This window comes from Paraburkholderia sp. Clong3 (assembly GCF_050436485.1).
Classification (GTDB): Bacteria; Pseudomonadota; Gammaproteobacteria; order Burkholderiales; family Burkholderiaceae; genus Paraburkholderia; species Paraburkholderia tuberum.
Genome location: NZ_JBNDMH010000002.1, coordinates 3,608,009 through 3,721,707, shown reverse-complemented (window position 1 = coordinate 3,721,707; position 113,699 = coordinate 3,608,009). Strand labels below are relative to the sequence as shown.

At 65.1% G+C, this 113,699-nt stretch carries 107 protein-coding genes, 1 tRNA gene, 1 other RNA gene and 3 pseudogenes (1 of these 112 cut by a window edge); 44 read left to right on the top strand and 68 right to left on the bottom strand.

The window, feature by feature from the left end; genetic code table 11:
* The 5 genes from OKW30_RS21360 to purH all read left to right on the top strand — a co-directional run.
* Positions 1–1,407, top strand: partial view of an aminopeptidase P N-terminal domain-containing protein gene (locus tag OKW30_RS21360; RefSeq protein ID WP_429347509.1) — the 3' portion only. It extends 12 nt beyond the left edge of the window; the window shows 1,407 of its 1,419 coding nt (coding positions 13–1,419); its start codon lies beyond the left edge, outside the window; the stop codon is at positions 1,405–1,407.
* A 6-nt stretch (positions 1,408–1,413) separates the two neighbouring features.
* Positions 1,414–2,685, top strand: coding sequence for a UbiH/UbiF/VisC/COQ6 family ubiquinone biosynthesis hydroxylase (locus tag OKW30_RS21355; RefSeq protein ID WP_429347508.1), 1,272 nt, complete (start codon positions 1,414–1,416; stop codon positions 2,683–2,685).
* A gap of 188 nt (positions 2,686–2,873) precedes the next feature.
* A complete protein-coding gene (gene dusB / locus OKW30_RS21350; RefSeq protein WP_429347507.1) occupies positions 2,874–3,950 on the top strand; it encodes a tRNA dihydrouridine synthase DusB in 1,077 nt (358 codons plus the stop codon).
* On the top strand, positions 3,947–4,180 hold the full coding sequence (locus OKW30_RS21345; protein WP_008919619.1) for a Fis family transcriptional regulator: 234 nt from the start codon (positions 3,947–3,949) through the stop codon (positions 4,178–4,180). Before dusB ends, OKW30_RS21345 begins: the two co-directional genes overlap by 4 nt.
* Positions 4,181–4,235: 55 nt before the next feature.
* The gene (gene purH / locus OKW30_RS21340) at positions 4,236–5,801 is read left to right on the top strand and encodes a bifunctional phosphoribosylaminoimidazolecarboxamide formyltransferase/IMP cyclohydrolase (protein WP_429347506.1); all 1,566 of its coding nucleotides are present in this window, start codon (positions 4,236–4,238) and stop codon (positions 5,799–5,801) included.
* 75 nt (positions 5,802–5,876) lie between these two features.
* On the opposite strand, the gene OKW30_RS21335 is transcribed toward purH, so the two are convergent.
* On the bottom strand, positions 5,877–6,116 hold the full coding sequence (locus OKW30_RS21335; protein WP_429347505.1) for a hypothetical protein: 240 nt from the start codon (positions 6,114–6,116) through the stop codon (positions 5,877–5,879).
* A gap of 131 nt (positions 6,117–6,247) precedes the next feature.
* Here OKW30_RS21335 and ruvC point away from each other — a divergent pair, with 131 nt between their 5' ends.
* The 4 genes from ruvC (at position 6,248) to OKW30_RS21315 (ending at position 9,541) form a co-directional block, all read left to right on the top strand.
* Positions 6,248–6,790, top strand: coding sequence for a crossover junction endodeoxyribonuclease RuvC (gene ruvC / locus OKW30_RS21330; protein ID WP_184006515.1), 543 nt, complete (start codon positions 6,248–6,250; stop codon positions 6,788–6,790).
* A 76-nt stretch (positions 6,791–6,866) separates the two neighbouring features.
* Complete coding sequence (gene ruvA, locus OKW30_RS21325; protein WP_184066698.1) at positions 6,867–7,448, top strand: Holliday junction branch migration protein RuvA; 582 nt, start codon at positions 6,867–6,869, stop codon at positions 7,446–7,448.
* 30 nt (positions 7,449–7,478) lie between these two features.
* Positions 7,479–8,540, top strand: a complete 1,062-nt coding sequence (gene ruvB / locus OKW30_RS21320) for a Holliday junction branch migration DNA helicase RuvB (protein ID WP_184022944.1) — start codon at positions 7,479–7,481, stop codon at positions 8,538–8,540.
* 23 nt (positions 8,541–8,563) lie between these two features.
* On the top strand, positions 8,564–9,541 hold the full coding sequence (locus OKW30_RS21315; protein ID WP_184066704.1) for an oxygenase MpaB family protein: 978 nt from the start codon (positions 8,564–8,566) through the stop codon (positions 9,539–9,541).
* Positions 9,542–9,577: 36 nt separating this feature from the next.
* On the opposite strand, the gene OKW30_RS21310 is transcribed toward OKW30_RS21315, so the two are convergent.
* From OKW30_RS21310 to tyrS, 3 genes are all read right to left on the bottom strand, one after another.
* Positions 9,578–10,246, bottom strand: a complete 669-nt coding sequence (locus OKW30_RS21310; RefSeq protein ID WP_184066707.1) for a histidine phosphatase family protein — start codon at positions 10,244–10,246, stop codon at positions 9,578–9,580.
* Between the two features lie 100 nt (positions 10,247–10,346).
* On the bottom strand, positions 10,347–10,805 hold the full coding sequence (gene dtd, locus OKW30_RS21305; protein ID WP_429347504.1) for a D-aminoacyl-tRNA deacylase: 459 nt from the start codon (positions 10,803–10,805) through the stop codon (positions 10,347–10,349).
* Complete coding sequence (gene tyrS / locus OKW30_RS21300) at positions 10,802–12,052, bottom strand: tyrosine--tRNA ligase (protein ID WP_184066713.1); 1,251 nt, start codon at positions 12,050–12,052, stop codon at positions 10,802–10,804. Before tyrS ends, dtd begins: the two co-directional genes overlap by 4 nt.
* 179 nt (positions 12,053–12,231) lie before the next feature.
* Here tyrS and OKW30_RS21295 point away from each other — a divergent pair, with 179 nt between their 5' ends.
* The gene (locus OKW30_RS21295; RefSeq protein ID WP_429347503.1) at positions 12,232–13,362 is read left to right on the top strand and encodes an anhydro-N-acetylmuramic acid kinase; all 1,131 of its coding nucleotides are present in this window, start codon (positions 12,232–12,234) and stop codon (positions 13,360–13,362) included.
* 121 nt (positions 13,363–13,483) lie between these two features.
* Here OKW30_RS21295 and erpA read toward each other — a convergent pair whose 3' ends face one another.
* The 3 genes from erpA to rplM all read right to left on the bottom strand — a co-directional run bounded on the left by erpA (position 13,484) and on the right by rplM (position 14,916).
* Positions 13,484–13,849 (bottom strand): iron-sulfur cluster insertion protein ErpA, encoded by a 366-nt coding sequence (gene erpA, locus OKW30_RS21290; protein ID WP_027198818.1) that lies wholly within the window; start codon positions 13,847–13,849, stop codon positions 13,484–13,486.
* A gap of 234 nt (positions 13,850–14,083) precedes the next feature.
* Positions 14,084–14,476: a 30S ribosomal protein S9 gene (rpsI, locus tag OKW30_RS21285; protein WP_184066716.1), complete on the bottom strand. Its 393-nt coding sequence runs from the start codon at positions 14,474–14,476 to the stop codon at positions 14,084–14,086.
* Positions 14,477–14,487: 11 nt separating this feature from the next.
* A complete protein-coding gene (rplM, locus tag OKW30_RS21280) occupies positions 14,488–14,916 on the bottom strand; it encodes a 50S ribosomal protein L13 (RefSeq protein WP_013090508.1) in 429 nt (142 codons plus the stop codon).
* Positions 14,917–15,553: 637 nt separating this feature from the next.
* Here rplM and OKW30_RS21275 point away from each other — a divergent pair.
* On the top strand, positions 15,554–15,976 hold the full coding sequence (locus tag OKW30_RS21275) for an OsmC family protein (protein WP_026226035.1): 423 nt from the start codon (positions 15,554–15,556) through the stop codon (positions 15,974–15,976).
* A gap of 313 nt (positions 15,977–16,289) precedes the next feature.
* Here the strand turns inward: OKW30_RS21275 and OKW30_RS21270 are convergent, their stop codons facing one another.
* The 4 genes from OKW30_RS21270 to pyrC form a co-directional block, all read right to left on the bottom strand.
* The gene (locus tag OKW30_RS21270) at positions 16,290–17,315 is read right to left on the bottom strand and encodes an IS110 family transposase (RefSeq protein WP_184074570.1); all 1,026 of its coding nucleotides are present in this window, start codon (positions 17,313–17,315) and stop codon (positions 16,290–16,292) included.
* 115 nt (positions 17,316–17,430) lie between these two features.
* An RNA gene (rnpB, locus tag OKW30_RS21265) (RNase P RNA component class A) lies at positions 17,431–17,844 on the bottom strand.
* Positions 17,845–17,879: 35 nt separating this feature from the next.
* Positions 17,880–18,809 (bottom strand): DUF3025 domain-containing protein, encoded by a 930-nt coding sequence (locus tag OKW30_RS21260; RefSeq protein ID WP_429347502.1) that lies wholly within the window; start codon positions 18,807–18,809, stop codon positions 17,880–17,882.
* Between the two features lie 11 nt (positions 18,810–18,820).
* Positions 18,821–19,882 carry a dihydroorotase gene (gene pyrC / locus OKW30_RS21255; protein WP_429347501.1) on the bottom strand — a complete coding sequence of 354 codons (1,062 nt, stop codon included), beginning with the start codon at positions 19,880–19,882 and terminating at the stop codon, positions 18,821–18,823.
* Positions 19,883–20,045: 163 nt separating this feature from the next.
* Between pyrC and OKW30_RS21250 the strand changes: the two genes are divergently transcribed.
* Complete coding sequence (locus tag OKW30_RS21250) at positions 20,046–21,005, top strand: class II glutamine amidotransferase (protein ID WP_184050901.1); 960 nt, start codon at positions 20,046–20,048, stop codon at positions 21,003–21,005.
* Between the two features lie 100 nt (positions 21,006–21,105).
* Here the strand turns inward: OKW30_RS21250 and OKW30_RS21245 are convergent, their stop codons facing one another.
* The 6 genes from OKW30_RS21245 to OKW30_RS21220 all read right to left on the bottom strand — a co-directional run bounded on the left by OKW30_RS21245 (position 21,106) and on the right by OKW30_RS21220 (position 26,956).
* Positions 21,106–21,831 (bottom strand): amino acid ABC transporter ATP-binding protein, encoded by a 726-nt coding sequence (locus OKW30_RS21245; RefSeq protein WP_090801826.1) that lies wholly within the window; start codon positions 21,829–21,831, stop codon positions 21,106–21,108.
* Complete coding sequence (gene gltK / locus OKW30_RS21240) at positions 21,828–22,505, bottom strand: glutamate/aspartate ABC transporter permease GltK (protein WP_184022936.1); 678 nt, start codon at positions 22,503–22,505, stop codon at positions 21,828–21,830. Before gltK ends, OKW30_RS21245 begins: the two co-directional genes overlap by 4 nt.
* The gene (locus tag OKW30_RS21235) at positions 22,505–23,245 is read right to left on the bottom strand and encodes an amino acid ABC transporter permease (RefSeq protein ID WP_184066728.1); all 741 of its coding nucleotides are present in this window, start codon (positions 23,243–23,245) and stop codon (positions 22,505–22,507) included. The genes gltK and OKW30_RS21235 overlap by 1 nt, the downstream gene beginning before the upstream one ends.
* 91 nt (positions 23,246–23,336) lie before the next feature.
* Complete coding sequence (locus OKW30_RS21230; RefSeq protein ID WP_090801828.1) at positions 23,337–24,230, bottom strand: glutamate/aspartate ABC transporter substrate-binding protein; 894 nt, start codon at positions 24,228–24,230, stop codon at positions 23,337–23,339.
* A gap of 284 nt (positions 24,231–24,514) precedes the next feature.
* Positions 24,515–25,837, bottom strand: coding sequence for a Glu/Leu/Phe/Val family dehydrogenase (locus OKW30_RS21225; protein ID WP_184022933.1), 1,323 nt, complete (start codon positions 25,835–25,837; stop codon positions 24,515–24,517).
* A gap of 162 nt (positions 25,838–25,999) precedes the next feature.
* The gene (locus OKW30_RS21220; protein ID WP_187628205.1) at positions 26,000–26,956 is read right to left on the bottom strand and encodes a LysR family transcriptional regulator; all 957 of its coding nucleotides are present in this window, start codon (positions 26,954–26,956) and stop codon (positions 26,000–26,002) included.
* A 164-nt stretch (positions 26,957–27,120) separates the two neighbouring features.
* Between OKW30_RS21220 and purB the strand changes: the two genes are divergently transcribed.
* A complete protein-coding gene (purB, locus tag OKW30_RS21215) occupies positions 27,121–28,509 on the top strand; it encodes an adenylosuccinate lyase (RefSeq protein ID WP_429347500.1) in 1,389 nt (462 codons plus the stop codon).
* Positions 28,510–28,607: 98 nt separating this feature from the next.
* Here purB and OKW30_RS21210 read toward each other — a convergent pair whose 3' ends face one another.
* The 4 genes from OKW30_RS21210 to edd all read right to left on the bottom strand — a co-directional run bounded on the left by OKW30_RS21210 (position 28,608) and on the right by edd (position 33,393).
* Positions 28,608–29,102, bottom strand: coding sequence for a gluconokinase (locus OKW30_RS21210; RefSeq protein ID WP_090801834.1), 495 nt, complete (start codon positions 29,100–29,102; stop codon positions 28,608–28,610).
* A gap of 10 nt (positions 29,103–29,112) precedes the next feature.
* Positions 29,113–30,516, bottom strand: a complete 1,404-nt coding sequence (locus OKW30_RS21205) for a gluconate:H+ symporter (protein WP_184066737.1) — start codon at positions 30,514–30,516, stop codon at positions 29,113–29,115.
* 256 nt (positions 30,517–30,772) lie between these two features.
* Entirely contained in the window at positions 30,773–31,414 is a 642-nt protein-coding gene (gene eda / locus OKW30_RS21200; RefSeq protein WP_090801837.1) for a bifunctional 4-hydroxy-2-oxoglutarate aldolase/2-dehydro-3-deoxy-phosphogluconate aldolase, read from the bottom strand.
* A gap of 2 nt (positions 31,415–31,416) precedes the next feature.
* Positions 31,417–33,393 (bottom strand): phosphogluconate dehydratase, encoded by a 1,977-nt coding sequence (gene edd, locus OKW30_RS21195; protein ID WP_429347499.1) that lies wholly within the window; start codon positions 33,391–33,393, stop codon positions 31,417–31,419.
* 297 nt (positions 33,394–33,690) lie between these two features.
* On the opposite strand from edd, the gene OKW30_RS21190 reads away from it, so the two are divergent.
* Entirely contained in the window at positions 33,691–34,536 is an 846-nt protein-coding gene (locus OKW30_RS21190; protein ID WP_184066743.1) for a MurR/RpiR family transcriptional regulator, read from the top strand.
* Positions 34,537–34,648: 112 nt separating this feature from the next.
* Here OKW30_RS21190 and OKW30_RS21185 read toward each other — a convergent pair whose 3' ends face one another.
* The 9 genes from OKW30_RS21185 to OKW30_RS21145 all read right to left on the bottom strand — a co-directional run bounded on the left by OKW30_RS21185 (position 34,649) and on the right by OKW30_RS21145 (position 44,567).
* Complete coding sequence (locus OKW30_RS21185; RefSeq protein WP_184066746.1) at positions 34,649–35,065, bottom strand: CopD family protein; 417 nt, start codon at positions 35,063–35,065, stop codon at positions 34,649–34,651.
* Positions 35,066–35,114: 49 nt separating this feature from the next.
* Positions 35,115–36,386: a glutamate-5-semialdehyde dehydrogenase gene (locus tag OKW30_RS21180; protein WP_184066749.1), complete on the bottom strand. Its 1,272-nt coding sequence runs from the start codon at positions 36,384–36,386 to the stop codon at positions 35,115–35,117.
* A 264-nt stretch (positions 36,387–36,650) separates the two neighbouring features.
* Positions 36,651–37,778 (bottom strand): DNA polymerase III subunit delta, encoded by a 1,128-nt coding sequence (gene holA / locus OKW30_RS21175; protein ID WP_429347498.1) that lies wholly within the window; start codon positions 37,776–37,778, stop codon positions 36,651–36,653.
* 54 nt (positions 37,779–37,832) lie between these two features.
* Positions 37,833–38,384, bottom strand: coding sequence for an LPS assembly lipoprotein LptE (gene lptE, locus OKW30_RS21170; RefSeq protein ID WP_184066755.1), 552 nt, complete (start codon positions 38,382–38,384; stop codon positions 37,833–37,835).
* Positions 38,385–38,472: 88 nt separating this feature from the next.
* Entirely contained in the window at positions 38,473–41,064 is a 2,592-nt protein-coding gene (gene leuS, locus OKW30_RS21165) for a leucine--tRNA ligase (protein WP_429347497.1), read from the bottom strand.
* Positions 41,065–41,248: 184 nt separating this feature from the next.
* Positions 41,249–41,680 carry an ExbD/TolR family protein gene (locus tag OKW30_RS21160; RefSeq protein WP_018421805.1) on the bottom strand — a complete coding sequence of 144 codons (432 nt, stop codon included), beginning with the start codon at positions 41,678–41,680 and terminating at the stop codon, positions 41,249–41,251.
* A gap of 91 nt (positions 41,681–41,771) precedes the next feature.
* Positions 41,772–42,491, bottom strand: coding sequence for a MotA/TolQ/ExbB proton channel family protein (locus OKW30_RS21155; RefSeq protein WP_184058458.1), 720 nt, complete (start codon positions 42,489–42,491; stop codon positions 41,772–41,774).
* A 78-nt stretch (positions 42,492–42,569) separates the two neighbouring features.
* Positions 42,570–43,367: a 4-hydroxy-tetrahydrodipicolinate reductase gene (gene dapB, locus OKW30_RS21150; RefSeq protein WP_184066764.1), complete on the bottom strand. Its 798-nt coding sequence runs from the start codon at positions 43,365–43,367 to the stop codon at positions 42,570–42,572.
* A 354-nt stretch (positions 43,368–43,721) separates the two neighbouring features.
* The gene (locus OKW30_RS21145) at positions 43,722–44,567 is read right to left on the bottom strand and encodes an outer membrane protein assembly factor BamE (RefSeq protein WP_429347773.1); all 846 of its coding nucleotides are present in this window, start codon (positions 44,565–44,567) and stop codon (positions 43,722–43,724) included.
* A 152-nt stretch (positions 44,568–44,719) separates the two neighbouring features.
* Between OKW30_RS21145 and fur the strand changes: the two genes are divergently transcribed.
* On the top strand, positions 44,720–45,148 hold the full coding sequence (fur, locus tag OKW30_RS21140; RefSeq protein WP_013090534.1) for a ferric iron uptake transcriptional regulator: 429 nt from the start codon (positions 44,720–44,722) through the stop codon (positions 45,146–45,148).
* Positions 45,149–45,250: 102 nt separating this feature from the next.
* Here the strand turns inward: fur and OKW30_RS21135 are convergent, their stop codons facing one another.
* From OKW30_RS21135 to OKW30_RS21125, 3 genes and pseudogenes are all read right to left on the bottom strand, one after another.
* Positions 45,251–45,763, bottom strand: a complete 513-nt coding sequence (locus OKW30_RS21135) for an ureidoglycolate lyase (protein WP_184066767.1) — start codon at positions 45,761–45,763, stop codon at positions 45,251–45,253.
* A gap of 27 nt (positions 45,764–45,790) precedes the next feature.
* Entirely contained in the window at positions 45,791–46,801 is a 1,011-nt protein-coding gene (gene alc / locus OKW30_RS21130) for an allantoicase (protein WP_187628213.1), read from the bottom strand.
* A gap of 136 nt (positions 46,802–46,937) precedes the next feature.
* A pseudogene (locus tag OKW30_RS21125) lies at positions 46,938–48,316 on the bottom strand (C4-dicarboxylate transporter DctA).
* A gap of 236 nt (positions 48,317–48,552) precedes the next feature.
* On the opposite strand from OKW30_RS21125, the gene OKW30_RS21120 reads away from it, so the two are divergent.
* Entirely contained in the window at positions 48,553–49,239 is a 687-nt protein-coding gene (locus tag OKW30_RS21120) for a FadR/GntR family transcriptional regulator (protein ID WP_090801859.1), read from the top strand.
* Positions 49,240–49,310: 71 nt separating this feature from the next.
* Here the strand turns inward: OKW30_RS21120 and gap are convergent, their stop codons facing one another.
* Positions 49,311–50,321, bottom strand: coding sequence for a type I glyceraldehyde-3-phosphate dehydrogenase (gene gap / locus OKW30_RS21115; protein WP_184066779.1), 1,011 nt, complete (start codon positions 50,319–50,321; stop codon positions 49,311–49,313).
* Between the two features lie 112 nt (positions 50,322–50,433).
* Positions 50,434–52,455, bottom strand: coding sequence for a transketolase (tkt, locus tag OKW30_RS21110; protein ID WP_184058466.1), 2,022 nt, complete (start codon positions 52,453–52,455; stop codon positions 50,434–50,436).
* 266 nt (positions 52,456–52,721) lie between these two features.
* On the opposite strand from tkt, the gene speE reads away from it, so the two are divergent.
* The 3 genes from speE to OKW30_RS21095 all read left to right on the top strand — a co-directional run bounded on the left by speE (position 52,722) and on the right by OKW30_RS21095 (position 54,902).
* Positions 52,722–53,624: a polyamine aminopropyltransferase gene (gene speE / locus OKW30_RS21105; protein ID WP_429347496.1), complete on the top strand. Its 903-nt coding sequence runs from the start codon at positions 52,722–52,724 to the stop codon at positions 53,622–53,624.
* A gap of 104 nt (positions 53,625–53,728) precedes the next feature.
* Complete coding sequence (locus OKW30_RS21100) at positions 53,729–54,142, top strand: VOC family protein (protein WP_090801864.1); 414 nt, start codon at positions 53,729–53,731, stop codon at positions 54,140–54,142.
* Positions 54,143–54,161: 19 nt separating this feature from the next.
* A complete protein-coding gene (locus OKW30_RS21095; protein ID WP_429293945.1) occupies positions 54,162–54,902 on the top strand; it encodes a 16S rRNA (uracil(1498)-N(3))-methyltransferase in 741 nt (246 codons plus the stop codon).
* Between the two features lie 129 nt (positions 54,903–55,031).
* Here the strand turns inward: OKW30_RS21095 and OKW30_RS21090 are convergent, their stop codons facing one another.
* From OKW30_RS21090 to OKW30_RS21080, 3 genes are all read right to left on the bottom strand, one after another.
* Positions 55,032–55,592 carry a barstar family protein gene (locus OKW30_RS21090; RefSeq protein WP_184066790.1) on the bottom strand — a complete coding sequence of 187 codons (561 nt, stop codon included), beginning with the start codon at positions 55,590–55,592 and terminating at the stop codon, positions 55,032–55,034.
* Positions 55,593–55,608: 16 nt separating this feature from the next.
* On the bottom strand, positions 55,609–56,022 hold the full coding sequence (locus tag OKW30_RS21085) for a ribonuclease (RefSeq protein ID WP_429347495.1): 414 nt from the start codon (positions 56,020–56,022) through the stop codon (positions 55,609–55,611).
* A gap of 421 nt (positions 56,023–56,443) precedes the next feature.
* Positions 56,444–58,783: an NADP-dependent malic enzyme gene (locus OKW30_RS21080; RefSeq protein WP_429347494.1), complete on the bottom strand. Its 2,340-nt coding sequence runs from the start codon at positions 58,781–58,783 to the stop codon at positions 56,444–56,446.
* Between the two features lie 178 nt (positions 58,784–58,961).
* Here OKW30_RS21080 and thiL point away from each other — a divergent pair, with 178 nt between their 5' ends.
* The 4 genes from thiL to OKW30_RS21060 all read left to right on the top strand — a co-directional run bounded on the left by thiL (position 58,962) and on the right by OKW30_RS21060 (position 61,701).
* Positions 58,962–59,963 (top strand): thiamine-phosphate kinase, encoded by a 1,002-nt coding sequence (gene thiL / locus OKW30_RS21075; RefSeq protein WP_184066799.1) that lies wholly within the window; start codon positions 58,962–58,964, stop codon positions 59,961–59,963.
* Positions 59,953–60,528 (top strand): phosphatidylglycerophosphatase A family protein, encoded by a 576-nt coding sequence (locus OKW30_RS21070; RefSeq protein ID WP_429347493.1) that lies wholly within the window; start codon positions 59,953–59,955, stop codon positions 60,526–60,528. Before thiL ends, OKW30_RS21070 begins: the two co-directional genes overlap by 11 nt.
* A gap of 109 nt (positions 60,529–60,637) precedes the next feature.
* Complete coding sequence (locus tag OKW30_RS21065) at positions 60,638–61,138, top strand: CinA family protein (RefSeq protein WP_184022908.1); 501 nt, start codon at positions 60,638–60,640, stop codon at positions 61,136–61,138.
* 32 nt (positions 61,139–61,170) lie between these two features.
* Positions 61,171–61,701 (top strand): cupin domain-containing protein, encoded by a 531-nt coding sequence (locus OKW30_RS21060; protein WP_187609983.1) that lies wholly within the window; start codon positions 61,171–61,173, stop codon positions 61,699–61,701.
* Between the two features lie 48 nt (positions 61,702–61,749).
* Here the strand turns inward: OKW30_RS21060 and pyrF are convergent, their stop codons facing one another.
* The 16 genes and pseudogenes from pyrF to mpl all read right to left on the bottom strand — a co-directional run bounded on the left by pyrF (position 61,750) and on the right by mpl (position 79,832).
* Positions 61,750–62,565, bottom strand: a complete 816-nt coding sequence (gene pyrF, locus OKW30_RS21055; RefSeq protein ID WP_184066806.1) for an orotidine-5'-phosphate decarboxylase — start codon at positions 62,563–62,565, stop codon at positions 61,750–61,752.
* Between the two features lie 171 nt (positions 62,566–62,736).
* Positions 62,737–63,798, bottom strand: coding sequence for an aldose 1-epimerase (locus tag OKW30_RS21050; protein WP_429347492.1), 1,062 nt, complete (start codon positions 63,796–63,798; stop codon positions 62,737–62,739).
* Between the two features lie 220 nt (positions 63,799–64,018).
* Positions 64,019–64,960 carry an SMP-30/gluconolactonase/LRE family protein gene (locus OKW30_RS21045; protein ID WP_429347491.1) on the bottom strand — a complete coding sequence of 314 codons (942 nt, stop codon included), beginning with the start codon at positions 64,958–64,960 and terminating at the stop codon, positions 64,019–64,021.
* Positions 64,957–65,757, bottom strand: coding sequence for an SDR family NAD(P)-dependent oxidoreductase (locus OKW30_RS21040; RefSeq protein ID WP_429347490.1), 801 nt, complete (start codon positions 65,755–65,757; stop codon positions 64,957–64,959). Before OKW30_RS21040 ends, OKW30_RS21045 begins: the two co-directional genes overlap by 4 nt.
* Positions 65,758–65,808: 51 nt before the next feature.
* Complete coding sequence (araH, locus tag OKW30_RS21035) at positions 65,809–66,825, bottom strand: L-arabinose ABC transporter permease AraH (RefSeq protein WP_184022903.1); 1,017 nt, start codon at positions 66,823–66,825, stop codon at positions 65,809–65,811.
* A gap of 54 nt (positions 66,826–66,879) precedes the next feature.
* The gene (araG, locus tag OKW30_RS21030) at positions 66,880–68,436 is read right to left on the bottom strand and encodes an L-arabinose ABC transporter ATP-binding protein AraG (protein ID WP_184066812.1); all 1,557 of its coding nucleotides are present in this window, start codon (positions 68,434–68,436) and stop codon (positions 66,880–66,882) included.
* Positions 68,437–68,698: 262 nt separating this feature from the next.
* Positions 68,699–69,698: pseudogene (locus OKW30_RS21025) on the bottom strand (arabinose ABC transporter substrate-binding protein).
* 120 nt (positions 69,699–69,818) lie between these two features.
* Positions 69,819–70,607, bottom strand: a complete 789-nt coding sequence (locus OKW30_RS21020) for an SDR family oxidoreductase (RefSeq protein WP_429347772.1) — start codon at positions 70,605–70,607, stop codon at positions 69,819–69,821.
* Positions 70,604–71,284, bottom strand: a complete 681-nt coding sequence (locus OKW30_RS21015) for a 2-dehydro-3-deoxy-6-phosphogalactonate aldolase (RefSeq protein ID WP_184066819.1) — start codon at positions 71,282–71,284, stop codon at positions 70,604–70,606. Before OKW30_RS21015 ends, OKW30_RS21020 begins: the two co-directional genes overlap by 4 nt.
* Positions 71,285–71,333: 49 nt before the next feature.
* Positions 71,334–72,446: pseudogene (locus tag OKW30_RS21010) on the bottom strand (2-dehydro-3-deoxygalactonokinase); the annotation flags it as partial.
* Complete coding sequence (locus tag OKW30_RS21005; protein ID WP_429347489.1) at positions 72,443–73,471, bottom strand: IclR family transcriptional regulator; 1,029 nt, start codon at positions 73,469–73,471, stop codon at positions 72,443–72,445. The pseudogene OKW30_RS21010 and the gene OKW30_RS21005, both read right to left, overlap by 4 nt.
* Positions 73,472–73,833: 362 nt before the next feature.
* The gene (gene mtgA, locus OKW30_RS21000; protein ID WP_429347488.1) at positions 73,834–74,568 is read right to left on the bottom strand and encodes a monofunctional biosynthetic peptidoglycan transglycosylase; all 735 of its coding nucleotides are present in this window, start codon (positions 74,566–74,568) and stop codon (positions 73,834–73,836) included.
* A 25-nt stretch (positions 74,569–74,593) separates the two neighbouring features.
* Complete coding sequence (gene aroE / locus OKW30_RS20995) at positions 74,594–75,457, bottom strand: shikimate dehydrogenase (protein ID WP_184022896.1); 864 nt, start codon at positions 75,455–75,457, stop codon at positions 74,594–74,596.
* A complete protein-coding gene (locus tag OKW30_RS20990; protein WP_429347487.1) occupies positions 75,454–77,610 on the bottom strand; it encodes a ribonuclease catalytic domain-containing protein in 2,157 nt (718 codons plus the stop codon). Before OKW30_RS20990 ends, aroE begins: the two co-directional genes overlap by 4 nt.
* Positions 77,611–77,826: 216 nt before the next feature.
* The gene (locus tag OKW30_RS20985) at positions 77,827–78,441 is read right to left on the bottom strand and encodes a YqiA/YcfP family alpha/beta fold hydrolase (RefSeq protein ID WP_184022894.1); all 615 of its coding nucleotides are present in this window, start codon (positions 78,439–78,441) and stop codon (positions 77,827–77,829) included.
* On the bottom strand, positions 78,438–79,832 hold the full coding sequence (gene mpl / locus OKW30_RS20980) for a UDP-N-acetylmuramate:L-alanyl-gamma-D-glutamyl-meso-diaminopimelate ligase (RefSeq protein WP_184066834.1): 1,395 nt from the start codon (positions 79,830–79,832) through the stop codon (positions 78,438–78,440). The genes OKW30_RS20985 and mpl overlap by 4 nt, the downstream gene beginning before the upstream one ends.
* Before the next feature lie 188 nt (positions 79,833–80,020).
* On the opposite strand from mpl, the gene OKW30_RS20975 reads away from it, so the two are divergent.
* The 10 genes from OKW30_RS20975 (at position 80,021) to OKW30_RS20930 (ending at position 88,392) form a co-directional block, all read left to right on the top strand.
* Positions 80,021–80,671, top strand: coding sequence for a UDP-N-acetylmuramate--alanine ligase (locus tag OKW30_RS20975; RefSeq protein ID WP_184066837.1), 651 nt, complete (start codon positions 80,021–80,023; stop codon positions 80,669–80,671).
* Between the two features lie 19 nt (positions 80,672–80,690).
* Complete coding sequence (locus OKW30_RS20970) at positions 80,691–81,251, top strand: TlpA family protein disulfide reductase (protein WP_184022891.1); 561 nt, start codon at positions 80,691–80,693, stop codon at positions 81,249–81,251.
* A 208-nt stretch (positions 81,252–81,459) separates the two neighbouring features.
* Complete coding sequence (gene aroQ, locus OKW30_RS20965; RefSeq protein ID WP_429347486.1) at positions 81,460–81,915, top strand: type II 3-dehydroquinate dehydratase; 456 nt, start codon at positions 81,460–81,462, stop codon at positions 81,913–81,915.
* A gap of 78 nt (positions 81,916–81,993) precedes the next feature.
* Positions 81,994–82,467: an acetyl-CoA carboxylase biotin carboxyl carrier protein gene (gene accB / locus OKW30_RS20960; RefSeq protein WP_090801903.1), complete on the top strand. Its 474-nt coding sequence runs from the start codon at positions 81,994–81,996 to the stop codon at positions 82,465–82,467.
* Positions 82,468–82,583: 116 nt separating this feature from the next.
* Positions 82,584–83,948, top strand: a complete 1,365-nt coding sequence (gene accC / locus OKW30_RS20955) for an acetyl-CoA carboxylase biotin carboxylase subunit (protein WP_184006568.1) — start codon at positions 82,584–82,586, stop codon at positions 83,946–83,948.
* 3 nt (positions 83,949–83,951) lie between these two features.
* Positions 83,952–84,854: a 50S ribosomal protein L11 methyltransferase gene (gene prmA, locus OKW30_RS20950; protein WP_429347485.1), complete on the top strand. Its 903-nt coding sequence runs from the start codon at positions 83,952–83,954 to the stop codon at positions 84,852–84,854.
* Positions 84,855–84,901: 47 nt separating this feature from the next.
* The gene (locus OKW30_RS20945) at positions 84,902–86,284 is read left to right on the top strand and encodes a zinc-ribbon and DUF3426 domain-containing protein (protein ID WP_429347484.1); all 1,383 of its coding nucleotides are present in this window, start codon (positions 84,902–84,904) and stop codon (positions 86,282–86,284) included.
* A gap of 72 nt (positions 86,285–86,356) precedes the next feature.
* Positions 86,357–86,857, top strand: a complete 501-nt coding sequence (gene tpx, locus OKW30_RS20940) for a thiol peroxidase (RefSeq protein ID WP_090801909.1) — start codon at positions 86,357–86,359, stop codon at positions 86,855–86,857.
* 94 nt (positions 86,858–86,951) lie between these two features.
* Positions 86,952–87,890 carry a carbohydrate kinase family protein gene (locus OKW30_RS20935; protein ID WP_090801910.1) on the top strand — a complete coding sequence of 313 codons (939 nt, stop codon included), beginning with the start codon at positions 86,952–86,954 and terminating at the stop codon, positions 87,888–87,890.
* A gap of 25 nt (positions 87,891–87,915) precedes the next feature.
* Entirely contained in the window at positions 87,916–88,392 is a 477-nt protein-coding gene (locus tag OKW30_RS20930; RefSeq protein WP_184006573.1) for a glycine zipper 2TM domain-containing protein, read from the top strand.
* A gap of 224 nt (positions 88,393–88,616) precedes the next feature.
* Here OKW30_RS20930 and OKW30_RS20925 read toward each other — a convergent pair whose 3' ends face one another.
* The 7 genes from OKW30_RS20925 to OKW30_RS20895 all read right to left on the bottom strand — a co-directional run bounded on the left by OKW30_RS20925 (position 88,617) and on the right by OKW30_RS20895 (position 96,889).
* A complete protein-coding gene (locus tag OKW30_RS20925; protein WP_429347483.1) occupies positions 88,617–89,243 on the bottom strand; it encodes a histone H1-like DNA-binding protein in 627 nt (208 codons plus the stop codon).
* A 29-nt stretch (positions 89,244–89,272) separates the two neighbouring features.
* On the bottom strand, positions 89,273–89,590 hold the full coding sequence (locus OKW30_RS20920; RefSeq protein WP_184066854.1) for a hypothetical protein: 318 nt from the start codon (positions 89,588–89,590) through the stop codon (positions 89,273–89,275).
* Positions 89,591–89,677: 87 nt separating this feature from the next.
* Positions 89,678–90,913, bottom strand: coding sequence for a ribonucleotide-diphosphate reductase subunit beta (locus OKW30_RS20915; RefSeq protein ID WP_090805471.1), 1,236 nt, complete (start codon positions 90,911–90,913; stop codon positions 89,678–89,680).
* Between the two features lie 582 nt (positions 90,914–91,495).
* The gene (locus tag OKW30_RS20910; RefSeq protein WP_184066857.1) at positions 91,496–94,519 is read right to left on the bottom strand and encodes a ribonucleoside-diphosphate reductase subunit alpha; all 3,024 of its coding nucleotides are present in this window, start codon (positions 94,517–94,519) and stop codon (positions 91,496–91,498) included.
* Between the two features lie 533 nt (positions 94,520–95,052).
* Entirely contained in the window at positions 95,053–95,649 is a 597-nt protein-coding gene (gene ampD, locus OKW30_RS20905) for a 1,6-anhydro-N-acetylmuramyl-L-alanine amidase AmpD (protein WP_429347482.1), read from the bottom strand.
* Complete coding sequence (locus OKW30_RS20900) at positions 95,646–95,957, bottom strand: PP0621 family protein (protein WP_090801917.1); 312 nt, start codon at positions 95,955–95,957, stop codon at positions 95,646–95,648. Before OKW30_RS20900 ends, ampD begins: the two co-directional genes overlap by 4 nt.
* Positions 95,958–95,965: 8 nt before the next feature.
* Entirely contained in the window at positions 95,966–96,889 is a 924-nt protein-coding gene (locus tag OKW30_RS20895; protein ID WP_184066863.1) for a cytochrome C assembly family protein, read from the bottom strand.
* 81 nt (positions 96,890–96,970) lie between these two features.
* Here OKW30_RS20895 and ffh point away from each other — a divergent pair, with 81 nt between their 5' ends.
* Both ffh and OKW30_RS20885 read left to right on the top strand, forming a co-directional pair.
* Positions 96,971–98,338: a signal recognition particle protein gene (ffh, locus tag OKW30_RS20890; RefSeq protein WP_429347481.1), complete on the top strand. Its 1,368-nt coding sequence runs from the start codon at positions 96,971–96,973 to the stop codon at positions 98,336–98,338.
* Positions 98,339–98,495: 157 nt separating this feature from the next.
* Positions 98,496–99,047 carry a hypoxanthine-guanine phosphoribosyltransferase gene (locus OKW30_RS20885; protein WP_429347480.1) on the top strand — a complete coding sequence of 184 codons (552 nt, stop codon included), beginning with the start codon at positions 98,496–98,498 and terminating at the stop codon, positions 99,045–99,047.
* 93 nt (positions 99,048–99,140) lie between these two features.
* Here OKW30_RS20885 and OKW30_RS20880 read toward each other — a convergent pair whose 3' ends face one another.
* On the bottom strand, positions 99,141–99,740 hold the full coding sequence (locus OKW30_RS20880) for a MarC family protein (RefSeq protein ID WP_429347479.1): 600 nt from the start codon (positions 99,738–99,740) through the stop codon (positions 99,141–99,143).
* Positions 99,741–99,752: 12 nt separating this feature from the next.
* Entirely contained in the window at positions 99,753–101,492 is a 1,740-nt protein-coding gene (locus OKW30_RS20875) for a proline--tRNA ligase (protein WP_429347478.1), read from the bottom strand.
* 300 nt (positions 101,493–101,792) lie between these two features.
* Between OKW30_RS20875 and OKW30_RS20870 the strand changes: the two genes are divergently transcribed.
* Together OKW30_RS20870 and OKW30_RS20865 are read left to right on the top strand one after the other, a co-directional pair.
* Positions 101,793–102,542: an RNA pyrophosphohydrolase gene (locus tag OKW30_RS20870; protein ID WP_187628239.1), complete on the top strand. Its 750-nt coding sequence runs from the start codon at positions 101,793–101,795 to the stop codon at positions 102,540–102,542.
* 76 nt (positions 102,543–102,618) lie between these two features.
* On the top strand, positions 102,619–103,176 hold the full coding sequence (locus tag OKW30_RS20865) for a CNP1-like family protein (protein WP_429347477.1): 558 nt from the start codon (positions 102,619–102,621) through the stop codon (positions 103,174–103,176).
* Positions 103,177–103,309: 133 nt separating this feature from the next.
* Here OKW30_RS20865 and proB read toward each other — a convergent pair whose 3' ends face one another.
* The 4 genes from proB to rplU form a co-directional block, all read right to left on the bottom strand.
* Positions 103,310–104,428, bottom strand: a complete 1,119-nt coding sequence (gene proB, locus OKW30_RS20860) for a glutamate 5-kinase (protein WP_184066875.1) — start codon at positions 104,426–104,428, stop codon at positions 103,310–103,312.
* A 69-nt stretch (positions 104,429–104,497) separates the two neighbouring features.
* Positions 104,498–105,619: an Obg family GTPase CgtA gene (gene cgtA / locus OKW30_RS20855; RefSeq protein ID WP_429347476.1), complete on the bottom strand. Its 1,122-nt coding sequence runs from the start codon at positions 105,617–105,619 to the stop codon at positions 104,498–104,500.
* Positions 105,620–105,856: 237 nt separating this feature from the next.
* Complete coding sequence (gene rpmA / locus OKW30_RS20850; RefSeq protein ID WP_008923994.1) at positions 105,857–106,117, bottom strand: 50S ribosomal protein L27; 261 nt, start codon at positions 106,115–106,117, stop codon at positions 105,857–105,859.
* A 25-nt stretch (positions 106,118–106,142) separates the two neighbouring features.
* Positions 106,143–106,454: a 50S ribosomal protein L21 gene (rplU, locus tag OKW30_RS20845; protein ID WP_007180329.1), complete on the bottom strand. Its 312-nt coding sequence runs from the start codon at positions 106,452–106,454 to the stop codon at positions 106,143–106,145.
* Positions 106,455–106,739: 285 nt separating this feature from the next.
* Here rplU and OKW30_RS20840 point away from each other — a divergent pair, with 285 nt between their 5' ends.
* A complete protein-coding gene (locus OKW30_RS20840) occupies positions 106,740–107,732 on the top strand; it encodes a polyprenyl synthetase family protein (RefSeq protein WP_184066879.1) in 993 nt (330 codons plus the stop codon).
* Between the two features lie 49 nt (positions 107,733–107,781).
* Positions 107,782–107,858: transfer RNA gene (locus OKW30_RS20835), tRNA-Pro, on the top strand.
* 17 nt (positions 107,859–107,875) lie between these two features.
* On the opposite strand, the gene OKW30_RS20830 is transcribed toward OKW30_RS20835, so the two are convergent.
* Positions 107,876–107,989: a hypothetical protein gene (locus OKW30_RS20830; protein WP_409340021.1), complete on the bottom strand. Its 114-nt coding sequence runs from the start codon at positions 107,987–107,989 to the stop codon at positions 107,876–107,878.
* Between the two features lie 199 nt (positions 107,990–108,188).
* Here OKW30_RS20830 and OKW30_RS20825 point away from each other — a divergent pair, with 199 nt between their 5' ends.
* The 5 genes from OKW30_RS20825 (at position 108,189) to coaE (ending at position 113,626) form a co-directional block, all read left to right on the top strand.
* On the top strand, positions 108,189–109,400 hold the full coding sequence (locus OKW30_RS20825; RefSeq protein WP_429347475.1) for an HlyC/CorC family transporter: 1,212 nt from the start codon (positions 108,189–108,191) through the stop codon (positions 109,398–109,400).
* A 147-nt stretch (positions 109,401–109,547) separates the two neighbouring features.
* Positions 109,548–110,804, top strand: a complete 1,257-nt coding sequence (locus OKW30_RS20820) for a GspE/PulE family protein (RefSeq protein WP_184066885.1) — start codon at positions 109,548–109,550, stop codon at positions 110,802–110,804.
* Positions 110,801–112,039 carry a type II secretion system F family protein gene (locus tag OKW30_RS20815; RefSeq protein ID WP_184066888.1) on the top strand — a complete coding sequence of 413 codons (1,239 nt, stop codon included), beginning with the start codon at positions 110,801–110,803 and terminating at the stop codon, positions 112,037–112,039. Before OKW30_RS20820 ends, OKW30_RS20815 begins: the two co-directional genes overlap by 4 nt.
* 27 nt (positions 112,040–112,066) lie before the next feature.
* On the top strand, positions 112,067–113,008 hold the full coding sequence (locus OKW30_RS20810) for a prepilin peptidase (protein WP_184058556.1): 942 nt from the start codon (positions 112,067–112,069) through the stop codon (positions 113,006–113,008).
* Positions 113,009–113,011: 3 nt separating this feature from the next.
* A complete protein-coding gene (gene coaE, locus OKW30_RS20805) occupies positions 113,012–113,626 on the top strand; it encodes a dephospho-CoA kinase (protein ID WP_429347474.1) in 615 nt (204 codons plus the stop codon).
* Positions 113,627–113,699 lie beyond the last annotated feature (73 nt).

The following is a 113,699-nucleotide window of genomic DNA, read 5'->3' as shown; positions in this document are numbered from 1 at the left end:
ACCGAACCCACCATCGCCATCGACGTCTACCGCACGCGCCGCGAGCGCGTTCTCGCCGCGCTGCGCGCCGCGGGCGGCGGCGTCGCCATCGTCCCGACCGCGCCGGAAGCGCTGCGCAACCGCGACACTGACTACCCGTACCGCCACGACAGCTACTTCTATTATCTGACCGGCTTCACCGAGCCCGAAGCGCTGCTGGTGCTCGATGCCAGCGCCGCGCCCGGCGCGCCCGCGTCGATGCTGTTTTGCCGCGAGAAAAGCGTCGAGCGCGAGACATGGGAAGGCTTCCGCTTCGGCCCCGACGGCGCGCGCGAAGCATTCGGGCTCGACGCCGCGTTCCCGATCGGCGAACTCGACACGCAGTTGCCGCGCATCATCGCCGACAAGCCGGCGCTGCACTATGCGTTCGGCACCTCGGCGCATTTCGACGAGCAGGTGCGCGGCTGGCTCGACGCGGTGCGCGCGCAAAGCCGCGGCGGCACCGTTGCGCCCACGGCCGCGCGCGACCTGCTGCCGTTGCTCGACGAGATGCGGCTCGTCAAGGACGACCACGAACTCGCGATCATGCGCCGCGCCGGACAGATTTCGGCGGCCGCGCATCGTCGCGCGATGGCGGTGTGCCGGCCCGGTATCCGCGAGTACGAACTCGAGGCCGAACTGCTCTACACGTTCCGCAAGTTTGGCGCGCAGGCGCCGGCCTATACGTCGATCGTCGCGGCTGGCGCGAACGCGTGCGTGCTGCACTACCCGGCCGGCAACGCGATCGCGTGCGACGGCGACCTGATCCTGATCGACGCGGCCTGCGAGCTCGACGGCTACGCGTCCGACATCACGCGCACGTTTCCGGCGAGCGGGCGTTTCACGCCGGCGCAGCGCGAGCTGTACGACATCGTGCTGGCAGCGCAACAGGCCGCCGTCGACGCGACGCGCGCCGGTGCGAGCTTCGACGATCCGCATCAGGCCGCGCTGCGCGTGCTGTCGCAGGGGCTGCTCGACACCGGCATCGTGCCGCGCGCGAAGTTCGCCTCGGTCGACGACGTGATCGCCGAGCGCGCCTACGTGCCGTTCTACATGCACCGCACCGGCCACTGGCTCGGCATGGACGTGCACGACTGCGGCGACTACCGCGAGCGCGGCGCGCCGCGCGACGAAGCGGGCGTGCTGCCGTGGCGCACGCTGCGCGCGTCGATGACGCTGACGATCGAGCCGGGCTTGTACGTCCGCCCGGCCGAGGGTGTGCCCGAACGCTACTGGAACATCGGCATCCGCATCGAGGACGACGCGATCGTGACGCCGACCGGCTGTGAGCTGATCACGCGCGACGTGCCGGTCGCCGCCGACGAGATCGAGGCGCTGATGCAGGAAGCGCGAGCCCTCCATCAAGCGTCGCATCAACAGAGGACCTGATCCGCGATGAACGAAGCATCTCCCTCGGCGGTGATCCTGAGGCCCGCCTCCCACCAGCAGGGGTTCGATTTCGACGTGACGATCGTCGGCGCCGGGCCGGTCGGCCTCGCGCTCGCCAGCTGGCTCGCGCGCCGCAGCGTGACGCGCGAGCTGAAGATCGCGCTCGTCGACGCGCGCGAGCCGGAAGACTCGATCGCCGATCCGCGCGCGATCGCGGTCTCGCACGGCAGCCGGATGATCCTCGAGCCGCTGCGCTGGCCCGCCGACGCCACCGCGATCGAGCGCATCCACGTGTCGCAACGCGGTCATTTCGGCCGCACGCTGATCGATCATCGCGAGCACGGCCTGCCCGCGCTCGGCTACGTGCTGCGCTATGGCTCGATCGTGCATGGCCTCGCCGACGCCGTGCATGCGACGCCGGTCCACTGGTTCCGCTCGACCTCGGCCGGCGCGCCGGTTCAGGAGCTCGACGGCGTCACGCTGCCGATCGAAACCGCGGGCGTCGCGCGCCAGTTGCGCACGCGGATTCTGGTCAACGCCGAGGGCGGCCTGTTCGGCGACCAGAAGCAAGCGAAAAGTCCGAGCCGCGCCACGGACGAATACGCCGGCGCACGCGACATCGGTAAAAACAACGCCGGCTCGCGCGACTACGGCCAGACCGCGCTGGTCGGCACGGTCACCGTGTCCGCGCCGCAGCCGCACGTCGCATGGGAGCGCTTCACGTCGCAAGGTCCGATCGCGCTACTGCCGATGGGTGGCGTGCGTGGCGCCGACTACGCGCTCGTCTGGTGCTGCGCGCCCGACGAAGCCGCGCGCCGCGCGCAGCTTTCCGACGAAGCGTTCCTGCGCGAGCTCGACGCCGCGTTCGGCGGCCGCATGGGCCGCTTTACGCACATCAAGGGTCGTGCGTCGTTCCCGCTCGGTCTCAACACGGTCGACACGCTCGTGAACGGCCACATCGTCGCGATCGGCAATGCGGCGCAGACGTTGCATCCGGTAGCCGGCCAGGGCCTCAATCTGGGCTTGCGCGATGCGCACGCGCTCGTCGACGCGCTGTCGGCCGAAGGCCCGACCCCGCTCGCGCTCGCCACCTTCGCGCAACGCCGCGCGCTCGACCGGCGCCTGACGATCGGCTCGACTGACACGCTCGCGCGCCTCTTTACCGTCGACTTCGCGCCGCTCGCGGTACTGCGCGGCCTCGCCCTGACCGCACTCGAATTCGTGCCGCCGGTCAAAGCCGCGCTCGCCCGGCAGATGATGTTCGGCCAGCGCCGTTAAGCGCGAGAAATCGCTGCGCGGTTCTATGAGCCGGGCGACTTTCATAGAAGATTTAACGGGTTACGAGACTCGGTTCGCGAGTCCCGGCAACCCGTTAACGCTAAAATAGTCGTTTTCCCTCGCATTTCGCGCTGCGCCGGCTGTCACGATTGTCAAATCCTGGCCCGTCGTCGGCGCGCGCTCACGCCATGCCCCCTCTCGGCCCCCACAATCTGCGTAACAACCTGTTCGTCGCCCCGATGGCCGGCGTGACCGACCGACCGTTCCGCCAGCTGTGCAAACGGCTCGGCGCGGGCTATGCGGTGTCGGAAATGGTCGCGTCGAACGCGCAGCTGTGGAAGAGCGAAAAGACCATGCGCCGCGCGAACCACGAAGGCGAGGTCGAGCCGATTGCGGTGCAGATCGCCGGCGCGGACCCGGAGATGATGGCCGAAGCCGCCCGCTACAACGTCGCGAACGGCGCGCAGATCATCGACATCAACATGGGCTGCCCCGCCAAGAAGGTCTGCAACGTCGCGGCCGGCTCGGCGCTGCTGCAAAACGAACCGCTCGTGCAGCGCATCGTCGAGGCCGTCGTGAACGCGGTCGGCGTCGGGCCCGACGCGGTGCCCGTCACGCTGAAAATCCGCACCGGCTGGAATCGCGAGAACAAAAACGCGCTGAACGTCGCGCGTCTCGCGCAAGCAGCGGGCATTTCGATGCTGACCGTGCACGGCCGCACGCGCGCGGACCTGTACCACGGCGACGCCGAGTACGAAACCATCGCCGCGGTAAAGGCGGCGGTGCGCATTCCGGTCGTCGCGAACGGCGACATCACGTCGCCGCAAAAGGCGCGCGAGGTGCTCGCCGCGACCGGCGCGGACGCGATCATGATCGGGCGCGCCGCGCAGGGGCGTCCGTGGCTCTTTCGCGAGATCGAGCATTTCCTGCAAACGGGCGAGCTGCTGCCGCCGCCGCGAATCGACGAAATCCAGCAGGTGATGAACGAACATCTCGAAGATCACTACGCTTTTTACGGGGAATTTACCGGTGTCCGCACTGCGCGCAAGCACATCGGCTGGTACACTCGCGGCCTTTCCGGCGCCAACCTGTTCCGGCATCGCATGAATACGCTGGACACCACGCGCGAACAACTCCTCGCCGTCAACGAGTTCTTTGACGCGCAAAAGGCGATCTCAGACCGCCTCGTCTACGTCGACGAAGCGCCCGGCAACCTCGGGCTCGACAGCGAGAGCGAGGACAACTCCGACCGACTAGCAGCATGAGCAAGAACAACATCGAACAATCTGTCCGCGACAGCCTGGACGTGTATTTCCAGGATCTCGACGGCTCCAATCCGCACGACGTCTACGACATGGTCATTTCATGCGTGGAAAAACCCTTGCTCGAAGTGGTGCTCGAGCAGGCCGGCGGCAACCAGTCGCTGGCCGCCGAGTATCTCGGCATCAACCGCAATACGCTGCGCAAGAAGCTGCAACAACACGGTTTGCTGTAGCGCGTCGTAGTTTCTCGCGCCCTGCCACGTTTCCCTTCGGCTTTTCGTCTTCATCATGATCAAGCAAGCGCTCATCTCCGTTTCCGACAAGTCCGGCATCGTCGACTTCGCCAAATCGCTGTCGGACCTCGGCATCAAGATCCTGTCGACCGGCGGCACCGCGAAACTGCTCGCGGACGCGGGCCTGTCCGTCACCGAAGTCGCCGACTACACGGGTTTCCCGGAAATGCTCGACGGGCGCGTGAAAACGCTGCATCCGAAGGTGCACGGCGGCATCCTCGCGCGCCGCGATCTGCCCGAGCACATGGCCGCGCTCGAGAAGCACGACATTCCGACCATCGACCTGCTGGTCGTGAACCTGTACCCGTTCGTGCAGACCGTGTCGAAGGAAGAATGCTCGCTCGAGGACGCGATCGAGAACATCGACATCGGCGGCCCGACGATGCTGCGCTCGGCCGCGAAGAATCACCGCGACGTGACGGTGGTGGTCGATCCGGCCGACTACGCGGTCGTGCTCGACGAAATGCGCTCGAACGGCAACACGGTGTCGTACAAGACGAACTTCCGCCTCGCGACCAAGGTGTACGCGCACACCGCGCAATACGACGGCGCGATCACGAACTACCTGACGAGCCTGACCGACGAGTTGCGGCATTCGTCGCGCAACGAGTACCCGGCCACCTTCAACATGGCGTTCGACAAGGTGCAGGACCTGCGCTACGGCGAAAACCCGCATCAGAGCGCGGCGTTCTACCGCGACCTGGCGGTGCCGGCCGGCGCGCTCGCGAATTACAACCAGTTGCAGGGCAAGGAACTGTCGTACAACAACATCGCCGACTCCGACGCGGCGTGGGAATGCGTGAAGACCTTCGACGTGCCGGCCTGCGTGATCGTCAAACACGCGAATCCGTGCGGCGTCGCGCTCGGCGCGGACGCTCACGAAGCGTATTCGAAGGCATTCCAGACCGATCCGACCTCGGCGTTCGGCGGCATCATCGCGTTCAACCGTGAAGTCGACGAAGCGACCGCGCAAGCGGTGGCGAAGCAGTTCGTCGAAGTGCTGATCGCGCCGTCGTTCAGCGCCGAAGCGCGTCAGGTGTTCGCGGCGAAGCAGAACGTGCGTCTGCTCGAAATCACGCTGGGCGAAGGCCATAACACGTTCGATCTGAAGCGCGTCGGCGGCGGCCTGCTCGTGCAGTCGCTCGACTCGAAGAACGTGCAGCCGCGCGAACTGCGCGTCGTCACGAAGCGTCATCCGACGCCGAAGGAAATGGACGACCTGCTGTTCGCATGGCGAGTCGCGAAGTACGTGAAGTCGAACGCGATCGTGTTCTGCGCGAACGGTATGACGCTCGGCGTCGGCGCGGGCCAGATGAGCCGCGTGGATTCGGCGCGCATCGCGAGCATCAAGGCGCAGAACGCCGGTCTGACGTTGGCCGGTTCGGCGGTCGCATCGGACGCGTTCTTCCCGTTCCGCGACGGTCTCGACGTGGTCGTCGCGGCAGGCGCGACCTGCGTGATCCAGCCGGGCGGCTCGGTGCGCGACGACGAAGTGGTCAGCGCCGCCGACGAGCACAACATCGCGATGGTGCTGACTGGCGTGCGTCACTTCCGTCATTGATCGGCTGAAGTTCGGTAGCCGCAAGACAGGCCCGGCGGGTTGTCTCGCCGGGCCTTTTGTTTCGCGGCGACGCGTTCAATCGTCCGGCTCTTTGCGCGCGTAACCGTCCCGCACCTGCGCATGCTGGCTGATGTACGTACCCAAACCCCGGCCCCGCCGCGCGAGACGCTTCAGCACCGCGACATGTTCGGCGCCGACACTCGCCTCTGTGTACCAATACACGACGCCCGGCCGAAAGCGCACCTTGATGAAATCGTCGCCGATTTCGTAAACGTCGACACCCGAGTCGCCGCTGAGATTGCGGTAGCGCTCCATTCTCGATCGCCCTCCCTGCGCAAAGCCTTTAGCAGCTTTTATTCCGCTAAGCATGCTGCCAGCGGACCGCCGCGCGCCGCGTTCGATGTAGTATCGCAGGCACCTGGTTTTTATCGCTTGTGCGGCACCTCATGAGAATTCTCGGCATCGACCCCGGCCTGCGCGTGACCGGCTTCGGCGTGATCGAACAACACGGCCACACACTGAGCTACGTCGCGAGCGGCGTGATCCGCACCGCCGACGCCGATCTGCCGTCGCGGCTCGGCACCATCTTCGCGGGCATCTCGACGCTGATCCGCGAGCACGCGCCGGATCAGGCGGCCATCGAAAAAGTCTTCGTCAACGTCAATCCGCAGTCGACGCTGCTGCTCGGCCAGGCGCGCGGCGCCGCGATCTGCGGGCTCGTCGCGGGCGGCGTGCCGGTCGCCGAATACACCGCGCTGCAGCTGAAGCAGTCGGTGGTCGGCTATGGCCGCGCGACCAAGGAGCAAATGCAGCAGATGGTCGTGCGGCTGCTGAGCCTGTCGGGCGTGCCCGGCACCGACGCCGCCGACGCGCTCGGCATGGCCATCTGCCATGCGCACGGTGGCTCGACGCTGAGCACGCTTGGCGGCATCGCGCCGGCGCTCGCAAAGAAGGGGTTGCGAGTGCGGCGCGGCCGTCTGGTCGGCTAGCGCAACTATGCCCCGCGCCGCCGATCCGCTGCGCTACACTCGCGCTTTCCCATCCGACTCTGAAAACTAATCCGCCATGATCGGTCGCATCGCCGGCGTTCTGCTGGAAAAAAATCCGCCGCATCTGCTCGTCGACTGCAACGGCATCGGCTATGAAGTGGACGTGCCGATGAGCACCTTCTACAACCTGCCGTCGACCGGCGAGCGCATCGTGCTGCTCACGCAGATGATCGTTCGCGAGGACGCGCATCTGCTGTACGGCTTCGGCACCGCGCAGGAACGCTCGACGTTCCGCGAGCTGCTGAAGATTTCCGGCATCGGCGCGCGCATGGCGCTCGCGGTGCTGTCGGGCATGAGCGTCTCAGAGCTCGCGCAGACCGTCACGATGCAGGACGCCGCGCGCCTCACGCGTGTACCGGGCATCGGCAAGAAGACCGCCGAGCGGCTGCTGCTCGAACTGAAGGGCAAGCTCGGCGCCGACCTCGGCGCGATGGCGGGCGCCGCGTCGCCATCCGACCACGCGTCCGACATCCTCAATGCGCTGCTCGCGCTCGGCTACTCGGAAAAAGAAGCGCTCGCGGCGATCAAGAACGTGCCGGCCGGTACGGGCGTGTCCGAGGGCATCAAGCTCGCGTTGAAGGCGCTGTCGAAGGGCTAAGCGCCAAGCCGCGCGCGGTACAATGACCGCATGATCGAAACCGACAAACTCGCCGCCGAGCGCATCATCGCGGCCACGCCCGTGTCGCCGAACGAAGAAGCGTTCGAGCGCGCGCTGCGCCCGCGTCAGCTCGACGAATATGTCGGGCAGGAGAAAGTGCGCGGCCAGCTCGAAATCTTCATCGAGGCCGCGAAGCGCCGTTCCGAATCGCTGGACCACGTGCTGCTGTTCGGGCCGCCGGGCCTCGGCAAGACCACGCTCGCGCACATCATCGCGCGCGAGATGGGCGTCAATCTGCGGCAAACGTCGGGGCCGGTGCTCGAACGCGCCGGCGACCTCGCCGCGCTGCTGACCAATCTCGAAGCCAACGACGTTCTTTTCATCGACGAAATCCACCGGCTCTCGCCGGTCGTCGAGGAAATCCTGTATCCAGCGCTCGAGGATTATCAGATCGACATCATGATCGGCGAAGGGCCGGCCGCGCGCAGCGTGAAGCTCGATCTGCAGCCGTTCACGCTGGTCGGCGCGACCACGCGCGCGGGTATGCTGACCAATCCGCTGCGCGACCGCTTCGGCATCGTCGCGCGACTCGAGTTCTATAACGCCGAGGAGCTCACGCGCATCGTCACGCGTTCGGCCGCGCTGCTCGGCGCACAGATCCATCCGGACGGCGCGTTCGAAATCGCCCGTCGCGCGCGCGGCACGCCGCGTATCGCGAACCGCCTGCTGCGGCGCGTGCGCGACTTCGCCGAAGTGAAGGCCGACGGCAACATCACCGCGCAGGTGGCCGACGCCGCGCTCAGCATGCTCGACGTCGACGCGGTCGGCTTCGACCTGATGGACCGCAAGCTGCTCGAAGCGATCCTGTACAAGTTCGACGGCGGCCCGGTTGGTGTCGACAATCTCGCGGCGGCAATCGGCGAGGAGCGCGACACGATCGAAGACGTGCTCGAGCCGTATCTGATCCAGCAGGGCTTCCTGCAGCGCACGCCGCGCGGCCGCATCGCCACGCTGCTCACGTACCGGCATTTCGGACTGGCCGCGCCGGATTCGGCGAGCGCGCGGCCGGGTCTGTGGGATTCCACGAACTGAGTCACGCGACGAGGCCGACCAGGATGTCAGACCAGACCCAGCAACCCGGCCCTTCCAACCGTTCACCTGTGAATCCCGCCGGCGACCCGTCCGGCAATTTCACGCAGCGCCTCACCCACCGCCTGCGCTCGAAGCTCGCCTCCGGCGTCACGCATCTGACGACCGGCAGCGGACCGGTGCTCGACTACTCGTCGCCGCCGGGCGACCCCGGTCTGTTCGGGCCGGACTCCGTCTGCTGGAAGGTCCACGCCGACTTCACGTCGATGATGACCGGCGGCATCAGCGCGCTGCTGCTTCAGGCGCTGCATCCGCTCGCGCTCGCGGGCGTCTGGGATCACTCGAGCTTTCGCACCGACATCCTGGGCCGGCTGCGTCGCACGGCGACGTTCATCGCCGGCACGACGTACGGCAGCAAGAACGATGCGCTCGCGCTGATCGAGCGCGTGAAGCGCATTCATCTCGACGTGACCGGCGTCGCACCGGACGGCCAGTCGTATCGCGCGAGCGAGCCCGCGCTGCTGACGTGGGTGCACGTCGCGGAAGTGTCGAGCTTCATGACCGCGCATCTGCGCTATGTGAATCCGGTGCTGTCCGTCGCGGCGCAGGATCAATACTTCGCGGAAACCGCGCGCATCGCGGAAATGCTCGGCGCCGTCGATATTCCGCGCTCGCGCGCCGAGATCGAGGCGTACCTGCTCGCGATGCGGCCCGCGCTCGTCGCGAGCGAGCGCACGCGCGAAGTCGTGAGGATTCTGATGAACGCTCCGGCACCGAGCTTCGCGATGCGACCCGCCGGCACGCTGATGCTCAACGCGGGGGTCGATCTGTTGCCCGACTGGGCGCAGACGATGCTCGGCTTGAATCGCCACGCGGCGCTGCGTCGAATCTTCGCGCGGCCTGCCGTGCGGGTCGTCGCGCCGGTGATCCGCTGGGCGCTGGTCAATGGAGTATCGAAGCGGGCTCGGCGGCGCGCGGCGGCGGCGGTGCGGGAGCAGGATTGATTGCGCCACGCGTCTCGGGCCATTGCCCGGCTTTTCTTACCGCCCCGGTCCCTTCCTGAAACCATCATCGTCGGCGCTGCCCGCGTCGAGATGCGCTACGTCCGCCCACGACACGATCGTCGCGCGACCGTCCCCGTAATCGACGACGTTCAGGCTGGTGTTCAGCAGCGGGTAGTCGCGCGGTGCGTCGAGCCGCATGCCGGTTGCAAAGCGGCGCACGCAGTCGAGCACGCCGCCATGCGTGACACAGGCGATGCGCCCGCCCGGATGCGCGGCGACGAGCGGCTCGATCGCATGCACGATGCGGTGGTAGAACACGCGGTGCGACTCGCCCTCGGGCGGCGCAAAGCCGGGATCGCGGGTTTGCCACTGCGCGTATTCGTCGGGGAAACGCAGCGCGATCTCGTCGCTGTCATGGCCCTGGAACGCGCCGTACGAGCGCTCGCGCAAGTTCTCGCGCGACTGCAGCGGCAGGCCAAGCGCCTCGCCGATCGGCTGCGCGGTCTGCTGCGCGCGCTGCAAGTCGCTCGAATAGATCGCGTCGAGCCGCGCGCCCTGCTTCGCCTCGTCGGCGAGGCGCTGCGCGAGACGTCGCGCCTGCGCGACGCCGGTCGTCGCAAGCGGAATGTCGATGTGGCCTTGAATGCGCTTGATGCGGTTCCAGTCGGTCTCGCCGTGCCGGATAAACAGGATCTGCGTCGTCATGAGAGAGGTGTCGTTCGCGGTTGTGTCGAGCGACTATTGTCGCAAAAAGCAGCGGCACGGCTCGCCTGCGGCGACGGCATGCTCGAACGTTTGCGTTCTTTTACGCGTTGGTCTGCAACCAGAACGTGACCGGCCCGTCGTTGACGAGCGACACCTGCATATCCGCGCCGAACTCGCCAGTCTCGACGATCGGATGCTTCGCGCGCGCGGCCGCGACGAAGTAGCCGAACAGGCGCTTGCCCTCGTCGGGCGGCGCGGCTGGCGTGAAGCTCGGGCGCAGGCCGCTGTTGGTATCGGCCGCGAGCGTGAACTGCGACACGAGCAGCAGGCCGCCCGCGCGTCCGGCGCCGTCGATATTCTGCACCGACAGGTTCATCTTGCCGGCCGCGTCGCTGAACACGCGGTAACCGAGCACCTTGGCGAGCAGCTTGTCGGCCGTGGCCTCGGTGTCGCCGCGCTCCGCGCAGACGAGCGCGAGCAGGCCCGCGTCGATCGCGCCGGTCACGCGATCGGCGACGCGCACTTCGGCGCGCCGCACGCGTTGGATCAGCGCGATCACGCCGTCAGCGTCACGCGCGCGAAACGGCGCTTGCCGACCTGCACGACGTACTCGCCCGCTTCGACCTTCAGGCCCTTGTCGGACACCGCGGCGCCGTCGATCTTCACGCCGCCTTGCTCGATGTTGCGCAGCGCCTCGCTCGTCGACGGTACGAGGTTCGCCTGCTTCAGCAACTGGCCGATCGCGAGCGGTGCGCCCGCGAGCGTCACGGCCGGGATGTCGTCGGGCACGCCGCCCTTCGCGCGATGGTTGAAGTCCTCGAGCGCGCGTTCGGCGTCCGCCTGCGAGTGGAAACGCGCGACGATTTCCTGGCCGAGCATCACCTTGAAATCGCGCGGATTACGGCCCGCGTCGGCCTCGCGCCTGAAGCCGGCGATTTCGTCCATCGGACGGAACGACAGCAGTTCGAAGTACCGCCACATCAGCGTGTCGGAGATGCTCATCAGCTTGCCGAACATGTCGGTCGGCTTTTCGCTGATGCCGATGTAGTTGTTCTTCGACTTCGACATCTTCTCGACGCCGTCGAGCCCTTCGAGCAGCGGCATCGTCAGGATGCACTGCTGCTCCTGGCCGTACTGCTTCTGCAACTCGCGACCAACCAGCAGGTTGAACTTCTGATCCGTGCCGCCGAGCTCCAGGTCCGCGTTCAGCGCGACCGAGTCGTAGCCCTGCATCAGCGGGTACAGGAATTCGTGGATCGAGATCGGCACGCCGCCCTGGAAGCGCTTCGTGAAGTCCTCGCGCTCGAGAATGCGAGCGACCGTGTAGCGCGACGCAAGCTTGATCATGCCGTCGGCGCCTAGCGGCATCGACCATTCGCTGTTGTAGCGAATCTCGGTCTTGTCGCGATCGAGCACGAGCGCGGCTTGCTCGAAATAGGTCTTCGCGTTCGATTCGATCTGCTCGCGCGTGAGCGGCGGGCGGGTCGCGTTGCGCCCGGACGGGTCGCCGATCAGCGACGTGAAGTCGCCGATCAGGAAAATCACCGTGTGGCCGAGGTCCTGCAACTGGCGCATCTTGTTCAGCACGACCGTGTGGCCGATGTGGATGTCGGGTGCAGTCGGATCGAGCCCGAGCTTGATGCGCAGCGGCTTGGCCGTCGCCGCGCTGCGCGCGAGCTTTTGCGCGAATTCGTCTTCGATCAGCAGTTCGTCGACGCCGCGCCTGGTCACGGCGAGCGCGTGACGGACTTCGTCGGTGATCGGGAAGGCGGAAGCGGGATTGGGCTGGGTGGACTCGGTGCTCATGCTGGAAACGTGAAGTCGCGAAAAAACAGGATTGTCCCATAGATGCGCGCCGCCGCGCCCACTCACGCGCCCCGCACGGCCCCGCGACAGGCCAATTCGTTGCGGCTCGCGTCACCTTCGCCGTTTGCGCCGATAATCTGCTACAACAAATCGGAATGAACCTCGACAGGAGCAGCGACGTGGCGCAAGATCCCGCAGACGGCATCTATTTCGGACTGATGTCGGGAACCAGCATGGACGGTGTGGACGGTGTGGCCGTCCGGTTTGCCAAAGGGAAGCCGCCCGAGGTGCTGGCCGAGGCGTTCGTCGGCTTTTCGGCCGGCATCCGCGAAGCGCTGTTCGCGCTGCAACAGCCGGGGGACAACGAGATCGAGCGCGAGGCGCTCGCCGCCAACGCGCTCGCGACGCGCTACACGGTGTGCTGCCACGATCTGCTGCGCGACAGCCGCGTATCGGCCGATGACGTCCGTGCGATCGGCGTGCATGGGCAGACCGTGCGGCATCGGCCGGAAAAGGGGTATACGCGACAGATCAACAACCCGGCGCTGCTCGCGGAAATGCTCCATATCGACGTGGTCGCCGATTTCCGCAGCCGCGACGTCGCGGCAGGCGGCCAGGGTGCGCCGCTCGTGCCCGCTTTTCACGCGACGATCTTCGGTGCGAAGGACGAAACGCGCGTCGTCTGCAATCTTGGCGGAATCAGCAACATCACGATCCTGAACGCGACCGGCGGCGTACGCGGCTTCGACTGCGGGCCGGCGAACGCGCTGCTCGACGCGTGGGCCGAGCGCCAGCTCGGCAAGCCATTCGACGAAAACGGTCATTTCGCGGCGACTGGCCAGGTCGATCGCAAGCTGCTGAACGCGTTGCTCGACGAACCATTCTTCGCAGAGCAGCCGCCCAAGAGCACCGGCCGCGATCTGTTCAACACCGCATGGCTCGATGCGAAGCTCGAGCCGTTCTCCGCGCTCGCACCAGCCGACGTACAGGCGACGCTCGTCGCGCTGACCGCGGTGACGGTCGCGCGCGAGATTGAGCGGCATGCATCCGATGCGCGGGCCGTGTACGTGTGCGGCGGCGGCGCGCGCAATCCGGAGATCATGAAGGCGTTGCAGCAGGCGCTCGAAGACAGCGGCGTAAGCGGCGTGCCCGTGATGACGACCGACGCGCTCGGCGTGCCGCCGAGCCAGGTCGAGCCGCTCGCGTTCGCGTGGCTCGCGATGCGCTGCATCGCGCGTCTGCCGGGCAGTCTGCCAAGCGTGACCGGGGCATCCGCGGAGCGGGTGTTGGGGGCTATTTATCCGCGCTGAGAAAAGGCAGATGCGAACAAACCCACGCCTCTTGATGTCGCGGGTTGCCTCTGCGGCGCGAAAACAATAAAAAAACGGCGCCGAGGCACCGTTTTCACTGTGGCACGAAGAGCCTGTCCGCTCAGACCGAGAACGACGAACCGCAACCGCAGGTCGTGCTCGCGTTCGGGTTTTTGATGACGAACTGCGCGCCGTTGATGTCGTCCTTGTAGTCGATCTCTGCGCCGACCAGGTACTGGTAGCTCATCGAGTCGATCAGCAGCTGGACGCCGCTCTTGTTCATCACGGTGTCGTCTTCGTTGATCGCTTCATCAAACGTGAAGCCGTACTGGAAGCCCGAGCAGCCGCCGCCCTGCACGAACACGCGCAGCTTGAGCTCCGGGTTACCTTCCTCATCGATCAGTTGCTTGACCTTGTCAGCCGCTGCGTCGGTGAAGACGAAGGGGGCCGGCATCTCGGTCACGGGGGTGTCGGTGACTGCGTTCATTCGAACTCTCCAAATAGCTTTAGCCGATATTGTAGGGCTGTTCCGGATATCGTGCTGAAGCCCACAAAATCAATGGGTTCTTGCTGCAAGGTCGATGCAAGGCGAGCCGATGCCGCTTGGGCGAACGAGACCGGCCCGCGAACCCCGGCGAACCATAAAAAAAGCCGCCTTCGCGCGTGGCGTTGGCGGCTTTTGCTGCAAACCGGCGTGAAGGCCGGTTCGCGCCCGAAACGATTAACGCTTCGAGAATTGCTTGCGGCGACGCGCCTTGTGGAAGCCGACCTTCTTACGTTCGACTTCACGAGCGTCACGCGTGACGAAGCCAGCCTTCGACAGTTGCGGCTTCAGCGTTGCGTCGTAGTCCATCAGCGCGCGGGTGATGCCGTGGCGAACCGCACCGGCTTGCCCCGTTTCACCGCCGCCGGTCACGTTGACCTTGATGTCGAACGTGACACCGTGGTTCGTGAGCTCCAGCGGTTGACGCACGATCATCAGCGACGTTTCGCGCGAGAAGTAGTCGGCGATGGGCTTGCCGTTCACAACGATGTCGCCCTTGCCTGCCTTAATGAACACGCGAGCGACGGCACTCTTGCGGCGGCCCGTGCCGTAATTCCAGTTACCGATCATGTGGGCTCCCCTTAGATCTCGAGCGCCTTCGGCTGTTGTGCCGAATGCGGATGCGTTGCGTCAGCGTAGACCTTCAGCTTCTTGATCATCGCGTAGCCGAGCGGACCCTTCGGCAGCATGCCCTTGACCGCTTTCTCGAGCGCACGGCCCGGGAAGCGTTCCTGCATCTTGCCGAACGTCGTTTCATAGATACCGCCCGGGTAGCCCGAGTGACGGTAGTACTTCTTGTCGGTAACCTTGTTGCCCGTGACCTTCAGCTTGCCGGCGTTGATGACGATGATGAAATCACCGGTGTCGACGTGGGGAGTGAATTCAGGCTTGTGCTTGCCGCGAAGACGGTGTGCCACTTCGCTGGCGACACGCCCGAGAACCTTATCCGTCGCGTCAATCACGTACCATTCGCGCGTCACCTCATGGGCTTTTGCGGAAAACGTCTTCATGATCGATCCAAAAAAATTGCTGCGCCCAATGTGTTCTTTCCTGCTTGTAGTGTGCGCATCGAGGCGCGTGCAGGCTCTCCCTGGTTCTTCTTCCGCGGGCGCGGATGCGGAAAAGCCCTGAATTATAAAGGAATTTGTGCTGGCAAGTCAAAACGTGCGATGCGCTCGCCGCGAGCGGCCAGGAAACGGGGCGAAACGCCTGACAAACGGGGGCGAAAAAAAACCCGAACGAGCGGCTCGGGTTTAATCCACCAAAGGAGGAGGTGGAGGAGACAGCGGAGGTTGCAGAACTGCTGCAACGATGGAGTAAATTATAAGAGTCACCCTTGTGCAACGCAAGAAGATTTGCATTGTGAAATGAGTTTTCATAATGTGACAGATTCGATGCACGGAGGACATTTGACGAAACTCCTTTTGGATCAAGCACTAAAGGCCAAAGAATTCGAATCGCATCAGGCATGCCCAAGAGTAAGGACCCTAAACTGCCCGAGGAATTCTGGAACCGCCCGCCCATTCCGCACCGCAACAAGAAAGCAATCGCCGTGCATGGACGCGGGATGCGCTCAGCGTGCGCCAATCGTCAGACACCGGGCTACAATGCCGTCTCGACAAAGCGATGCGCGGTGGGAGTGACAGCATGGAATGCAAAGTAAGCTGGATGGGACAAGACGGGATGGCGTTCGCGGCCGAGACGGGCAGCGGTCATCTGGTCGCGATGGACGGCGCACCCGAGGGTGGCGGACGCAACCTCGCGCCGCGCCCGATGGAAATGGTGCTGCTCGGCACCGGCGGCTGCACCGCCTACGACGTCGTGATGATCCTGAAGAAGAGCCGCCAGGAGATCGCCGGCTGCTCGGTGACGCTGAAGGCCGAGCGCGCGAGCGAAGATCCGAAGGTGTTCACGAAGATCCACTTCCACTTCACGGTGACGGGCAAGAATCTGAACCCGGCGACCGTCGAGCGCGCGATCAACCTCTCGCACGACAAATACTGCTCGGCGTCGATCATGATCGCGAAGACCGCCGAGCTCACGCATTCGTTCGACATCGTCGCGCTCTGAGCGCGAAAGCGATGGCGGCCACGGCCGCCACCCCGCCCCAAATGAAATCTATGGTCAGCCTGACTTTTGCAAGCGAGGTGGTGTTGACGTAAATTGGGCTTGCGCAAATCTATCCGGGGTCGTTGTGGGAACAGGTTCCCGCCCCATGATGAGAGCCGCGCCGGGCAAACCTTAAAAAAGCCGCAGTATCGGAATACTATTTGCTTTGCCAGGTTGCTTGCTCGGCCGTTGAGCCGTTTATGTCTTCACGTATCTCGCGTCGCAAAACCAGGAAGTGACTTGGGTCAGAAGGAGTAACGTAGGCGGCGCACAGTCAGGCTGCGGCCACAGCCTGAGCACTTTGGTAGTGTGTTCCGCGGGCGAGGATGGCCCAGGCGATCCTCGCCAATTTGTTGGCCAACGCACAAGCGACCACGTTGGAATGCCGTCGGGCCAGCAGGTCGCGGACCCAGGCCCCCAGGCGATCGGCGTGCCGCTCGATGTGCAGCATGAGCGCTCTCGCGCACTGGACTAACAGTCGCCTCAAATTCTTATCGCCGCGCTTGCTGATTCCCAGCAGCGTGGGCTTGCCGCCGGTACTGTATTGGCGTGGAACCAGCCCGATGGATGCGGCGAACTGGCGAGCGCAAGCGAACTGGTGGGCGTCGCCCAATTCGGTTGCCAGCACGCTGGCCGTGATTGGGCCGATGCCGGGAATTTCCAACAGGCGCTGGCTGCGTTCGTCCTCCCGCAGTTGCCGGATCAATTCGCTTTCGAGTTGCGCGACTTGTTCGTCGAGGTACTTGAAATGTGCCTGCAGACGCTCGAGCAGCGCGACTAGTCGCGGCGGCAGATCATGCGAGGCCAGCACGGCAGGAAGTCGGCGGATGACGCCCATCCCCTTGGGCAGGCTCACGCCGAACTCGAGTAGAAAGGCATGAATCTGGTTGACCGTGCCGGTACGGTCGCGCACCAGCGCTTCGCGTACCCGATGCAGCGCTGAGATCGTCTGCTGCACCTCGTTGCGCGGACTGACGAACCGCATGCTGGGACGTGACGCGGCCTCGCAGATCGCTTGCGCGTCGGCGAAGTCATTCTTGTTGCCTTGCACGAAAGGTTTGACGAACTGCGGGGATATCAGCTTCGGGTGGTGCCCAAGTTCCTGGAGGCGACGGGCGACCCAGTGAGCGCCGGCACAGGCTTCCATGACCACCGTGCAGCTCGGAACACGGGCAAGCAGTGTGAACATCTGGTTGCGCGTCAGCTTCTTGCGCAACACCATGTGGCCCGATGCGGACTGTGCGTGCAGGTGAAAGCAATGCTTGCCAAGATCGATTCCAATCAACGAGATGGTGTCCATGACGATCTCCCATAAGGAAACAGCCCGATCAGCGTAAGCCGATCGGGCTGTTTCGGTCAGGCTGACCATCTCATTAAAGCCGGCGTCCCAACGGACGCCGGCTTTCCTTATTCAGCGGCAAAGCAGGCCGATAAGCCGGATTCTGTGCACGCGCCGCGCCCGAAGACTCGACCCGCGTGGCAGCCATTCCTCTAGGCGCGCCATTACTGACGCGCTCAAGCTTCCTACCCGCAGACGAGACGGGGGCCCCGTCCTGCATCGCGAAGATGCGCGCCTGCCTACTTGGAATTGCTCCGGGTGGAGGTTACCGTGCCGGTCTGCCTTGCGACAGCCGCGGTGCGCTCTTACCGCACCGTTTCACCCTTACCTGATCCCGACTTGCGCCGGGCCATCGGCGGTTTGCTTTCTGTTGCCCTGTTCCGCGTGTCGCCACGGATGGCCGTTAGCCATCACCCTGCCCTGTGGAGTCCGGACTTTCCTCGCCCTCGTTGGCCGAAGCCGTCGAGGCCGCGACTGCCTAGCCTGCTTTGCTGGCGCGAATTTTAACACCGAACTTGGAAGCGCCTAGCGCTTGCGCCGCCCCGTGCGGAACACGGATGTGTCGTCATAGAACGCCGGCGATTCGTTCTCGGGCCACCAGCCCGGAATGCCGAGCACCGGCAGCGGCGCGAACATGCGGCTCGTCAAAGCGCCGGGGCCGAGCAGCGCCGCGCTGACGGCTTCATCGAGCCATGCGTCGCGCGTCGGGGTGTCCCATTCGAAATACTCTGCCGGAACGTCGACGATCCATGCATGGCCGGTGCAGCCCTTGAACGGCGCGATCAGCTTTTCGAGCAGCGCATGGCCGAAGCACCGCACTTCGCAGCTCCGCCCCCACGCATCGCGCCACGCGACGCACAGCGTCTGCCACTCGAAGCCGCGTAGCGCGGCGCTCAGCGAAGAATCGGCGCAAGCGAACAGCAGCGCGTTTTCGTCGAAGAGGGTCAGCATGTCGCGCACACCGCCACGCGTCGGGCCGACGCCGAGCACGTCGAGCTCCGCCGACTGGCGCGCGTTCAGCGCCGCCTTGATGCGCGGAAACGCGAACCACATCGAACCGTTGAAGAAGTCGTGCAGATTGTGGCGCGTCGGCACGCAACCGGTCGACGCTATATGCCCCTCGTACGCGGCACCCGGTGGCAGGTCGTCCTGCGCGATGAACGCAAGAGGCTGGCCGCGGCCGGTGGTCTGTTGCATCTGGGCGGCGTCGGCGTTCATCGCGGCGAGAAGGTCCGCGTAGCCGCTCAGCGCGGCTTGCTGCCAACGCTGACCGCGTGTGGCGAATTGCGCGAACCACGGCTTCGACCAGTCGATTGCGGCGAAGCACGGTGGCTGAGGCTCGGGTGCCATGCCGCGCGCAGCTTTGGCCGCCGCGGCTTCATGGTCTACCGCGGAGCCCGCTTTCGCCGCCTTATCAATATTGGCAGCGCGCTGCCCCGCCTCACGCTCCCGCATCTACCGCAGCCTCAAACGAGACGCCAGCCAATCGACTCCCCGCCTCGCAGCGGCACGACCGGCGTATCGCCGGCCGGCAGCTCGGCCGGCAGCGTCCATTGCTCGCGACGCAGCGTGACCTTCTCCGTATTGCGCGGCAGACGGTAGAAGTCCGGACCATGGAAGCTCGCGAAGCCTTCGAGCTTGTCGAGCGCGCCGGCCTTCTCGAATGCTTCGGTATAGAGCTCGAGCGCGTGCAGCGCGGTGTAGCAGCCCGCGCAACCGCACGCGTGTTCCTTCAGCCCCTTCGGATGCGGCGCGCTGTCGGTGCCGAGGAAGAAGCGCGGATCGCCCGAGGTCGCCGCCTCGACCAGCGCGACGCGATGCGTCTCGCGTTTGAGCACCGGCAGGCAGTAGTAATGCGGACGGATGCCGCCCTGGAAAATCGCGTTGCGGTTGTACAGCAGATGGTGCGCGGTGATCGTAGCGCCAAGCAGTTCCGGCGCGACGCCCGCTTCGCGGACGTAGTCGGCCGCGTCCTTCGTCGTGATGTGCTCGAACACGACCTTCAGCGCCGGAAATGCGCGGCGCAGCGGCATCATCACGCGATCGATGAAGACCTTTTCGCGATCGAACAGATCGATGTCCGAATCGGTCACCTCGCCATGCACGAGCAGCGGCATGCCGACTTCCTGCATCACTTCCAGCGTCTTCGCGCACTTCATCAGATCGGTGACGCCCGCGTCGGAGTTCGTCGTCGCGCCCGCCGGGTACAGCTTCACGCCGTGCACGAAGCCGCTCTCGCGCGCGCGGCGGATCTCGTCGGGCGGCGTGTTGTCGGTCAGGTACAGCGTCATCAGCGGCTCGAATTTCGCGCCCTCGGGAATCGCGGCGATGATGCGCTCGCGATATGCCTTCGCCATCGCGGTCGTCGTGACCGGCGGCTTCAGGTTCGGCATGATGATCGCGCGACCGAACTGGCGCGCGGTGTCAGGCAGCACGGCCGCGAGCATCGCGCCGTCGCGCACGTGCAGATGCCAGTCGTCCGGACGGACCAGTGTGACGGAATCGGGGGAAACGTTGGAAGCAGTCATGGCAGGAATACGAGACTTCGGGCGCCTCGCTGATCGACCGGTCAAACCGCGTTGTAGCGGCCCAAACACATGTCAATTTCGCTATTTGGCGGGTTCGGCTCGGTGATATGCTTGGAAGATCATCATTGTAACGGCTCACTCCGTTCACAGGCTCACCTGCAACATGTGCCAACTTCTCGGAATGAACTGCGCCGCGCCGACGGACGTCACGTTTTCCTTTACCGGCTTTGCGGCGCGTGGCGGCGTCACCGATCACCACGCCGACGGCTGGGGCATCGCTTTCTTTGAAGACAAGGCGTGCCGCTTGTTCATCGATCATCAATCGTCGGCCACGTCGCCGATCGCCGAGATGGTCAAGCGCTATCCGATCAAATCGAAAAACACGATCGCGCACATCCGCAAGGCGACGCAAGGGCACATCCTGCTCGAAAACTGCCACCCGTTCATGCGCGAACTGTGGGGGCGTCACTGGATCTTCGCGCATAACGGCGACCTGCAGGCTTACGCGCCGGAACTGAACGGCGTGTATCAGCCGGTCGGCACGACCGACAGCGAACTCTCGTTCTGCGCGCTGCTGGAAGGTTTGCGTAAGGCTTTTCCGGGCGCGCAGCAGCCGCCGCTTCACGAGCTGTTCGCCGCGCTCGAGACGCTCACGCGTGAAATCACGCAGTACGGCGTGTTCAATTTCCTGATGTCTAACGGCCAGGCCCTGTTCGCGCATTGCTCGACGCATCTGCATTACGTCGTGCGTCGCTGGCCGTTTTCGACCGCGCATCTGGTCGACGCGGACGTGTCGATCGATTTCGCCAAATACACGACACCCGAAGACCGCGTCGCAGTCATCGCGACCAAGCCGCTGACCGACAACGAAGTGTGGACCGCGTTCAAGCCCGGCGATCTGCTGATGTTCCAGCATGGCGACGTGATCGGCCGCGCCAATATCCCGGTGCCGCAGTCGGTGCTCGAAAAGTTGCGCAATCCGGCACTGGACGCATCGGCGTCGGCCACGACGATCGCGGCGTCGAACGGCGCGCACGCGGTGGGCACGAGCGCAACCACGCTTTCACCCGACAGCGAAACCGATCTCGAAGCCGCCGATGACACGGCAGCGTTCGAGTCGTAAGCCGCCGCGTCACCCTACGCGTGCGAAACAAAAAGCCGCTCCACGGAGCGGCTTTTTTTCGTCCCGCGCGAGCCCCGAAACGAGGCCTGCGCACCCACCCTCAGTGCAGAATCTTCGCGAGAAAATCCTTCGCGCGATCCGACTTCGGATTCGCGAAGAAGTCTTCCTTGCGGTCGTCTTCGACGATCAAACCCTTGTCCATGAAAATCACGCGATGCGCGACCTTCTTCGCGAAGCCCATTTCGTGCGTCACGCACATCATCGTCATGCCTTCCTGCGCGAGTTCGACCATCACGTCGAGCACTTCGTTGATCATCTCCGGATCGAGCGCCGAGGTCGGCTCGTCGAACAGCATCGCGATCGGGTCCATGGAGAGCGCACGCGCAATCGCCACGCGCTGCTGCTGACCACCGGACAGCTGCCCCGGATACTTGTCCGCATGTGCGCGCAGACCGACGCGATCGAGCAGCTTCAGGGCCTTCGCGGTCGCCTCGTCGTTCGAGCGGCCGAGCACCTTGACCTGCGCGAGCGTCAGGTTCTGCACGATCGACAGATGCGGAAACAGTTCGAAGTGCTGGAACACCATGCCGACCTTCGAGCGCAGCTTCGACAGATTGGTTTTCTTGTCGGTCAGTGACTGGCCGTTGATGACGATCTCGCCCTTCTGGAACGGCTCGAGTCCGTTGACGGTCTTGATCAGCGTGGACTTGCCCGAACCGGACGGCCCGCACACCACGACCACTTCGCCCTTTTTGACTTCCGTCGTGCAGTCGGTCAGCACCTGGAAATGGCCGTACCACTTCGAAACATTCTTGATAGAGATCATCTTGCGACCTTTTTCTGAAGACCTTTGACGAGGCTCGACGCGATCACGCAGATCACGAAATAACACGCGCCCGCGAACAGTACCATCTCGACGTTCGTGCCGTCACGATCGCCAATATTCGTAGCCGTGCGGAAGAAGTCGGCGAGGCTGATCACGTAGACGAGCGACGTATCCTGAAACAGCACGATACCCTGCGTGAGCAGCAGCGGCACCATCGCGCGGAACGCCTGCGGCAGCACGATCAGGCGCATCGCCTGCCCATAGGTCATGCCGAGCGCGAACGACGCGTTGACCTGACCACGCGGCACCGCCTGAATGCCGGCGCGGATGATCTCCGAATAATACGCGGCCTCGAACAGCGAGAACGCGACCATCGCCGAGGCGAGCCGGATGTCGATGTCGGCCGACAGACCGAGCACGCTTTGCAGCACCTGCGGCACGATCAGGAAGAACCACAGCAGCACCATCACGAGCGGGATCGAACGGAAGAGCGTCACGTAACCCTGCGCGAACCATCCGAGCGGCTTGATCGGCGACAGTCGAAACATCGCGAGAATGGTGCCCCAGATGATGCCGAATACGATCGCGATCAGCGTGATCTTGAACGTGATGATCGCGCCGGTCCATAGCGTAGGCAGCGCGCCCGGAATACCGCTCCAGTCGAAATGATGCATCACTTTCCTCCGATATAGCCGGGCAGCCGGGCCTTCACTTCGACCCAGCGCATCAGTTGCATCACGATCAGATTGATCAGCATGTATGCGACCGTGACCGCGATGAACGACTCGTAAGTTTGCGACGTGTAGTCGACGAGCTGGCGCGCCTGCGCGGACAGATCGAGCAGACCGATCGTCGAGGCAACCGCGGAGTTCTTGAAGATGTTCAGAAACTCGGAGGTGAGCGGCGGCACGATGATGCGGTAGGCGACCGGCAGCAGCACGTAGCGATACGTCTGCCACTGCGTGAAGCCCACCGCCAGACCGGCCGCGCGCTGGCCGCGCGGCAACGCGTTGATGCCCGAGCGCACCTGCTCGCACACGCGCGCGGCGGTGAAGAGGCCCAGACACACGATCGACGACGAGAAGAACTGCGCGCCCGGCGGCAATTGCTTGAACCAGTTGCCGATCGACACGGGCAGCAGCTCCGGTATCACCAGATACCAGATGAAGAACTGCACGATCAGCGGAATGTTACGGAAAATCGCGACGTAGACGGTGCCGACGCCCGACGCCCATTTGTTGGGCACCGTGCGCAGCACACCGAAGAGCGAGCCGACGATCAGCGCGATCACCCATGCCGACAGCGACACGGTGACCGTCACCCACAGCCCCGAGAACAGCCAGCCCAGATAGGTGGTGGGCTCGCCCGTGGAGACGGGACTCAGCAGAATGCCCCAGTTCCAGTGATATGACATGACCAAGACTCCGGCAAAAAGAAACGGAAGAAGCGCGTGGCCCCTTCCGTTCCGTTCAGCGTTTCGAAAGTGTCGAAAAAGCAGCTAGGGTTTAGTCGATTGCCTTGTCGTTCGGGTTCTTGAACAGCGCACGCATATCGTCGCTCATCGGGAAGTTCAGGTTCAGGCCCTTCGGCGGGATCGGCGATTCGAACCAGCGCTTGTAGATCTGTTCGCCTTCGCCCGACGTTTGCACCTTCGCGATGGCGTCATCGGCGACCTTCTTGAAGTCGGGGTCGTTCTTGCGCAGCATGCAGCCGTACGCCTCCCGCGATTGCGGCGTGCCGACGATCACGAAATCGCCCGGGTTGCTCGACTTCGCGCGCTCGCCGGCGAGCAGCGCGTCGTCCATCATGAACGCGGCGGCACGGCCCGTCGACAGCGTCAGGAACGATTCGCCGTGATCCTTCGCGCTGATGATGTTCATGCCCATGTTCTTGTCCTGGTTCATCTTGCGAAGCAGGCGCTCGGACGTGGTGCCGGCGGTCGTGACGACCGTCTTGCCCTTCAGGTCCGGGAAGTCCTTGATGCCGGAATCTTTCTTGGTCATCAGGCGCGTGCCGATCACGAAGATCGTGTTCGTGAAGGCAGCCTGCTGCTGACGCTCGAGGTTATTCGTGGTTGAGCCGCACTCGATGTCGACCGTGCCGTTCTGCACGAGCGGAATGCGGTTCTGCGACGTGACCGGCACGAGCTTCACCTTCAGGTTCGGCATGTTCAGCTTTTGCTTGACGGCCTCGACGATCTTCATCGCGTAATCCTGCGAGTAGCCGATCACGTTCTGCTTTTCGTCGTAATAGGAGAACGGGATCGACGATTCGCGATGGCCCAGCGAAATGACGCCCGTATCCTTGATCTTTTTCAGCGTGCCCGAGTCTTGCGCATGCGCGCCAACCGTAAACAGTCCGAGAGTCGCGAGCAGCAGCGCAGCTTTTTTAATCTTCATCCTGATCTCCTTGGCAAGAACCGGCGCCAGTGTAACAAAGTAATTTTTCTGAAAGTATCGCTATTAACCATTCTGTTGCGCGCACGCCGCGATGGGCCCGCGGCGCCGTGGCACGGCCGTTTCGCGCATATGAGAAGGCGGGCGGCATCGATAGGATGCCGCCCGCCGGTCAAACACGCCGTCTTGTGGACCGCGTTGATGCACGAAATTTCGACGGTATGCGCCTCCCGGCCCGGATACCGGGCCGCGTCACCGCCGTTTCAAACAAGATAGGACACGGTCCATCAGGGATACAAGCCGCGCATCTCGCGCGCCTGCAAAATCCGCTTACACGCGACGATGAACGCAGCCGTGCGCACCGACACGTTCTGCTCGCTCGACACCTGCCACACCGCCGCGAACGCTTCGCGCATCACGCGCTCGAGGCGCTCGTTGATCTCGTCTTCGGTCCAGAAGAAGCTCGAGAAGTCCTGGACCCATTCGAAATATGACACTGTCACACCGCCGGCATTTGCGACCACGTCCGGAATCACGAGGATGCCGCGATCGTGCAGGATGTCGTCCGCCGCCGTAGTGGTCGGGCCGTTCGCGCCCTCGACGATGATCCTGGTCTTGATCTTGCCGGCGTTTTTTTCGGTGATCTGATTTTCCAGCGCCGCCGGAATCAGGATGTCCGACTCGACGGTCCAGAACTCATCACCGGTGATCGCGTCCGCTTCGGGGAAACCGCCGACGCCGCCCGTCTTCGCGACGTAGTCGAGCAGCGCGACCGCGTCGATGCCGGTGGACTTGTACACCGAGCCGGTGTGGTCCTGCACCGCGACGACCTTCGCGCCCGCCTCCTGGAACAGACGCGCGGCGATGCCGCCGACGTTGCCGAAGCCCTGCACCGCGATACGCGCGCCTTCGATGTCGAAGCCGATGCGGCGAGCCGCTTCGCAGCCCACCACGAACACGCCGCGGCCGGTCGCCTCGCGACGGCCGAGCGAGCCGCCGAGCGTGATCGGCTTGCCAGTCACGACCCCGGTGGCCGTCTGGCCCTGATTCATCGAGTACGTGTCCATCATCCACGCCATGATCTGCTCGTTCGTGTTCACGTCCGGCGCGGGGATGTCGGTATTCGGTCCGATGATGATGCCGATCTCGCTCGTGTAGCGGCGCGTCACGCGCTCGAGCTCGCCACGCGACAGCGTGCGCGGATCGACGCGGATGCCGCCCTTCGCGCCGCCGTACGGCACGTTCACCGCCGCATTCTTCACCGACATCCATGCGGACAGCGCCATCACTTCGGATAGCGTAACGTCCTGGTGATAACGCACGCCGCCCTTGCCCGGACCGCGCGACACGTTGTGTTGCACGCGATAACCCTCGAAGTGCGCGACCGTGCCGTTGTCGAGTTCGATGGGCACGTCGACGACGAGAATGCGCTTCGGGCGTTTCAGGGTTTCGAGCCAGCGGGACAGCGAACCGAGATACGGCGCGACGCGGTCGACCTGGCGCAGATAGTTGCCCCAAGGGCCGAGGTCTTCCTTATTGAGGTAGGAGGGAACGGCTTGCAACGTTGAGGCGGCTTGTACCGATTCTGCGGCTTGTTGCTGGGATGACATGAACGCTCCGGCGTTTGATCGAGTACGGGCATTGTGGAAAAACGCCGTATCGAAATCCAATGCCGTTTCCTTATCCCGTTATGTCTTTCTTGCATAACGTTCGCAAAGCCGCAAATTCGCGTCGTCGCGACGCAGGTTCGAGTTTGAGTTTTATGCCGCGGCTCAGGCGGCGCTCTGCCGGAGTTCCTCCGACACCACGTCCCACAACTGGCGCACGAGAATCTGGCGCGCGTCGTCGCTTTTCGCGGCGAGCTTGTCGCGATACAGGCGAATCTCCATGCTGAGCGTCAGCTGCCCTTCCGGCGTGCCGCGCGTCGCGCGATCGAGGCGGATCAGCCGGCCTTCGGCCACCGCATCTTCGACCGCGCTATGCGGCAGAAACGCGATGCCGTGACCAGCGAGCGCCATCGCCTTGAGCCCCTCGGCCATGTCGGTTTCGTAGAGCCGGTCAAGGTACAGGCGCTCCGGCGCGTTCGCGAGAATCACCTCGGTCATGCGCCCGAGGTACGCGTTCGGCGTGTACGACAGATACGGCGCGGGCGCATCGGCCGAGCCTGGCAGCGTGTGACGCGGCCGCCCCGCACGGGCCGGCGCCGAGAACGGGCTGATCGGCTCGTGGCCGAGCGTCAGCATGTCGTAGCGCGCCGGATCGAGCGCGACCGGGTGGCTCGGATGGTGGTAGCCCATCATCAGATCGCAGCCGCCTTCCACCAGCGAGAGCGCCGCGTCGTGCACGTTCAGCGCGCGCAGCCGCGTGTGGATCGGGCCCATCTGCGCCTCGATGCGCTGCAGCCAGCGCGGGAAGTAAGTGAGCGACAGCGTGTGGGGGACCGCGAATTCGATCGTCGCCTGCGGCGTCGCCGTGTGGCCGCGCAGCAGCGCGCGCGCCTCGTGGAATTGCGACAGCATCGCGAGCGCCTGCTCGTTGAACACCTGGCCGGCCGCCGTGAGCCGCGTCGGATAAACAGAACGGTCGATCAGTTCCGTGCCGAGCCACGCCTCGAGCGCCTGGATGCGGCGCGAGAAAGCCGGCTGCGTGATGTGGCGCAACTCGGCCGAGCGGCTGAAGCTACGCGTTTCCGCGAGCGAAATGAAGTCTTCGAGCCATTTCAGTTCCATGCGCTTGCGCTTGCCGTCGAGAGGGAAGAAGCCTGCATTCTAGCGGCGCGGATTGCGACCGACGCATCCGGGCGGGCCGATCGCGTCACAGTGGTAAAATCCACGGTTCCCTCCGTTCCCGACCCGCTCGCTGAGCGCTCAACCGCTTCAACCCGGTCCTCATCATGTCCGACACCCGCCCCGACACCCTGTTCGCGCTGAACGCGCTTTCCCCGCTCGACGGCCGCTACGCCGCCAAAACCGAAGCCCTGCGCGACTGGCTCTCGGAAGCCGCCTTCATGCGCAATCGCGTGACGGTCGAAATCCACTGGCTGATCGCGCTGTCGCGCGCCGGCTTCGCTGAAGTGCCGCGCTTCTCCGAGGCGTCCGAGCAATTCCTGCTGCAACTGGCCGAGCGCTTCACCGCGCACGATGCCGCGCGCATCAAGGAAATCGAGCGCGTGACGAACCACGACGTGAAGGCCGTCGAATACTGGCTGAAGGAATCGGTGAAGGGCCATGAAGAACTGGAGCGCGCGAGCGAGTTCATCCACTTCGCGTGCACGTCGGAAGACATCAACAACACGTCGCACGGACTGATGCTCGCCGGCGCGCGCGAACACGTGATCCTGCCGGCGCTGCGCTCGGTGCATCAACGCCTCGTTGCGCTCGCGCACGCGCAAGCCGCCCAGCCGATGCTGTCGCGCACGCACGGCCAGCCGGCCAGCCCGACCACGCTCGGCAAGGAAATCGCCAACGTCGCCGCGCGGCTCGCGCGTGCGATCGAGCGGATCGCGAAGGTCGAACTGCTCGGCAAGATGAACGGCGCGGTCGGCAACTTCAACGCGCACCTGTCCGCGTATCCGGAGTTCGACTGGGAAGCATTCTCGAAGGACGTCGTCGAGAACCGTCTGAAGCTCGCGTTCAATCCGTACACGATCCAGATCGAGCCGCACGACTACATGGCCGAGCTGTTCGACGCGATCTCGCGCGCGAACACGATCCTGCTGGATCTGGACCGCGACGTGTGGGGCTACATCTCGCTCGGCTACTTCAAGCAGCGCACGAAGGCCGGCGAAATCGGTTCGTCGACGATGCCGCACAAGGTCAACCCGATCGACTTCGAAAACTCGGAAGGCAACCTCGGCCTCGCGAACGCCACGTTGCGCCACCTCGCCGACAAGCTGCCGGTGTCGCGCTGGCAGCGCGACCTGACCGACTCGACGGTGCTGCGCAACATCGGCGTCGCGTTCGGCTACTCGCTGCTCGCGTACGACTCGCTGATCCGCGGCCTCGACAAGCTCGAAGTGAATGCGCAGCGTCTGAACGAAGACCTCGACAACTGCTGGGAAGTGCTGGCCGAGCCGGTGCAGACCGTGATGCGCCGTTACGGCATCGAGAATCCGTACGAGCAGCTGAAGGAGCTCACGCGCGGCAAGGGCATCACGCGCGAGGCGCTGCAGAGCTTCATTGGCGGCCTGGCGATTGCGCAGGACGCGAAGGACCGCCTGCTCGCCATGACGCCCGGCTCGTACATCGGCCGGGCCGTCGAACTGGCGAAGCGGATCGGCTGATCTGCTGGCCCAGCTTCTTCAATGCATAAAAAAGCCGCTCCGAGGAGCGGCTTTTTTTCGTCCCGCGTTCAAAGCTGGAACGCGAAGCAATCAACGACTCAGCGCGCTTCGACCTGCCTGAGTACCTCGTCGACGATCTGTTCCGGCGTCAGATCGATGCTGACCGTGATCGCTTCGTCGTCACCGGGCTCCTCGAGCGTATCGAGCTGGCTTTGCAGCAGCGACGGATCGAAGAAATGCCCGGTGCGATCCCCGAGACGCTCCGCGAGCACCTCGCGCGAACCCTTCAGGTAGACGAAGCACACGTCCTTGTCGCCGGCACGCAGAATGTCGCGATATGAGCGCTTCAGCGACGAACACGTGAACACCGCCGTCTCGCCCGCTTTCTGCTTTTCCTCGATCGCCGCGCGGATCGTCTTCAGCCACGGCCAGCGGTCTTCGTCGGTGAGCGGAATGCCGTGGTGCATCTTCTCCTTGTTCGCCGCGCTATGGAACGCGTCGCCGTCGGTGAACGCGCAATGCAGGCGCTCGGCCAGCATTTCGCCAATCCTCGTCTTGCCGGCGCCCGACACGCCCATTGCGATCAGAATCATTTGAAACTCCTTACAGGACCGCCGCGAGTGCGAAGGTCAGGCCCAGCCCCATCACCGAAATGATGGTTTCGAGGAGCGACCACGTCTTGAAGGTCTGCACCACCGTCATGCCGAAATATTCCTTGATCAGCCAGAAGCCGCCGTCGTTCACGTGCGAGAAGATCAGCGAGCCCGAGCCGGTCGCGAGCACCATCAGTTCCGGCTTCACCTGCACCGCGCCCGCCGCCGCGATCGGCGCGACGATGCCGCAGGCGGTCGTCATCGCGACGGTGGCCGAGCCGGTCGCGAGACGCATCATCGCCGCGACGAGCCAGCCGAACAGCAGCGGCGACAGATGCACCGCGGTCGCCACGTTGGTGATTTCCTTCGAAATTCCGCTATCCATCAGTACGCGGCCAAAACCGCCGCCCGCACCGACGATCAGTGTAATACCCGCGATCGGCGCGAGACATTCTCCGCAGAACTTCTGAATCTGCTCGCGGTTAAAGCCGCGGCTCGCGCCGAAGGTCCAGAAGCTGACCAGCACGGCCGTCAGCAGCGCGACGTCGGTGTTGCCGAAGAAGCGCAGCAGATCGTTCGGCAGCGTCTTCGGCTCGAAGACCAGGTCGGCCCAGCTGCCGACCAGCATCAGGACCACCGGCAACAGGATCGTGACCAGCGTGATGCCGAAGCCCGGCAGTTCGCGCTTCGGTGCAGCGGCCTTCGCGGCGTTACCACTTTGCACGCCGTTGGCGTCCTTCACGTCGCTGCCCAGAAATTGCGCGGCAAGCGGATTTTCCTTCGGCAACTGGACATGACGGCTCACCAGCAACGCGAACAGCGGACCGGCGACGATCGCGCACGGCACGCCGACGATCAGACCGTAGGCGATCGTCTTGCCGATGTCCGCGTGATACGCCTGCACGGCGAGCAGTGCGGCCGGGTGCGGCGGAATCAGCCCGTGCACGACGGACAGACCCGCGACCATCGGCAGGCCGACCAGCAGCAGCGATTTGTTGGTGCGCTTGGCGACGTTGAACGCGATCGGAATCAGCAGCACGAAGCCGACTTCGAAGAACACCGGCAAGCCGACGATGATCGCGACCACCATCATCGCCCAGTGAATGTGTTTCTCACCGAACCAGTTGATCAGCGTGGTCGCGACGCGCTCGGCGCCGCCCGATTCGGCCATCATCTTGCCGAGCATCGTACCGAGACCGACGACGATGGCAATGTGCCCGAGCGTGTTGCCGTTCCCCGTTTCGAACGATTTGACGATGGTCTGCATCGGCATGCCGGCCACGAGGCCCAGCAGCAACGACACGATGATCAGAACGAGAAACGGATAGACCTTGAAGCGCGTGATCATCAAGATCAGCAGCGCGATCGCGATCAATGCGTAGACCAGCAGCAAGCTGCCGTGGGCAGATTCCATGAAGCCCCTCCTTTGGTTTATTGATTTCAGAGTGCGGATGCGGCCGGCACTTCGTCTCACGGCAACCTGCGCGATGCCTGAAAACCCGGCTAGCCGCGCGGACGCTGAATTTTACTGTTTGTTTCCAGAAAGCGCGCGCAAATCCAGCACGCATATCAAGTAAAAAAAGAGTCTCGGCGCGACAGCCTGATGCGGCTGTATCGACGAGACTCCTGGGCCCGGTTCAGTTGACCGATGCGTTATTGGGTTGTGGGGCTTAGTGCGCGGGTGCCGCCAGCTGGCTCGCGGCGCGCGCGAGGCGCGTGAGCTCGTCCCAGTTCTGCGCGGCGAGCGCGGCCTTCGGCGTGAGCCACGAACCGCCGACACAGACCACGTTCGGCAGCGACAGGAAGTGCGGCGCGCTTTCCGGCGTGATGCCGCCGGTCGGGCAGAACTTCAGCGCCGGGAACGGGCCGTGGAACGCCTGCAGCATCGGCACGCCGCCCGCCTGCTGTGCGGGGAAGAACTTGACGATCTCGTAGCCGAGCTCGAGCGCGAGGATGATGTCCGACGGCGTCATCACGCCGGGCAACAGCGGCAGACCCACATCCTGCGCGGCCTTGTGCATGTCCTTGGTCAGACCCGGCGACACGCCGAACTGCGCGCCCGCCTTCTTCGCCTGGGCGCAATGCTCGGGCTTCGTGATCGTGCCGACACCGACCACGATGTCGTCCGCGAGTTCGCACGCACGCTCGATCGCGCCGAGGCCCGCCGGCGTGCGCAGCGTGATTTCGAGCACCTTCACGCCGCCCGCGTGCAACGCGCGCGACACGTGTTCGCCCTGTTCGACCGTGTCGAACGCGAGCACCGGAATCACCGGGCCGAGGCGCACGATATCGCTTACTGTTTTCGACGTCATAGTCAGACTCCTTGTTTCTGCGGCGCCGCGCCGGCTTGCGCGGTGCTCGTGTGATGGTCGCTGGGTTGATGGCCGTGCTGATGGTCACCGTCGTGGCCGTGCTGGTGATGGCTGCCGTGGCCGTGCTGGCCGTCGACCGTGCCGCCCTCGCCGACCAGCTTGCCGAACACCGACGCGCCCTGCTCGGCCGGCGCCGCCGCCGCACGGAACACGCCGAACAGCTCGCGGCCGAAGCCGACTTCGTTGTCCGCCTGATGCAGCGGCTCGGCGTTCGGACGCGCGGCCCACTCGGCTGCGTCGATCTCGATGTCGAGCACGCCCGCTTCGGCGTCGATCACCAGCATGTCGCCCGTGCGCACTTTGCCGATCGGGCCTTGCAGCAACGCTTCCGGCGACAGATGGATGACCGCCGGCACCTTGCCCGACGCGCCCGACATACGGCCATCGGTCACCAGCGCGACATGGAAACCCTGATCCTGCAGCACACCGAGCAGCGGCGTCAAACGATGCAACTCGGGCATGCCGTTTGCGCGTGCGCCCTGGAAGCGCACCACCGCGATGAAGTCGCGCTTGAGCTCGCCCTTGTCGAACGCTTCCTGCACCGCTTCCTGCGAATCGAACACGATTGCCGGCGCCTTTACCTTGCGGTGCTGAGCCGCGACCGCCGAAATCTTGATTACGCCGCGGCCGAGCTTGCCCTGCATCAGACGCAGGCCGCCGTCCGGCTGGAACGGCTCCTTGATGCCGCGCAGCACCGCTGTGTCCGCGCTCGCCTCGACACCTGCCACCCATTGCAGCTTGCCGTCGAGCAGCTTCGGCTCCTCGGTGTAGCGCTTCAGGCCCTTGCCCGCGACCGTGTTCACGTCTTCATGCAGCAGACCGCCTTCGAGCAGATTGCGCACGAGGAACGCGACGCCGCCCGCCGCGTGGAAGTGGTTCACGTCGGCCTTGCCGTTCGGATAGATCTTCGCAAGCAGCGGTACCGCCTGCGACAGCGTGTCGAAGTCGTCCCAGTCGATCACGATGCCGGCCGCGCGCGCGATTGCGACGAGGTGCAGCGTGTGATTGGTCGAACCGCCGGTCGCCAGCAGCGCGACGATGCCGTTGACGATCGCCTTCTCGTCGACCACATGGCCGATCGGCATGTAGTGGCCGCGCTCGACCGTCAGATCGAGCACGCGGCGCGCGGCCTGCGCGGTCAGCGCGTCGCGCAGCGGCGTGTGCGGATGCACGAAGGCCGAGCCCGGCAGATGCAGGCCCATCACTTCCATCAGCATCTGGTTACTGTTCGCGGTGCCGTAGAACGTGCAGGTGCCGTGGCTGTGATAGGCGGCCGCTTCCGCTTCGAGCAGCGCGTCGCGGCCGCACTGGCCGGTCGCGAACTGCTGACGCGTCCTGGCTTTGTCGTCGTTCGACAGGCCGCTTGCCATCGGGCCGGCCGGCACGAAGATGGTCGGCAAATGGCCGAACTGCAGCGCGCCGATCAGCAGGCCCGGCACGATCTTGTCGCAGATGCCGAGGCACAGCGCCGCGTCGAACATGTTGTGGGTAAGCGCGACGGCCGTGCTCATCGCGATCACTTCGCGCGAGAACAGCGACAGCTCCATGCCCGCGTTGCCCTGCGTGACGCCGTCGCACATCGCCGGCACGCCGCCCGCGAATTGCGCGACGCCGCCGTTTTCGCGCGCGGCCTGCTTGATGATGTCCGGGTAGTTTTTGTACGGCGCGTGCGCCGACAGCATCTCGTTGTACGACGACACGATGCCGATATTCGGCTCGCGAATCTGCTTGATCACGAGCTTGTCGTTGCCCTCGAGGCCGGCGAAACCGTGAGCGAGGTTCGCGCACGACAACGCGCCGCGCGCCGGAAAGCGCCCCTGCGCATGCTCGATGCGGGCCAGATACGCTTCGCGCGTGGGCTTGCTGCGCTCGATCACGCGTTGCGTGACCTTCAACAATTGCGAATGCGGGGAAACCATCGGAGCTCCTTCGTCGCTGGCGGCAGGCGCACGCATGACACCAGTCGGTATCGCGGGGTTGTGTTATCGAACGACGCCATCTTAGTAGAAAAACTACACGATCGCAATGACGAACTCTGTTGCGGCGCCGCATGGCACGGATCGCCAAGTCACCCTACTGGCGTACCTCAGCGCTTTACAGCAGAAAACCAGGGAATACACTTACCCACCGATATGTAGTTTTTGTACCTAGCTTTTGTGCGCCAACGACCAATCGGATATAGTCCACACGTTCTTCAGCATAGTGCGAGTTTTCCGATGATGCTGTCCCAGGTGGAAGAGATGCGCGACCAGCTACGCCCGTCCGAGCGCAAGCTGGCCGATTACGTGATCGAGGCGCCGCGCGAGGTGCTCGATCTGTCGATGACCGAGGTCGCCGCGCGCGCGGGCGTGAGTCAGCCGACGATCGCGCGCTTCTGCCACGCGCTCGGTTTCTCCGGCTTTCGCGAATTCAAGATCCGTCTCGCGCAGGGCATCGCCAGCGAAGTGCCCGCCGTCTATCGCGACGTGCGGCCCGACGAGCCGACGCCGGGCGTCGCCGCGAAGGTGCTCGACCGGACGATCGGCGCGCTGATTCAGGTGCGCAACAATCTGTCGTCGGATAGCGTCGCCGCGGCGATCGACATGCTCGCGCAAGCGAAGCGCATCGAGTTCTACGGAGCGGGCGGCTCAGGCATCGCCGCGCTCGACGTGCAGCACAAGTTCTTTCGGCTCGGCATGCCGAGCGTCGCGTATTCGGACCCGCATACGTTTCTGATGTCGGCCGCGCTACTCGGACCTGGGGACGTGGTCGTCGCGATTTCCAATACGGGCCGCACGCGCGACATCATCGATGCCGCGAAGGCCGCGCTGAACGCGGGCGCGAAGGTGATCGCGATCACGCACGGCAACTCGCCGCTCGCGCGGCTCGCAACCGTCGGCCTCTTTGCGAACGTCGACGAAGACACCGACATCTTCTCCCCGATGACCTCGCGCGTGTCACATCTGGCGATCGGCGACATTCTGGCGGTCGGCGTCGCGCTGACCCGCGGGCCCGAACTGCTGGAGAAGCTCGCGCAAACGAAGGAAGTGATCCACCGGCGGCGGGTGGATTCGCAGGGGTGAACCGCTGCGATGGAATGCGGAACGACGGGATAACGCAAAAGGGCGGTGTGCCATTCAACCGGCATACCGCCCTTTGATCTTTTCCAGCGCCCTGCTTAACGCCGTCAGCCGCTCAGAACGGCTTGATCACCACCAGCGCGACCGCCGCGAGCATACCGAGCACCGGCAGCTCGTTGAACATCCGATACCACTTGTCCGAGCGGCGATTCTCGCCGCGCTCGAACCTGCGCAACAGCACGCCGCAATACGCGTGATAGATGACGAGGAGCACGACCACGCCGACCTTCGCGTGAATCCAGGCCTGCCCGCTGCCGATGCCGATCACGAGCCACAACCACAGGCCGCACGCGATCGCGGGCACGGCGATGAAGCTCATGAAGCGGAACAGCTTGCGCGCCATCAGCAGAAGACGCGCCGTCGCGGCGGGTTCAGTTTCCATCGCCAGATTGACGAAGATGCGCGGCAGATAGAACAGGCCGGCAAACCAGGAGGCAATCAATACGATGTGAAACGTCTTTACCCAAAGCATCGGCGGGGGTCCTTGTGGTCCTTGTTGTTGTGGCGCTTCGATTCGTGCTTTATTGACGGCCTTCGCCATGACCCAGCACGACGTATTTCAGCGACGTCAGCCCTTCGAGGCCGACCGGGCCGCGCGCGTGCAGCTTGTCGTTCGAAATGCCGATCTCGGCGCCGAGGCCGAACTCGAAGCCGTCCGCGAAACGCGTCGACGCGTTGACCATCACGCTCGCCGAATCGACTTCGCGCAGGAAGCGCATCGCGCGATCGTGGTCTTCGGTGACGATCGCGTCGGTGTGCTGCGAGCTATACGTGTTGATGTGCTCGATCGCCGCGTCGATGCCGTCGACCACCTTGATCGCGAGCACCGGCGCGAGATATTCGGTGCGCCAGTCTTCCTCGCTCGCATCGACGAGCGGACCGACGCCCGCATCGGCCAGCACCGCGCGCGCCGCCGCATCGACGCGCAGCTCGACGTCCTTGCCCCGATACAGCTTGCCGAGCGGCGGCAGCACCTCAGCGGCGATGCCGCGCGCGACCAGCAGCGTCTCCATCGTGTTGCAGGTGCCGTAGCGGTGCGTCTTCGCGTTGTCGCAGACGTTCAGCGCCTTCGGCAGGTCCGCGCGATCGTCGACATAAACGTGGCAGATGCCGTCGAGGTGCTTGATCATCGGCACGCGCGCTTCGTTCATCAAACGCTCGATCAGGCTCTTGCCGCCGCGCGGCACGATCACATCGACGTACTCGGTCATCGTGATGAGCTTGCCGACCGCCGCGCGGTCCGACGTCGCGACCACCTGCACCGCGTCCTGCGGCAGACCGGCCGCTTCGAGGCCCTCGCCGATCAGTTTCGCGAGCGCGGTATTGCATTCGAGCGCTTCCGAGCCGCCGCGTAAAATGGTCGCGTTGCCGGACTTCAGGCACAGCGCGGCCGCGTCGATCGTCACGTTCGGGCGCGATTCGTAGATGATGCCGATCACCCCGAGCGGCACACGCATCTGGCCGACCTGGATGCCGCTCGGCCGGTACTTCAGATTGCTGATCTCGCCGATCGGGTCGGCCAGCGCCGCGACTTGGCGCAGGCCTTCGACCATCGTTTTCAGCGCCTTGTCGGACAGCGTCAACCGGTCGATGAACGCGGCATCGTGGCCCTTGCCGCGCGCGCGTTCGACGTCGCGCGCATTGGCGGCCTTCAGCAGATCGGCATCGCGCTCGATCGCCTCGGCAACGGCCGCCAGCGCCGCATTCTTCGCGGCGGTCGACGCCCGCGCCATCGCGCGCGAAGCCTGACGGGCGCGTTGGCCGAGGTCGGTCATGTACTGGTCGATATCCATGGTCATTCTCGTGATGCCCCGCACGTTGGCATGCGGTGGTCGGGCAGGATTAGCGAAAGATCAAACGATTGTAAGTCGGGTACCGGGGCTTTGCTCGCACGCGGGCGGCGGGCGCACTGTGCTGTCGCAGGTTCGCCGATGCGGTTCGTTCGGCGCGTGGCACGCGAAACGCGCTGGTCTGTATGTGTGGAACGACTGGCAGTCGGTCCACGATTGCTCGCGTCAGCCACTGCTTCGACGCTCGCGCGAATCAGCTGTGCCGCTTCAGACTGGCCGCCGCGCTGGCGCCGCAGTCGGCACCCGAGGTCGCGGCGGCGGCACTGGCGAAGCTGCCGACGGTTTCGGCGCCGCCACCGTCATCGCGAGTTCGAACAGGCCGTCCCACGGATCGGGCGGCGGATCGTTGCGATGATTACCCCGCGTGCCGCCCGACAGCCCCTTCACCTGGCGGTCGAGCCGCGCCGCCAGCGCGAGTGCCGTTTCGAGCGCCGCTTCGCTGACGCGCGACAGCGCAGGTCCGACCAGCCGTTCGCGCGGACCCCACACGCGGTTCTCGCGCGTGAGCATCGCGAGCGGCTTGCCGGCCGCGACGCCGCGCTTGATCCGCAGCAGCGTGCGCACTTCTTCGACGACCGCCCACAGCACGAGCACCGCGGCCTCGCCTTCACCGCGCAGCCCGTCGAGCATGCGCGCGAGACGGCCGACGTCGCCCGCGAGCATCGCCTCGTTGAGCTTGAACACGTCGTAGCGCGCGACGTTGAGCACCGCGTCCTGAACCTGATCGAAGCTCAGCGAGCCGTTCGGATACAGCAGCCCGAGCTTCTGGATTTCCTGATGCGCGGCGAGCAGATTGCCCTCGACGCGCTCGGCGATGAACGCGAGCGCACGCCGCCCCTCCTCGCCGGCTGCGACGCGCTGACCTTGGGCCGCGAGCCGCTGCCCGACCCAGTTCGGCAGCTGCGCGCGCTCGACCGGATCGATCTTCAGCGCGACGCCGGCGTCGGCGAGCGCGGTGAACCATGCCGACTTTTGCGTGGCCGCATCGAGGCGCGGCAGCGTAATCATCGTCAGCACGTCGTCGTTGACGGTGGATGCGAGCGCCTTCAGCGCATCGGCGCCTTCCTTACCGGGTTTGCCCGACGGAATGCGCAACTCGACCAGCTGACGGTCGCCGAACAGCGACATCGACTGGCTCGCGCCGAGCAGCGAGCTCCAGTCGAAACCGCGCTCGACCGTGAACACCGAGCGGTCGGTGAAGCCGGCCGCGCGCGCCGCCGCGCGGATGCGATCGCACGCTTCCTGCGCGAGCAGATGCTCGTCGCCGTATACGACGTACAGTCCGGCGAGGCCGCGGGCGAGATGCGCTTCGAGCGCGTCAGGTCGCAGTTGCATGGCTGGCGGTTGACGGGATGAATGAGATTCGACGAATCACGAACGGCGCGATGCTCACAGCGGCGGCGGCGGCAGCGGTGCGCGCGGCACGATGGCCGGCACGGCCTCGGCCTGCGTCGGATGCAGCGAGCGCACCACGCCGAGACGGCGGACCAACTGATCGACCGCGTCGTTTTCCATGTCGGCGAACAGGATGTCGGACTCGGCGGCCTTCGCCTGCGAGAACTGGTCGCTATAGGTCATCGCGCGGTTCAGCGCGATCACGCTGCCCGGAATCAACACGGTGCCGTCCTTGCCGGTCAGCGTGTAGGTCATCTGCAAATTCAGCTGATACTCGGCGACGACACCCAGCGAATTCAGCGTCAGCGTGCTGACGTTGCGGTTCTGCGTGATCTGCAGCAGCGCATCGGCATTGGCGGGCGAGCTGACCACCACGGTGTCGCTGCCGCCCTGCACGATGCGCGTGAAGCGCGCCATGGCCGCGGGCGAGCCGCCCGCCACATAGAGGCGCTTGAACGCGAAGTCCTGCTGGCCGCGCAACTGGAAGCCGCAGGCCGACAACATCATTACGCTGCAAGCGAGCGTCAAAAACGATCTGCGAGTCACATTCGCTCCCGGTTCGCAGTGGATTCGCGGTGCCGAGGAACGCCGCCGGGCGGGCGGCGCTCCGTCTGCCGGATGAGGGCCTGGAACGTCAAACGACCACGTTCACGAGACGGCCCGGTACCACGATGATCTTCTTAGGCGCCTTGCCTTCGCTGAATTTCGCTACCATTTCGTGCACGGCCGCTTGTTGCTCGATCGCTTCGCGCGACGCGTCCTTCGCGACCGTGATCGCGCCGCGCACCTTACCGTTCACCTGCAGCACGAGTTCGATCTCGGCCTGTTCGAGCGCCTTCTCGTCGACCTTCGGCCACGGCGCGTCGAGCAGTGGGCCGAATTCGTCGGCATAGCCGAGCTCCTGCCACAGCTGGAACGTCAGGTGCGGCACGACCGGGTACAGCACGCGCAGCATCACACCGTAGGTTTCACGCAGCACGGCGGTCTGCGCGCCCTTCGCGCCGTCGAGCGCGTTGAGCATCTTCATCGCGGCCGATACCACCGTGTTGTACTGAAGACGCTGATAGTCGAAATCGGCCTGCTTCAGCACGCTATAGATCTCACGACGCAGCGCCTTGTCGGTGTCGTTGAAGCGTGCGGCGTCCAACTGGCCGTCCGCGCGCAGCGCGGCTTCGTTCGAATAGCCGAAGTTCCACACGCGACGCAGGAAGCGGCTCGCGCCTTCGACGCCCGAACCCGACCACTCGAGCTGCTGCTCGGGCGGCGCCGCGAACATCACGAACAGACGCGCGGTGTCCGCGCCGTGCTGATCGATCAGCATCTGCGGGTCGACGCCGTTGTTCTTCGACTTCGACATCTTCTCGACGCCGCCGAGCACGACCGGCTGGCCGTCAGCGTTGAGCACCGCGCCGACCGGGCGGCCCTTGTCGTCGAACGACACGGTCACTTCCGCCGGGTTGTACCAGGTCTTCTTGCCCGCTTCGTTTTCGCGGTAATAGGTTTCATTGAGCACCATGCCCTGCGTGAGCAGGTTCTTCGCCGGTTCGCCGAACTTCACGAGACCGAGGTCGCGCATCACCTTCGCCCAGAAACGCGAGTACAGCAGGTGCAGGATCGCGTGTTCGATACCGCCGATGTATTGATCCATCGGCGCCCAGTAGTCGGTGCGCTCGTCGACCATCGTCTTCGCATCCGGCGACGCGTAGCGGTAGAAGTACCACGACGAATCGACGAAGGTGTCCATCGTGTCGGTTTCGCGCTTTGCCGCGCCGCCGCAGCTCGGGCACGTGCAGTTCAGGAACGCTTCGGACTTCGCGAGCGGATTGCCCGTGCCGTCCGGCACCAGGTCTTCCGGCAGCACGACCGGCAGGTCTTTTTCCGGCACCGGCACGTCGCCGCACTTCGGGCAATGGATGATCGGGATCGGCGTGCCCCAGTAACGCTGGCGCGAGACGCCCCAGTCACGCAGACGCCACGTGATCTGCTTGTCGCCGAGGCCCAGTTCCTTGAGATCGGCGGCGATGCGGTCTACGGCTTCGTCGTAGGCGAGGCCGTCGTACTTGCCGCTGTTCACCAGCGTGCCGGTCTTCTCGCCGTACCACTCCGCCCACGCTTCGGTCGAGAATTCCTTGCCCTCGACCGCGACGACCTGCCTGACCGGCAGACCGTACTTCTTCACGAACGCGAAGTCGCGCTCGTCGTGCGCCGGCACGCCCATCACCGCGCCTTCGCCGTAAGTCATCAGCACGTAGTTGCCGATCCACACCTCGACCTTCGCCTGCGTCAGCGGATGCGTGACGTAGAAGCCGGTGGCCATGCCTTTCTTTTCCATCGTCGCGACGTCGGCTTCGGCGACGCCGCCGCGCTTGCATTCGTCGATGAACGGCTGCAGTTCCGGCTTGTCTTGCGCGAGACGCGTGGCGAGCGGATGCTCGGCAGCGATCGCGCAGAACGTGACGCCCATGATCGTGTCGGCGCGCGTCGTGAACACGCGCAGCAGCTTCTGTTCGCCGTCGATTTCATACGGGAAGCCGAAGTTCACGCCGAAGCTCTTGCCGATCCAGTTCTGCTGCATGATCTTCACGCGCTCGGGCCAGCCGAGGCCTTCGAGATCGTTCAGCAGTTCATCCGCGTACTGCGTGATGCGCATGTAGTACATCGGGATTTCGCGCTTTTCGACGAGCGCGCCCGAGCGCCAGCCGCGCCCGTCGATCACCTGCTCGTTCGCGAGCACGGTCTGGTCGACCGGATCCCAGTTCACGGTGCCGGTTTTCTTGTACGCGATGCCCTTTTCGAGCATCTTCAGGAACAGCCACTGGTTCCACTTGTAGTAGTCAGGGCTGCAGGTCGCGACTTCGCGCGACCAGTCGATCGCGAGGCCCATCGACTGCATCTGCTTCTTCATGTAAGCGATGTTGTCGTAGGTCCACTGCGCGGGCGGCACGTTGTTGGCCATCGCGGCGTTCTCCGCCGGCATGCCGAAGGCGTCCCAACCCATCGGCATCAGCACGTTGTAGCCGTTCATCCGCAGATAGCGGTACATCACGTCGTTGATCGTGTAGTTGCGCACGTGCCCCATGTGCAGCTTGCCCGACGGATACGGCAGCATCGAGACGCAGTAGAACTTGGGCTTGTCGGTGGTTTCCGTCGTCTTGTAGGCGTCGATGGCGCGCCATTGTCCTTGCGCGGCGGCTTCGACGTCGGAGGGAACGTATTTTTCGTGCATGGTGTGATGGGATCGCCAGGTTCGGTGCTTTCGCACCGGCCCGGTGCTCTGCAGAATGTCGTTGCGTCGTGTCCCCTTCGGCGGGGAAAAGGCTGATTATACCGTTCGCGGACGGGTGCGCCGCGCGGCGTGGTGCGGGACTGGGTATGCCGGATTGGTGAACGCGGTGCGCACCCGGTGGCGCTCAGTGCTGCGCGGCGGGCGGCGGCGGGTCCGTCACGAAGCCGATCCGCTCGAGCCCCGCCTGCTGCGCGGCGCCCATCACCTGCGCAATCACTTCGTAGCGCGTCGAGCGCTCCGCGCGCAACTGGATGTCCGGCTGATCCGCCCGCTTGCCGGCCTCGGCGAACTGCGCGCGCATCTGCGCGAGCGTGATCGGCTTGCCGTTCCAGTAGAGCTTGCCGGCGCCGTCGATCGAAAGGGAGATGGTTTGCGGGGTCTGGCGCGCGGGCGCCGCCGCGACCTTCGGCAGATCGAGCCGGATCGCGTGCGAGAACAGCGGCGCGGTAATGATGAAAATCACCAGCAGCACCAGCATCACGTCGATCAGCGGCGTCATGTTGATCTCGGCCATCGGCGCGGCCGTCTGCTTCTTCTCGAGTCCGCCGAATGCCATGTCGCCTCCTTGCGTCTGAGCTTGCCCGTGCGATGGGCGGTGTGTCGTGCGAGGAAGGTCGCGATGTGCCGAGCCCGCCGCGCGTGACAAGTCAGCGGTGCGCCTCGCGCGCCGCCTGCTGCGCGCGCGGAGGCGTCGGCGCGTGCTCGGTTGGGGAGCACACGTACGCATGCAGATCGTGCGCGAAGCCGTCCAACTCCTCGGACAATTGCCGCACGAGGCGGCCCAGCACGTTGTACGCGAGCACCGCCGGAATCGCCACCACCAGACCGAACGCGGTCATGATCAGCGCCTCGCCCACCGGTCCCGCGACGTTCTCGATCTGCGCCTGCCCGCTCGCCGCGATGCTGCCGAGCGCGTGATAGATACCCCATACGGTGCCGAGCAGACCGACGAACGGCGCGGTGCTGCCAACCGACGCAAGCAGCACCTGACCGAACTCGAGCCGCCGCTGCGACGCATTGAGCGCCTGGCGCAGCGCGCGCAGCACCCGTTCGCTGCGCTCGACGCGCGCGAGCAAGGCGCCCGGAATGTCGACCTCGGCCGCATTGAGCGCCGCTTCGGCGAGCGGCGCGAACACGCGCTCACGATCAGTGCGGCGCAGGATGGCGACGCCTTCGGCGAGCGTCGGCGCCTGCCAGAAGCGCGCGATCGCCCGGTTGGCCTGGCGTTTCGCGCGCGTCAGAATCCAGCTCTTGACGATCAGAAAACACCAGCTCGCAATCGACATGGCCAGCAGCACATAGGCGACGCCATGCGTGATTGCGTCGCTCGTTTGCAGGTAATGGATGATGCCGCTGCTGCCTGCCATCTGACCTCGCCTTGGGAAAGTGACTTCGGGAGGGCGCGCTCGGGATGCGCTACTCCGCCTATGCGCAACGGGCTTCGCTCAACGCAGGCCGAGCACGTCCTGCATGTCGAAGAAGCCGTTGTCGTGGCCTTCGAGGAAGCGTACAGCACGAAGCGCGCCTTGTGCATATGACAGGCGGCTTGCCGATTTGTGCGTGATCTCGATGCGCTCGCCGATGCCCGCGAACAGCACCGTATGATCGCCGACGATATCGCCGCCGCGAATCGCCGAGAAGCCGATCGTCGACGGATCGCGCTCGCCGGTCACGCCTTCGCGGCCGTAGATTGCGCAGTCGTCGAGGTTGCGGCCGAGCGCGTTGGCGATCACTTCGCCCATCGTCAGCGCGGTGCCGGACGGCGCGTCGACCTTGTGACGATGATGTGCCTCGATGATCTCGATGTCGTAGCCGGTCGAGAAGTGCCGCGCCGCGTATTCGAGCAGCTTCAGCGTGACGTTCACGCCGACGCTCATGTTCGACGCGAACACGACGCCGATCTTCCGCGCCGCCGCTCGCAGCTGCGCTTTTTGCGCGTTGTCGAAGCCGGTCGTGCCGATCACCATTTTCACGTCGTGGCGCTGCGCGGCTTCGAGATGCGCGAGCGTCGCGTCGGGACGCGTGAAGTCGATCAGGTAGTCGGATTCGGCGAACACACGCTCGATGTCGTCGGACATCAGCACGCCGGTCTCTTTGCCGAGGAACGCGCCGGCGTCCTGGCCAAGCTGCGCAGCGCCCGTGCGGCAGAGCGCGCCGGACAGCGTCGCGTCGGCGTCGTTGAGGACGGTTTCGATGAGCATGCGGCCCATTCGGCCCGATGCGCCCGCAATGGCAATTTTCATGACGATGAGGATTCGAAAAGAGTCAACCGGTATGGAGCCCGGCAAACGCGGCCCGGCGAATGCCCGGACCAGTGTGCCGGGGAATGCGCCCGGTCGATATAGGGACATGCGGCGGCAGGGAGCGAAATCGCCCGGCTCGCTGCTGGAGCCAATGGGGGCGGCCGATCGGGACGGCTCGCTCAGGTGACTGACCGATACGGCCCGCTGCGGCGACCCACTGCCGCGGCAACCACGGCAACACATTCATGCGGCCCAAGCGGCGCATTTCCGACCTCGCCTGGTGACGGACAAACACACATCTGGCGGGCGCCGCACATGTGGCGCGCAGCCCGCCTCACAACACCGACGAGCAAATCAGTTGCTCGTTCCCGGCGTCGCCGGCGAAGTGTTCAACGTCGGGCTGCCGCTGCTTTGCGAGCCCGTCGGGCCGACCGGGTTGCTCTCGTTCTCCTGAGCGGGCGGCGGCGGACGCTTGAACTGGAACTGCGGCTGACCGCCGGACGTCGGGCCTTGCGTCGGGATCCCGCCGGCGCCCGCCCTCGGCACGGCCGACCGCACGGACGGCGCGCGGCTCGGCGTCGGCACCGCGCTCGTTGCGCGATTGGCCGCCTGGGCGGCTTCCGCGTTGGCGTCCATGGACGGCGTGGCGGCCTGCTGGGCGCCTTCGACCGACGGCGAGCGCGTCGTATCCACGGTAGCCGGTGCCGCGGCGGCGGCCGCGCTAGCGGCGGCGGCGTTGGCGGCCACGGCGTTGGCGGCCTCGGCCGCGCTCGTCGCGCGCGGCGGCGTCGCGTTCGGGCGGCGGCCACGGCGATCACCGTCGATTTCGGCCAGCAATTCGAGATTGGTCGGCAGATCCTCGCCGCCCGTCCAGTGGGTCACGAGGTCGCCGGAGAAGTACACGACGAAGTCACGCTGCTGCACGATCGACGTCGAGCCGCGCTTGAAATAGAACACGTAATCCCAGCGATTCGCGTGGAACATGTCGGTCAGCAGCGGCGTGCCGAGCAACTGACGCACCTGCGCGCGCGTCATGCCGACCTTCATCTGGTCGGCCATTTCCTGCGACACGAAATTACCTTGCACAACCGTAATCCGATACGGCGTAATGCGTTGGGCAATGCGCTGGGTCAGGCTGTCGTATGTGGAACATCCGGCAAGAACCGCGACAGTCGCAACAGCGATCAAGGTACCCCGCATGCGGCTCCCCCGGTAGATCAATTGAGATTTAGAAATCATTTCACTCACCGTGCGGGCCCGCTTGCGGGCCGCGCTCATTCCATCGAAAATGACCAGAACGCCAAAACACATTACTATGAGAGCCCAGCATTGTACTCTAGGGATCCCTTGTCATGACCAATCCAACCGATCTCAAGAATATCGGGCTCAAGGCGACCCTTCCGCGCCTCAAAATCCTTGAGATTTTCCAGCATAGCCCGGTGCGTCACCTGACCGCCGAAGACGTGTACCGCAACCTCCTGCACGAGGAGCTCGATATCGGTCTCGCCACCGTGTATCGTGTGTTGACGCAATTCGAGCAGGCCGGCCTGCTCTCGCGCAGCAATTTCGAATCGGGCAAGGCGGTGTTCGAACTGAACGAGGGGTCGCACCACGACCACCTCGTGTGCCTCGATTGCGGGCTGGTCGAGGAATTTTTCGACCCCGAAATCGAAAGCCGTCAGCAGTCCATCGCCAAGGCACGCGGCTTCAAGCTGCAGGAACACGCGCTGGCACTGTATGGGGCGTGCACGAAGGAGAATTGCCCGCATCGTAAGCACTGATGCGTCGCGGGTCGCCTGCCAACGCGACCTGGCAAGTCAGAAAAAAGACCCGGCCGATGGGCATCGGCCGGGTCTTTTTTATTCAGGCGGCGGCAATCGCCGCTATCCGACCAGTTCCGCGCTCGGCTCGAAGGCGAGCCGCCACCGCTCGGCCAACTGCAATTCGTCGCAATTCGGCGCATCGCCGCCGCGATCGACGACGATGAAGTCGCTGACCTGATCCAGCGCGAGCAGCGGATGGTGCCAGACCCCTTTGGCGTAATTGACGCCCTGCCACGCATCGGTCCAGAACGCGCGCATGCGCGCGGCGTCGAACTCGCCGGCCGGCGCGACCACCATCAGATATCGGCCCGCGCGTAAGGGAATGAAAGCCTGGCTGCCGAGCGGATGCCGCTCCATCATCGTGATCTCGACGGGCAGCGCGCGCGGCTGCGCGCGAAACAGACTGACGAGCGGCCGGCCGCCCTGCTCCACCACGTCGACGCGCGCGAGGTCGTGATAGCGCTCGGTGGTACCGCCGTTGATCGGAAAACGACGCGCGCCGTCGAGTTCGATCACGTCGCCGAACGGCGCGAAGGCCGCGCGCGTCAGGCGTTCCATCTGCAGGATCTTCATGCGTGCCGCTCCATGACGTTGCTTGCGTTAAGCGATCTCGCCCCACAGACGCAGGCGCGACACGCCGCCGTCCGGGAAGATGTTGAAGCGCACGTGCGTGAGCGGCCCGAGCGCGGCGAGGTCGTCCGCGAACGCGTGCACATGATCCATTTGCAGTTTCTGTTCGCCGAGCAGCACCGGCCAGAACATCGCCTGCGTGACGAGGGAATCGTCGGTGCCGCCGGTCACCGATGCCGCCTGCAGCGAGCAGCGATCCGGGAAGTTGCCCTTGAAGTGCGCGGTGTCCACTTCGATCTTGCGGATCACGCCGGGCCGCGCGAGCGCGACGATCGCCCAGTCGTTGCCCGGCTCGCGACGCCGCCGCGTTTCCCAGCCGTCGCCCATGTTCACGCCACGGCCCGGCATCAGCATCTGCGAGGCCGGCCCGAAATGCTGGTTGTTCGCGGCGACGAGGTACGCGCCGTTTTCGATCGCGGCGAGATCGAGCAGCGTGCCGCGCTCGACGCGGCTCCAGTCGCGCTGCGGCTGGCCATACACGCGCAGTCGCGCGAGCCCGCCGTCCGGATACAGATTCACGCGCAGATGGGTGACCGGGCGCGCGTCTTTCACCTCGACGTAGTGATGCTGGTTGCCCTGTAGCGTTGTCGCCGGCACGAGCGGCTGCCAGTCGGCGTGCTCGGGCGGCACGTCAGCGTCGCTATGACAGGCATCGATCGACGCCGCCGGCGGGAAATTGCCGGTGAAGTGGCTCGTATCGAGATCGACCCCATGCACGACGCCCGGCCGCGCGAGCTGGATCACGCAATGGTCATGGCCGGTCGTGCGCTTGCGACGCGTCTCCCAGCCGTCCATCCACTTGCCGTGGTCGTCGTATTTGCCGGGGATGAACACCGCCGGCTGCGGGTCGAGCATGCGCTCTTTCGGCGCGAAGAATTCGTCGCTGGCGAACAGCGCCTTCGCGCCGAGGCGCGGATCGGCGAGGTTCATGTAGCGGCGTGTGAAGGCGGGAGCGTTCGGGTCGAGGATCGGGTTGGCCATGATGTCGGTCGGTGTCGAAGAGGTCGGAAACAGCCGGCGGCGCCACGGCAACCGCCGGCTTTGCGAAAAAAGGTCGAGGAGCTATCCAGGAAGCGAATGCCGGTTCGTCTGGTCAGACCAGATCCCCGCGCAGCCGTCAGACCGCCGGCGCGGGTTCGGCCGCACCGGGTTCGACGAGCGTGTCGTCGACGACTGGCACGTAGCGCAGCGCCGCGTCGCGATTCAGCACGCGATGCGCGCGCGCCTTGTCGATATCGTTTTCCCACACGGCGACCACCACCGTCGCGACGCAGTTGCCGATCAGGTTGGTGAGCGCCCGGGCGATGCCGACGAACCAGTCGACCGGCAGAATCAGCACGAGACCGAGCACAGGAATCGCGGGAATCGCGGAGAGCGTCGCCGCGAGAATCACGATCGCAGAGCCCGGAATGCCGTGCGCGCCCTTCGACGTCACCAGCGACACCAGCACGACGACGATCAGGTCATGAATAGACAGCGGCGTGTTGGTCGCCTGCGCGATGAACAGCACGGCGAGCGTCAGATAGATCGAGAAGCCGTCGAGGTTGAACGAGTAGCCGGTCGGAATCACGAGACCGACCGTCGAATCCTTGACGCCCATCCATTCGAGCTTGCGCATGATCTGCGGCAGCACGGCGTCGGACGACGCGGTGCCGAGCACGATCGACAGTTCTTCGCGCAGATAGCGGATCAGCTTGAAGATGCTGAAGCCGGCGAGCCGCATCACCGCGCCGAGCACGAGCACGACGAACACCGCGCAGCTCGCGTAGAACACCAGCACGAGCATGCCGAGCTGCTTCAGCGACTCGACGCCGTAGGTGCCGGTCGTGAACGCGATCGCGCCGAGCACGCCGAGCGGCGCGAGCTTGATGATGAAGCCCATCACGCGGAAGAACACCTGCGACAGCTCATCGATCAACCCGCTCACGCGCTGCGCGCGCTTGCCGAGCAGCGACAGCGCCGAGAACACTCACGCGCTGCGCGCGCGCGCTTGCCGAGCAGCGACAGCGCCGAGCCGAACAGCACCGAGAACACGAGGATCTGCAGAATGTCGCCGGTCGCGAACGCGTTGATCGCCGTGTCGGGGATGATCTTCAGCAGGAAGCCCGCTGTGTCCTTCAGGCTCTTCGCGTGCTCGGTATAGGTCGCGAGCGACGCCGCATCGAGCGAGTTCAGGTTCACGTTCATACCTGCACCAGGACGCGTCGCGTAAGCGAGCACCGCGCCGATCACGAGCGCGATCGTCGTCATCGCCTCGAAGTAGATCACCGACTTCAAGCCGACGCGGCCGACCTTGCGCAGATCGCCCGCGTGCGCCATGCCGCTCACCACCACGCAGAACACGATCGGCCCGATCACCATCTTGATCAGCTTCAGAAAGCCGTCGCCAAGCGGCCGCAAGGACTGCGCGAAATGCGGAAACACGGCACCGAGCACGATGCCGACCACGAGCGCTATCACGACCCGGCCAAATAGCGAATTGAAGAATTTCAACACGGCTTCCTCCTGCGGATGGTTGTCTCGGTCACTTCTGTTCAGACTGGTCCGACCAGTGCTGTTATGGCGAATAGTAGGAAGCCGATATACCCGCGTCAAGAACTCATCGAACAGTGTTTACCCGTTGTTTCTTCGGCGATTTCGGGTCGGATTCGGGATTTCAGACGGCGCGCGGCGCGCCTTCTCGCGCGCAAGGATTAGAATTGCGGTCAGACCACGCTACCGAGCGATCCCTCATGAAAAACGTCCCGCACACCGTCACCGACGCGGCCATCGCGACCATCCGCGAACGTATCGAGGGGGGCGTCTATCCGGTGGGCAGTCTGCTGCCGGCGCAGCGCCAGCTATCCGATGAACTGTCGATCAGCCGCGCGTCACTGCGCGAAGCGCTGTCCACGCTGGAAGCGCTTGGTCTGCTGGTGATCCGCCCCGGCAAGGGCGTCTACGTGGAAAGCGCGCAGGCGAAAAACGCGCAGGCGTGGCGCTTCGCCGAGCAGTCGTCGCTGCCCGACACGTATCAGATGCGCTACGCGCTCGAAGGCTTCGTCGCGCGCATGGCGGTGCTCGCGGTCACCAACGACGACCTCGCGTGGCTCGAGGAAAACATCACCGCGATGCAAAGCGCGCTCGCCTGCGAGGAACTCGACGAAGCGGCTCGGCTCGACTACGCGTTCCATATGCGCATCGTCAGCATCGCGGGCAATGCGGCGATCGAGTCGATCCTGCGCAGCAGCGCCGAGATCATGCAGGAAAGCCAGCGCATGCCGTTCTACCGGCGCGAGCGGGTGCTGTCCACGTACACCGAACATCGCGCGATTCTCGACGCGTTGAAGGCCCGCGATTCGCTCGCCGCGGGCAAGGCGATCGAGACGCACATCGCGAACGCCGCGCAGCGCGCCGGCGTCTATTTCCCCACGCCGTAGACGGCAAAAATCGCAGACGAAAAAAAACCGCTCCGAAGAGCGGCTTTTTCATGCAGCGTGAAACCCGAAACTTACTTCGCGTTCGCGAGCGCCACAGCCGTGTCCAGCATGCGGTTCGAGAAGCCCCACTCGTTGTCGTACCAGCTCGACACCTTCACGAGACGGCCCGACACCTTGGTCAGCGTCGAGTCGAACGTCGACGAAGCCGGATTGTGGTTGTAGTCGATCGACACGAGCGGTGCGTCGTTGTAACCGAGGACGCCCTTCAGCGCGCCTTCCGATGCTTCCTTCATGATCGCGTTGACTTCCTCGACCGTCGTGTCGCGCGCGGCGATGAACGACAGGTCGACGACCGACACGTTGATCGTCGGGACGCGGATTGCGTAGCCGTCGAGCTTGCCGTTCAGTTCCGGCAGCACGAGGCCGACCGCCGATGCCGCGCCGGTCTTGGTCGGGATCTGGCTATGCGTGGCCGAACGCGCGCGGCGCAGGTCTTCGTGGTACACGTCGGTCAGAACCTGGTCGTTCGTGTACGCGTGGATCGTCGTCATCAGGCCGTTCACGAGGCCGATCTTGTCGTTCAGCGGCTTGACCAGCGGCGCGAGGCAGTTGGTCGTGCACGATGCGTTCGAGATGACCGTGTCCGATGCCTTCAGCACGTTGTGGTTCACGCCGTAGACGACGGTCGCGTCGACGTCCTTACCGCCCGGCGCCGAGATGATGACCTTCTTCGCGCCGCCCTTGATGTGCGCGCTCGCCTTTTCCTTGGTCGTGAAAAAGCCCGTGCACTCCATCACGACGTCGACGCCCAGCTCGCCCCACGGCAGTTCGGCCGGGTTGCGGTTCGCCAGCACGCGGATCTTGTCGCCGTTCACGACGAGGTAGTCGCCGTCCACCGACACGTCGCCCGGGAACTTGCCGTGCGCGGTGTCGTACTGCGTCAGGTGGGCGTTGGTCTTCGCATCGCCCAGATCGTTGATGGCGACGATTTCGATATCGTGCTTCTTGCCGTTTTCATAGAAGGCGCGCAGGGTATTGCGGCCGATCCGGCCGTAGCCGTTGATTGCGACGCGAATCGTCATGATTTATCTCCTGATGGCTAAAAAATCCGTCTATGTTCGCCTGGTCGGACTTCCGGTTCGGTGCGTTGCCGCGCGCAGCCACGAGGGGCGCAACGGCAATGCGACGCAACCATCAGCCGAGCGCGGCCTTGACCGTCGCCACCACGTGCTCGACGGTGAAACCGAAATGCTTGAACAGCACGCCTGCCGGGGCCGATTCGCCGAACGTGTCGATGCCGACCACGCCGCCTTCCAGACCCACGTACTTGCGCCAGAAATCCGACACGCCCGCTTCGATCGCGACGCGACGCACGCCATGCGGCAGCACGCGTTCGCGGTACTCGGCGTCCTGCCTGTCGAACACGGTCGTCGACGGAATCGACACGACGCGGGCGGCGATGCCTTCGCGCGCGAGCGGCTCGACGGCTTTCATCGCGAGTTCGACTTCCGAGCCCGTCGCGATCAGGATGATCTTACGCGCGACGATCTCTTCATCCCAGTCGCGCAGCACGTAGCCGCCCTTCTCGATGTTGGCGATCTGCGCGTCGGTGCGCTCGTTGAACTGCAGGTTCTGGCGACTGAAGATCAGGCACGACGGACCTTCATGCTCGATCGCATGGGTCCAGGCCACCGCGGTTTCGACCGTGTCGGCCGGGCGCCACGTTTGCAGATTCGGGATCAGGCGCAGGCTCGCGACGTGTTCGATCGACTGGTGGGTCGGGCCGTCTTCGCCGAGACCGATCGAGTCGTGCGTGAACACGAAGATCGACGGCGACTTCATCAGCGCGGCGACGCGCAGCGCGTTGCGGCTGTAGTCGGAGAACGTCAGGAACGTGCCGCCGAACGCCTTGTAGCCGCCGTGCAGCGCGACGCCGTTGATCGCCGCGCTCATGCCGAATTCGCGCACGCCGTAATTCACGTAGTTGCCGGCGGCACGGCCTTCGGCATTCACGCGCACCGGCTTGGCGGCCTTCCAGTTGGTGAGGTTCGAGCCGGTCAGGTCGGCGGAACCGCCGAGCAGTTCGGGCAACACGGCCGACAGACCTTCGATGGCCTGCTGCGATGCCTTACGCGTCGCCACGGTCTCAGCGCGCTCGTTCGCGCCGGCGATGATCGCTTTCGCCTTATCTTTCCAGTCGGCCGGCAGTTGCTTCGCGCTGCGGCGCTTGAATTCGGCCGCTTCCTGCGGGTACTTCGCCGCGTAGGCAGCGAACGCCTCGTCCCATTCCGCTTCGAAGCGCGCGCCCGCTTCCTTCGCGTCCCATGCCGTGTAGACTTCCTGCGGGATCACGAACGGCTCCCACTTCCAGCCGATCGCTTCGCGCGTCGCCGCGATTTCCTTGTCGCCGAGCGGCGCGCCGTGCGAATCGTGCGAGCCCGCCTTGGTCGGCGCGCCTTCACCGATCACGGTCTTGCAGCAGATCAGCGTCGGCTTGTCCGATAGCTTCGCCTGCCTGATCGCCGCGTCGACCGCGTCGACGTCATGGCCGACCACGTTCGGGATCACGTTCCAGCCGTATGCTTCGAAGCGCTTCGGCGTGTCGTCGTGGAACCAGTGCACCACTTCGCCGTCGATCGAAATGCCGTTGTCGTCGTAGAACGCGATCAGCTTGTTCAGCTTCAGCACGCCCGCGAGCGAGCAGGCTTCGTGCGAGATGCCTTCCATCAGGCAGCCGTCGCCGACGAACACGTACGTGTGGTGATCGACGATCCTGGCGTCGGGCTTGTTGAATTCGGTGGCGAGCAGCGATTCGGCGAGCGCCATGCCGACCGCGTTCGCGAGACCCTGGCCGAGCGGGCCGGTGGTCGTCTCGACGCCCGGCGTGATGCCGTATTCCGGGTGACCCGGCGTCTTCGAATGGAGCTGGCGGAAGTTCTTCAGCTCGTCCATCGGCAGGTCGTAGCCGGTCAGATGCAGCAGCGAGTACAGCAGCATCGAGCCGTGACCGTTCGACAGCACGAAGCGGTCGCGATCGGCCCATTGCGGGTTCTTCGGGTTATGGCGCAGATGACGCGACCACAGGGCGACGCCGATTTCGGCCATGCCCATCGGCATGCCGGGGTGACCGGAGTTCGCCTTTTGAACGGCGTCCATGGCCAACGCGCGGATCGCGTTGGCCATCAGGGAGGTGGGTGCGGGAGACGGGGTCGTCATGTCGAGTCCGGAGACAAAGTCAGAAAGCGGGGGCGCGCTTGAGGCCCGGGAGCTCGGCGGTCACTTCGCTACGGCGCACGATGCGGCGCCAGGAGACGCGAAACGGGCAGAGCAAGCGGACAAGGCTGAAAGCGTCACATTCTAGCAGAAGGTTAACCCCTACCCGGCCGGAAAGCCGCCTGGCCGCGAGGTTCAACGCACACCGCCAGGCGGCATTTACAATTCGAGCAGCTGTGTGCCCGCACTACCGATCGAGCCCGTCCGCCGTGAACGCCCCGCTATTGTTCCAGCCTTGTCCCGACGCCGTCTACGGCTTTCCTCACGCGCGCCTCGTCGAGCGTGTCGAATCCCGTTATCAGACGATCGAGATCTGGGACACGCCGCAGCTCGGCGCGCTGTTCACGCTCGACGGCCGTCCGATGACGTCCGCAGGCGACGAGTTCATCTACCACGAATGCATGGTGCATCCGGCCGCGCTCGCGCATCCGGCGCCGCGCGCGGCGCTGGTGCTCGGCGGCGGCGATGGCGGGGCCGCGAGGCAATTGCTCAGGCATCCGGGCATCGAGCGGATCGTCGTCGCGGAGCTCGATCCCGAGGTCGTGCGGCTCACGCGCGGACATTTGCCGCAGGTGCATGGCGGTGCGTTCGACGATCCGCGCGTCGAGCTGGTGATCGGCGATGCGGCGGACTACGTCGCGGCGGCGGCCCGCGCGACGCAGGGTGCAACGAACGTCGCGGCCGCGCAGTTCGACCTCGTCGTATTCGACCTGACGCCACCCGATTCGCCTGCGGCCGGCCTGTACACGCCGACCTTCTACGCGCAGTTGAAGCGCGTGCTACGTGCTGATGCGTTGCTGTCGCTCCATCTCGGCTCGCCGTACCACCACGCGCCGCGCATCGCCGCGCTGCTCGGCGATCTGCACGCCGCGTTCGCACAGGTGCGCACGCTAGGCACCTTCGTGCCGCTCTACGGCTCGCTATGGCTGATGGCGATCGCCAGCGACACGCTCGACCCCGCCGCGCTCACCGCCGACACGCTCACCGAGCGTCTCGCCGCGCGCGGCATCGATTCGCTGCGTCATTACGAACCAGCCCTGCACGCGGGGCTATTCTCGGCGGCGCGATCGGCGCGCGATAAACTGAGCCCGTTGACGAAGTCGTCCTTTTGAAGCGCGGACACCTTGCGCGAATCGGTTCGTGTGATGCCGGCGTGCCGCGCCCGACCGAAACCCGCAACCGTGGCCTCGCCGCCTCACGAGATCCGGAGAACTCCATGACCGCCCCCCACCCCGCCGGTGTGCCCTGGCTCACCCCCTATCTGACGGTGCGCGACGCGCGCGCGTCGACGGCATTCTTCTCGGCGGCGTTCGGTTTCGACGTGCGCGACAGCGTGCAGGACGACGGCGTCGTCATGCACGTCGAGATGACCTATCAAGGCCAGCTGATCGTGATGTTCGCGCCTGAAGGCGCGTTCGGCTCGACCGCGAAGACGCCGAAAAGCGCGGGCACGATCGCGCCGCAATCGTTCTATGTCTATGTCGAGGACGTCGACGCCGTGTATGCTCGCGCGCTCGCGGCCGGCGCGAAGTCGCTGAGCGAGCCACAGGACCAGTTCTGGGGCGACCGCTTCGCGCAGGTCGAGGATATCGACGGCTATCGCTGGGCACTCGCCCGCCACCTGTCCTGAATTCAAGAGTCTCCCGTCGATGCCCCGTTTTTTTGTTGATATCCCGCTTTACGCCGACGACGTGATTGCACTGCCCGACGACGTCGTGCGCCACGTGGCCGTGCTGCGTCTGCAGCCAGGCGATTCCCTGGCGTTGTTCAACGGCCAGGGCGGCGAATACGGCGCCGAACTCGTCGAGGTCGAGCGTCGTGCGGCTCGCGTGAAAATCGGCGAATTTCGCGCGATCGAGGTCGAGCCGCCGTATCGGCTGACGCTCGCCCAAGGCATCGCCGGCGGCGACAAGATGGACTGGCTGATCGAGAAGGCGGTCGAACTCGGCGCCTCGGGCTTCGTGCCGCTCGCGACCGCGCGCAGCGTCGTGCGGCTTACCGGCGAGCGCGCGCAGCGGCGGCAGCAGCACTGGCAGGGTGTGGTGCGGGCGTCGTGCGAACAGTGCGGACGTAATCGGCTTCCGGACGTGATGCCGGTGTGCGAGATTGGCGCGTGGCTCGATACGCTGTCGCGCGAGCCGGCGCCTGACGAGCTGCGCCTGCTGTTATCGCCGCGCGCGAGCATCGGCTTTGCGGCCCTGCCTGACGCGCCGCCGCCTGGTGGCGTGACGCTGCTGATCGGCCCCGAAGGCGGCCTTTGCGCCGACGAGGAAGCCGCCGCCGGCGAACAGGGCTTTACCGCGATTGGCTTGGGACCGCGTGTGCTGCGCACAGAGACCGTCGGAATCGCAGTGTTGGCGGGGCTCGCGGCGCGCTGGGGCGGCTGGTGAGCGGGTGCTTGCCCTAGCAGCGCGACAAAAGCAAAGGCCCGCCAGTTAGCGGGCCTTTGCCGTTTATACCGCGACGTTCACTGTCAGACTCAAGCAGCTACGCCTGAACAGGCGAAAATCCGGCGAACTTCAAGCGAACGAGTAGAACACCCGGAACGCGACCTTGCGCTCGGCCCAGAATTCGGCCGCTTCACGGAACACGTCGAGCAGCGTCTCGCGCCCTTCCTTGTCGAATTTCTGCGCGATCGGCAGGTGTTCGAGCACGATCACGAAGCCGGGCTGCGCGCCGGCCTTGTGCACGAGGTCGGTCAGGCAGTCGTAGAGCGCGTCGTAGTTCTTGCCGAAATGCCTGGGAAACAGGAACGACGTCGCAATCGTCTCGAGCACTTCCTGCTTCGAGGCGGCGTTCGCGCAGTACGCATACAGAAAGTGCTGGCCGAGCAGGTTGGCCTCGTCGGCGAGATCCTGCACGCGGAACGCGCGGATCGACTGCACGATGTTCGGCCGCACCGTCCTGAAAAGGCTCATGGGCTCCTCGTTCGATGAAACCACCGTGGCAGCCTCGCTTTGATTGTCGCGACCCTGCTCGCCGGCGCGCATCTTCATGACGCGTTGGAACAAATTGCCGTCGCCGGCCGCGAAAAGATCCGTCGCGACTCCGGAATCGTGCGCGTAGATGTTGTCGCTCATGCCGTTCATCCCAATGTCATTCAACAATATGGTTAAAACTGGTGTAATGGTCGTCCGAGTAATAACAATTGTCGGTCCGCTGTAGCGGACCTCCGCAGACGATGCGGCGCGCCCCGCGATTACGCGCGTGAGGCGTGGGGACGGTGTATTCGTGGTAATAGCCGCGCCGGTGGGCGGGCAGCACCCGTTCGTAGTTGCCGAATACGATGCCGTCCTTCTGATACGGGTAAGGCCCGCCGGCGGCAATGAGGTTCAACGTATTGACCGCCTCGCGCGGCAATTGCGCCAGCGCGATGGTGCCCACCTGCGCTTCCACCCCAGTTGGCGCCGAGTAATCTCGCGCCAGCGCTTCGGGCGCGGAACTGGACAACACGCAGAGTGCGGCGGCACCGATCAGCACGCCTTTCATGCGCAACCAGTTGCGTGCCATGTATCAGGTTTCCCCGCTGTCAGATCACGAGTTTGACGACCATGAAAGTCGTAAGGGTATCGCTAATAGCCTTTGGAATCAACGTTCGACGGCCGATGGCACCCCGCCTCACCCCGCGGAAAAGCCGGTGGCGGGGACTTTGACGACTTTTGACAGAATGTTTAGCTCGATCAGGCTAAACTGAGCTCAATCGTGATCGAATGCAGTGCGGGCGGTGCAAGCGGCCGCTGGCAGAGGCGCTCGATTGCGGTTGTTAGAGCCTGAAACCACTGAGCCGAAAGGCCGTGTCATTGCCATTTTTCGGGGTGGCGATCCCCAGCTTGCCCTGAGGGCGTGCCCATTGCGGGCACGCCTTTTTTTTCAGGTACGGCCGGTTGGAAAACCGGCGCCGGGCCCGTCGCGGCCCGATCACGATGCGCGGTTAGCGGGTTGCGCTGACGTCCGCGACCAGCAGCGCCGTCATGTTGACGATCCGGCGCACCGTCGCCGACGGCGTCAGCACGTGCACCGGCTTGGCCGCGCCAAGCAGAATTGGGCCAATCGCAATGTTGTTGCCGGCCGCCGTCTTCAGCAGGTTGTACGAGATATTGGCCGCGTCGATGTTCGGCAGCACCAGCAGGTTCGCGTCGCCTTCGAGCGTCGAATCGGGCAATACCTCACGGCGCAGGTTGGCGTCGAGCGCGACGTCGCCGTGCATTTCGCCGTCAACTTGCAGCCCCGGCGCGCGTTCGCGCAGGATCTCGAGCGTATCGCGCATCTTCTGCGCCGTCGGCGCGTTGCTCGAACCGAAGTTCGAGTGCGACACGAGTGCAACCTTCGGCTCGATGCCGAAACGGCGCACTTCCTCGGCTGCCATGATCGTGATCTCAGCCAGCTCGGCCGGTGTCGGATCGACGTTCACGTGCGTATCGACGAGGAAAATCTGCCGATTCGGCAGCACCAGCGCGTTCATCGCCGCATAGACTTTCGCGCCGGGCTTCTTGCCGATCACCTGATCGATGAAGTGCAGGTGGCGGTGTGTGGTGCTGACCGTACCGCAGATCATGCCGTCCGCCTCGCCCTTGTTGACCATCATCGAGCCAATCAGCGTGGTGCGGCGGCGCATCTCGAGCTTGGCCATCTGCGTCGTGATGCCCTTGCGCGACATCATCTTCGCGTATTCCTGCCAGAACTCGCGGTAACGTTCGTCATGATCGGTGTTGACGACCGTGTAGTCCTGCCCCGCGACGAGCCGCAGGCCATAACGCGCGACCCGCTGCTCGATCACGGCCGGTCGGCCGATCAGGATCGGCTTTGCGAGCTTTTCGTCGACGATGATCTGCATCGCGCGCAGCACACGCTCTTCTTCGCCTTCCGCGAACACGATGCGCTTCTTCTCCGGCTCGACGCTGCGCGCGAGCTGGAAGATCGGCTTCATCGTCGTGCCGCTGTGATAAACGAACTGCTGCAGATGCTGCGCATACGCGTCCATGTCCTCGATTGGACGCTCGGCGACGCCGCATTCCATCGCGGCCTTCGCCACCGCGGGCGCGACCTTCACGATCAGACGCGGATCGAAGGGTTTCGGAATCAGGTATTCCGGTCCGAACGATAGATCCTGGATGCCGTACGCGGTCGCGACGATGTCGCTCTGCTCCTGGCGCGCCAGCTCGGCGATCGCGTTGACGGCGGCGATTTCCATTTCGCGCGTGACCGTCGTCGCGCCGGCGTCGAGCGCGCCGCGGAACAGAAACGGGAACACGAGCACGTTGTTGACCTGGTTCGGGTAGTCGGTGCGGCCCGTGCACAGCACCGCGTCCGGACGCACTTCGAGCGCGAGTTCCGGCAGGATTTCCGGCGTCGGGTTCGCAAGCGCGAGGATCAGCGGCCTGGCGGCCATCTGCTTGACCATGTCCTGCTTGAGCACGCCGCCGGCCGACAACCCGAGGAACACGTCCGCGCCTTCGATCACCTCGGCAAGCGAGCGCGCGTCGGTTTCACGCGCGAAACGCTCCTTGTCCGGGTCCATCAGTTCGGTGCGGCCCTTGTACACGACGCCCGCGAGGTCGGTCACGGTGATGTTTTCGAGCGGCAGGCCGATGTCGACCAGCAGGTCCAGACACGCGAGCGCCGCCGCGCCCGCGCCCGACGCGACCAGCTTGACTTCCTTGATGTCCTTGCCGACGACCTTCAGGCCGTTGGTGACCGCCGCCGCGACGACGATCGCGGTGCCGTGCTGGTCGTCGTGGAAGACCGGAATCTTCATGCGCTTGCGGCATTCGCGCTCGACGATGAAGCAGTCCGGCGCCTTGATGTCTTCGAGGTTGATGCCGCCGAAGGTCGGTTCGAGCGCGGCGATCACCTCGACCAGCTTGTGCGGATCGCTCTCGTTGATCTCGATATCGAACACGTCGATGCCGGCGAACTTCTTGAACAGGACGGCCTTGCCTTCCATGACCGGCTTCGACGCGAGCGGCCCGATGTTGCCGAGACCCAGCACCGCGGTCCCGTTCGTGACGACGCCAACGAGGTTGCTGCGCGCGGTGAAGCGCGCGGCGTTCAGCGGGCTCTCGACGATTTCCTCGCACGCGAACGCGACGCCAGGCGAATACGCCAGCGCGAGGTCGCGCTGGTTGATCATCTGCTTGGTCGGGGCGATCGCGATTTTGCCGGGAGTCGGAAACTCGTGGTAATCGAGAGCTGCTTCGCGGAGTTTGGTATTGACGGGATTCGACATAAGGCGGGCTTCGGAGGGCAGATTAGAATAGACGTTCGACGGCATTGTAGCCCCAATTGCCTACGCAATTCCTTCAATACGGGTACAACAGCCGCGACTGAAACAGCGTGAAAGGGCGCGTTGCCCGTTGTCCGGATGGTCAGGCGCTTGCGACGGGGCATCACGCTCAATCACCCTGATCCGCGCCATTTCTCCAATCGTTCTCCGCTCACCGTCCGCCATCATGCTTTCCGAGTTTTCGCTGATCGATCGTTTCTTTGCCCGCCGCGCCGCCGCCGTGCGGCCCGCCAATGCCGAAGGCGGCACGCTCGGCATCGGCGACGATTGCGCGTTGCTGGCGCCGCCTGCCGGCGAAATGCTGGCGATATCGACGGACATGCTGGTCGAAGGCCGTCATTTCTTCGCCGATATCGATCCCGAAGCGCTCGGTCACAAGGCGCTTGCCGTCAATCTGTCTGACCTCGCCGCAATGGGCGCGCAGCCGCGGGCGTTCACGCTGGCCTTCTCGCTGCCGAAAGCCGACGAAGCCTGGCTTTCCGGTTTCAGCGAAGGCCTGTTCGCGCTCGCCGAGCGCTACGGTTGCGAGCTGATCGGCGGCGATACGACAGGCGGGCCGCTCAATCTGTGCATTACGGTATTCGGCAGCGTGCCGCCACGAACAGCCTTGCGCCGCGATGCCGCGCAACCCGGCGACGACATCTGGATCTCCGGCACTCTCGGCGACGCGCGCGCCGGCCTCGGCGCGCAGCGCGGCGAATGGTCCGCCACCCCGAATGACGCCGCGACGTTCCGCCGGGCGCTCGAACGCCCCGAGCCGCGCATCGCGCTCGGCCTCGCGCTGCGCGGCATCGCACACGCGGCGCTCGACCTGTCGGATGGACTCGCCGGCGATCTGCGGCACATCCTCGAACGCTCGTCGGTGGGCGCGAGCGTCGACGTCGATGCGGTGCCGCGCTCGGCCGCGCTACGCCGCCTGCCGCCCGACGTCCAGCAGCGCTGCACGCTCGCCGGCGGCGACGACTACGAGCTGTGCTTCACCGCGCCCGCCGCCGCGCGCGCCGCGGTCGAGGCCGCCGCGCAGAAGGCCGCCGTGCCGGTCACCCGCATCGGTACAATAAGCGCACTGGAGGCGGTCACCGACCGCCCGGCCATCGCGTGGCGCAACGCCAGCGGCGCGCCGCTCACTCTGACCTTGCAAGGTTTCGATCACTTTCATGCAGAATGACCCCCCGCTCGGCCCCGCCGACGACTTCCTCGGCGGCGAGCCGCCCCAGCCGCCTGGACCGCGCGAGCCGAAGCCTGCTCAGCCGCGCCGCGCGACCGCGCGCTTCATGCTGTCGCATCCAGTCCACCTTCTGTCGCTCGGCTTCGGCAGCGGGCTGTCGCCCGTCGCACCGGGCACGATGGGCACGCTGCTCGGGTGGGCCTCGTTCGCGGTGCTGAGTCGTTATCTGACAGTTATTGAATGGGGCGTGCTGATCGGCGTCGGCTTTCTCGCCGGCATCGCGTTGTGCGGCTTTACCGCGAAGCGGCTCGGCGTCGAGGATCCGTCGGCGGTCGTGTGGGACGAAATCGTCGCGTTCTGGCTCGTGCTGCTGATGGTCACGCCTGCCACGCTCACCGGCCAGGTGTGGGCGTTCCTGATCTTCCGCTTCTTCGACATGGTGAAGCCGCCGCCGATCGGCTACTTCGACCGCCGGCTGAAAGGTGGCTTTGGCATCATGTTCGATGACCTGATCGCCGCATTTTTTACGTTGCTGGTGATTGCGCTGTGGCGGATGTCGGTTTGAGCGCTGCCTGTTCACCGTTCGAGTACCGTTCGACTCTTTTGGTCGCCGCCCAGCCCCTGCCGCTCGCCGCGCCGCCCGGCCGGCTTCGTTTTCCGGATTGACTGACGCCATGCCTACCGATTCCGTCGTTCACCAGCTTGCGATCCGCGTGAGCAACCGTCTGCGCGACGAGCGCCTGATGCTCGTGACCGCCGAGTCCTGCACGGGCGGCATGGTCGCGACCGCGATCACCGACATCTCCGGCAGCAGCGGCTGGTTCGAACGCGGCTTCGTCACGTATTCGAACCAGGCGAAAAGCGAAATGATCGGCGTGCCGGCCGACCTGATCGAAAAGCACGGCGCGGTCAGCGAGCCGGTCGCACGAGCGATGGCCGAAGGCGCGCTGCGCAACAGCCGAGCGCAGGTGTCGCTGTCGATCACCGGCGTCGCCGGCCCCGGCGGCGGCACGGAAACCAAGCCTGTCGGCATGGTGTCGTTCAGTTGGAGCAACCGGCTGCACACATCGGTGGAAACGAAGATTTTCAAGGGCGACCGCGACCAGATCCGCGTGCAGGCCGCGGCGCACGCGCTGCGCGGCCTGCTGGCGCTGCTCGACGAACGCGAGCATTGAGCGGCGTCTAACTATCGCCGAGGAGGCGGACAATGCCGGATTCGCGCGCGATCGCAGACGAACTGATCCGCCGCTTCGATCTGAAGCCCCATCCTGAAGGCGGCTTTTTTGCGGAGACCTACCGCTCGGCCGCGCGTGTGCTGCGCGTCGGCGAACCGAGCGAGGTTGGGAACGCCCGTGCGGCGTCGACTGCGATCCATTACTTGCTGTGCGACGGCGCGCATTCGGCGTGGCATCGGATCCGTTCCGATGAAGTCTGGCATTTCTATGCCGGCGAGCCGCTGCTGGTCCACGTGCTCGATGAAAGTGATGCCGGCGGTGCGCTCGTCACGCACCGGCTCGGCAATCCGCTCACGCATCCCGATACGGTCTGTCAGGCCGTCGTGCCGGCCGGCTTGTGGTTCGCGGCCGAGTGCGCCGATCCGGCATCGTTCGCGCTGGTCGGCTGCACGGTCGCGCCGGGTTTCGAATTCAGCGAGTTCGAACTCGCGGAGGTGGACGCGCTGAAGGCGCGGCATCCGCGGCATGCGGGGTTGATCGGGCGGCTCGCACCGGCGCGCTGACGCGCCGCGCCGGCCGTCGCGGGATCGCCCGCCGCGGGATCGCCCGGTTCAACGAAACGCGTTGATCCGGTCGCGGGTGTCCTTCGCGGCCTGCGCGGCCGCTTGCGCGAAATCGTCGCCCCTGCCCGCGTAGATGATCGCGCGCGAAGAGTTGATCAGCATGCCGGTGCCGTTCGCGGTGCGTCCGGCGCTCACGGTGGCCTGCACGTCGCCGCCTTGCGCGCCGATGCCCGGAATCAGCAGCGGCATGTCGCCGACGATTCCGCGCACCACTTCGATTTCCTTCGGAAACGTCGCGCCGACCACGAGCCCAAGCTGGCCGCTCGCATTCCACTTCTGCGCGGCCAGTTGCGCGACGACCTGATACAACGGCCGACCGCTTGTCTCGAGAAACTGCAGATCCGAGCCACCCGCGTTCGACGTGCGACACAGCACGATCACGCCCTTGCCTGCGTGCTCGAGATACGGCTCGATCGAATCGAAACCCATGTACGGATTGACCGTCACCGCGTCGGCCTGGTAGCGCTCGAAGGCCTCGCGTGCGTATTGCCCGGCCGTGCTGCCGATATCGCCGCGCTTGGCGTCGAGAATCACCGGCAGGCCCGGATGGTTCGCATGAATGTGGGCGATCAGCTGCTCGAGCTGCTCTTCTGCGCGATGCGCAGCGAAGTAGGCGATCTGCGGCTTGAACGACGACGCGTACGGCGCGGTTGCATCGACGATCGTGCGGCAGAACTCGAAGATCGCGTCGGCGCGGCCCGCGAGCGCACCCGGGAATTTGCTGGGCTCGGGATCGAGGCCAACGCACAGCAGCGAATTCGTGCGCTGCCAGGCGTCGTTGAGTGTCTGGATGAAATTGGACATGGTGAGTCTCGCGGCGAGCCGGTAATCGGAGGAGGCGCGTATTTTACCTGTCCCACGAACGCCGTCCGTCGATGGCGGTCACCGCGCGGCCCGCGCCTCATAGGCGATAGCAGCGCCAGGCCGCCCGTTCGTCCGGCCGGCGGCCCGGCGGCCCGGCGGCTAGCACTGCGGCTACTGCCTGCGCCGCGCGCCGCGCCCGCCCGGCATCGAGCGCAGTCCAGTCCGCTCGACCGTGAAGCGGAACGTGCGCGTCAACCGCTCGCCGCGCTTGAGCAGCGTCATGCCGTTTTCGCTCGCGCCGCCCGCCAGGTTCATCGCATTGATCGGATGATCGACCGGTTCGAAGCAGAAGAAGTCTTCGCCGGGCGGCGTGTACAGCACGTAATAGTCGGTGTCGGCGGCGATGTTCAGCGACAGACGGCGCTTCGGCCACACCACTGCCGCCTGGCCGCTCCAGCCGGTGAACGCGTGATTGACGATCGTCTCCGGCAGCGGATACGCGACGCCGAACTGCCACGCGGGGGGCGCCGGCACGTGGCGCACCGGCAGCCAGTCGTCGCCCGAGAGCCACAGGCCGCCGGCCGCCGCCGACAGCTCGGTGTCCGCGTCGCGCACGAAGAACGGATGCACGCCGAGCCCGAACGGCAGCGTCTCGCGGCCAGCGTTTTCGATGTCGAGCGAGACGACCAGCGTTGGGCCGTCCAGCGTATAGGTTTGTGTCGCGCGGAACGCGTACGGCTTGCCGTCGCTGCGGTCGAGCGCGAGACGCACGTGCTCGCGGCCCGCGTCGAGCACCTGCCATTGCGCGAGCCAGCCGTCGCCGTGAATCGGCAGCGGCTCGTCGGCGCGGTTGCGCGGCACCTCGACGCGCCGCCCGGCCACGCTGAAATGGCCGCCGCCGATGCGGTTCGAGTATGGCAAGAGCGGATAGCAGGCCAGCTGGTTCGGTTGCGTATCGACACCGACGTGACTGCAGCGCCGAAAGATCGGCGTCAACGCGCCGTCGTCGCGCCAGTCGAAGCGGGTCACGCCGCCGCCGAGCGTCGGCGCGACATCGAGACGCAATTGCGAGTTGGCGAGCGTGACGCACGCGACATCGCCGGCGCTGCCTTCGCCGAGGGCCACCGCCGACGTGCTCGGGCCCGCCAGCACGGGATTGGCGGCCGCGGCGAGTCGCGAGCGTCGCGTTTGAGAGGTTGGGGATGAGGCTGAAACGAGATTCGCAACAGTCATATCTGGCTCCATCGAGAGGCGTGGGACGTTGCCGTCAGGGTTGACGGGAGTGGCGGGCGACTTTTTGTGACCAATTCGCCTCGAGTCCGAACTGCATGCTGCCGATTCGTTGCCGGCCGGTCGCGGGCGTATTGCTCGCGGACCGAAACTGCCACATCGACTTCTGCTTCACCTTCAGGATCGCGGCCCCGGCGTGCGGCCGGGGCTGCGTCATTCTGCGCTAGATAGGCGCGCCCTGGAACAGCGGCTCCGCAACACCGCGCCGCGCGAGCGTCGCGACGAACAGGTCGCCCGCGAGCGTGTCGGCCGCGCGCGCCGTCGCATCGAGCTCGGCGTAGGCGCTCGTGATGTACAGCGTGTCGAGCGCCGGCTCGCCCTGGGCGCTGCCCGTGGCCTGGCCGAGCGCGGCACCGCCGATCGCGACGCAGCTCGGCTGCGTGGTCGGCACGTCGATGCGCTCGGTTTCCACGCCATCGGGACCGTAGCGCACCACGCGCGCGCCGCCCCATTGCGCGTTCCACAGGCCGCCGTCGCTGTCGACGGTCGAGCCGTCGGGGATGCCGTTCGCATCGGTCAGGCGAGTGAACAGGCGATCGTTCGCGATGCCGCCGTCCGCGCGATAGTCGCACGCGCGGATTTCACGCGTCGGCGAATCGCAGTAGTACATCGTCGCACCGTCGGGACTGAATGCGATGCTGTTCGAAATCGCCGGCGCTGGCAACGGTAAACGTTCGAGCGACAGATCGTGATTCAACCGATAAAAGCCGGCGACCGTCTGCCGTTGCCCGCTTTCGTCCTTGGTGCCGAACACGAAACGCCCTTGCCGATCGCAGCGGCCGTCGTTGACGCGTGTATTCATGCCGGGCTCGACGTCGACGATGCGCTGTGTGCTGCCTGTCTGCAGATCGAAAAACGCGAGGTGCGATGCGAGCCCGAGCAGCACGTAGCGCGGGTTTTCGCACAGTGCGAAGGTGGCGAGCCGCTCGGGCATGTCGAACGAATCGCTGCGGCCGTCGGCCGGATCGTAGCGCCACAGCCGCGCGCCTTCGATGTCGGTCCAGTAGAAGCGGGCGCTCCTCGCGCACCAGGTCGCGCCTTCGCCGAGCTCGCATTGCGCGTCGAGCAGCAGCGTGGCCCGCTGCACGCGCGGGCTGGCGCTCACGCCCAGCCTCCGTCGACGACGATGTCCTGCGCGGTGATCATGCGGCTGTCGTCGGCGGCGAGGAACAGCGCCATGCGCGCGAGGTCGGCCGGCATCAGCTCGGCGTCGATGCACTGGCCTTCCTTGATCTGGCGGCGGCCGTTGTCGTCGAGCCACAGGCGCAGCTGCTTGTCGGTCATCACCCAGCCCGGCACCAGCGTGTTGACGCGGATATTGAAGTGGCCGAGGTCGCGCGCGAGCCCGCGCGTCAACCCCTGCACCGCCGACTTCGAGATCACGTACACCGGATAGCCGCCGTTCTTCAGCATCCAGCTGATCGAGCCGAGGTTGATGATCGAGCCGCTACGCGCGGCCTTCATGTCCTCCATCACGGCCTGCGCCGCGAAGAACTGATGGCGGATGTTCACGGCGATGCCCGCGTCGAACGACTCGCGCGTCACGTCGCCGATCTGATGGCGCTTGTCGTTCGCAGCGTTGTTGATGAGCACCTGGATCGGACCCAGCGCGGCCTTCACGTCGGCGATCGCTTTTTGCAGCGCGTCGACGTCGGTCAGATCGCAGGCCAGAAACAGCGGCTTGTGTTTCGAATCGCCGAGCTGGTCGGCGAGCGCTTCGCCCGCGCTCGCGTCGATATCGAAGAACGCGACGCGCGCGCCCTGCGCCGCGAAGTGCTCGACGAACGATGCGCCGATGCCGGTCGCGCCGCCCGTGATCAGCACCGTACGGTCGACGAGGCTCGGATAGCGCGCGTACGCGGTGTCAGCGAGGCTGGCGTTTGCATTGGCCGGAGACGACATCGTTCGATTCCTTTATGAGCTTGGATGTGCTTGGGATGGGGTGAAAGCGACTCAATCGCGCGAGCCGCGGTTCTTCAACTGGTCGAGCAACACGGCCGCGAGCAGGATCGCGCCGCGCACAAGGTACTGATAGAACGCGTCGATGTTCAGCAGGTTCATCACGTTCTCGACCGTACCCATGATCAGCACGCCGATCACGACGCCGGAGATCGTCGCGCGGCCGCCCAACAGCGACACGCCGCCGAGCACGCACGCGGAGATCACGTTCAGCTCGAAGCCTTCGGCGGCGTTCGGCTGACCCGACGTGATACGCGACGCGAGAATCACGCCGGCAAGCGCGGTGACGGCACCCTGGATCAGAAAGATGTAGACGCGCGTGCGCTCCACGTTGATACCGGCGAGCCGCGACGCTTCCGGATTACCGCCGATCGCCAGCGTATTGCGGCCGTACACGGTCTGGTTAAGCATCACGCCGAACACGATGAAGCAGATCAGCGTGACCCAGATCGGCAGCGACACGCCGAAGAACGTCAGGCCGCCGAGCGCGATGAACGTATCCGACGACACGCCGACCGCCTGCCCATGCGACACGATGAAGCCGAGGCCGCGGACGATTTCCATCGTCGCGAGCGTCGTGATCAGCGCGTTGATGCGCAGATAAGCGATCACCGCGCCGTTGACGAAGCCGATCACCGCGCCCGCCGCGACCGCCGCGATGATCGCGATGACCGTGCTGTTGGTCGCGTTGAGCACCATCGCGCACAGCACGCCGGCGAACGCGACGGTCGAGCCGACCGACAGGTCGAAGTCGCGCGACGCGAGGCAGAACATCATCGTGCACGCGACCATGCCGATCTGCGAGATCGACAGCGCGAGGCCGAGCATGTTCTCGATCGAGAAGAAATGATCGACGGTCAGCGACATCGTGACGAACATCAGGATGAAGATCACGATCAGGCTGTATTCGGTGATCTGCTGCCACCATTTGGCCTTGTCGCCGGTCTGCGGAATCAGCGCGTCGGCCGCGCTCTTGGCGGTCTGCTGCGCGAGGTTTTCTCTGGCTTGCATGTTCAATACTCCTCCCCGTTCCCCACGGGTTGCGGACTCGCGTCCGGATAAGGTTCAGGCCGCGCGCGACGCGCTCTGGTTGGCGGCGTTGGCGTTCGCGTTTTCAGGCAGCGCGGTCGAGCTTTGCGGCAGCGCGAGGCTCAGCACCGACTGCTCGGTCGCGTCCTTGCGCGCGAGCTCGCCGGAAATGCAACCCTGGCGCATCACGACGATCCGGTCGGACACGCCGAGCACTTCGGGCAATTCCGACGAAATCATCACGATCGCGCAGCCGCGCTCCGCGAGCTGATAGATCACGTTATAGATCTCGTGTTTCGCGCCGACGTCGATGCCGCGTGTCGGTTCGTCGAGAATCACGACTTTCAGATCGGGCTCGGCGAGCCAGCGCGACAGAATCGCCTTCTGCTGGTTGCCGCCCGACAGGAAGCGGATCTTCTGCCGCCGATGCGGCGTCTTGATCTTCAGCAGCTTGATGAAACGGTCGGCCGTCTGCGCCTCCTTCTTGCGATCGAGAAACACGCCCGCGCGCAGATAGTGACGGCGGCAGCTGATGTTGATGTTCTCCGCAACGCTCGCCATCGCGACGATGCCCTCTTCCTTGCGATCCTCGGGGCACAGCACGATGCCGTGTTTAATCGCCTCGCCCGCGCTGCGCACCTTGATCGGCTTGCCGTCAAGTATGAGTTCGCCGCCCTTGCGATGCTCGGCGCCGTACACCAGATGCATCAGCTCGCTGCGGCCCGCGCCGACGAGTCCGAAGAAGCCGACGATCTCGCCGCGCCGCACCTCGAAGCTCGCCGGCTGCGCGAGCGGATGACCTTCGATCGCCTTCGCCGCGAAACGCACTTCGCCGAGCGGCCGCGCCGAATAGCTATAGATGTCCGAAATTTCGCGCCCGACCATCTCGCTGACGATCGTGTCGCGCGACACGCCTTCTAGCGTGGGATGCGACGCGACCTTGCGGCCGTCGCGGAAGATCGTGCACGCGTCGCACAGCTCGTAGATCTCGTCCATGCGATGCGAGATGTAGATCATCGCGCGGTTGTCGGCGCGCAGATCGCGCACCAGCTTGAACAGCACCTCGGTCTCGCGATGCGACAGCGAGCTGGTCGGCTCGTCGAGCGCGATCACGCGCGCGTTGCGCATCAGCGCCTTGCAGATTTCGACCATCTGCCGCTGCGCGATCGACAGCTTGCGCAGCTTCGCGTTCGGATCGAGCGCGACGCCCATCGCTTCGAGCCGCTCGCGCACGAAGCGCTTCGCCTCGCGCTTGTTGACCCAGCCGAGCGCATTGGGCAACTGGCCGAGCAGCAGATTTTCCGCGACCGTGAGGTCGGGCACGTACTGCAGTTCCTGGTGAATCACCGCGATGCCGGCACCGATCGACGCGGCCGCGCTCGGAAAGCGCACCTCGTTGCCGTCGATCAGCATGCGGCCCGAATCGGGCTGATACTCGCCGCCGAGAATTTTCAGCAGCGTCGATTTCCCGGCGCCGTTTTCGCCCATCAGGCCGTGCACCTGGCCGACGTTGACGTCGAAGGACACGCCGTCGAGCGCGCGCACGCCTGGAAAAACCTTGCCGATATTGTCAAAACGTAGCGTCGCTGACACTTCGCCTCCTTGTCGACCGGAGTTAGCGCTTTAGCGCTTACTCCGGTCCCATGCAGTTTCATCGCGGTCGACCGGAGTTAGCGCTTTAGCGCTTACTCCGGTCCCACGCAAGATATTGCTGCTTCATGTTGACCGTACGCGTTTCGCGGACGGTCCGTCTGTCTACCGCAGATCGTCTCTCGCCGCCGGCGCGCCGTCCCCTGCGCCAGGCAGGGAAAGCGACGCGCCGGCGGTGTACTTCATACCACCGCAAGTCTTGCGATTACTTCGACGCGAGGCCCATCTTCTCGCGCACTTCGCCGACGTTGTCGCGCGTCGCCAGCATGCCGGTCGTCAGCGTCAGCAGCGGCGGTTCCTTGCCCTGCGTGATCCACGCGTACATCAGTTCCGAGGTTTCCCTCGCCGTGGCGCTTCGGGCTGATGATCACGGTGCCGTAGAAGCCCGTCGGCTGCGGCTTCTTGAACTCGTTCATCGCGGACTCCGAACCGCCGATGCCGATGCCGATCATGTTGTCGGCCTTGAAGCCACGGCCTTCCGCCGCGCGCACCGCGCCGAGCACGCCTTCGTCGTTCAGCGCGTAAGCGACCCAGTGCTTGAACTGCGGGTTCTTCGTCAGCGCGATGTTGGCGGCGTTGAACGCGTTTTCCGTGTCGGTCTTCGCCTGCGGCGCGGTGACGATGTTCGCTTTCGGGAAGCCCGCGGCGACCAGCGCGTCGGTTGCGCCGGTGGTGCGGTCATGCGCGGTCGGCAACTGCTCGTAGGTCACGTCGATCGCGCCGACGTCCTTCATGTCCCAGCCGCGCTTCTTGATTTCAGCCGCGATGCCGTCGCCGACCTGCTTGCCGATGTTATACGCCGAGATGCCCATGTGCGGCACCGCTTCGATCGGCTTGCCCGCGCCGTCGACGAGGCGGTCGTCGACCGTCATCATCTTCAGGCCGTCCGCCTTCGCCTTGGCGACGATGCCCGGCCCGAGCTTGACGTCGGGTGTGCAGATCACGAAGCCCTGTGCCTTCTGCGCGGCGAGGTTATCGATCGCGCTCATCACCTTCTCGCCCGACGGCGCGCCGATCTTCACGAGCGTGAAGCCCTTCTGCCTGGCGGCGATCTCGGCGAACTTCCATTCGTCCTGGAACCACGGTTCTTCCGGCTGCTTCACGAGGAAGCCGATCTTGACCGAATCGGCGGCCTGTACGACCGGTGCGTTGAAGAGCACACCCGCCGCCGCCGCTGCCAGCGTGAGGAAAATTCTGCGTTTCATATTGCGTGTCTCCTGACTAATTGATAACGAGAAGGTAATCGGCCGCGTCTTCTTGTACCGGTCTGACACACGCGGCCAGCGCGTCGTCCGGTGTTCTGTGCGTCTTCTGGCGACGCAAATTCAGTCGTGGTAAAGCACCGAGCGCCCGCCATCGACGGTGATGCAGCTCGCATTGATGAACGGCGCTTCGTCCGACGCGAGGAACACCGCGGTCATCGCCACCTCCTCCGGACGGCCGATGCGCTTCATCGGCTGCAGATCGAGTGTCGCCTGCTGCGCGGCGGCCGGATCGGACTGCTCGTTCCACCAGTCGTGCGTCAGCTGCGTCTCGATGTAGCCCGGCGCGATCGCGTTCACGCGCACGTTGCGCGGCGCGTACTCGATGCCGAGCGCGCGCGTGAGGCCAATCACGCCGTGCTTCGCGACCGGGTACGGAAAGCAGCCCGGAATGATCTTGAACGCGTGCGTCGACGCGATGTTCACGATGCTGCCCGCGCCACGCTCGACCATGCCCGGCAGCACCGCGCGACAGCCGTTCCACACGCCGTCGAGATCGACCGCGAAGCAGCGCCGCCAGTCGGCGTCGGTCATCGTCAGCGGATCGCAGAACACGTTGATGCCCGCGTTGTTGACGAGGATGTCGAGCGCGCCGAACGCGCGTTCGCCTTCGCTGACCGCGTGCCGCACCGACGCCGGTTGCGTCACGTCGGTCTGCACCGCGAGCACGCGCGCGCCGGCGCCGGTGCCAACTTCCGCCTCGATCTGCGCGGCCGTGCGCTGCGCCGTGTCGAAGTCGAGTTCCGCCAGCACGACCGCCGCGCCTTCGCGCGCGAACGCCAGCGCGATCGCCGCGCCTATGCCACGTCCAGCGCCCGTCACGAGAGCGGCTTTGCCGGCGAGCCGGTTCATTTCTTCACGCCCGCGCGGGCGATCCGCAGACCGTTGATGAACGCCTTCGCATGCGACGCGGTCACCGCCGCGCTCTGGCCCGGCTTGTACAGCGCCGAGCCGAGGCCGAAACCGTTCGCGCCGGCGCTCAGGAACGGCCCCATGTTGTCCGGCGTGACGCCGCCGACCGGCACGAGCGGCACCTGCGCGGCGATCACCGCGCGCCATGCCTTGACGACCTGGCAGCCGAGCTGCTCGGCGGGGAACATCTTCAGCACGTCCGCGCCGTTCTTCAGCGCGATGAACGCCTCGGTCGGCGTCGCGACGCCGGGCGCGCAGGCGAGGCCCCGCGCCTTCGCGGCGATCACGACTTCCGGATCGCTGTGCGGCATCACGATGAGTTCGCCGCCCGCGGCCTTCACGTCGTCCACCAACAGCGGATGCAGCACCGTGCCCGCGCCGACGATCGCGTCGGCCGGCAGCACCTTGCGGATCGCCGAGATGCTGTCGAACGGCTGCGGCGAATTGAGCGGTACTTCGACGATGCGAAAACCGGCTTCGTACAGGGCCTGACCGTGATCGGCCGCGTCGGCGGGCGTGACGCCGCGCAGGATCGCGATCAGCGGACAGGCTTCGAACGCGGCGATCAGACCCGCGTGCGGCATGTACGGTGCGGGCAGATTGATGTGTGGTTGCATGTCGGTTCCTTGTTTCGTGAGCGTCGTAAAGGGCTCTGCCGCCGGTCAGCCCTGCGCGCGCCGCCTGGGCGGACGGCCGGACGAGCTTCGCTTCGACGGCGACGCGCCACAGGCCGCGTTCGGTTGCATGCCTGACCGGCTCCGCGCGCAGACAGCCGAATTGCGCGAGCGCGAGGCGGTAGCGCTCGCACAGCGCGTCGTTGCCGATCAGCCGCAGACTCTGCTGCGCGAGCGAGCTGCCTTGCTGCGCGAGTACCGCTTCGAGGCCGGCGAGTTCGTGCCCGATCAGCAGGCCCGACAGATAGTCCGGCTGTGCCTCGCTCGACAGCGCGCCGGTCAAGCCGAGCGTGCGCGTGCTGAACACGGTCGCGAGCACGCCTGCCTGGCCCTTCTCGCGCGCGATGTTTACGCCGCGCAGAAATGCTTCGGTATCCGGGCGATCGGGCGTGATCATCGTGCGGCCGAGAATCGTGTGCTCGCGCAGCGCGGCGAACACCTCGCCGGTCATGAACGTATGAAAGCGCTCGATGCGCTCCGCCTGCACGACCGCCCATTTCGCGTGCGTGCCGGGCAGGCCGATCAGCGAGCGGGCGTTGCTGTCGACCGAGTTCGCGTCGTGCGCGCCGTCCGCGTCCGCGCTGAGCGCGCCGAAAATTTGCGTCTCCTCGCCGCGCATCACGTTCGGCAATTCCCCGCGTTGCAGCACGCCCGGCACGATATGCAGCGTCGCGCCGCGCGCGGTCTGCACGCGGACGATACCGGCCACCAGCGCATCGGCGTTCGCGGGTGTCTCGACATACGGCGCTTCGAGCCAGCCCTGCGCGCTGCCGACCATCCCCGCCGCGATCACCGGCACGCCGCGCGCATGGTCGAGCCATGCGCCGCAGGCGTCGTCGAACGCGGCGTCGAAGCCGCCCTCGGCCGCGCCACGCGGCAGATTCATGATGCCGGCCGTCGATGCGCGCGTCGCCAGCACGCGACCGTGCGCGTCGAACAGATAGGCGCGCAGCGACGTCGTGCCCCAGTCGAGCGCGATCAGCGCGGCGTGCGTGAAATCGACGGCGGCGGTATCGGCGGCGGCGGTCGCGTCCGGCTTCACGCCCGAGGTGGGCGCGGCGGGCGCCCGGTGGTTCGCCAGCGTGGCGGTGCCCGCTTGTTTCATCGCTTGATCCTGCGCGTGGCCGGTCGCGGTGCGCGCCAACCGAGTTCTTCCGAAATCGCGCGCGCCTCGCGCTGCACGACCGGAATCAGTTCGTCCATCCGTTCGAGCGGCATATAGGGAATCGTGCTGGCCACCGACAACGCCGCGACGATCGCGCCCGACGCATCGCGCACCGGCGCCGCGACGCAACGGATCGCCGCTTCGTTCTCTTCGAGATCGAACGTGTAGCCGCCGGCCGCGTAGTTCGTCATGCGCTGCAGGAAGGTCGGCGCATCGGGGCGGTTGTCCGGCTTGAAGCTGACGCCTGCGAGCGCGCGGCGCGACGCGTCGAACAGCGACTGCCATGCGTCCGGCGCGAGGTCGAGCATCATCGCCTTGCCGATGCCGGTCGACGCGAGCGGCATCCGATGGCCGACGCGCGAGCGCATTTCGAGGCCGCGCGTGCCGGGGATCTTGTCGATGTACAGCACGTCGTCGCCGTCGCGCACGCCGAGGTGGATCGTGTCGAGCGTCTGCTCGGCCAGCGACTCGAGGTGCGGACGCGCGACGGCCGTCAGCGGCATCTGTTCGAGCGCGATCGTGCCGAGCTCGATCAGCTTCGGCCCGAGCAGATAGCCGCCCTGCACCTGGCGCAGATAGCGCGCCTGCACGAGGCTGCTGACGAGCCGGTGCGTGGTGCTGCGGGTCGTGCCGAGCGCGGCGCCGAAGCTGCGCAGATCGCGCACACCGGCCGCGGCCGCCTCGAGAATCGCAAGGCCGCGCAACAGCGTCTGCGTGCCGGCCTGCTGCGGCGTGATTTCCAGCAGCGTGACCGGCAGCCCGAGACCGTCGACGGTCGCCGCGCGCGCCACCGGGCGCGACGCCCTCGCGGTAACGGACGCACTGGCGGCGACATTGGCGGTGACGGCTGAAGCCTCGCGCGGCGCGGAATTCAGCGCCGGATTCGCGGCGCTGTTCGGCCCGCCGTTCGAGCCCTGCGCGGCCTCGGTCGCGCTGGCGGCGGGAGTGGGCATCGCTTTGTTCATGGCGATTCGCCTTCGGATGGTTTCTGCGCTTAGCGCGCGGGGCCGGAGAACAGAGCGGGAACGGGTGCGGCGCCGCGCTCGCGCGGCTGCTGTGGTTGGCTGCCAGACATGGTCGGTCTCGTCTCCGGTTTTTTTCTGTCGCAGTTCGCTGTTTCGGCGCGCTGGGGCGCCGACTCGCGATGCATGTTGGCTTGGATTGTAGGGCGACTTTTGAGAATCACCAATATGTGAATGTTGAGTCCATATAGTGAGATTTTAGTGGGCGATCGAGTGTTTAGCGAACTGTCGCGGTCGCGGTCTGCTGACGAAAAAAGCCCGCGCGAGGCGGGCTTCGAAGCAGGACAACGGGATCGAGGGCTCTTTCAATCCGGCAATTCAGCCGCGCCCATCCGCCGCGCAATCATGCGCGCGCGTTGCGTGAGATACGCCGAATTCCTGTGTTCATCGAAATACCTGGGGCGTGGCAGCATCACCGCGAGCCGCGCCGACTGCGCGGCCGTGAGCTTGCTCGCCGAGGTCTTGAAGTAGTACTGCGCGGCCGCCTCGGCGCCGTACACGCCGCTGCCCCATTCGACCGAGTTCAGATAGATCTCGAAGATGCGCTGCTTGTCCATCAGCGTTTCGAGCATCCACGTGATGATCAGCTCCTGGCCTTTGCGGATATAGCTTTTCTCGCGCGACAGAAACAGGTTGCGCGCAAGCTGCTGCGAGATCGTCGAGCCGCCGCGCACGATCCGGCCTTGCGCCTTGTTGCGCTCCCACGCCTGCAGGATCGCGTCGGTTTCGTAGCCTTTGTTGTTGACGAAGTTCGCGTCTTCGGACGCGATGATCGCGCGCTTCAGGTTGCGCGAAATCTGCTCGTACGGCACCCACGTTCGCTGCACCGACAGATCCGGCCGGTCCTGCGACAGACGCCACGCGTCCGAGCGCATGAACGCGGTCGAGCGCGGATTGACGACGTTCCAGATTGCGATCTGCGCGAAGTAGTACGCCTGCGTCGCGAGCCAGGCGATGGCCACGACCGCGGTCAACCAGGCGAGCCAGCGCAGCGGGCCGGACTGGCCGCGCGAACCGCTGGCGCGCCGCGTCGCTGTCATGGTGCGTGCTATCCGCGCGCCGACGTTACGCGGGCGACGGCGCCGTCAGCAGCGCGCGCAATTCGGCGAGCACCGGCGCACTGTCCGGACGCACGCCGCGCCACACATGGAACGATTCGGCGGCCTGCTCGACCAGCATGCCGAGTCCGTCGGCGCCGCGCGCGCCGAGTTTCGCCGCGTGCTGCATGAAGATGGTCGGATGCGCGCCGTACATCATGTCGTAGGCGAGCGTGCCGTTGCCGAACGCGCGATCGTCGCACTCGGGCAGCGACGCATCGAGGCTGCCCGCGGTCGCGTTGACGATCACGTCGTACTGGCCCGCTTCGATCGCGCGGGCGCTGCCGCCGGTCAGACGGCAATGCGCGCCGCTGGCAGCCTGCGCGAACTGGTCGACCAGCGCTTCGGCCTTCTGCGCCGTGCGATTGACGATCGTCAGCGTATGCGGCGCGCGCTCGAGCATCGGCAGCACGACACCGCGCGCGGCCCCGCCCGCGCCGAGCAGCAGGATGCGGGCGCCCTTCAGCGACACGCCGAGATTCACCTCGATGTCGCGCACGAGGCCGAAGCCATCAGTGTTGTCGCCGTAGATGCCGTCGGCGTCGACCCGCAGCGTGTTCACCGCGCCGGCCGCCGCCGCGCGCGGCGACAGCGTGTTCGCGAATGCATGCGCGTCGAGCTTGAACGGCACCGTCACGTTCAGGCCGCGTCCGCCCGCTTCGATGAACGCGCGCACGTGCGGCACGAACGCGTCGAGCGGCGCGAGCAGATGACCGTACTCGACCGGCTCGCCGGTTTGCGCGGCGAAGCGGCCGTGGATGAACGGCGACTTGCTATGCCCGACGGGGTTGCCGATGACCGCGTAGCGCTCGCGCGTTGGGTTGCCGCTCATCGTCCCGGCTCCGTGATGTGTTGGTCGCGGTCGGCGTTGTTCGCGGCGTTGTTCGCGGCGTTGTTCGCGGCGTCGTTGCCGTCGCCGGTCGCCGCAGATTCGTCTGCGCTGGGGTTGTCGTTGGGATTGCCGCCGTCGGCTTCCGCTTCAGCTTCGGCTTCGCTTTCGGCGCTGTCGTCGGATGCGTCGAGCAACTCTTCCTCGCTCTCGTCCTCGCCTTCTTCGGCTTCGGCGCCGCTCGTCACGGTCGGTGCATCGAGCACGTGCAACAGACGCACCGACGCTTCGATCGTCAGCTCATCGATCGACATGACTTCCATCTGCAAACGCGTGCCGCGCGCATGCACACCGAGGCCCGGCACGTGCAGCAGCAGCGGAATTTCCTCGAGACGCACGAGATCGCCCTTCACGACCGACGCGACCACCTGCTTGCGGTTTTCCTGCCTGAGCCAGCGCAGACACCAGAAGTACTCCATGCGACGCTGATAGTCGGCGTACGCGGTGTAGGTATCGTCGAAGCCTTGCACGACCGCGAACAGATCGGCGTCCTTCGGCTTGAACGGCGCGGCGAGCTTGGCGGTCACGCCATGCTGCACGCACGCGATCAGCTGCCACTGATTCACGAGGTCGACGTAGCGGCGCAGCGGCGACGTGCTCCACGCGTACTGCGTGACGCCGAGCCCTTCGTGCGGCGCGGCGTTGGTCTGCATGCGCGTGCGCTTCGGGCCGCTCGGCACGCCGAACGCGCGCTGCGTGCGATAGATGCCCGGCACGCCGTGATCGTGCAGGAACCCGCCCCACGACGAGTTCGCGAGAATCGCCAGCTCGGCGACGATCGTGTCGAGCGGCGAGCCGCGCCGGCGCGGCGTAATCGTGACATGCTCGCCGTCGACGTAGAAATTGAAGTCGGTATTGCGCTGCACTTCGCGGCGCAGGCCGTAGCCGGCGCGCGCGGTCTGGCGCTTTTCGAACAGCGCTTGCGCGAACGGCCACAGCACGGCGATATCGTCCTTGTGCGGATACTCGCCGGTGCCCTCGGCGAGCGCCTTCTCGGTGACGATTTCGTCGAGCGTGTTGTGGCGCAGATTGTTCTTCACGAACACGCGCTCGGCGCGCGTTTCGCTCGCGACGATCTCCTGCGTCTCGCGATTGACGATCACGTACAGCGACAGCGCCGGCCGATACCCACCCTCGGCAAGCGTGAAGGTGTCGACGACGCTGTCGGGCAGCATCGTGATCTTGTCGCCGGGCATGTAGACCGTCGACAGACGCGCGCGCGCAATCGCATCGACTTCGTCGCCACGCTGGATGCCGAGCGCCGGCGCGGCGATGTGCACGCCGATGCGCACACGGCCGTCGGCCAGATGCTCGACCGAGAACGCGTCGTCGATTTCGGTCGTGGTGATGTCGTCGATCGAGAACGCCTCGACGTCGGCCTGCGGCAGATCGTCGGGCACGTTCGCGGCCGCGACGGACGGGAAGCCGGTGCCGTGCGGGAAGAACTCGGACAGGAACTTCGCTTCGTGCAGCGCGCGCGGCGACGCGATCGCGCCGCATTCGAGCATCAGCCGCGCCTGCGAGATGCCGCGCGCGGCCGCGGCGCCCTCGAGCGCCTTGTACTCGATCGTGTTCTTGTCGGGCTTCGTCAAGAGCGCGAGCCCCTTGCCGCCCGCGAACGCTTCAGGCAGACGGCCTGCCTTCAGCTCTTCCTCGTACTGCGCCTGCACGAGCGCCTGCTGACGCTTGCGCTCGAGGCCCGCGAGCGCCATCTTCAGTTGCTCCTGCGGCGCGCGCTGGTACATGCCGCGGCCCTTGCGGCGGAAGTACACCGGCGAGCCCTGCATGCGCAGCACCAGCGCCGCGCGCTCGATCGCGCCGAAGCTCGCGCCGAAGTACTCGGCGCCCAGCGTCGCGAACGGGAATTCATCGTCCGGCGCGCATTCCCACAGGAAGTCCAGATCGATCTCTTGCGCCAACGCGTCGGCCTGCTGCATCAGTTCGGCCGCGCTGGGCTTCTCGAACTCGATCAGCACATCCTTCGCGCGCACCTTCGCGCGCCGCCCGCCCGGCAACTCGACCTGAAACGCGTCGCCCTGGCGCGACAGCACGCTGCCGGCCTTGAAACTGCCCGATTCCTCGAAGAAAACGTTCACTCAATACTCTCGTTCTGACTTGCGTCTGCCGTCGCGCCCGACGCCCTGTGGCGATCGATCACTGCATGCGCGGCACGGCAACCTGTTCGTGATAGTGAATCCGCGGCGCGCACTGCGCGTGCCAGCGGGTTGAATCTTGCGACCAGCGGTGGCGGTCGGTGTGCCTCTCTGACTGACGTCCTGGCAGGGTTTCGGTGCCGCCGCCCTTGCGTGCCGTCAGGCCGCCGCGCGCGGCGCCGGCGGCTCGACATGTTCGGCGTCGCAAAAGGCCAGCACGTCGTCGAGATACTGCGCGAACTCGCTGATCGCGTGGTCGCTGCCCTCGATCAGCGTGGTGCGCGCGCCCGGATAGTGCGCGAGCATTTCGCGGTAGTCGAGCACTTCGTCGCCGGTGGCTGCCATCAAATAATAGCGTTCGGGCCGCGTGATCGACGCCACGCCGAGCGCGCGCAATTCATCCAGATGATGCGGCTCGACGACGATGCTGCCGCCACCGTGCCACAACGGCTGCTCGCCGAGATACGCGCTCAGGTCGCGCTGCGGCACGACCGCCGGGTTCAGCAACACGGCCGGCCAGCCGTGTTTCTCGGCCAGATGGGTGGCGAAGTAGCCGCCGAGCGAACTGCCGATCACGGTCACCTGCCGCGCATCGCCCTTCGCGCGTGCGTCGGCGACCAGCGATTCGGCGAGCGCCACGGTTTCGAACGGCGACACCGGCAGCATCGGGCAGCACCACTCGTCGGCGCGACCCAGCTCGGCGAGACGCGCCGCGAGCAGGCGCGCCTTGAACGAATTCGGCGACGAACGGAAACCGTGCAGATACAGAATCACGACGCGCCTCGCGTCGAAAGACCGTCGAGCAGTTTCTGATGCACGCCGCCGAAGCCGCCGTTGCTCATCACCAGAATCTGGTCGCCGGGGCGCGCCGCGTGGACCACCGCCTTCACGAGCGCGTCGAGGTTGTCGAACGCCTGCGCCTTGCCGTCGAGCGGCGCGAGCGCTTCGCCGAGGTTCCAGCCGAGCGCGTCGCGCCCGCTCGGCGCGCCGTAGCCGAACACGAGATCGGCGTCGGCGAGGCTCGCCGGCAGTTGCGCTTTCATCACGCCGAGCTTCATCGTGTTCGAGCGTGGTTCCAGCACCGCAAGGATTCGCGTGTTGTCGCGGCCGACCCGCGCGCGCAGGCCGGCCACCGTCGTCTCGATCGCGGTGGGGTGATGCGCGAAGTCGTCGTACACGGTCACACCCTCGACGCTGCCACGCACTTCCATGCGGCGCTTCACGTTGCGAAAACCTGACAGCGACTTCGCGGCCTGCGCGGGCGGCACGCCGACATGGCGCGCGGCGGCGATCGCGGCGAGCGCGTTCAGGCGGTTATGCTCGCCCTGCACCTGCCAGTCGACCACGCCGACGCGCTCGCCGTTGTGATAGACGGCGAAGCGTTCGTCGACGGGCACGCCCTGCTCCGCCGCCTGGATCTCCCAGCCGCCCTGGACGCCGAAGCGCTCGACCTCGCTCCAGCAGCCGCGCGTCAGTACGCGCTCGAGCGCGTCCTCGCGGCCGTTCGTGACGACGCGGCCGAGGCGTGGCACCGTGCGGATCAGATGATGGAACTGCGTTTCGATCGCGGCGAGATCAGGAAAGATGTCGGCGTGATCGAATTCGAGATTGTTCAGCACCGCCGTTTTCGGGCGGTAATGGACGAACTTCGAGCGTTTGTCGAAGAACGCGGTGTCGTATTCGTCCGCTTCGATCACGAAGAAGCTCGAATCGGTGAGCCGCGCCGACACGCCGAAATTCAGCGGCACACCGCCGATCAGGAAGCCCGGGTTCAGGCCCGCATCTTCGAGCAGCCAGGTCAGCATCGAGCTCGTGGTGGTCTTGCCGTGCGTGCCGGCCACGGCCAGCACCCATTTGCCGTTCAGCACGTGCTCGCCGAGCCACTGCGGACCGGACACGTACGGCAGGCCGCGGTCCAGAATCGCTTCCATCAGCGGGTTGCCGCGCGTGACCACGTTGCCGATCACGAATAGATCCGCGTTCAGGCCGTTCAGTTGGTCCGCGTCATAACCCTCGATCAGACCGATGCCTTGCGCCTCGAGCTGCGTGCTCATCGGCGGATAGACGCCGGCGTCGCAGCCGGTCACGGTGTGGCCCGCATTGCGCGCGAGCACTGCGAGTCCGCCCATGAAGGTGCCGCAGATGCCGAGGATGTGGATATGCATAAGCCTGTCGTGCCGCGGGGGCGTTTCTTGCGAGGGATGAGAGAGCCACAGGACGGCCGGAACGACCGTCTGCAAAGGACGCCTATTGTAACCGACGCGACGCGCGCTGCCCCCTGCCGGCCGCGCCCGGCGCCGCCCCGTGCGGGCCGCCGAACCGCGTCGCAGGCTCGATCGAGTATCATGCAAGGATGGTCCGCAAATCACATTTCGATCCGCAGCGCCTGCGCGAGGAAATCGCAATCGCGGCGGCACGCCTGATTGCCGAAGACGGCCTGGATTACGCCAGCGCGAAGCGCAAGGCGGCCCGGCAGGTCGTCGGCGAGACTCGTGTTGCCGGCGAATGGCTGCCGGACAACGATCAGATCGAAGAAGAAATCCGCGAATATCAGTCGCTGTTCCAGAGCGACAGCCAGCCGGCGCTGCTGCGGCGCCTGCGCATGATCGCGGTCGACTGGATGGAGCGGCTCGCGCCGTTCAATCCGTATCTGACGGGCGCGGTGCTCGGCGGTACGGCCGGCGAGCATTCGGATGTGCATCTGCAGGTGTTTTGCGACAACCCGAAGGAAGTCGCGATCTACATGCTCAATGCAAACATCCAGTACGACGTGTCGGAAACGCGCCACTTCGCGGGCCGCGGCTACGTGGAGACGCTGAGCTTTCTGTGGCGCCCCGCGGGCGAGCGCAACGCCGAGCCGGTCGGCATCCACGTCGCGCTGTACGAAACCGACGACCTGCGTGGCGCGGTACGCGCCGACGCGCGCGGCCGCACGGCGCGGGCCAATTTGCCGGCGGTGCAGGCGCTGCTCGACGGCGACGAAGTGCCGTCCTTCACCAATTGATCAGACAGAACGGAGCACGATGAACACGAGACGTATGCTGGCGGGCGCGGTCGTCGCGCTGATTGCCGCGGGCGGCGGCGTACTGGCCAATCACTGGCTCAATCGCGGTTCCGACGTCGCGTACGCGGCGCAGGCCGGGGCGCAGCCTGCCACCTCTGCGAGTCCCGTGCAGCAACTGTGGACCGCCCCGGTCACGAACGTCGACGGCAAACCGCAGTCGCTGAGCCTGCTCAAGGGCCACCCGATCGTCGTCAACTTCTGGGCGTCGTGGTGCGCTCCGTGCGTCGAGGAAATGCCGGCGCTGTCGCAGATCCAGCGCGAGTACGCGAAGAAAGGCATCCAGTTCGTCGGCCTCGGCGTCGACTCGGAAAAGAACATCCAGACCTTCCTGCAGAAAGTCAAGGTCGCGTACCCCGTCTACGTGACCGGCTTCGGGGGCGCCGACCTCGCGCGCGCGTTCGGCAACAATGCGGGCGGTTTGCCGTTTACCGTCGTGATCGACGCAAAAGGCAACATCCGCTCGACAAAATTGGGCCAGATCGACCCGACGGCGCTGCGTCAGACGCTCGACGCGCTGTAAATTTCCCGATTTCCCACGCTGCGCTTTTTGGCATGCGATTCCGTGCAGAACGAGCAAAAATACACGGATAATTCCCGAATTTGAGTGAAGTTGGATCCAAGGCTGCGCCGCGGCCCGCGCCGGCCGTCGCCGCGTACGCGCGCGAAACTAGACAAGTTTCTCTAATCAGCGCTAAAGTGCGCGCAATTCCACGGAAAAAGAAGCGACCATGACGCGACTGCTGGTACTGCACGGACCCAACCTCAATCTTCTCGGCAGCCGGGAACCCGAGGTCTACGGTCGCGTGACCCTGCCGCAGATCGATCAGGCGCTGGCGGACCGCGCAGCCGACGCAGGCGTCGAACTCGCGTCATTTCAGAGCAATCACGAAGGCGCACTGGTCGACCGTATTCAGGCGGCCCGCACCGAGCAAACCGATTTCATCCTGATCAATCCCGCCGCGTACACACACACGAGCGTGGCCAGTCGCGACGCACTGGCGGGGGTCGGCATCCCGTTCGTCGAGATTCATCTGTCGAACGTGCATCGCCGCGAACCGTTCCGGCATCACTCGTATTTCTCCGACCAGGCTGAGGGCGTCATTTGCGGCCTCGGCTGGAAGGGGTATCTGTACGCGCTCGAATTCGCGCTCGACCGGCTCGCGGCCGGGTCGTCGCGCGGCTGAATCCAAACACGTCCAATTTGAGCCGGCTACTGCGACTTGCACACGCCGGCACACTACGCATTGAAAAGGGGCACCCTGATGGATCTACGTAAACTCAAAACTCTGATCGACCTCGTCTCGGAGTCCGGTATTTCCGAACTCGAAGTGACCGAGGGCGAAGGCAAGGTCCGCATCGTCAAGAATGCGCCGCCGGTTTACGTCCAACCGTCCGCCTCATACGCCGTACCGCAATTCGCACAACCGGCACCGTTCGGCGCTGTCGAAGCACCGGCAGCCCCCGCGGGCGCTCCGGCCACGCCGGCCGCCGCCGCACCGCAGGGTCACGTCGTCACCTCGCCGATGGTCGGCACGTTCTACCGCGCGCCGTCGCCGGGCGCCGATCCGTTCGTGCAGGTCGGTGACACGGTCAAGGAAGGCCAGACCATCTGCATCATCGAAGCGATGAAGCTGCTCAACGAGATCGAGTCGGACAAGTCCGGCGTGGTCAAGGAAATCCTCGTCGAAAACGGCCAGGCGGTCGAATACGGCCAACCGCTGTTCGTGGTCGGCTAACGCGGCACGCACTATTTGCCGCCCGCGCGCCGCTCGTCCCGAGGCGCGCGACCGATCCTCTGCGGCAGCCGGCGTCGTGACCGACCCGGCGCCCATTGATGAGTCGAAAACCCGCTATGTTTGAAAAAATCCTCATTGCCAATCGTGGCGAGATCGCGCTTCGTATCCAGCGCGCCTGCCGCGAGCTCGGCGTCAAGACGGTCGTCGTCTATTCGGAAGCCGACAAGGAAGCCAAGTACGTGAAGCTCGCCGACGAGGCGGTCTGCATCGGCCCGGCACCGTCGAATCTGAGCTATCTGAACATGCCCGCGCTGATCAGCGCGGCCGAAGTCACCGACGCCGAAGCGATCCACCCCGGCTACGGCTTCCTGTCGGAGAACGCCGACTTCGCCGAGCGCGTCGAGCAGTCCGGCTTTACCTTCATCGGCCCGCGTCCGGAAACGATCCGCATGATGGGCGACAAGGTCACGGCCAAGCAGACCATGATCAAGACCGGCGTGCCTTGCGTGCCGGGTTCGGAAGGCGCGCTGCCGGACGATCCGAAGGAGATCGTGAAGATCGCCCGCCAGATCGGCTATCCGGTCATCATCAAGGCGGCCGGCGGCGGCGGCGGCCGCGGCATGCGCGTGGTCCACACGGAAGCGGCGCTCGTCAACGCGGTCATCATGACCCGCGAGGAAGCCGGCCGCGCGTTCGGCAACCCGCAGGTCTACATGGAGAAATTCCTCGAGAACCCGCGGCACATCGAAATCCAGGTGCTGGCCGACTCGTTCAAGAACGCCGTGTGGCTCGGCGAGCGCGACTGCTCGATGCAACGCCGTCACCAGAAGGTGATCGAGGAAGCGCCGGCGCCGGGCATCGCGCGTCGCCTGATCGACCGTATCGGCGATCGTTGCGCGGACGCGTGCAAGAAGATGGGCTATCTCGGCGCGGGCACCTTCGAGTTCCTGTATGAAAACGGCGAGTTCTACTTCATCGAGATGAACACGCGCGTACAGGTCGAGCATCCGGTGACCGAACTGATCACCGGTGTCGACATCGTGCAGGAACAGATCCGCATCGCGGCCGGCGAGAAGCTCACGTTCCGTCAGCGCGACATCCAGTTCCGCGGTCATGCGATCGAATGCCGGATCAACGCCGAAGATCCGTTCAAGTTCACGCCGTCACCGGGACGCCTGACCTCGTGGCATATGCCGGGCGGTCCCGGCATCCGCGTCGATTCGCACGCCTACAATGGTTATTTCGTGCCGCCGAACTACGATTCGATGATCGGCAAGCTGATCGCTTACGGCGCCACGCGCGAACAGGCGATCATGCGGATGCGCATCGCGCTGTCGGAAATGGTGGTCGAAGGTATTCAGACCAACATCCCGCTGCACCGTGAGCTGATGCTCGACGCGAAGTTCGTCGAAGGCGGCACCAGCATCCACTACCTCGAAAACCGGCTGGCCGCGCGTCAGCAGGTCGCGGAAGAAGCGTAAGTCATGAGCTATCGGGAACTGGTTGCCGAACTGGCGCGCGAGCACGCGGAGGAGTTGTCCGACGCGCTGCTCGAGCTGGGCGCGTTGTCGGTGTCGGTCGAAGACGCCGACGCCGACACGCCCGACGAGCAGCCGCTGTTCGGCGAGCCCGGCCTCACGCCGGATCGCACGGCATGGCAGCATTCGCGTGTGATCGCGCTGCTCGCGCCGGAACACGATCCGGCCGTGCTGCTAACCGCCGCGGCCAACGAGATCGGACTCGATGCCGCGCCGGCATATACCGTGCGCGAGGTCGAGGAGCAGGACTGGGTGCGGCTCACGCAGTCGCAGTTCGATCCGATCCAGATCGGCGAGCGCATCTGGGTCGTGCCGTCGTGGCACGATGCGCCGGACCCCGACGCGCTCGTGCTCGAACTCGATCCGGGTCTCGCGTTCGGCACCGGCAGCCACCCCACCACGCGTCTGTGCATGGAGTGGATCGAGCAGTCGATCAAGCCCGGCCAGTCCGTGCTCGACTACGGCTGCGGCTCGGGCATCCTCGCGATTCTCGCGAAGAAGTGCGGCGCCGCTCCGGTGATCGGCATCGATATCGATCCGCAGGCGGTCGAATCGGCGCGTCACAATAGCGAACGCAATCACGCCGAAGTCACCTATGGCCTGCCCGACGCCTGTCCGGCCGGCGAATTCGACGTCGTGGTCGCGAACATCCTGTCGAATCCGCTCAAGCTGATGGCATCGATGCTGTTGTCGAAGGTGAAGCCGGGCGGCCACATCGCGCTGTCGGGCATTCTCGCCCGCCAGGCCGAGGAGGTCGCGCAGGTCTACGCGCGCTGGATCGATATCAGCGTGTGGCGCGAACATGAAGGTTGGGTGTGCCTCGCCGGAACGCGCCGCGAAAGCAATTAGAATAAGGCGTATTGTCAACCTAACGGCCTCAGGCTCAACGGCTCGATATGCACCTGGCAACGCGTTGCCCCTTCTGCGAAACTGTCTTCCTTCTGCAACCGGCGCAGCTTGCGCAGCGCCGCGGCCTCGTGCGGTGCGGGCATTGCCAGGAAGTCTTCGACGCGTCGAGCAGTCTGTTCGACGTCTCCGAAGGCGGCGATTTTTCCACGGCCAAACCGGTTGCGGCCGCGGCGGCCATCGAAGCGCTGTCGGGTGTGCGGCAACCCAAGCCGGACTTCAGCGGCGACGCGTGGGACCCGTGGGCGCCGGCTTCGGAACAAGACTCCACCAGCATTTCCCGCAGCACGCTCGATGCCCGTTTGCGCGACCACGCGAGCAGCGTGCCGCTCGCGCCGCTGCCGCTTGGCGGCAACGAGCACGCACCCGTCACATCGGGCACTCCTCGCCAGGCGACCGAACCGGAATTGCGCGCCGGCGCTTTCACGGCACCGCTGCCCGCGGACGATGAGCCGACGCTGGCCGACGCGCCGCTCGAACCCTTCGCCTATCCCGCCGACAACGCGGTCGATGAACCGCCTGTCGTCCCGCCCACCGCGCCTGCTTCCCCACCGCGAGTCGAAGACGAAGCGCCGCGCGTCTGGCACAAGATCGAACGCCCCGAGCCGTCCACGCTCGATGAACCGGCGCTGCGCGAACCGGCAAGTCTGCATGGCATGCCCGACAACGAGCCGCACTTCGGCCCGGTCGGTGGGGGCGTGGGCGGCTTCGGCGCCGCCGCAGGCATGGCTGCCGCAGGTGCTTCGGGCGCCGGCGGTCCCGGCGGCCCGCGCCCGCCGGGCGGTCCGTCGCTCGCCCCATCGAGCGGCGAGCCATTCTCGGTCAATCCGCCCGTCAGCGATGGCGACGATCCGTTCCCGGTCGTGCGCGAAACCCGCCCGGTGGACGCCAGACGCGTCGGCTGGATCGTCGCCGGTGTGGTGCTCGCCGCGCTGCTCGTCATTGCGCTGCTCGCGCAACTCGCGTGGTGGCAACGCGAGACCGTGATGGTCAACCTGCCGCGCTCGCAGATCCTGTACGCGCAGGCCTGCGCGCATCTCGGCTGTCAGTTGACGCCGCCGCACGACATCGAAGGCCTGCTGGTCGAGCCCTCCGATCTGCGGCAGATCGACGGCCCGCACAAGCTCGAGTTGAAGATGCCGCTGCACAACCGCCTGAACATCGCGCTCGCCTACCCCGCGATCGAACTCACGCTGCTCGACGATCAGAACAACGTCGCCGTGCGGCGCGTGCTGTGGCCGCAGGATTACGTGCCGCCCGGCACCGTGATCGCGTCCGGCCTGCCCGCGCACGCGACGCAGACGATGATCGTGCACCTCGACACCGGCAGCGCGATTGCCTCCAATTTTCGCGTACAGATTTTTTATCCGTAACGCACCCTCGCGCGCCCGCTCCCGAGCGGGCGCATCATTGTCATCACTGACGCCCTTTTCGGAGCACAACACATGAGTCAAGTCACGCTGGGTGGCAACCCGATCGAAGTAAGCGGCACGTTCCCGTCGGTCGGCCAGCAGGCCGCCGCATTCTCGCTGATCGGCCGAGACCTGAAGCCGCTGACGCTCGCCGACTTCGCAGGCAAGCGCAAGGTGCTCAACATCGTCCCGAGTCTCGACACGCCGACCTGCGCGACGTCGACGCGCAAGTTCAACGAAGCCGCCGCGAAGCTCAGCAACACGGCCGTGATCGTCGTGTCGGGCGACCTGCCGTTCGCGGCGTCGCGCTTCTGCACGACCGAGGGCATCGAGAACGTGGTGACCGCGTCGACGTTCCGCGGCCATGAGTTCGCGCAAGCGTACGGCGTCGACGTGACGAGCGGTCCGCTGACCGGCCTGACCGCGCGCGCGGTCGTCGTGCTCGACGAAAACGACAAGGTCGTGCACGCCGAGCTGGTCGGCGAGATCAAGAACGAGCCGAACTACGACGCAGCGCTCGCCGCGCTGAAGTAAGCCCTCTCGCGCGCGCCGACAGCGCCGCGCCTCGCGCGCGGCGCTGTCGGCGCGGCGCGTCTCTTCCCACCGCTTTCATACAGGAACGCTCGCCTTGGCTACGCTCATCTGCGGCTCGCTCGCGTACGACAACATCATGACCTTCGAAGGCCGCTTTCGGGAGCACATCCTGCCGGAGCAGGTCCACATCCTGAACGTAAGCTTTCTCGTGCCGACCATGCGTCGCGAGTTCGGCGGCTGCGCGGGCAACATCGCCTATGCGCTGAATCTGCTCGGCGGCGACGCACGCATCATGGGCGCGATCGGCGCCGTCGACGCACAGCTCTATCTGGACCGGCTCGCGCAGCTCGGCCTGTCGACGGAAAACGTGCTCGTCGTGCCCGACACCTACTCGGCGCAGGCGATGATCACGACCGACCTCGAGAACAACCAGATCACCGCTTTCCATCCGGGCGCGATGATGCAGTCGCATCAGAACCGCGCCGACGAAGTAGCGGGCCTGACGCTCGGCATCGTCGCGCCGGACGGCTATGACGGCATGGTCCAGCACTCCGAACAGCTTGCCGCCGCAGGCGTGCCGTTCATCTTCGATCCGGGCCAGGGCTTGCCGCTATTCGACGGCGAGACGCTGCGGCGCATCATTGAACTTGCTACTTATGTAGCGGTCAACGATTACGAAGCCGCGCTGGTGAGCAACAAGACCGGCTGGTCGATCGAACAGATCGCCGGCAAGGTCGACGCGCTGATCATCACGCTCGGCGAGAAGGGTGCGCAGATCCATCACGGCGGCGGTATCGAAGAGATTCCGGCGGTAACGGCCAGGCAGGTGCTCGATCCCACCGGCTGCGGCGACGCGTTTCGCGGTGGCTTGCTCTACGGTATCGAGAAGGGTCTCGGGTGGGCCACGACCGGCCGTCTCGCCAGCCTGATGGGCGCACTGAAGATCGAGCATCAAGGCCCGCAAAACTACGCGCCCAGTCGGGCGGAAATCAACGAGCGGTTCAAGCAGGCCTTCGGATACGACCTGCACTGATATCGCGTGCTATGGGAGTTTGGGAATGAGAACATCGAGTCGCCTGATCGTCGTCACCTTGATCGCCGGTTCGCTGGCCATGTCGGGGTGTGCGGTCAACAGCAGCTCTCCCGACGTTTTCACCGCCTCGCAGGCGCAGCGTGAACAGACGGTTCGCATGGCCACGGTGGAGAGCGTGCGCGCGGTGCGGATCAGCACGAACGACGGTCAGCCGATCGGCATCGGCGCACTCGGCGGCGCGGCGCTCGGCGCGCTCGCCGGCAGCACGATCGGCGGCGGACGTGGCTCGGTCGCGACGGGTATCGTCGGCGGCATCGGCGGTGCGGTCGCCGGCAATGCAATCGAAAACCGCGTCGCCATGCGCGACGGTATCGAAATCACCGTGCGCCTCGACAACGGCGACATGCGCGCCGTCACCCAAACTGCTACCGGCGAAATCTTCCGCGCCGGCGATCGCGTGAGGCTGCTGTCGAGCGGCGGCGTCACGCGCGTCACACACTAAGCGCACCTCCCGCGCGGCGGCGCGTAGTTCAGCGCCGCGACGACGACTTCACACGCATGGGTCCTCACGGGTCCATGCGTGTTTTTTCTTTTCGGGACGACGGGCAAAAAAAACCCGCCACCAGCACGCCGGTAACGGGTCATTGACCGGGTGGCGCCCACAAGAAATCGAGCACGACCCGGTCATCCGACACATCGTACGATGTGTCGACTTACTGCTACTGCTTACGGACGGCTGCCCGTCGGGAACGGCCATGCCGCTGCCGGGTTCAGCGCGGTCTTCACCGTCGCCGCCGGTGCGCTCGAGACAGCAGGCGCAGCGGGAGCAGGCGCGGCCTTCTTGGCGACAGCCTTCTTCGCAGGGGCAGCCTTCTTCGCAGGCGCAGCGGCCTTCTTCGCGGCAGCCTTCTTGCCAGGTGCAGCTTTCTTGGCTGCAGCCTTTTTGGCAGGCGCCGCCTTCTTGGCAGCGGCCTTCTTCGCCGCGACCTTCTTCGCCGGTGCTGCCTTCTTCGCTGCGGCCTTCTTCGCCGGTGCTGCCTTCTTCGCTGCGACCTTCTTCGCTGCGACCTTCTTCACCGCGGCTTTCTTCGCCGGTGCTGCCTTCTTCGCCGCGACCTTCTTGGCTGCAACCTTCTTCGCCGCGACCTTCTTCACTGCGGCTTTCTTCGCCGGTGCTGCCTTCTTCGCCGCGACCTTCTTCGCTGCAACCTTCTTCGCGGCGACCTTCTTCACTGCGACCTTCTTCGCGGCGACCTTCTTGGCCGGAGCAGCCTTCTTAGCGGGAGCAGCCTTCTTTGCTGCGGTCTTCTTTGCTGCGGGCTTCTTGGCCGCGGCCTTCTTTGCAGTTGCCATCATTTTCTCCTTCAGGTTTTCAGATGAGGTCAGTTCAAACTACACCCTTCGTCAAAACCCGCTTCCCGCGGACGCTTCTCAGGGCGCGCGCTACGAAGCGGGCTATTCATCGGCGTACGCAGGTGCGGCGCGCTTACGCTAATGAATGCGGTAAGGCGCGCCGTGCCCGAAGGCACCGCGCGCCAAATCTGGTCGGCGTCGCAAGGCGACGCCGGCAATTGCTTGATCGGGCCGCCGGCAGCGACGCCAGCGGCTTTTTCCGGGGGGAAGTTTGCCCATCCCACTGAAGGGTCCGCAAAGTGCCTGTCATGTTGGTGGGCCGTCAAGGCACCGGGCACGCTTTGCATCAGGCCGTTCTGCTCCTAACCCGGGGCGCCGCGGCCACAGGCGGCGGCATCCCCATCAATGAATACATCCGCGATACGAATCCCGGCTTACTCCCAGGAAAGCGCACCGCCAGTCTGATATTCGATCACTCGCGTCTCGAAGAAATTGCGTTCCTTCTTCAGGTCGATCATCTCGCTCATCCACGGGAACGGGTTTTCCTCGTTCGGGTAGAGCGGATCGAGACCGATCTGCTGGCAACGGCGGTTGCAAATGAAGCGCAGATAGCTCTTGAACATCGACGCGTTGAGGCCGAGCACGCCGCGCGGCATCGTATCTTCGGCGTAGCGGTATTCGAGCTCGACCGCCTGCTGGAAGATCGCGCGAATTTCGGCGCGGAATTCGGCCGTCCACAGGTGCGGGTTTTCGAGTTTGATCTGGTTGATCAGGTCGATGCCGAAGTTGCAGTGCATCGACTCGTCACGCAGGATGTACTGGTACTGCTCCGCCGCGCCGGTCATCTTGTTCTGGCGGCCGAGCGCCAGGATTTGCGTAAAGCCGACGTAGAAGAACAGGCCTTCCATCACACAGGCGAACACGATCAGCGAGCGCAGCAGCGTCTGGTCTGCTTCGAGCGTACCGGTCTTGAAGGCCGGGTCGGTCAGCACGTGGATGTACGGAATCAGGAATTCGTCTTTCGCGCGGATCGATGGAACCTCGTGATACGCGTTGAAGATTTCGCCCTCGTCCAGACCGAGCGACTCGACGATGTACTGGTAAGCGTGCGTGTGGATCGCCTCTTCGAACGCCTGGCGCAGCAGGAACTGGCGGCATTCGGGCGCCGTGATGTGGCGGTAGGTGCCCAGCACGATGTTGTTGGCGGCGAGGGAATCTGCCGTCACGAAGAAACCCAGGTTGCGCTTGACGACGCGGCGCTCGTCTTCGGTCAGCCCGTTCGGGTCTTTCCACAGGGCGATGTCGCGCGACATGTTCACTTCCTGCGGCATCCAGTGGTTGGCGCAACCCGCCAGATACTTTTCCCAAGCCCACTTGTACTTGAACGGCACCAACTGATTGACGTCAGTCTGGCCGTTGATGATGCGCTTGTCGGCGACATTGACGCGCGCTTCGGAAGCGGCCGCCGCGTTGGCAACCGCGTTGCCAATATGAGCAACGGGAGCGACAGCGACGTCGTTCGCGAAGACTTCTTGAGCGGAGGGAGCATGCGGCGCGGAACGCGTTCCGATTTGCGAATCCACAGCCGACCCCGCAGCGTTGCGCAACACGTTCGGTTGCGTCGCGCTCGAGGGAGTTACGGCAGTGATCTCGTCATCCCAGTTGAGCATAAATGTCACCATCAATTTAGAACGGTTTGTACCATCTTTTCACGAGCGATAAAAGAGTTCACTCGCGAAAATTCCTGTTTTCGATTCGCGTTGCTACGTTCATACAACACTTTGTTCGACATGCTGCGTGTGACCCATCCAGTGACGCGTGATGAACGCGAGTTCAACATGTGTTGCCGAGGTCCTTCGCGAACTCGAAGAGCAACGTTTCGACACGACGTTTCGTTGCTCTATCTATATGTATTGCGCAGTGCGTTCACGGCATCCGCCGACTGATCGATGGACTGATCGACTGATCGATGCCGCACGAGCCGCGCATCGCGAGAGTCGGCGGTGAGCCGTGTCGAGCGTGTTGCGTCAGCGTTGGCGGTCGAGGTGCGATGCCATGTCGTGCGATCGTCTGGTGTTGCCAACGGCTGGGTTGCTTCACTGCATCGACGAGCGGTGAGACTTCGATACTGCTCACCGCTCGTCGACCTGCTTTCTACTTCATCGACGGGGCGCGTCGCTCACCGCCTGCGGATCACCACCTACGACCCTCGCGTGCAGTTAGCAAGCATCGCTCCCGCTGCTTGCCAATCTTTACTGGCAAGCCTCGCACTCGTCGAAGCCAGGATCGCCCGGACGCATCATGCAGACCGGACCATCCGCTTCGGGTGCCGCGTCGACCGCGACCGCGGCAGTCGCTGCGAGCGCTGCAGCAGCCTGCAAGCCGCCGCCCACACCACCCGCCGCGCCGCCGCCCACGCCGAAGCCGCCTGCCGCGCCGCCTGCGCCACCCGAGCCGTCATGACCCGAGCTCACCGCGTTCAGCGCGCCGTGCGCGACCGTCGACTTCTCGACGTGCGTCGCCGCCATCGTGCGCAGGTAGTAGGTGGTCTTCAGTCCGCGCAGCCATGCGAGCTTGTAGATCTCGTCGAGCTTCTTGCCCGATGCGCCCGCCATGTAGATGTTCAGCGACTGCGCCTGGTCGATCCACTTCTGACGACGCGAAGCCGACTCGACGAGCCACACCGGATCGACTTCGAACGCGGTCGCGTAGATCGCGCGCAGGTCGGCCGGGATGCGGTCGATGCGCGACAGCGTGCCGTCGAAGTACTTCAGGTCGGCGACCATCACTTCGTCCCACAGGCCGCGCGCCTTCAGGTCGCGCACCAGGTAGTCGTTGACCACCGTGAACTCGCCCGACAGGTTCGACTTCACGTACAGGTTCTGATAGGTCGGCTCGATGCACGCCGACACGCCGATGATGTTCGAGATCGTCGCGGTCGGCGCGATCGCCACGCAGTTCGAGTTGCGCATGCCGTAGGTCGAGATACGCGAGCGCAGCGCGGGCCAGTCCATCGACTCGCTCGAATCGACCTCGACATAACCGCCGCGCGCCTCGGCGAGCAGCGCCACCGAATCCTGCGGGAGGATGCCGCGATCCCACAGCGAACCGCGGTAGCTCGCGTAGCGGCCGCGCTCTTCGGCGAGCTCGGTCGACGCGTAGTACGCGTAGTAGCAAACCGCTTCCATCGAGCGATCGGCGAACTCGACCGCTTCCTGCGACGCGTACGGCGTGCGCAGCACGTGCAGGCAGTCCTGGAAGCCCATGATGCCGAGGCCGACCGGACGGTGCTTCAGGTTCGAGTTACGCGCCTTGGCGACCGCGTAGTAGTTGATGTCGATCACGTTGTCGAGCATGCGCATCGCTACGCTGACCGTGCGCTTCAGCTTGTCGTGGTCGAGCGCGAGCGTGCCGTCGGCCTGCTCCTTCAGGTGCGCGACGAGGTTCACCGAGCCGAGGTTGCAGACGGCGATTTCGGCGTCGCTCGTGTTCAGCGTGATTTCCGTGCACAGGTTCGACGAGTGGACGACGCCGACGTGCTGCTGCGGCGAGCGCACGTTGCACGGATCCTTGAACGTGATCCACGGATGGCCGGTTTCGAACAGCATGCCCAGCATCTTGCGCCACAGCTGCGCCGCCGGGATCTTCTTGAACAGCTTGATCTCGCCGCGCGCGACCTTGTCTTCGTAAGCCGTGTAAGCCGTTTCGAACTCGGCGCCGAACTTGTCGTGCAGGTCCGGGCAGGTGGACGGCGAGAACAGCGTCCAGTCGCCGCCTTCCATCACGCGCTTCATGAACAGATCGGGAATCCAGTTCGCGGTGTTCATGTCGTGCGTGCGACGACGGTCGTCGCCGGTGTTCTTGCGCAGCTCGAGGAATTCCTCGATGTCGAGGTGCCACGATTCGAGGTACGCGCACACCGCGCCCTTGCGCTTGCCGCCCTGGTTCACGGCGACCGCCGTGTCGTTGACGACCTTCAGGAACGGCACCACGCCCTGCGACTTGCCGTTGGTGCCCTTGATGTGCGAGCCGAGCGCGCGCACACGGGTCCAGTCGTTGCCGAGGCCGCCGGCGAACTTCGACAGCAGCGCGTTTTCCTTCAGCGCTTCGTAGATGCCGTCGAGGTCGTCGTCGACCGTGGTCAGGTAGCAAGACGACAGCTGCGAGCGGCGCGTGCCGGAGTTGAACAGCGTCGGCGTCGAACTCATGAAGTCGAAGCTCGACAGCACGTTGTAGAACTCGATCGCGCGCGCTTCGCGGTCGATCTCGTTCAGCGACAGACCCATCGCGACACGCATAAAGAATGCCTGAGGCATTTCGATACGCACGTTGTCGTGATGCAGGAAGTAGCGGTCGTACAGCGTCTGCAGACCGAGGTAGCCGAACTGCAGGTCGCGGTTCGCATCGAGCGCGGCCCCGAGGCGCTTCAGGTCGAACTGCAGCAGCTTGTCGTCGAGCAGCTCGGCTTGCACGCCGCGCTTGATGAACTGCGGGAAGTACTCGGCGTAGCGCTCGCCCATCTCGGCTTGCGTGACTTCCTCTTCGAGAATCTCGCGGCGGATCGTATGCAGCAGGATGCGCGCGGTGACCTGGCTGTAGGCCGGGTCCTTTTCGATCATCGTGCGGGCAGCGAGGATCGCCGAGTCGTACACCTGGCTCATCGGCACGCCGTCGTACAGGTTCTTCACCGTTTCCGCGACGATCGGCTCGGCGCTTACGGCGTCGCCGAGGTTCGCGCACGCGGACTCGATGATGCCGCGCAGCGCAGCCATGTCCAGCGGACGCGTGATGCCGTTGTCGGTCACGTTCAGGTCCGGGGTGCTGGCGCTTTCCGCTGTCTGACCTTCATGGGCGTCATGCGCGCGCACCTGGTTGCGCTTCTCGCGATACAGCACGTAAGCACGCGCGACGTTGTGTTCGCCGCCGCGCATCAGCGCGAGTTCGACCTGATCCTGAATGTCTTCGATATGGAACGTGCCGCCGTTCGGACGGCTGCGCACCAGCGCGCGCACCACGTTCAGCGTGAGTTGCTCGACCAGTTCGCGCACCCGTGCCGACGCCGCGCCCTGACCACCGTTGACGGCGAGGAACGCCTTCGTCACGGCGATCGCGATTTTCGACGGCTCGAACGACACCACGCTGCCGTTGCGGCGGATCACCTTGTAGTCGGCGTAATTCGCTTGCGGCGCGAGCGCCTGCGCGCCTTGGGTCTGGCCGAAGGTCTGGCCAGTCGGTGAGCCCTCGTAACGGGTCGTCACGTTGTCGGTGGTTTGCATGTGCAAAGCTCCTGGTCTTGGAAATATTGCGGCGAGTGCCGCGGATTAAATCGAACGCCGCGCCGCCGCGTGCGCGTGCGATGAGGTGCAGGAAGGCCGGCGACGCCGGTTGGTGGGATGCATCTGCGAGGAAGCCTGGTTCGATTTGATGACGGTCTTCATCGGGTCGGTCGCGATCACTGGCTGGTCCTTTCCTGAATGCTTCTGGATGCGGCCGGAGATCCCCTACCGGCTGCGCCCCAGGAATTTTTTTCGCTGTCCGGAATGCTTGCGGTGCCATGCTCGGGGAGCGGGACGCCGCAGACTTATCCACTCTTATTCACTCGGTTATGCACATGGTTATTCACAGCACAACACAAGATATAGTGCGAAACTCAGTTGTCGGCACCAAGTATAGTGGAGTTTCGAGACAGGTCAAAAGGTTTTATTTGCGCTCGCAGTCTTGACTTTTGCTTCACGCGGCGCGCAGAAGCTCCCCGGAGAAGCAGGCTGCGCCTCGTTCTCCGTGGATCACGCAAGATCGTGCGAAGGGGTTACCGCGTTTCGGAAAACTTGAGATAGGGGAAATACCGGCCGTCGAGCAACGTGTCGCGCTGCAGTCGCGGCCACTCGAAATACGGACCGGGATCGGTCTTGCGACCGGGTGCGATGTCGGAGTGGCCGGCAAGCGCGTCGATCGGATAGCGTGCCGTCAGTGCTCTGACGAGCGCGGCGAGCGTGCGGTATTGCGTCGCTTCGAAGGCGGTGGTGTCGCTGCCTTCGAGCTCGATGCCGATCGAGAAATCATTGCAGCGCTCGCGGCCGAAAAAATTCGACGGCCCCGCGTGCCACGCGCGCTCGTTGCACGACACGAACTGCTCGAGTGCGCCATCGCGATGAATCACGAAATGCGCGGACACGCGCACGCCGCGCAGATGCGTGTCGTAGTACGGGTGAGTGTTGCAGTCGAGCGCGTTCTGGAACAGCTCGGCAATCGCGGTGCCGCCGAACTGGTTCGGCGGCAGGCTGATGTTGTGAACGACGATCAGCGTCGGCAGCGCGCCTTGCGGCCGCGCTTCGAAGTTTGGCGAGGCAAGCTTGCGTGCGGCAGGAACCCAACCGTCGGCATCGACGGTGTACGCGCCGCTCATCGGGCGTCGCGGCCGCTCGGACGCGCGCCGTGGCGCTGCGCGTGCGCGGCGCAGCAGAACGCCTGCCCCGCGACGCTGACCGAGTCGCTCTTCGGTGCGTGCACGCCGCACTCGACGCAGCGGATCATCGGCTCGGCAAGCTGCGGCTGTTGCCCATTCGAAGAACGCGCGCCGCCATTCGCGGTGCCGGCAGCGTTGGCGCCGCCGGCACCGGTGCGTTGCGCGGATTGCGCGTCGTGGCGGCGCAGCGCCTTCACGAGCCATTGACCGACGATGAACAGCAGAATCAGCAAAAAGATTTGTCGCATGGGGACACTCACACCACGGGCCGGTGCAACAGCACCTCGAAAACAAAACGGCTGCCGACGTACGCGAGCAACAGCGCGACGAACGAGGCCAGCACCCAGCGCAATGCCGCACGGCCGCGCCAGCCGGACACCTTGCGCGCGGTCAGCAGCGCGCCGAACATCACCCACGAAAGAATCGCGAACACGGTCTTGTGATCGAGCCGCAACGCGCGGTCGACCAGCTGCTCGCTGAACAGGATGCCCGACAGCAGCGTCAGCGTGAGCAGCACGAAGCCGGCGCCGATCAGACGGAACAGCAGCTTCTCGAGCGTGAGCAGCGGCGGCAGCGCGTCGAGCCAACTCGACCACCAGCCATTGTCCGCCGCCGCGTGCCTTTGCGCGAGACCACCGCGCATCGAATGCAGACGCCGCTCGACCGCCAGCATCAGCACCGCGTGCAGCGCCGCGATCGCGAACAGACCGTACGCGATATTCGCAATCAGGAAGTGCAGCTTGAACATCGGCGCGGCCGCATACGGCAGCACGCGCACGCCGCCGAACGCGAGCGGCAGCAGCGACGCGACGCACGCGAGTGGCAACACCAGCAGGCGCAGTCCGTCGAGCGGGAAAAAGAAACTCTCAATCCAGTAGATGCCGGCGCCGAGCCAGAACATCGCCGACAGCGCGAACGCGAAGCCGAACACCATCGCGTTCTGCGGGAAGATCGTGGTATGGAGCAGCACGCCGTGAGCGAGCAGCGCGACGAACAGCAGCGCGCGCCCGGGCGCGCTCATGCCGGAGGCCACCAGAGCGCCCGCGTTGGCGGCATGACCGGGCAGCGGCGGCACGCTCTCGAGCAGCGGCCGCACGGCCGCGTGCCGGTGCGAGCGCCAGCCGGCCACGGCAAGACCGCCATAGAGAAGCGCGGTGAGGGCATAGAGTACAATATCCATATTCGAAGTTTACACTAGGGCCCTACTCCGCGACGTCTTGCGCTTCGCGCGCTGCGCGGGCCCCACCGTTCATCGCTCCCCATGCTCGACAATCTGACTCAACGGATGGCGCGCGTCGTCAAGACGCTGCGCGGCGAAGCCCGGCTCACCGAGGCGAACACCCAGGAAATGCTGCGCGAGGTGCGTCTCGCACTGCTCGAGGCCGACGTGGCGCTGCCCGTCGTGCGCGAGTTCATCGCGAAGGTCAAGGAGAAGGCGCTCGGCGAAGAAGTGATCTCCAGCCTGTCGCCGGGTCAGGCCCTCGTCGGCGTCGTGCAGCGCGAACTGACCGCGGTGATCGGCGGCGATTACGAAGGCAAGGCCTCCGAGCTCAATCTCGCCGTCGCGCCGCCCGCGATCATCCTGATGGCGGGTCTGCAGGGCGCCGGCAAAACGACCACGGTCGGCAAGCTCGCCAAGCTGCTGCGCGAGAAGTACAAGAAGAAGGTGCTGACCGTTTCGTGCGACGTCTATCGTCCCGCCGCCATCGCGCAGCTGAAAACGGTGACCGAGCAGGTCGGCGCGGACTTCTTCCCGTCGGAGCTGAACCAGAAGCCGGTCGACATTGCCCGCGCCGCGCTCGACTGGGCCAAGCGCCATTATCACGACGTGCTGCTCGTCGACACGGCCGGCCGTCTCGGTATCGACGAGGCGATGATGAACGAAATCACCGCGCTGCACGCCGAGCTGAAGCCGGCGGAAACGCTGTTCGTCGTCGACGCGATGCTCGGCCAGGACGCGGTCAACACCGCGAAGGCGTTCAGCGACGCGCTGCCGCTCACCGGCGTCGTGCTCACCAAGCTCGACGGTGATTCGCGCGGTGGCGCGGCGCTCTCGGTGCGTCACGTGACGGGCAAGCCGGTCAAGTTCGTGGGTGTCGCCGAAAAACTCGACGGCCTCGAAGTGTTCCACCCGGACCGCATGGCGAGCCGGATTCTCGGCATGGGCGACATTCTCGCGCTGGTGGAGGAAGCGCAGCGCGGCGTCGACGTGCAGGCCGCGCAGAAGCTCGCCGACAAGGTCAAGAAAGGCGGCGACTTCGACCTCAACGATTTCCGCGCCCAGCTCACGCAAATGAAGGGCATGGGCGGCCTGTCGTCGCTGATGGACAAGCTGCCCGCGCAGTTCCAGCAAGCCGCGGCCGGCGCCGACATGAGTCAGGCCGAGAAGCAGATGCGCCGCATGGAAGGCATCATCAACTCGATGACGCCGGCCGAGCGCGCCAAGCCCGAACTGATCAAGGCGACCCGCAAGCGCCGCATCGCCGCGGGTGCGGGCGTGCAGGTGCAGGAAGTCAACCGCATGCTGAACCAGTACGAACAGATGCGCACGATGATGAAGAAGCTCAAGGGCGGCAACCTGCAGAAGATGATGCGCGGCATGAAGGGCGTGATGCCCGGCATGCGCTAAGCTTGATGGGACCGGCGCGCGCTCGCGCCGAATGCGGCGCGGCTGACTTCGGCATCGTGCGGGTTTATTCTGTAGCGCATTGCGCCGTCCCTCGCGGGAACGTCCCTCGGGACGTTGCCACTCACACTATGTATACAGTTACCGTCCGTCAGACGTCATGAACCGCGAAGAAGCCCTCCATATTTTTCAACACTCCGAAGAGATAGTTTCGGCCTCGGACGTCACTGCGTCGATCGCCCGCATGGCGGCTGCCATCCGCGACGAGATGAGCGAGGACTTCCCGCTCGTGCTGTCGGTGATGGGCGGCGCCGCGGTATTCACCGGCATGCTGCTGCCGTACCTCGATTTCCCGCTCGAGTTCGACTACATCCACCTGACGCGCTACCGCAATACGACGAAGGGCAGCAACGAGATGCAATGGCGCGTCGCGCCGGCGGAGTCGGTCAAGGATCGCGTGGTGCTCGTGCTCGACGACATCCTCGACGAAGGCGAGACGATGGCCGCAATCCGCGACCGCATCCTCGCGATGGGCGCGAAGCGCTTCCTGTCCGCGGTGCTGTGCGAGAAGATCATTCCGAAGGCGAAACCGCTGCGCCCCGATTACTGCGGCTTCGAAGTGCCGGACCGGTACGTGTTCGGCTGCGGGATGGATGCGAAGGGCTACTGGCGCAACCTGCCGACCATTCGGGCGTTGACCGAGGGAGCGTGAGCGGGGCATCCGCCCCACCGGCGAAAAAAAAGCAGCCTGCCTGGCTGCTTTTTTATGGCTGCGACGGTGGCAATGCGCGCACCGGCTCGCGTTTCACAGCTTGTGCACGAAAGAGCGGATTCCACCGAGCATCATCTCGACTGAAATCGCGACGAGCACGAGCCCCATCAGCCGCTCGAACGCCGCCATCACACGTTCACCGAGCCACGCCTGAATGCGCTCGGCGAGCATCAGCACGATCGCACAGATGATCATCGTGACGGTCAGCGCGCCGACCCACTCGAACGTCTTGCCCGGCGCCTGCGAGGTCAGCAGCATGACCGTCGCCAACGCCGACGGACCCGCTAGCGCAGGAATCGCGAGCGGCACGATCAGCGGCTCGCCGCCGCGCGCGTCGCCGCCGAACGGACCGTCCGGATGCGGAAACACCATGCGCAGCGCAATCAGAAACAGCACGATGCCGCCGCCGATCCGCAACGACTGGTCGCTGAGGCTCATCATGCGCAGAAAGCTCTGCCCGAGCATCATGAACACCAGCAGGATCGCAAACGCGATCGCGACCTCGCGCAGGATCACGACCGTGCGACGCTCCGGCGACACATCGCGCAGACAGCTGACGAAGATCGGGATGTTGCCGAGCGGATCGGTGATCAGGATCAGCAGCACCGTCGCTGACAGGAAGTTGTACTCCACCGCCCGCTCCGCTTAGTTCGCCAGCGCCGCGCGCACTTTGCCGATCACGGTGTGCGCGGCGTCCGCGACCGGCAGCAGCGTCGCTTCGGCCTCGCGACGGCCCTGATACTCGATCTTGCCGTCCTTCAGACCACGGTCGCCGATCACCAGTCGATGCGGCACGCCGATCAGTTCCCAGTCGGCGAACATCACGCCCGGCCGCTCGCCGCGATCGTCGAGGATCACGTCGATACCGGCCGCGACGAGTTCCGCGTACAGCTTGTCGGCCTGCTCACGCACCGCGTCGCTGCGGTCATAGCCCATCGGGCACAGCACGACTTCGAACGGCGCAATCGACTCCGGCCAGATGATGCCCTTGTCGTCGAAATTCTGTTCGATCGCGGCGCCGAGAATCCGCGTGACGCCGATGCCGTAGCAGCCCATTTCCATCGGCCGAGGCTTTCCGGTTTCGTCGAGACAGGCCGCGTTCATCGCTTCGGAATACTTGATGCCGAGCTGGAACACGTGGCCCACTTCGATGCCGCGGCAGATGTCGAGCACGCCCCTGCCGTCCGGCGACGGATCGCCCTTCTTCACATTGCGGATGTCGGCGACGACCGGCTCCGGCAGGTCGCGGCCCCAGTTCACGCCGGTGGTGTGATAGTCGACGTCGTTCGAGCCGACCACGAAGTCGCTCATGTTCGCGACCGTGCGGTCCGCAATCACCTTGACCGGCTTCTTCGTGTTGATCGGACCGAGATAGCCCGGCGGTGTGCCGAACGTCTCGACGATCTCGGCTTCCGTCGCCATGCGGAAATTACCGAGGCCCGGAAGCTTGGCCGCCTTGATCTCGTTCAGATCATGATCGCCACGCAGCATCAGCAGCCAGATCGTCGGCTCGGCGCCTTCGTTCTCGGTGGCGAGCACGACCGACTTGATCGTGCGTTCGAGCGGAATGTTCAGCAGTTCGGCAACCGCCTCGCACTTCGCCTTGCCGGGCGTACCGGTCTTCTTCATCTCTTCTGCCGGCGCCGCGCGCTCTGCGATCAGCGGTAGCGCTTCGGCCGCCTCGACGTTCGCGGCGAAATCGGAGGTCGGGCAATACGCGATGTCGTCTTCGCCGGTGTCGGCGATCACATGGAACTCATGCGAGCCGCTGCCGCCGATCGAGCCGTTGTCGGCCGCCACCGCGCGGAAGTCCAGACCGAGGCGCGTGAAGATGCGCACGTACGCGTCGTACATCTTGCGATACGACTCGCGCAGACCCTGCGCGTCCTTGTCGAACGAGTACGCGTCTTTCATGATGAACTCGCGGCCGCGCATCACGCCGAAACGCGGACGGATCTCGTCGCGGAACTTCGTCTGGATCTGATAGAAGTTGACCGGCAGTTGGCGATAGCTCTTGATCTGATTGCGCGCGATGTCGGTGACCACTTCCTCGTGCGTCGGGCCCATCACGAAATCGGCCTGCTTGCGGTCCTTGAAGCGCAGCAGCTCGGGACCGTACTTCTCCCAGCGCCCCGATTCCTGCCACAGTTCGGCCGGCTGCACGGCCGGCATCAACAGCTCGATGGCGCCCGCCCGGTTCATTTCGTCACGCACGATCGCTTCCACCACCTTGCGGATCGAACGCAGGCCGACCGGCAGGTAGTTATAGATACCGCCCGCGACGCGACGGATCATGCCCGCGCGCACCATGAGCTTGTGGCTGATGATTTCGGCGTCGGCGGGCGCTTCTTTGAGAGTGCCGATAAAGAAACGGGAAGCTTTCATTCAAGGTGTCCAAAAGCGGCGGCTTCCGGTAGGACCGCCAGAAAAGGGGAAAATGAGGGAAATCGACACAGATCCGCGGCGAAGCCGGCAGGGTTCGCCCGACTGGCGGCGCCCTGCCCCCGTGCGGCGCCGAAACCGCCGCGCAAAGCCTCTCTCACAAGGGATAGGCACGGAAAACCGACAGGCTACCGCAAACCCGGGCCTATTGCGGCGAATCGCTCCATTCTTATGCGATTCGGTGCGTAGGGTCCGTTATCTGTTTATAATCAAAGCAATTTTAAAGGATTCGAAGGTGGTTGTATGCTGGATCGTGAAGGCTTTCGCCCGAACGTCGGCATCATCCTCTTGAACGCGCACAACGAGGTGTTTTGGGGCAAACGACTCCGTGAACATTCCTGGCAGTTTCCGCAAGGGGGCATCAAATATGGTGAGACCCCCGTGCAAGCGATGTATCGGGAGTTACACGAAGAGACCGGGCTGCTTCCTGAGCACGTCAAGGTGATCGGTCGCACGCGCGACTGGTTGCGTTATGAGGTGCCTGACAAGTTCATCAAGCGCGAAGTACGCGGTCATTACCGCGGCCAGAAACAAATCTGGTTTTTGCTCCGGATGGTAGGACGCGACTGCGACATTTGTTTGCGCGCCACCGACCACCCTGAGTTCGATGCGTGGCGTTGGAACGAGTATTGGGTGCCGCTCGACTGTGTGATCGAGTTCAAGCGGGATGTGTATCAGTTGGCGCTAACGGAGCTGTCCCGTTTCATGCGCCGGCCTGCGCCGCGTGCGGAAAAACCTGGCGGGCATCATGGGTCGCGTTATCCCCGGATAGCGTCGTCGATGCAAAGCCCGCCGGATTCCACGGTAAGCACGGTGGTCACCACCGTCACGACCGTAACTTCGGTCAGCGTCGAAACGTCGACGCACGTGCTGGTCGCGCCGGATTGCGGTCCCGGCTCACCGGATGCCAACATGAGATCGGAGGATGAGCGCGAAACGGCCGAAGCCGACGAGGCCGTCGCCCCGTTAGTACGACGATGCGTGCGCGATTAACCATTCCAGGCGGCGGCTCGCGCCGCCTCTCTCTGGCGCGGCTTTCGAGCCGCGTCTGTCTCTCGAGGGAATCAGATTGAAAGCACTTGCATTCGCCGTGGCGTGCGTCGCCACCGGCGCCCTGCTGGCAGGCTGTTCGAGCGCCGGCAAACCGACCAACAAAGACGACAGCGAGTTCACCTATCTGCTGGATCGCAAGAGCAACTGGGTTGAAAACAAGGTCGACACGTTGCCGCAGCTGCCCTCCGACGCGAACCTGCTGCCGTTCGAAGTCTCCGGCAATACGCCGCTGCAATTTGCGATCGACCCGAAGTCCGTCAGCGTCGGCGACGACGGCGTGGTGCGTTACACGGTGGTCGTCACGAGCCCGGGCGGTGCGCGCAACGTCAATTACGAGGGCATCCGTTGCGACACGTATGAATGGCGTCAGTATGCGGGCCTGAACGCCGATCACGACGGCTGGGACACGACGGTCGCAAACCCGTTTTCGCGGATAGAAAACGGCGCGCTGAATGCGTACCAGGCCGCGTTGTATCAGGACTATATGTGCGCAAACAAGATTCCGACCGGCAGCGCGCAGCACATCGTCGAGAACATTCGTTACAAGCGCACGCAGACGTCGCAGATTCATTGAGGCCGGTTGCGCGGCGCGCGCCCGACTCAGGCGCCGTTGCTTACCCGTGACGATTAAAAAGCCGTTCCAGCCTGCGCTGGAACGGCTTAATTGTTGGCTCTTCATACGCGCGATATGCGCGCCGCCGCGCAGATCAAAGCACCACGAGATTGTCGCGATGAATCAGTTCGGGCTCGAGCATATAGCCGAGCACTGACTCAATTTCGCCGCTCGGACGCCGCTGGATCAGTTTGGTTTCCGCGCTGCTGTAGTTCGTCAAACCACGTGCGACCTCGCGGCCTGACGCGCTCAGACACGCGATCACCTCGCCGCGCGCGAATGCACCCTGCACACCGACGATGCCGATCGGCAGCAAGCTCTTGCCGCCGGCGGTCAGTTTTTCGACCGCGCCGTCATCGATCACGACGTGGCCGCGCACCTGCAGGTGATCGGCCATCCATTGCTTGCGCGCCGCCATGCGCGCGGTGCGCGCGATCAGTTGGGTGCCGATCGCCTCGCCGGCCGCCAGTCTCACCAGCACGTCCGACTCGCGCCCACTCGCGATCACCGTATTGGCGCCGCTATGGGCCGCACGCTTCGCAGCGAGAATCTTGGTCAGCATGCCGCCGCGGCCGAGGCTCGAGCCCGCACCGCCCGCCATCGCCTCGAGCTCGGGCGCGCCGGCGTCGGCATGCTGGACGAGTGTCGCGGTCGGGTCCTTGCGCGGATCTGCGGTGAAGAGGCCTTGCTGGTCCGTCAGAATGATCAGCGCGTCGCCCTCGATCAGATTGGCAACCAGCGCGCCGAGCGTGTCGTTGTCTCCGAACTTGATTTCGTCGGTGACGACCGTGTCGTTCTCGTTGATGATCGGTACAACTCCGAGCCCCAGCAGCGTGAGCAGCGTGGAGCGAGCGTTCAGATAGCGCTCGCGATCAGCAAGGTCAGCGTGAGTAAGCAGGATCTGCGCAGTCTGGATGGAATGTTCGGCGAAGCGGCTTTCGTACACTTGCGCGAGACCCATCTGACCGACCGCCGCGGCCGCCTGCAGCTCATCGATTTCACGCGGCCGCTTCGTCCAGCCGAGCCGCTGCATGCCCTCGGCGATCGCGCCCGAGCTGACCAGCACGACTTCCTTGCCTTGCGCGCGCAGTGCGGCAATTTGCGCGGCCCAGCGGCCGATCGCCGCATGATCGAGGCCGCGCCCGTCGTTCGTGACGAGACTCGAACCGACTTTGACGACCAATCGCCGTGAATCTGCGATGACGGAACGCATTGTGCGCTGTCTCCCAAGATGACGCGTGATGCATACCGGCACCCGCCGCTGGCGCCGGCGCTCGAGTTGTTATTCCTGCGGATCGGTGCCGGCTTCGCGGGTCGCGGCCGGTACTTGCGTCCCGTCGCGGAAACGCACGTCGGAGGCCAGGTCTTCGGCTTCGGCCGCGCGTTGCGCGTCGGAGTGCTCGGCGAGGTAGTCGAACACGGCGTAGCAAAGATTTTCACAGCCCTGGCCAGTCAGCGCCGAGATCTCGAACACCAGACCGTCCCAGCCGAAGCCTTCGAGGAACGCCGCCACGCGCGCTTCGCGATCGTCCTCAGGCACCATGTCCAGCTTGTTCAGCACAAGCCAGCGCGGCTTCTGATAAAGCTCTTCGTCGTACTTGCGCAGTTCGTTGACGATCGCCTTCGCTTCCGCGACCGGATCGATCGATTCATCGAACGGTGCGATGTCGACGATGTGCAGCAGCAGCCCGGTGCGCTGCAGGTGACGCAGGAATTGATGGCCTAGGCCGGCGCCTTCCGCCGCGCCTTCGATCAGCCCCGGAATGTCGGCAATCACGAAGCTGCGGCTCGGCCCGACGCGCACGACGCCGAGGTTCGGCGCGAGCGTGGTGAACGGGTAATCGGCGATTTTCGGCTTCGCGTTCGACACCGACGAGATAAACGTCGACTTGCCCGCATTCGGCATGCCGAGCAGACCGACGTCGGCCAGCACTTTCAGTTCGAGGCGGACCATGCGGCGCTCGCCCGGCTTGCCGTCGGTCTTCTGACGCGGCGCGCGGTTCGTGCTGGACTTGAAATGGAGGTTGCCGAGGCCGCCGGCTCCCCCTTGCGCGATTTGCACGCTCTGGTTGTGCTCGGTCAGATCGGCGATCAGCTCGCCGGTTTCCATGTCCGTGATGGTGGTGCCGACCGGCATGCGCAGCGTGATGTCATCACCGCCCTTGCCGTAGCAATCCGAGCCGCGGCCGTTTTCGCCGTTGCGCGCCAGATGTTTTTTCGCGTAGCGGTAATCGATCAGCGTGTTGATGTTGCGGTCAGCCACCGCGATCACGCTGCCGCCCCGGCCGCCGTCACCGCCATCGGGGCCGCCGAACGGGACGAACTTCTCGCGGCGCATCGACGCGCTGCCATCCCCTCCGTCGCCGGCGATGACTTCAATCCTCGCTTCGTCAATGAACTTCATGTGTTACTCCGTCCCGTGGTGTACTGCCCGATTCGATGCAGGGGTTGATACTGATTGGATGCTGCTATTTTGCCGCGCGCGCCGCGCGTTGATCAATCGACCGAACGGCATAGTCCGCCGATGAGGAGCGGTCGGCTGCGCGGCTTCGGCGCCAAGCTAAAGAGGCGCCGCAATAAAAAAAGCCCCGCGAACTTCGCGGGGCCTTTTTCCGGTCCTGAAGCCCGTGCCTGATTAAACTCAGGCTGCCGGGACGACAGAAACGGTGTGCTTCTTCGCCGCGCCCTTCGTCGAGAACTGGACGTGGCCGTCCTTCAGAGCGAACAGGGTGTGATCCTTGCCCATGCCGACGTTCTCGCCAGCGTGCATGCGCGTACCGCGCTGACGCACGATGATGCCACCAGCGTTGATAGCCTGGCCGCCGTAAACCTTAACGCCGAGGCGCTTCGATTCGGAGTCGCGGCCGTTCCGGGACGATCCGCCTGCCTTTTTGTGTGCCATTTGATTTGCTCCTTAACCGGTGCGCTTACGCGTTGATCGCGTCGATGCGCAGTTCGGTATAGTTCTGGCGGTGGCCGCCATGCTTCTGGTAGTGCTTCCGGCGACGCATCTTGAAGATCGTCACTTTGGCGTGACGACCTTGCGACACGACGGTAGCCTTGACGGAAGCCCCACTGACCAGCGGCGTACCGAACTTAATCGATTCGCCTTCGCCCACTGCGAGAACCTGGTCGAGCGTGATTTCAGCGTCAATGTCTGCCGGTATCTGTTCTACTTTAAGTTTTTCGCCGACGGCAACCTTGTACTGCTTGCCACCGGTTTTTATGACCGCGTACATTGAGAACCTCACTCTGTATTCATTTTTCCCACGCACCGCGCGCGGAAACCCTCAATTATACATAGAGTTAGCTGCTCGGTCAAAACCTGCTTACCAAACCGTCTACGGTCCGGCTTCGCCCTCCCTCGCAGGCGCTCGCAGATGGCAAACCTGTAACGCGCGGCGCCCCGCAGACGGCCTTGGCAGGCGCCCCGCGCGCCATGCGGACCGCATCCACGCCGCAGCCGACGACCCAGAAGCGCCCCGATCGCCTTATAATTCGCGGCACTACCCAATTCAGCCATCATGTCGTCGACTGCCACCACCTCCCCCAACGTCGCCAGCCTGCTTGCTCCGATCGCCGAAGACATGCAGCAGGTCAATCGCGTCATCCGGCAACGTCTTGCGTCGGACGTGATGCTGATCAATCAGATTTCCGAGTACATCATCAGCGCCGGCGGCAAGCGGCTGCGGCCCGCGCTGCTGTTGCTGGTGGCGGGCGCGCTGGGCGATACGACGGGGCACCGGCACGAGCTGGCAGCGGTCGTCGAATTCATCCACACGGCCACGCTGCTGCATGACGACGTGGTCGACGAGTCCGACCTGAGGCGCGGCCGCCAGACCGCCAATGCGCTGTTCGGCAACGCGGCGAGCGTGCTGGTCGGTGACTTTCTTTACTCACGGTCGTTCCAGATGATGGTCGGCGTGGGCAAGATGCGCGTGATGGAAATTCTGTCGGAGGCGACCAACATCATCTCTGAAGGCGAAGTGCTGCAGCTGTTGAACATGCACGATGCCGACGTCGACGAAGCCCGTTACATGCAGGTGATCCGCTACAAGACCGCAAAGTTGTTCGAGGCGGCCGCCCAGCTCGGCGCGGTGCTGGCCGGCGCGGACGCGAAAACCGAAGCCGCCGCCGCCGAGTACGGTCGTCGCATCGGCACCGCGTTCCAGATCATGGACGACTGGCTCGACTACACGGGCACGGCCGAGTCGATGGGCAAGAACGCCGGCGACGATCTGCGCGAAGGCAAACCGACGCTTCCGCTCATCTATCTGATCGAACGCGGCACGCCCGAGCAGTCGGCGCTCGCGCGCGAAGCCATCGAGCAAGGTGGCACCGACCGTTTCGATACCATTTTCGACGCGATCACGCGCTCGGGCGCGCTGGATCACACGCTCGAGTGCGCGAAACAGGAGGCGCAGGCAGCCGCGGCAGCAATTTCGTCATTTCCCCATTCCCTTTTCAAGGAGAGCCTGCTAGAATTATGCTCTTACTCGACGGCAAGACAGTCTTGAACGAGACTGGAACACCGAATTAGTCTGAATCGAGTCAGCAGTACCCAATCGGGGTGTAGCTTAGCCTGGTAGAGCGCTACGTTCGGGACGTAGAGGCCGGAGGTTCGAATCCTCTCACCCCGACCAGATTTCTCCTTGTTAGCTCAAGGTTCAAAACCGCCGCAGCGTTGCTGGGCGGTTTTTTGTTTTGCGCGGCGCTTTTTTCGTTGCTCTCGTGCTGCCCTTCGCCGCTTTCTTTCCTCCGGCTCGTCAGGCACAGCGCGTACGTTGCCACGTTGTCGTCCTGGCGACGTCAGCCGTCGTCCACACCGGAGCGCGCGGCCCCCTCTGCTATATTCTCTCCATCCTTTCCCTTATTTTTCACGACGCGTGGAACAACTTCCCTTATGGGCGCAGATCGGCGCCGTCCTTCTGCTGCTTGTCTGCTCCGCCTTCTTTTCCATTTCCGAGACAGCGATGATGGCGCTCAATCGTCATCGCCTCAAACATCTCGCCAGCAAGAACACGCTCGGCGCAAAGACGACTCAGGGCCTGCTCGCAAAAACCGATCAGCTGCTCAGCGTGATCCTCATCGGCAACAACCTGTTCAACACGATCATTCCGGTACTGACGACATCGCTCGCGCTGCATACGTTCGGCCGCAATAGCCTCGTGCTGTCGATCGCGACCGGTATCGTCGCGTTCCTCATTATCGTGTTCGCGGAGATCACACCGAAGATCGTCGGCGCGACGTTTCCCGAGAAAATCGCGCTGCCCGCGAGCCTGCTGATCGCGCCGTTGATGCGCGTCGCGAGACCACTGATCTGGTTTGTCAACCTGTTCGCGACCGGCATCCTGCGCGTGCTGCACATCAACACGAAGGGCGCGCGCGACCAGCGGCTGTCCACCGAAGAACTGCGCACCATCGTGCTCGAGTCGGGAAGCTTCATGCCCACCAAGCACCGCAGCATCCTGCTGAACCTGTTCGACCTCGAAAACATCTCCGTCGATGACGTGATGATCCCGCGTCGCCGTATCGAGGCCCTCGACTTCAATGCCCCGTTCGAACAGATCCTGCATCAACTGGAGACCTGCTATCACAACAAGCTGATCGTCTACCAGGGCGACATCGACCGCGTGCTCGGTGTGCTGCACGTGCGCAAGACGCTCTCAGCGCTGCACAACCAGGAGCTCGAGCGCGATACCTTGCGCGAGCTGCTCGCCGAGCCGTACTTCGTGCCAAGCGGCACGCCGGTGTTCCAGCAGCTGCAATACTTTCAGGAGAGCCGGCAACGCATCGCGCTCGTCGTCAACGAATACGGCGAACTGCAAGGCCTCGTCACACCGGAAGACATCATCGAGGAACTGATCGGCGAATTCACCACGTCGATTCCGCGTAGCGCCAGCTCGCGCGGCGGCTGGAACGAGGCGGGCGAATGCATCGTCGCGGGAAGCATGCCGTTGCGCGAGCTGAACCGCTGGCTGCAACTCGGGCTGCCCACCGATGGCCCCAAAACGCTGAACGGCCTGATTCTCGAAATCCTCGAAGACATCCCCGACGGCGACGTCTGCGTGCGCATCGGAGACACCAAGCTCGAAGTGATGCGCAGCGACGATCAGGCGATCCGCACCGTCAAGCTTTTCAAACCGCCGTCGCGCACGAAGGCCGGTAAAGCAAGGTCAGGCTGAACTTCGCGCCGCCGCACGCTGATTTACGGTCAGCATCGCACAGGCTCGCGAAACGCGCCATTAGCCGAATGGCCGAATGGCATTCGGACGCCCGCAACCGGAAGATGAAGCCGTCATGTTCTAAAGGCGGTTCATCACCGGTCTCTCATGCAAACACCCTTTGCCACCGCCGCGGCATTGCCGCGCCCACTCGCTATCGACGGCGAATCCAGCACAACGAGTCTGAACGATCCCGACAACGCCCCAGCCGTGCGTCTGTTGACCGACACGTTGCACGAAGCGACGCGGCGCAATGCGTCGGATATCCACATCGAGCCGGCCGAGCATGGCTGGCGTGTGCGCCTGCGTATCGACGGCGTGCTGCATGAAATCCCGCGGCCGCCCGCCCATCTGCGCGACGCGTTCGTCACGCGTGTGAAAGTGCTCGCGCGCATGGACATCGCCGAGCGACGCGTGCCGCAGGACGGCCGGCTACGCCTAGCGACGTCGCCAGGGCGGCTCGAGGATTACCGCGTCAATTCGCTGCCGACACTGTTCGGCGAAAAGCTCGTGCTACGACGGCTCGACGCGTTGCCCACCGATCTTTCGCTCGATTCGCTCGGCCTCGATCCGCGGCAGCGCGAAGCCGTCGACGCCGCGATCCGCGCGCCGCACGGTCTGATGCTCGTCACCGGACCGACGGGCAGCGGCAAGACACTATCGCTGTACTGCTTCCTGAACCTGCTGAATGGCGAGGCACGCAACCTCTGCTCGGTGGAAGACCCAGCCGAGATCCAGCTGGCCGGCATCAACCAGGTCAGCGTGCGCGAAAAAGCCGGACTGACTTTCGCGGTCGCGCTGCGGGCTTTTCTGCGTCAGGACCCGGACGTGATCATGGTTGGCGAAATCCGCGACAACGAAACCGCCGACGTTGCCGTGAAGGCCGCCCAAACCGGTCACCTAGTGCTGTCCACGCTGCATACGAACGACGCGCCCGCGGCCATCGCGCGGCTCATCGACATCGGTGTCGAGGCGTACAACCTTGCCGCCGCGCTGCGCATGGTGACCGCGCAGCGGCTGGTGCGGCGACTGTGCGTCGCATGCCGCGCGCCCGCGCCGCATTCGCCGGCGGCACTCCTCGCCGCGGGCTTTGCCGAACATGAGCTCGACGGCTGGCAACCGTATGCGGCGACCGGCTGCGCGGTTTGTCATGGCATCGGCTATCGGGGGCGCGTCGGCATTCATCAGGTGATGCCCGTCTCCGACGCGATGCGTGAGCAGATCGTCGCAAGCGCGGGCGCGCACGAGCTGGCCCGCCTCGCGCAGATGGAACAGGTCGCGACGTTACGCGACGCGGCGCTTGCGCGCGTGCGCGACGGCACCACGAGTCTCGCCGAAGCGCTCGCCGCCACGGAGGTCGCATGAGTACCGCCGCGCTGTCACCAACCCGGTCCGTCTCAGCCGACCTACGCTTCAGATGGCGCGGCGTCGACGCGGACGGCACGCGCCAAAGCGGCACGCTGATCGCGCCCGACGCGAGCGCCGCACGCACGATGCTCAAACGCGACAACCTCTTTATCGTCGAACTCGCAACGCAAGGGCCGGCGCCACGCCCGAAGACCAGCGCGGCCGCTGTCACGCTGTTCACGCGACAACTGTCCAGTCTGCTGCGTGCCGGTTTGCCGCTCGCGCCCGCGCTCGAACTACTCGCGCAGGCGTCGACGTCGGGTCAGCGGCAAGGCATGCCGCGCATCGTCGGCACTATCGCGCGCGACATCACCGCCGGCCTGCGGTTTTCGGCGGCCTTGCAGCGGCACCCGGCGCAGTTCAATGCGCTGTATTGCCAGCTCGTCGAGGTGGGCGAAGCTGCGGGCGCGCTCGTCACCGTGCTCGCCCGCCTCGCCGACGATCGCGAACGCGCCGCTGCGCAGCGCGCCAAGGTGCGCGCGGCTCTCACCTATCCAGCCGCGATCCTGCTGCTCGCGCTCGTGATAACTGCCGCATTGCTGGTGTGGGTCGTGCCGACGTTCAAGCAGATCTTCGATGGCTTCGGCGCGAAGCTGCCCGCGCCGACGCAGTTCGTGCTGGCGCTCTCGGCGGCCGCCGCGCGCTGGAGTGTGCCGCTGTTCATACTGATGCTCGCAATGAGCTCGGCCATCACGCTCGTGCTGCGTCGTTCGGTAAGCGCGCGCATCCGCTTCGCGCGCCTGTCGCTCGACCTGCCGGTGGCCGGCCCGCTGCTGCGCACGCTGTGCGCGGCGCGCTGGAGTCGCGCGCTTGGCACCTTGCTGTCCGCCGGCACGCCGCTCGCCGACGCATTCGATTCGCTCACTCAGGCGACCGGCAATGCCTTCTTCGATCGCGCGACGGCAAGCATCGCCATCAGATTGCGGCGCGGCGAACGGCTCGCCGCGGCTATGCTCGCGGCCCGCTGCTTTCCTCCCGAAGTCGTGCAGCCCGTTGCGGTCGCGGAGGAATCCGGCGCGCTCGACAGCATGCTGCTCGATGTCGCGTCGCTTGCGGATCGCCAGGTCGACGACAGGATCGGCACGCTATCGAGCCTGTGTGAACCGCTCGTGATCGTCGTGCTCGGCACACTGGTCGGCGGCCTCGTCATCGCGATGTATCTTCCCATTATTCAACTCGGCAACGTGGTGTAGCATCGCAGCCGAATCCACTTCGTCACCATGCAGGCTCCTCTTCCGCTCGTGTCACAAACTTCCTCCAGCCTGCTCGCGGGCTTACTGCCGGGCCGCTTTGCCAGCGATATCGGCCTCGCGCTCGCGAGCCTGCCCGCCGGCGTGCAGATCGCATTCGCGATCGTGCTTGGCCTCGTGATTGGCAGCTTCCTGAACGTGGTCGTGCATCGATTGCCGATCATGCTCGAGCGTGCATGGCGCGCCGAAATCAGCGAGACCACCGACGTGCCGCCGCCCGACCACGGACTGCCCGCGCGCTACAACCTGTGGGTGCCGCGCAGCGCGTGCCCGCATTGCGGCCATGTGCTGAGCGCGTGGGAAAACTTGCCGGTGCTGAGCTACCTGCTGTTACGCGGCCGTTGTTCCGCGTGCGGCACGCATATCAGCGCACGCTATCCGCTGCTCGAAATCGCGAGCGCCGCTTTCGCGGCAGGCGCACTGATAGCGTTCGGCCCGACGCTGATGGCACTCGCCGCGTTCGGCCTGTGCGCGACGTTGCTCGCGATGAGCGCGATCGACGTCGACACGCATTTGCTGCCCGACTCCTTGACGCTGCCGCTGTTGTGGGCCGGCCTGATCGTCAATTTCAACGGCATGTTCACGAATCTGCATGATGCGGTGCTCGGCGCTATCTTCGGATATCTGGCGTTGTGGGCCGTGCATTGGGCGTTCAAGCTCGTGCGTGGTATCGAAGGCATGGGCTATGGCGACTTCAAGCTGCTCGCCGCGCTCGGTGCGTGGCTCGGCTGGCCCGCGCTGCCGCAGATCGTGCTGGTCGCCGCGGTGGCCGGTGCCGTGATCGGCCTCGCGGCGACGTGGCGCGGCCGAATGCGCTTCGAGGAGCCGCTGCCGTTCGGGCCGTTTCTCGCGGCGGGCGGTGTGTTGACGCTGTTTGCCGGCACGCCGCTTTATCTGGCTCTGGGGGGCTGAACCATGTTCGTTGTGGGACTCACTGGCGGCATCGGCAGCGGCAAATCGACGGTGGCCGATCTGTTCGCCGCGCGCGGCGTGCCGCTCGTCGACACGGACGTGATCGCGCATCGCATCACCGCGCCGCATGGCCTCGCAATGCCGCACATCGCCGCCGAATTCGGCGCGCAATTCGTCGCCGCCGACGGCTCCCTCGATCGCGCGCGCATGCGCACGCTCGTGTTCAGCGACGAGACCGCGCGCAAACGTCTCGAAGGCATCACGCATCCGCTGATTCGCGCGGAAACCGAGCGCGAAGAGCGCGAAGCGAAAGGACCGTATGTGATCGTCGTGGTGCCGTTGCTGGTCGAGTCCGGGACCTGGAAGAACCGCGTGAATCGCGTGCTCACCGTCGATTGCAGCGTCGACACGCAGATCGCGCGTGTGATGAGCCGCAACGGCTTCAGCCGTGAGCAGGTGCTCGCAATCATTGCGCGCCAGGCCACGCGCGAAGCGCGGCTCGCCGCCGCCGACGACGTGATCGTCAATGACAATGCGCCGCTCGAAGAACTCGAGGCGCAGGTGGACGCTCACCATCAAGCCTATCTGTCGCTGGCGAAGGGCGATGCCGAGTTGTAGCGCGCGCAGACGCGTCGTCACCGGCACATTGAACTTTGCGCGCACGCGGGAGCCGAAGCGCTCATAACACCGG

Coding starts and splice junctions, on each gene's coding strand:
- OKW30_RS21355 (WP_429347508.1), top strand. CDS start 1,414: ATGAACGAAGCATCTCCCTCGGCGGTGATCCTGAGGCCCGCCTCCCAC.
- dusB (WP_429347507.1), top strand. CDS start 2,874: ATGCCCCCTCTCGGCCCCCACAATCTGCGTAACAACCTGTTCGTCGCC.
- OKW30_RS21345 (WP_008919619.1), top strand. CDS start 3,947: ATGAGCAAGAACAACATCGAACAATCTGTCCGCGACAGCCTGGACGTG.
- purH (WP_429347506.1), top strand. CDS start 4,236: ATGATCAAGCAAGCGCTCATCTCCGTTTCCGACAAGTCCGGCATCGTC.
- OKW30_RS21335 (WP_429347505.1), bottom strand. CDS start 6,116: ATGGAGCGCTACCGCAATCTCAGCGGCGACTCGGGTGTCGACGTTTAC.
- ruvC (WP_184006515.1), top strand. CDS start 6,248: ATGAGAATTCTCGGCATCGACCCCGGCCTGCGCGTGACCGGCTTCGGC.
- ruvA (WP_184066698.1), top strand. CDS start 6,867: ATGATCGGTCGCATCGCCGGCGTTCTGCTGGAAAAAAATCCGCCGCAT.
- ruvB (WP_184022944.1), top strand. CDS start 7,479: ATGATCGAAACCGACAAACTCGCCGCCGAGCGCATCATCGCGGCCACG.
- OKW30_RS21315 (WP_184066704.1), top strand. CDS start 8,564: ATGTCAGACCAGACCCAGCAACCCGGCCCTTCCAACCGTTCACCTGTG.
- OKW30_RS21310 (WP_184066707.1), bottom strand. CDS start 10,246: ATGACGACGCAGATCCTGTTTATCCGGCACGGCGAGACCGACTGGAAC.
- tyrS (WP_184066713.1), bottom strand. CDS start 12,052: ATGAGCACCGAGTCCACCCAGCCCAATCCCGCTTCCGCCTTCCCGATC.
- erpA (WP_027198818.1), bottom strand. CDS start 13,849: ATGAACGCAGTCACCGACACCCCCGTGACCGAGATGCCGGCCCCCTTC.
- rpsI (WP_184066716.1), bottom strand. CDS start 14,476: ATGATCGGTAACTGGAATTACGGCACGGGCCGCCGCAAGAGTGCCGTC.
- rplM (WP_013090508.1), bottom strand. CDS start 14,916: ATGAAGACGTTTTCCGCAAAAGCCCATGAGGTGACGCGCGAATGGTAC.
- OKW30_RS21275 (WP_026226035.1), top strand. CDS start 15,554: ATGGAATGCAAAGTAAGCTGGATGGGACAAGACGGGATGGCGTTCGCG.
- OKW30_RS21270 (WP_184074570.1), bottom strand. CDS start 17,315: ATGGACACCATCTCGTTGATTGGAATCGATCTTGGCAAGCATTGCTTT.
- OKW30_RS21260 (WP_429347502.1), bottom strand. CDS start 18,809: ATGCGGGAGCGTGAGGCGGGGCAGCGCGCTGCCAATATTGATAAGGCG.
- pyrC (WP_429347501.1), bottom strand. CDS start 19,882: ATGACTGCTTCCAACGTTTCCCCCGATTCCGTCACACTGGTCCGTCCG.
- OKW30_RS21250 (WP_184050901.1), top strand. CDS start 20,046: ATGTGCCAACTTCTCGGAATGAACTGCGCCGCGCCGACGGACGTCACG.
- OKW30_RS21245 (WP_090801826.1), bottom strand. CDS start 21,831: ATGATCTCTATCAAGAATGTTTCGAAGTGGTACGGCCATTTCCAGGTG.
- gltK (WP_184022936.1), bottom strand. CDS start 22,505: ATGCATCATTTCGACTGGAGCGGTATTCCGGGCGCGCTGCCTACGCTA.
- OKW30_RS21235 (WP_184066728.1), bottom strand. CDS start 23,245: ATGTCATATCACTGGAACTGGGGCATTCTGCTGAGTCCCGTCTCCACG.
- OKW30_RS21230 (WP_090801828.1), bottom strand. CDS start 24,230: ATGAAGATTAAAAAAGCTGCGCTGCTGCTCGCGACTCTCGGACTGTTT.
- OKW30_RS21225 (WP_184022933.1), bottom strand. CDS start 25,837: ATGTCATCCCAGCAACAAGCCGCAGAATCGGTACAAGCCGCCTCAACG.
- OKW30_RS21220 (WP_187628205.1), bottom strand. CDS start 26,956: ATGGAACTGAAATGGCTCGAAGACTTCATTTCGCTCGCGGAAACGCGT.
- purB (WP_429347500.1), top strand. CDS start 27,121: ATGTCCGACACCCGCCCCGACACCCTGTTCGCGCTGAACGCGCTTTCC.
- OKW30_RS21210 (WP_090801834.1), bottom strand. CDS start 29,102: ATGATTCTGATCGCAATGGGCGTGTCGGGCGCCGGCAAGACGAGGATT.
- OKW30_RS21205 (WP_184066737.1), bottom strand. CDS start 30,516: ATGGAATCTGCCCACGGCAGCTTGCTGCTGGTCTACGCATTGATCGCG.
- eda (WP_090801837.1), bottom strand. CDS start 31,414: ATGACGTCGAAAACAGTAAGCGATATCGTGCGCCTCGGCCCGGTGATT.
- edd (WP_429347499.1), bottom strand. CDS start 33,393: ATGGTTTCCCCGCATTCGCAATTGTTGAAGGTCACGCAACGCGTGATC.
- OKW30_RS21190 (WP_184066743.1), top strand. CDS start 33,691: ATGATGCTGTCCCAGGTGGAAGAGATGCGCGACCAGCTACGCCCGTCC.
- OKW30_RS21185 (WP_184066746.1), bottom strand. CDS start 35,065: ATGCTTTGGGTAAAGACGTTTCACATCGTATTGATTGCCTCCTGGTTT.
- OKW30_RS21180 (WP_184066749.1), bottom strand. CDS start 36,386: ATGGATATCGACCAGTACATGACCGACCTCGGCCAACGCGCCCGTCAG.
- holA (WP_429347498.1), bottom strand. CDS start 37,778: ATGCAACTGCGACCTGACGCGCTCGAAGCGCATCTCGCCCGCGGCCTC.
- leuS (WP_429347497.1), bottom strand. CDS start 41,064: ATGCACGAAAAATACGTTCCCTCCGACGTCGAAGCCGCCGCGCAAGGA.
- OKW30_RS21160 (WP_018421805.1), bottom strand. CDS start 41,680: ATGGCATTCGGCGGACTCGAGAAGAAGCAGACGGCCGCGCCGATGGCC.
- OKW30_RS21155 (WP_184058458.1), bottom strand. CDS start 42,491: ATGGCAGGCAGCAGCGGCATCATCCATTACCTGCAAACGAGCGACGCA.
- dapB (WP_184066764.1), bottom strand. CDS start 43,367: ATGAAAATTGCCATTGCGGGCGCATCGGGCCGAATGGGCCGCATGCTC.
- OKW30_RS21145 (WP_429347773.1), bottom strand. CDS start 44,567: ATGCGGGGTACCTTGATCGCTGTTGCGACTGTCGCGGTTCTTGCCGGA.
- fur (WP_013090534.1), top strand. CDS start 44,720: ATGACCAATCCAACCGATCTCAAGAATATCGGGCTCAAGGCGACCCTT.
- OKW30_RS21135 (WP_184066767.1), bottom strand. CDS start 45,763: ATGAAGATCCTGCAGATGGAACGCCTGACGCGCGCGGCCTTCGCGCCG.
- alc (WP_187628213.1), bottom strand. CDS start 46,801: ATGGCCAACCCGATCCTCGACCCGAACGCTCCCGCCTTCACACGCCGC.
- OKW30_RS21120 (WP_090801859.1), top strand. CDS start 48,553: ATGAAAAACGTCCCGCACACCGTCACCGACGCGGCCATCGCGACCATC.
- gap (WP_184066779.1), bottom strand. CDS start 50,321: ATGACGATTCGCGTCGCAATCAACGGCTACGGCCGGATCGGCCGCAAT.
- tkt (WP_184058466.1), bottom strand. CDS start 52,455: ATGACGACCCCGTCTCCCGCACCCACCTCCCTGATGGCCAACGCGATC.
- OKW30_RS21100 (WP_090801864.1), top strand. CDS start 53,729: ATGACCGCCCCCCACCCCGCCGGTGTGCCCTGGCTCACCCCCTATCTG.
- OKW30_RS21095 (WP_429293945.1), top strand. CDS start 54,162: ATGCCCCGTTTTTTTGTTGATATCCCGCTTTACGCCGACGACGTGATT.
- OKW30_RS21090 (WP_184066790.1), bottom strand. CDS start 55,592: ATGAGCGACAACATCTACGCGCACGATTCCGGAGTCGCGACGGATCTT.
- OKW30_RS21085 (WP_429347495.1), bottom strand. CDS start 56,022: ATGGCACGCAACTGGTTGCGCATGAAAGGCGTGCTGATCGGTGCCGCC.
- OKW30_RS21080 (WP_429347494.1), bottom strand. CDS start 58,783: ATGCCGTCGAACGTCTATTCTAATCTGCCCTCCGAAGCCCGCCTTATG.
- thiL (WP_184066799.1), top strand. CDS start 58,962: ATGCTTTCCGAGTTTTCGCTGATCGATCGTTTCTTTGCCCGCCGCGCC.
- OKW30_RS21070 (WP_429347493.1), top strand. CDS start 59,953: ATGCAGAATGACCCCCCGCTCGGCCCCGCCGACGACTTCCTCGGCGGC.
- OKW30_RS21065 (WP_184022908.1), top strand. CDS start 60,638: ATGCCTACCGATTCCGTCGTTCACCAGCTTGCGATCCGCGTGAGCAAC.
- OKW30_RS21060 (WP_187609983.1), top strand. CDS start 61,171: ATGCCGGATTCGCGCGCGATCGCAGACGAACTGATCCGCCGCTTCGAT.
- pyrF (WP_184066806.1), bottom strand. CDS start 62,565: ATGTCCAATTTCATCCAGACACTCAACGACGCCTGGCAGCGCACGAAT.
- OKW30_RS21050 (WP_429347492.1), bottom strand. CDS start 63,798: ATGACTGTTGCGAATCTCGTTTCAGCCTCATCCCCAACCTCTCAAACG.
- OKW30_RS21040 (WP_429347490.1), bottom strand. CDS start 65,757: ATGTCGTCTCCGGCCAATGCAAACGCCAGCCTCGCTGACACCGCGTAC.
- araH (WP_184022903.1), bottom strand. CDS start 66,825: ATGCAAGCCAGAGAAAACCTCGCGCAGCAGACCGCCAAGAGCGCGGCC.
- OKW30_RS21020 (WP_429347772.1), bottom strand. CDS start 70,607: ATGAACCGGCTCGCCGGCAAAGCCGCTCTCGTGACGGGCGCTGGACGT.
- OKW30_RS21015 (WP_184066819.1), bottom strand. CDS start 71,284: ATGCAACCACACATCAATCTGCCCGCACCGTACATGCCGCACGCGGGT.
- OKW30_RS21005 (WP_429347489.1), bottom strand. CDS start 73,471: ATGAACAAAGCGATGCCCACTCCCGCCGCCAGCGCGACCGAGGCCGCG.
- mtgA (WP_429347488.1), bottom strand. CDS start 74,568: ATGACAGCGACGCGGCGCGCCAGCGGTTCGCGCGGCCAGTCCGGCCCG.
- aroE (WP_184022896.1), bottom strand. CDS start 75,457: ATGAGCGGCAACCCAACGCGCGAGCGCTACGCGGTCATCGGCAACCCC.
- mpl (WP_184066834.1), bottom strand. CDS start 79,832: ATGCATATCCACATCCTCGGCATCTGCGGCACCTTCATGGGCGGACTC.
- OKW30_RS20975 (WP_184066837.1), top strand. CDS start 80,021: ATGGTCCGCAAATCACATTTCGATCCGCAGCGCCTGCGCGAGGAAATC.
- OKW30_RS20970 (WP_184022891.1), top strand. CDS start 80,691: ATGAACACGAGACGTATGCTGGCGGGCGCGGTCGTCGCGCTGATTGCC.
- aroQ (WP_429347486.1), top strand. CDS start 81,460: ATGACGCGACTGCTGGTACTGCACGGACCCAACCTCAATCTTCTCGGC.
- accB (WP_090801903.1), top strand. CDS start 81,994: ATGGATCTACGTAAACTCAAAACTCTGATCGACCTCGTCTCGGAGTCC.
- accC (WP_184006568.1), top strand. CDS start 82,584: ATGTTTGAAAAAATCCTCATTGCCAATCGTGGCGAGATCGCGCTTCGT.
- prmA (WP_429347485.1), top strand. CDS start 83,952: ATGAGCTATCGGGAACTGGTTGCCGAACTGGCGCGCGAGCACGCGGAG.
- OKW30_RS20945 (WP_429347484.1), top strand. CDS start 84,902: ATGCACCTGGCAACGCGTTGCCCCTTCTGCGAAACTGTCTTCCTTCTG.
- tpx (WP_090801909.1), top strand. CDS start 86,357: ATGAGTCAAGTCACGCTGGGTGGCAACCCGATCGAAGTAAGCGGCACG.
- OKW30_RS20930 (WP_184006573.1), top strand. CDS start 87,916: ATGAGAACATCGAGTCGCCTGATCGTCGTCACCTTGATCGCCGGTTCG.
- OKW30_RS20925 (WP_429347483.1), bottom strand. CDS start 89,243: ATGGCAACTGCAAAGAAGGCCGCGGCCAAGAAGCCCGCAGCAAAGAAG.
- OKW30_RS20920 (WP_184066854.1), bottom strand. CDS start 89,590: ATGCAAAGCGTGCCCGGTGCCTTGACGGCCCACCAACATGACAGGCAC.
- OKW30_RS20915 (WP_090805471.1), bottom strand. CDS start 90,913: ATGCTCAACTGGGATGACGAGATCACTGCCGTAACTCCCTCGAGCGCG.
- OKW30_RS20910 (WP_184066857.1), bottom strand. CDS start 94,519: ATGCAAACCACCGACAACGTGACGACCCGTTACGAGGGCTCACCGACT.
- ampD (WP_429347482.1), bottom strand. CDS start 95,649: ATGAGCGGCGCGTACACCGTCGATGCCGACGGTTGGGTTCCTGCCGCA.
- OKW30_RS20900 (WP_090801917.1), bottom strand. CDS start 95,957: ATGCGACAAATCTTTTTGCTGATTCTGCTGTTCATCGTCGGTCAATGG.
- OKW30_RS20895 (WP_184066863.1), bottom strand. CDS start 96,889: ATGGATATTGTACTCTATGCCCTCACCGCGCTTCTCTATGGCGGTCTT.
- ffh (WP_429347481.1), top strand. CDS start 96,971: ATGCTCGACAATCTGACTCAACGGATGGCGCGCGTCGTCAAGACGCTG.
- OKW30_RS20885 (WP_429347480.1), top strand. CDS start 98,496: ATGAACCGCGAAGAAGCCCTCCATATTTTTCAACACTCCGAAGAGATA.
- OKW30_RS20875 (WP_429347478.1), bottom strand. CDS start 101,492: ATGAAAGCTTCCCGTTTCTTTATCGGCACTCTCAAAGAAGCGCCCGCC.
- OKW30_RS20870 (WP_187628239.1), top strand. CDS start 101,793: ATGCTGGATCGTGAAGGCTTTCGCCCGAACGTCGGCATCATCCTCTTG.
- proB (WP_184066875.1), bottom strand. CDS start 104,428: ATGCGTTCCGTCATCGCAGATTCACGGCGATTGGTCGTCAAAGTCGGT.
- cgtA (WP_429347476.1), bottom strand. CDS start 105,619: ATGAAGTTCATTGACGAAGCGAGGATTGAAGTCATCGCCGGCGACGGA.
- rpmA (WP_008923994.1), bottom strand. CDS start 106,117: ATGGCACACAAAAAGGCAGGCGGATCGTCCCGGAACGGCCGCGACTCC.
- rplU (WP_007180329.1), bottom strand. CDS start 106,454: ATGTACGCGGTCATAAAAACCGGTGGCAAGCAGTACAAGGTTGCCGTC.
- OKW30_RS20840 (WP_184066879.1), top strand. CDS start 106,740: ATGTCGTCGACTGCCACCACCTCCCCCAACGTCGCCAGCCTGCTTGCT.
- OKW30_RS20825 (WP_429347475.1), top strand. CDS start 108,189: ATGATGGCGCTCAATCGTCATCGCCTCAAACATCTCGCCAGCAAGAAC.
- OKW30_RS20820 (WP_184066885.1), top strand. CDS start 109,548: ATGCAAACACCCTTTGCCACCGCCGCGGCATTGCCGCGCCCACTCGCT.
- OKW30_RS20815 (WP_184066888.1), top strand. CDS start 110,801: ATGAGTACCGCCGCGCTGTCACCAACCCGGTCCGTCTCAGCCGACCTA.
- OKW30_RS20810 (WP_184058556.1), top strand. CDS start 112,067: ATGCAGGCTCCTCTTCCGCTCGTGTCACAAACTTCCTCCAGCCTGCTC.
- coaE (WP_429347474.1), top strand. CDS start 113,012: ATGTTCGTTGTGGGACTCACTGGCGGCATCGGCAGCGGCAAATCGACG.